The organism is Paenibacillus sp. 7516 (assembly GCF_002272715.1).
Lineage (GTDB): Bacteria > Bacillota > Bacilli > Paenibacillales > Paenibacillaceae > Paenibacillus > Paenibacillus illinoisensis_A.
Map to the genome: position 1 here is coordinate 57,672 of NZ_NPBI01000021.1, position 115,343 is coordinate 173,014.

107 protein-coding genes and 1 pseudogene (2 of these 108 cut by a window edge) are annotated in these 115,343 nt (G+C 48.3%); 86 read left to right on the forward strand and 22 right to left on the reverse strand.

From position 1 onward, the window contains the following. The 16 genes from CHI14_RS18750 to spoVM all read left to right on the forward strand — a co-directional run. Window positions 1–591: the 3' portion of a YicC/YloC family endoribonuclease gene (locus CHI14_RS18750; RefSeq protein ID WP_095290262.1), read on the forward strand. Its footprint begins 309 nt before the window's first position; only the last 591 of its 900 coding nucleotides appear in the window; its start codon lies off the left edge, out of view; its stop codon occupies window positions 589–591. 51 nt (window positions 592–642) lie between these two features. After that, window positions 643–903: an extracellular matrix/biofilm regulator RemA gene (gene remA, locus CHI14_RS18755; protein ID WP_006209218.1), complete on the forward strand. Its 261-nt coding sequence runs from the start codon at window positions 643–645 to the stop codon at window positions 901–903. A 13-nt stretch (window positions 904–916) separates the two neighbouring features. Then, entirely contained in the window at window positions 917–1,489 is a 573-nt protein-coding gene (gene gmk / locus CHI14_RS18760; RefSeq protein WP_095290264.1) for a guanylate kinase, read from the forward strand. Window positions 1,490–1,645: 156 nt separating this feature from the next. Next, on the forward strand, window positions 1,646–1,861 hold the full coding sequence (rpoZ, locus tag CHI14_RS18765) for a DNA-directed RNA polymerase subunit omega (protein WP_095290265.1): 216 nt from the start codon (window positions 1,646–1,648) through the stop codon (window positions 1,859–1,861). A gap of 120 nt (window positions 1,862–1,981) precedes the next feature. Further along, window positions 1,982–3,217: a bifunctional phosphopantothenoylcysteine decarboxylase/phosphopantothenate--cysteine ligase CoaBC gene (gene coaBC / locus CHI14_RS18770; protein WP_095290267.1), complete on the forward strand. Its 1,236-nt coding sequence runs from the start codon at window positions 1,982–1,984 to the stop codon at window positions 3,215–3,217. Between the two features lie 2 nt (window positions 3,218–3,219). After that, a complete protein-coding gene (gene priA / locus CHI14_RS18775) occupies window positions 3,220–5,769 on the forward strand; it encodes a primosomal protein N' (protein ID WP_095290268.1) in 2,550 nt (849 codons plus the stop codon). Window positions 5,770–5,938: 169 nt separating this feature from the next. Then, window positions 5,939–6,427, forward strand: coding sequence for a peptide deformylase (gene def / locus CHI14_RS18780; RefSeq protein WP_095290270.1), 489 nt, complete (start codon window positions 5,939–5,941; stop codon window positions 6,425–6,427). A gap of 6 nt (window positions 6,428–6,433) precedes the next feature. Continuing rightward, the gene (fmt, locus tag CHI14_RS18785; protein ID WP_170948185.1) at window positions 6,434–7,393 is read left to right on the forward strand and encodes a methionyl-tRNA formyltransferase; all 960 of its coding nucleotides are present in this window, start codon (window positions 6,434–6,436) and stop codon (window positions 7,391–7,393) included. Continuing rightward, on the forward strand, window positions 7,390–8,889 hold the full coding sequence (gene rsmB / locus CHI14_RS18790) for a 16S rRNA (cytosine(967)-C(5))-methyltransferase RsmB (RefSeq protein WP_095290273.1): 1,500 nt from the start codon (window positions 7,390–7,392) through the stop codon (window positions 8,887–8,889). Before fmt ends, rsmB begins: the two co-directional genes overlap by 4 nt. Before the next feature lie 190 nt (window positions 8,890–9,079). Next, window positions 9,080–10,120, forward strand: a complete 1,041-nt coding sequence (gene rlmN, locus CHI14_RS18795; protein ID WP_095290542.1) for a dual-specificity RNA methyltransferase RlmN — start codon at window positions 9,080–9,082, stop codon at window positions 10,118–10,120. A gap of 7 nt (window positions 10,121–10,127) precedes the next feature. Then, on the forward strand, window positions 10,128–10,904 hold the full coding sequence (locus CHI14_RS18800) for a Stp1/IreP family PP2C-type Ser/Thr phosphatase (protein WP_095290274.1): 777 nt from the start codon (window positions 10,128–10,130) through the stop codon (window positions 10,902–10,904). After that, window positions 10,901–13,108 (forward strand): Stk1 family PASTA domain-containing Ser/Thr kinase, encoded by a 2,208-nt coding sequence (gene pknB / locus CHI14_RS18805; RefSeq protein WP_095290276.1) that lies wholly within the window; start codon window positions 10,901–10,903, stop codon window positions 13,106–13,108. Before CHI14_RS18800 ends, pknB begins: the two co-directional genes overlap by 4 nt. 61 nt (window positions 13,109–13,169) lie before the next feature. Beyond that, window positions 13,170–14,087, forward strand: a complete 918-nt coding sequence (gene rsgA / locus CHI14_RS18810; protein ID WP_095290277.1) for a ribosome small subunit-dependent GTPase A — start codon at window positions 13,170–13,172, stop codon at window positions 14,085–14,087. 2 nt (window positions 14,088–14,089) lie between these two features. Continuing rightward, a complete protein-coding gene (rpe, locus tag CHI14_RS18815) occupies window positions 14,090–14,749 on the forward strand; it encodes a ribulose-phosphate 3-epimerase (protein ID WP_095290279.1) in 660 nt (219 codons plus the stop codon). Window positions 14,750–14,752: 3 nt separating this feature from the next. Continuing rightward, on the forward strand, window positions 14,753–15,004 hold the full coding sequence (locus CHI14_RS18820) for a hypothetical protein (protein WP_095290281.1): 252 nt from the start codon (window positions 14,753–14,755) through the stop codon (window positions 15,002–15,004). A gap of 168 nt (window positions 15,005–15,172) precedes the next feature. Beyond that, a complete protein-coding gene (gene spoVM / locus CHI14_RS18825; RefSeq protein ID WP_019424875.1) occupies window positions 15,173–15,253 on the forward strand; it encodes a stage V sporulation protein SpoVM in 81 nt (26 codons plus the stop codon). Window positions 15,254–15,450: 197 nt separating this feature from the next. Here the strand turns inward: spoVM and rpmB are convergent, their stop codons facing one another. Together rpmB and CHI14_RS30330 are read right to left on the reverse strand one after the other, a co-directional pair. Continuing rightward, complete coding sequence (rpmB, locus tag CHI14_RS18830) at window positions 15,451–15,639, reverse strand: 50S ribosomal protein L28 (RefSeq protein WP_024631107.1); 189 nt, start codon at window positions 15,637–15,639, stop codon at window positions 15,451–15,453. 239 nt (window positions 15,640–15,878) lie between these two features. Continuing rightward, complete coding sequence (locus CHI14_RS30330) at window positions 15,879–16,103, reverse strand: hypothetical protein (RefSeq protein WP_141236705.1); 225 nt, start codon at window positions 16,101–16,103, stop codon at window positions 15,879–15,881. Between CHI14_RS30330 and CHI14_RS30680 the strand changes: the two genes are divergently transcribed. The 10 genes from CHI14_RS30680 to glsA all read left to right on the forward strand — a co-directional run bounded on the left by CHI14_RS30680 (window position 16,098) and on the right by glsA (window position 27,742). Beyond that, entirely contained in the window at window positions 16,098–16,226 is a 129-nt protein-coding gene (locus CHI14_RS30680) for a hypothetical protein (RefSeq protein ID WP_283163900.1), read from the forward strand. The genes CHI14_RS30330 and CHI14_RS30680 overlap by 6 nt on opposite strands. Before the next feature lie 50 nt (window positions 16,227–16,276). Then, complete coding sequence (locus tag CHI14_RS18835; protein ID WP_095290283.1) at window positions 16,277–18,085, forward strand: DAK2 domain-containing protein; 1,809 nt, start codon at window positions 16,277–16,279, stop codon at window positions 18,083–18,085. Between the two features lie 29 nt (window positions 18,086–18,114). Continuing rightward, the gene (locus CHI14_RS18840; protein ID WP_095290285.1) at window positions 18,115–18,978 is read left to right on the forward strand and encodes a DegV family protein; all 864 of its coding nucleotides are present in this window, start codon (window positions 18,115–18,117) and stop codon (window positions 18,976–18,978) included. Window positions 18,979–18,988: 10 nt separating this feature from the next. Beyond that, complete coding sequence (gene recG, locus CHI14_RS18845) at window positions 18,989–21,034, forward strand: ATP-dependent DNA helicase RecG (protein ID WP_095290287.1); 2,046 nt, start codon at window positions 18,989–18,991, stop codon at window positions 21,032–21,034. Between the two features lie 112 nt (window positions 21,035–21,146). After that, window positions 21,147–21,434 carry a stage VI sporulation protein F gene (locus tag CHI14_RS18850; RefSeq protein ID WP_095290289.1) on the forward strand — a complete coding sequence of 96 codons (288 nt, stop codon included), beginning with the start codon at window positions 21,147–21,149 and terminating at the stop codon, window positions 21,432–21,434. A gap of 634 nt (window positions 21,435–22,068) precedes the next feature. Further along, window positions 22,069–23,736, forward strand: a complete 1,668-nt coding sequence (locus CHI14_RS18855) for a sensor histidine kinase (protein ID WP_170948186.1) — start codon at window positions 22,069–22,071, stop codon at window positions 23,734–23,736. Window positions 23,737–23,743: 7 nt separating this feature from the next. Continuing rightward, window positions 23,744–24,535 carry a LytR/AlgR family response regulator transcription factor gene (locus CHI14_RS18860; RefSeq protein ID WP_095290291.1) on the forward strand — a complete coding sequence of 264 codons (792 nt, stop codon included), beginning with the start codon at window positions 23,744–23,746 and terminating at the stop codon, window positions 24,533–24,535. Window positions 24,536–24,745: 210 nt separating this feature from the next. Next, complete coding sequence (locus tag CHI14_RS18865; protein ID WP_095290545.1) at window positions 24,746–25,987, forward strand: L-lactate MFS transporter; 1,242 nt, start codon at window positions 24,746–24,748, stop codon at window positions 25,985–25,987. Window positions 25,988–26,203: 216 nt separating this feature from the next. Further along, the gene (locus CHI14_RS18870) at window positions 26,204–26,686 is read left to right on the forward strand and encodes a GNAT family N-acetyltransferase (protein ID WP_095290293.1); all 483 of its coding nucleotides are present in this window, start codon (window positions 26,204–26,206) and stop codon (window positions 26,684–26,686) included. Between the two features lie 114 nt (window positions 26,687–26,800). After that, window positions 26,801–27,742, forward strand: coding sequence for a glutaminase A (gene glsA, locus CHI14_RS18875; protein WP_095290546.1), 942 nt, complete (start codon window positions 26,801–26,803; stop codon window positions 27,740–27,742). A 250-nt stretch (window positions 27,743–27,992) separates the two neighbouring features. Here glsA and CHI14_RS18880 read toward each other — a convergent pair whose 3' ends face one another. Both CHI14_RS18880 and CHI14_RS18885 read right to left on the reverse strand, forming a co-directional pair. After that, window positions 27,993–28,334: a YolD-like family protein gene (locus tag CHI14_RS18880; RefSeq protein WP_095290295.1), complete on the reverse strand. Its 342-nt coding sequence runs from the start codon at window positions 28,332–28,334 to the stop codon at window positions 27,993–27,995. Beyond that, window positions 28,331–29,575, reverse strand: a complete 1,245-nt coding sequence (locus CHI14_RS18885) for a DNA polymerase IV (protein WP_095290297.1) — start codon at window positions 29,573–29,575, stop codon at window positions 28,331–28,333. Before CHI14_RS18885 ends, CHI14_RS18880 begins: the two co-directional genes overlap by 4 nt. 863 nt (window positions 29,576–30,438) lie before the next feature. On the opposite strand from CHI14_RS18885, the gene CHI14_RS18890 reads away from it, so the two are divergent. The 6 genes from CHI14_RS18890 to CHI14_RS18915 all read left to right on the forward strand — a co-directional run bounded on the left by CHI14_RS18890 (window position 30,439) and on the right by CHI14_RS18915 (window position 38,596). Then, window positions 30,439–32,664, forward strand: coding sequence for a hypothetical protein (locus tag CHI14_RS18890; RefSeq protein WP_095290299.1), 2,226 nt, complete (start codon window positions 30,439–30,441; stop codon window positions 32,662–32,664). Window positions 32,665–32,690: 26 nt separating this feature from the next. After that, window positions 32,691–33,899, forward strand: coding sequence for a HEAT repeat domain-containing protein (locus CHI14_RS18895; protein WP_095290301.1), 1,209 nt, complete (start codon window positions 32,691–32,693; stop codon window positions 33,897–33,899). 22 nt (window positions 33,900–33,921) lie between these two features. Next, window positions 33,922–35,319 (forward strand): glycosyltransferase family 2 protein, encoded by a 1,398-nt coding sequence (locus tag CHI14_RS18900; RefSeq protein WP_170948194.1) that lies wholly within the window; start codon window positions 33,922–33,924, stop codon window positions 35,317–35,319. A 108-nt stretch (window positions 35,320–35,427) separates the two neighbouring features. Continuing rightward, window positions 35,428–36,234 (forward strand): response regulator, encoded by an 807-nt coding sequence (locus CHI14_RS18905; RefSeq protein WP_095290304.1) that lies wholly within the window; start codon window positions 35,428–35,430, stop codon window positions 36,232–36,234. Window positions 36,235–36,296: 62 nt separating this feature from the next. Further along, window positions 36,297–37,664, forward strand: a complete 1,368-nt coding sequence (locus tag CHI14_RS18910; protein WP_095290307.1) for a nucleotide sugar dehydrogenase — start codon at window positions 36,297–36,299, stop codon at window positions 37,662–37,664. Between the two features lie 26 nt (window positions 37,665–37,690). Next, the gene (locus CHI14_RS18915; protein WP_249281170.1) at window positions 37,691–38,596 is read left to right on the forward strand and encodes a hypothetical protein; all 906 of its coding nucleotides are present in this window, start codon (window positions 37,691–37,693) and stop codon (window positions 38,594–38,596) included. Between the two features lie 104 nt (window positions 38,597–38,700). On the opposite strand, the gene CHI14_RS18920 is transcribed toward CHI14_RS18915, so the two are convergent. Then, complete coding sequence (locus CHI14_RS18920) at window positions 38,701–39,573, reverse strand: helix-turn-helix transcriptional regulator (protein WP_095290310.1); 873 nt, start codon at window positions 39,571–39,573, stop codon at window positions 38,701–38,703. A gap of 430 nt (window positions 39,574–40,003) precedes the next feature. On the opposite strand from CHI14_RS18920, the gene CHI14_RS18925 reads away from it, so the two are divergent. The 10 genes and pseudogenes from CHI14_RS18925 to yaaA all read left to right on the forward strand — a co-directional run bounded on the left by CHI14_RS18925 (window position 40,004) and on the right by yaaA (window position 49,771). Then, window positions 40,004–41,206 carry an LLM class flavin-dependent oxidoreductase gene (locus tag CHI14_RS18925; RefSeq protein WP_095290312.1) on the forward strand — a complete coding sequence of 401 codons (1,203 nt, stop codon included), beginning with the start codon at window positions 40,004–40,006 and terminating at the stop codon, window positions 41,204–41,206. Between the two features lie 44 nt (window positions 41,207–41,250). Beyond that, window positions 41,251–42,525: an ABC transporter substrate-binding protein gene (locus CHI14_RS18930; RefSeq protein WP_095290313.1), complete on the forward strand. Its 1,275-nt coding sequence runs from the start codon at window positions 41,251–41,253 to the stop codon at window positions 42,523–42,525. Window positions 42,526–42,528: 3 nt separating this feature from the next. Then, window positions 42,529–43,401, forward strand: a complete 873-nt coding sequence (locus CHI14_RS18935; protein ID WP_170948187.1) for a carbohydrate ABC transporter permease — start codon at window positions 42,529–42,531, stop codon at window positions 43,399–43,401. Between the two features lie 40 nt (window positions 43,402–43,441). Then, window positions 43,442–44,257 carry a carbohydrate ABC transporter permease gene (locus CHI14_RS18940; RefSeq protein WP_095290315.1) on the forward strand — a complete coding sequence of 272 codons (816 nt, stop codon included), beginning with the start codon at window positions 43,442–43,444 and terminating at the stop codon, window positions 44,255–44,257. A 112-nt stretch (window positions 44,258–44,369) separates the two neighbouring features. After that, window positions 44,370–45,587: an MFS transporter gene (locus tag CHI14_RS18945; protein ID WP_095290317.1), complete on the forward strand. Its 1,218-nt coding sequence runs from the start codon at window positions 44,370–44,372 to the stop codon at window positions 45,585–45,587. Between the two features lie 279 nt (window positions 45,588–45,866). After that, entirely contained in the window at window positions 45,867–46,697 is an 831-nt protein-coding gene (locus CHI14_RS18950) for a cell wall hydrolase (protein WP_249281167.1), read from the forward strand. 215 nt (window positions 46,698–46,912) lie between these two features. Beyond that, window positions 46,913–47,329: a DUF1259 domain-containing protein gene (locus CHI14_RS18955; protein ID WP_095290319.1), complete on the forward strand. Its 417-nt coding sequence runs from the start codon at window positions 46,913–46,915 to the stop codon at window positions 47,327–47,329. A gap of 398 nt (window positions 47,330–47,727) precedes the next feature. Next, window positions 47,728–48,489 carry a DUF2935 domain-containing protein gene (locus CHI14_RS18960; protein WP_249281168.1) on the forward strand — a complete coding sequence of 254 codons (762 nt, stop codon included), beginning with the start codon at window positions 47,728–47,730 and terminating at the stop codon, window positions 48,487–48,489. A 16-nt stretch (window positions 48,490–48,505) separates the two neighbouring features. Then, a pseudogene (locus CHI14_RS30850) lies at window positions 48,506–48,737 on the forward strand (YmaF family protein); the annotation flags it as partial. Between the two features lie 284 nt (window positions 48,738–49,021). Then, window positions 49,022–49,771 carry a peroxide stress protein YaaA gene (gene yaaA / locus CHI14_RS18970; protein WP_095290323.1) on the forward strand — a complete coding sequence of 250 codons (750 nt, stop codon included), beginning with the start codon at window positions 49,022–49,024 and terminating at the stop codon, window positions 49,769–49,771. Between the two features lie 138 nt (window positions 49,772–49,909). Here the strand turns inward: yaaA and CHI14_RS18975 are convergent, their stop codons facing one another. Together CHI14_RS18975 and CHI14_RS18980 are read right to left on the reverse strand one after the other, a co-directional pair. After that, window positions 49,910–51,142 (reverse strand): right-handed parallel beta-helix repeat-containing protein, encoded by a 1,233-nt coding sequence (locus CHI14_RS18975; protein ID WP_249281171.1) that lies wholly within the window; start codon window positions 51,140–51,142, stop codon window positions 49,910–49,912. Between the two features lie 620 nt (window positions 51,143–51,762). Further along, window positions 51,763–53,355: a catalase gene (locus CHI14_RS18980; RefSeq protein ID WP_095290325.1), complete on the reverse strand. Its 1,593-nt coding sequence runs from the start codon at window positions 53,353–53,355 to the stop codon at window positions 51,763–51,765. Between the two features lie 171 nt (window positions 53,356–53,526). Between CHI14_RS18980 and CHI14_RS18985 the strand changes: the two genes are divergently transcribed. Further along, the gene (locus CHI14_RS18985) at window positions 53,527–55,509 is read left to right on the forward strand and encodes an ATP-dependent DNA helicase (RefSeq protein ID WP_095290326.1); all 1,983 of its coding nucleotides are present in this window, start codon (window positions 53,527–53,529) and stop codon (window positions 55,507–55,509) included. Window positions 55,510–55,756: 247 nt separating this feature from the next. On the opposite strand, the gene cysK is transcribed toward CHI14_RS18985, so the two are convergent. The 4 genes from cysK to CHI14_RS19005 all read right to left on the reverse strand — a co-directional run bounded on the left by cysK (window position 55,757) and on the right by CHI14_RS19005 (window position 58,980). Further along, window positions 55,757–56,710: a cysteine synthase A gene (gene cysK / locus CHI14_RS18990; RefSeq protein WP_095290328.1), complete on the reverse strand. Its 954-nt coding sequence runs from the start codon at window positions 56,708–56,710 to the stop codon at window positions 55,757–55,759. Between the two features lie 201 nt (window positions 56,711–56,911). After that, a complete protein-coding gene (locus tag CHI14_RS18995; RefSeq protein ID WP_095290329.1) occupies window positions 56,912–57,298 on the reverse strand; it encodes a YhjD family protein in 387 nt (128 codons plus the stop codon). A 414-nt stretch (window positions 57,299–57,712) separates the two neighbouring features. Continuing rightward, window positions 57,713–57,946, reverse strand: a complete 234-nt coding sequence (locus CHI14_RS19000; RefSeq protein WP_095290332.1) for a hypothetical protein — start codon at window positions 57,944–57,946, stop codon at window positions 57,713–57,715. Then, window positions 57,943–58,980 (reverse strand): nucleotide-binding protein, encoded by a 1,038-nt coding sequence (locus CHI14_RS19005; RefSeq protein WP_095290334.1) that lies wholly within the window; start codon window positions 58,978–58,980, stop codon window positions 57,943–57,945. Before CHI14_RS19005 ends, CHI14_RS19000 begins: the two co-directional genes overlap by 4 nt. A gap of 907 nt (window positions 58,981–59,887) precedes the next feature. On the opposite strand from CHI14_RS19005, the gene CHI14_RS19010 reads away from it, so the two are divergent. After that, window positions 59,888–60,610, forward strand: coding sequence for a YitT family protein (locus CHI14_RS19010; RefSeq protein ID WP_095290336.1), 723 nt, complete (start codon window positions 59,888–59,890; stop codon window positions 60,608–60,610). Between the two features lie 124 nt (window positions 60,611–60,734). On the opposite strand, the gene CHI14_RS19015 is transcribed toward CHI14_RS19010, so the two are convergent. Then, the gene (locus tag CHI14_RS19015; RefSeq protein ID WP_095290337.1) at window positions 60,735–61,187 is read right to left on the reverse strand and encodes a DUF2188 domain-containing protein; all 453 of its coding nucleotides are present in this window, start codon (window positions 61,185–61,187) and stop codon (window positions 60,735–60,737) included. A 203-nt stretch (window positions 61,188–61,390) separates the two neighbouring features. Here CHI14_RS19015 and CHI14_RS19020 point away from each other — a divergent pair, with 203 nt between their 5' ends. After that, window positions 61,391–62,191 (forward strand): lipid II flippase family protein, encoded by an 801-nt coding sequence (locus CHI14_RS19020; protein ID WP_095290339.1) that lies wholly within the window; start codon window positions 61,391–61,393, stop codon window positions 62,189–62,191. 49 nt (window positions 62,192–62,240) lie between these two features. Here the strand turns inward: CHI14_RS19020 and CHI14_RS19025 are convergent, their stop codons facing one another. From CHI14_RS19025 to CHI14_RS19040, 4 genes are all read right to left on the reverse strand, one after another. Beyond that, a complete protein-coding gene (locus CHI14_RS19025) occupies window positions 62,241–62,642 on the reverse strand; it encodes a hypothetical protein (protein WP_095290341.1) in 402 nt (133 codons plus the stop codon). Continuing rightward, on the reverse strand, window positions 62,639–62,845 hold the full coding sequence (locus CHI14_RS19030; protein WP_095290343.1) for a helix-turn-helix transcriptional regulator: 207 nt from the start codon (window positions 62,843–62,845) through the stop codon (window positions 62,639–62,641). The genes CHI14_RS19025 and CHI14_RS19030 overlap by 4 nt, the downstream gene beginning before the upstream one ends. Window positions 62,846–63,052: 207 nt before the next feature. Continuing rightward, complete coding sequence (gene msrA, locus CHI14_RS19035; protein ID WP_095290345.1) at window positions 63,053–64,015, reverse strand: peptide-methionine (S)-S-oxide reductase MsrA; 963 nt, start codon at window positions 64,013–64,015, stop codon at window positions 63,053–63,055. 128 nt (window positions 64,016–64,143) lie between these two features. Then, window positions 64,144–64,755, reverse strand: a complete 612-nt coding sequence (locus CHI14_RS19040; RefSeq protein WP_095290347.1) for a TVP38/TMEM64 family protein — start codon at window positions 64,753–64,755, stop codon at window positions 64,144–64,146. A gap of 198 nt (window positions 64,756–64,953) precedes the next feature. On the opposite strand from CHI14_RS19040, the gene CHI14_RS19045 reads away from it, so the two are divergent. Further along, window positions 64,954–65,892 carry a Gfo/Idh/MocA family protein gene (locus CHI14_RS19045; protein ID WP_095290349.1) on the forward strand — a complete coding sequence of 313 codons (939 nt, stop codon included), beginning with the start codon at window positions 64,954–64,956 and terminating at the stop codon, window positions 65,890–65,892. A gap of 51 nt (window positions 65,893–65,943) precedes the next feature. Next, window positions 65,944–66,258, forward strand: coding sequence for a hypothetical protein (locus tag CHI14_RS19050; protein WP_095290350.1), 315 nt, complete (start codon window positions 65,944–65,946; stop codon window positions 66,256–66,258). Between the two features lie 21 nt (window positions 66,259–66,279). Here the strand turns inward: CHI14_RS19050 and CHI14_RS19055 are convergent, their stop codons facing one another. Further along, window positions 66,280–67,098, reverse strand: a complete 819-nt coding sequence (locus tag CHI14_RS19055) for a helix-turn-helix domain-containing protein (protein ID WP_095290352.1) — start codon at window positions 67,096–67,098, stop codon at window positions 66,280–66,282. 160 nt (window positions 67,099–67,258) lie between these two features. Between CHI14_RS19055 and CHI14_RS19060 the strand changes: the two genes are divergently transcribed. The 6 genes from CHI14_RS19060 to CHI14_RS19085 all read left to right on the forward strand — a co-directional run bounded on the left by CHI14_RS19060 (window position 67,259) and on the right by CHI14_RS19085 (window position 72,782). Then, on the forward strand, window positions 67,259–68,371 hold the full coding sequence (locus CHI14_RS19060; RefSeq protein ID WP_095290354.1) for a Gfo/Idh/MocA family protein: 1,113 nt from the start codon (window positions 67,259–67,261) through the stop codon (window positions 68,369–68,371). Window positions 68,372–68,584: 213 nt separating this feature from the next. Then, window positions 68,585–69,553, forward strand: coding sequence for a sugar phosphate isomerase/epimerase family protein (locus tag CHI14_RS19065; protein WP_095290356.1), 969 nt, complete (start codon window positions 68,585–68,587; stop codon window positions 69,551–69,553). 24 nt (window positions 69,554–69,577) lie between these two features. Next, window positions 69,578–70,306 carry a ThuA domain-containing protein gene (locus tag CHI14_RS19070; RefSeq protein WP_095290358.1) on the forward strand — a complete coding sequence of 243 codons (729 nt, stop codon included), beginning with the start codon at window positions 69,578–69,580 and terminating at the stop codon, window positions 70,304–70,306. A gap of 319 nt (window positions 70,307–70,625) precedes the next feature. After that, window positions 70,626–70,922 (forward strand): winged helix-turn-helix transcriptional regulator, encoded by a 297-nt coding sequence (locus tag CHI14_RS19075; protein WP_148565210.1) that lies wholly within the window; start codon window positions 70,626–70,628, stop codon window positions 70,920–70,922. A gap of 237 nt (window positions 70,923–71,159) precedes the next feature. After that, a complete protein-coding gene (locus CHI14_RS19080; protein ID WP_095290360.1) occupies window positions 71,160–71,888 on the forward strand; it encodes a hypothetical protein in 729 nt (242 codons plus the stop codon). Window positions 71,889–72,071: 183 nt separating this feature from the next. Beyond that, window positions 72,072–72,782 (forward strand): hypothetical protein, encoded by a 711-nt coding sequence (locus CHI14_RS19085; RefSeq protein WP_095290362.1) that lies wholly within the window; start codon window positions 72,072–72,074, stop codon window positions 72,780–72,782. A 103-nt stretch (window positions 72,783–72,885) separates the two neighbouring features. Here CHI14_RS19085 and CHI14_RS19090 read toward each other — a convergent pair whose 3' ends face one another. Beyond that, complete coding sequence (locus CHI14_RS19090) at window positions 72,886–73,602, reverse strand: Crp/Fnr family transcriptional regulator (protein ID WP_095290364.1); 717 nt, start codon at window positions 73,600–73,602, stop codon at window positions 72,886–72,888. Between the two features lie 436 nt (window positions 73,603–74,038). On the opposite strand from CHI14_RS19090, the gene adhE reads away from it, so the two are divergent. From adhE to CHI14_RS19175, 17 genes are all read left to right on the forward strand, one after another. Beyond that, entirely contained in the window at window positions 74,039–76,651 is a 2,613-nt protein-coding gene (adhE, locus tag CHI14_RS19095; protein ID WP_095290366.1) for a bifunctional acetaldehyde-CoA/alcohol dehydrogenase, read from the forward strand. A 535-nt stretch (window positions 76,652–77,186) separates the two neighbouring features. After that, window positions 77,187–79,445, forward strand: a complete 2,259-nt coding sequence (gene pflB / locus CHI14_RS19100) for a formate C-acetyltransferase (protein ID WP_095290368.1) — start codon at window positions 77,187–77,189, stop codon at window positions 79,443–79,445. Between the two features lie 73 nt (window positions 79,446–79,518). Beyond that, window positions 79,519–80,271: a pyruvate formate-lyase-activating protein gene (gene pflA, locus CHI14_RS19105; protein WP_095290370.1), complete on the forward strand. Its 753-nt coding sequence runs from the start codon at window positions 79,519–79,521 to the stop codon at window positions 80,269–80,271. Between the two features lie 248 nt (window positions 80,272–80,519). After that, window positions 80,520–81,884 (forward strand): ABC transporter substrate-binding protein, encoded by a 1,365-nt coding sequence (locus CHI14_RS19110; protein ID WP_095290372.1) that lies wholly within the window; start codon window positions 80,520–80,522, stop codon window positions 81,882–81,884. A gap of 51 nt (window positions 81,885–81,935) precedes the next feature. Beyond that, window positions 81,936–82,820 (forward strand): carbohydrate ABC transporter permease, encoded by an 885-nt coding sequence (locus CHI14_RS19115; RefSeq protein WP_095290374.1) that lies wholly within the window; start codon window positions 81,936–81,938, stop codon window positions 82,818–82,820. Next, window positions 82,820–83,650, forward strand: coding sequence for a carbohydrate ABC transporter permease (locus CHI14_RS19120; RefSeq protein ID WP_095290376.1), 831 nt, complete (start codon window positions 82,820–82,822; stop codon window positions 83,648–83,650). Before CHI14_RS19115 ends, CHI14_RS19120 begins: the two co-directional genes overlap by 1 nt. 30 nt (window positions 83,651–83,680) lie before the next feature. Further along, window positions 83,681–85,516 carry a cache domain-containing sensor histidine kinase gene (locus CHI14_RS19125; protein WP_095290379.1) on the forward strand — a complete coding sequence of 612 codons (1,836 nt, stop codon included), beginning with the start codon at window positions 83,681–83,683 and terminating at the stop codon, window positions 85,514–85,516. Then, window positions 85,517–86,767 (forward strand): response regulator, encoded by a 1,251-nt coding sequence (locus CHI14_RS19130; protein ID WP_095290381.1) that lies wholly within the window; start codon window positions 85,517–85,519, stop codon window positions 86,765–86,767. Beyond that, on the forward strand, window positions 86,764–88,386 hold the full coding sequence (gene nagZ / locus CHI14_RS19135) for a beta-N-acetylhexosaminidase (RefSeq protein WP_095290383.1): 1,623 nt from the start codon (window positions 86,764–86,766) through the stop codon (window positions 88,384–88,386). Before CHI14_RS19130 ends, nagZ begins: the two co-directional genes overlap by 4 nt. 263 nt (window positions 88,387–88,649) lie before the next feature. Further along, the gene (locus tag CHI14_RS19140; RefSeq protein WP_095290385.1) at window positions 88,650–90,902 is read left to right on the forward strand and encodes a stalk domain-containing protein; all 2,253 of its coding nucleotides are present in this window, start codon (window positions 88,650–88,652) and stop codon (window positions 90,900–90,902) included. Window positions 90,903–91,270: 368 nt separating this feature from the next. Further along, window positions 91,271–91,735 (forward strand): Fur family transcriptional regulator, encoded by a 465-nt coding sequence (locus CHI14_RS19145; RefSeq protein ID WP_095290387.1) that lies wholly within the window; start codon window positions 91,271–91,273, stop codon window positions 91,733–91,735. A 2-nt stretch (window positions 91,736–91,737) separates the two neighbouring features. Continuing rightward, window positions 91,738–91,995, forward strand: a complete 258-nt coding sequence (gene yidD / locus CHI14_RS19150; protein ID WP_095290389.1) for a membrane protein insertion efficiency factor YidD — start codon at window positions 91,738–91,740, stop codon at window positions 91,993–91,995. A 433-nt stretch (window positions 91,996–92,428) separates the two neighbouring features. Beyond that, window positions 92,429–94,459 carry a methionine--tRNA ligase gene (gene metG / locus CHI14_RS19155; protein ID WP_095290391.1) on the forward strand — a complete coding sequence of 677 codons (2,031 nt, stop codon included), beginning with the start codon at window positions 92,429–92,431 and terminating at the stop codon, window positions 94,457–94,459. A gap of 362 nt (window positions 94,460–94,821) precedes the next feature. Continuing rightward, entirely contained in the window at window positions 94,822–95,760 is a 939-nt protein-coding gene (locus CHI14_RS19160) for a metal ABC transporter solute-binding protein, Zn/Mn family (RefSeq protein ID WP_249281172.1), read from the forward strand. Window positions 95,761–95,816: 56 nt separating this feature from the next. Continuing rightward, the gene (locus CHI14_RS19165) at window positions 95,817–96,575 is read left to right on the forward strand and encodes a metal ABC transporter ATP-binding protein (RefSeq protein WP_095290554.1); all 759 of its coding nucleotides are present in this window, start codon (window positions 95,817–95,819) and stop codon (window positions 96,573–96,575) included. Between the two features lie 46 nt (window positions 96,576–96,621). Beyond that, window positions 96,622–97,425: a metal ABC transporter permease gene (locus CHI14_RS19170; protein ID WP_095290395.1), complete on the forward strand. Its 804-nt coding sequence runs from the start codon at window positions 96,622–96,624 to the stop codon at window positions 97,423–97,425. A 44-nt stretch (window positions 97,426–97,469) separates the two neighbouring features. Continuing rightward, window positions 97,470–98,183: a cytochrome c biogenesis CcdA family protein gene (locus tag CHI14_RS19175; RefSeq protein WP_095290396.1), complete on the forward strand. Its 714-nt coding sequence runs from the start codon at window positions 97,470–97,472 to the stop codon at window positions 98,181–98,183. Between the two features lie 135 nt (window positions 98,184–98,318). Here CHI14_RS19175 and splB read toward each other — a convergent pair whose 3' ends face one another. Continuing rightward, the gene (gene splB / locus CHI14_RS19180) at window positions 98,319–99,389 is read right to left on the reverse strand and encodes a spore photoproduct lyase (protein ID WP_095290398.1); all 1,071 of its coding nucleotides are present in this window, start codon (window positions 99,387–99,389) and stop codon (window positions 98,319–98,321) included. Window positions 99,390–99,607: 218 nt separating this feature from the next. On the opposite strand from splB, the gene mntR reads away from it, so the two are divergent. From mntR to CHI14_RS19195, 3 genes are all read left to right on the forward strand, one after another. Further along, window positions 99,608–100,036 carry a transcriptional regulator MntR gene (gene mntR / locus CHI14_RS19185; RefSeq protein ID WP_095290400.1) on the forward strand — a complete coding sequence of 143 codons (429 nt, stop codon included), beginning with the start codon at window positions 99,608–99,610 and terminating at the stop codon, window positions 100,034–100,036. 213 nt (window positions 100,037–100,249) lie between these two features. Further along, window positions 100,250–101,848 (forward strand): family 10 glycosylhydrolase, encoded by a 1,599-nt coding sequence (locus CHI14_RS19190; protein WP_095290401.1) that lies wholly within the window; start codon window positions 100,250–100,252, stop codon window positions 101,846–101,848. 85 nt (window positions 101,849–101,933) lie between these two features. Continuing rightward, window positions 101,934–102,932: a patatin-like phospholipase family protein gene (locus tag CHI14_RS19195; protein WP_095290403.1), complete on the forward strand. Its 999-nt coding sequence runs from the start codon at window positions 101,934–101,936 to the stop codon at window positions 102,930–102,932. Between the two features lie 57 nt (window positions 102,933–102,989). On the opposite strand, the gene CHI14_RS19200 is transcribed toward CHI14_RS19195, so the two are convergent. Continuing rightward, entirely contained in the window at window positions 102,990–103,334 is a 345-nt protein-coding gene (locus tag CHI14_RS19200) for a hypothetical protein (protein ID WP_095290405.1), read from the reverse strand. A gap of 5 nt (window positions 103,335–103,339) precedes the next feature. After that, window positions 103,340–104,332, reverse strand: a complete 993-nt coding sequence (locus tag CHI14_RS19205) for a DUF1385 domain-containing protein (protein WP_095290407.1) — start codon at window positions 104,330–104,332, stop codon at window positions 103,340–103,342. A gap of 215 nt (window positions 104,333–104,547) precedes the next feature. Here CHI14_RS19205 and CHI14_RS19210 point away from each other — a divergent pair, with 215 nt between their 5' ends. The 5 genes from CHI14_RS19210 to CHI14_RS19230 all read left to right on the forward strand — a co-directional run bounded on the left by CHI14_RS19210 (window position 104,548) and on the right by CHI14_RS19230 (window position 109,071). Further along, window positions 104,548–105,126, forward strand: coding sequence for a YqhR family membrane protein (locus tag CHI14_RS19210; protein WP_095290408.1), 579 nt, complete (start codon window positions 104,548–104,550; stop codon window positions 105,124–105,126). Between the two features lie 77 nt (window positions 105,127–105,203). Then, window positions 105,204–105,647 (forward strand): type II 3-dehydroquinate dehydratase, encoded by a 444-nt coding sequence (gene aroQ / locus CHI14_RS19215; RefSeq protein WP_095290410.1) that lies wholly within the window; start codon window positions 105,204–105,206, stop codon window positions 105,645–105,647. Between the two features lie 39 nt (window positions 105,648–105,686). Then, window positions 105,687–106,760 (forward strand): M24 family metallopeptidase, encoded by a 1,074-nt coding sequence (locus CHI14_RS19220; RefSeq protein WP_095290412.1) that lies wholly within the window; start codon window positions 105,687–105,689, stop codon window positions 106,758–106,760. 309 nt (window positions 106,761–107,069) lie between these two features. Beyond that, on the forward strand, window positions 107,070–107,627 hold the full coding sequence (gene efp / locus CHI14_RS19225) for an elongation factor P (RefSeq protein ID WP_095290413.1): 558 nt from the start codon (window positions 107,070–107,072) through the stop codon (window positions 107,625–107,627). A 190-nt stretch (window positions 107,628–107,817) separates the two neighbouring features. Beyond that, window positions 107,818–109,071 (forward strand): aspartate kinase, encoded by a 1,254-nt coding sequence (locus CHI14_RS19230; protein ID WP_095290415.1) that lies wholly within the window; start codon window positions 107,818–107,820, stop codon window positions 109,069–109,071. Window positions 109,072–109,145: 74 nt separating this feature from the next. On the opposite strand, the gene CHI14_RS19235 is transcribed toward CHI14_RS19230, so the two are convergent. Further along, the gene (locus CHI14_RS19235; protein ID WP_095290417.1) at window positions 109,146–109,895 is read right to left on the reverse strand and encodes a 2-phosphosulfolactate phosphatase; all 750 of its coding nucleotides are present in this window, start codon (window positions 109,893–109,895) and stop codon (window positions 109,146–109,148) included. Window positions 109,896–110,160: 265 nt separating this feature from the next. Between CHI14_RS19235 and spoIIIAA the strand changes: the two genes are divergently transcribed. The 8 genes from spoIIIAA to CHI14_RS19275 all read left to right on the forward strand — a co-directional run. Continuing rightward, a complete protein-coding gene (gene spoIIIAA / locus CHI14_RS19240; protein ID WP_095290418.1) occupies window positions 110,161–111,165 on the forward strand; it encodes a stage III sporulation protein AA in 1,005 nt (334 codons plus the stop codon). Further along, window positions 111,158–111,676 (forward strand): stage III sporulation protein SpoIIIAB, encoded by a 519-nt coding sequence (spoIIIAB, locus tag CHI14_RS19245; RefSeq protein ID WP_095290420.1) that lies wholly within the window; start codon window positions 111,158–111,160, stop codon window positions 111,674–111,676. Before spoIIIAA ends, spoIIIAB begins: the two co-directional genes overlap by 8 nt. 29 nt (window positions 111,677–111,705) lie before the next feature. Continuing rightward, window positions 111,706–111,909 carry a stage III sporulation protein AC gene (spoIIIAC, locus tag CHI14_RS19250; protein WP_017687585.1) on the forward strand — a complete coding sequence of 68 codons (204 nt, stop codon included), beginning with the start codon at window positions 111,706–111,708 and terminating at the stop codon, window positions 111,907–111,909. A gap of 32 nt (window positions 111,910–111,941) precedes the next feature. Continuing rightward, window positions 111,942–112,331 (forward strand): stage III sporulation protein AD, encoded by a 390-nt coding sequence (spoIIIAD, locus tag CHI14_RS19255; protein ID WP_095290422.1) that lies wholly within the window; start codon window positions 111,942–111,944, stop codon window positions 112,329–112,331. A gap of 21 nt (window positions 112,332–112,352) precedes the next feature. Further along, a complete protein-coding gene (spoIIIAE, locus tag CHI14_RS19260; RefSeq protein WP_170948188.1) occupies window positions 112,353–113,549 on the forward strand; it encodes a stage III sporulation protein AE in 1,197 nt (398 codons plus the stop codon). Between the two features lie 30 nt (window positions 113,550–113,579). Then, window positions 113,580–114,446, forward strand: a complete 867-nt coding sequence (gene spoIIIAF, locus CHI14_RS19265) for a stage III sporulation protein AF (RefSeq protein WP_095290424.1) — start codon at window positions 113,580–113,582, stop codon at window positions 114,444–114,446. 17 nt (window positions 114,447–114,463) lie between these two features. Further along, window positions 114,464–115,102 (forward strand): stage III sporulation protein AG, encoded by a 639-nt coding sequence (gene spoIIIAG / locus CHI14_RS19270; RefSeq protein ID WP_095290425.1) that lies wholly within the window; start codon window positions 114,464–114,466, stop codon window positions 115,100–115,102. 67 nt (window positions 115,103–115,169) lie between these two features. Further along, on the forward strand, window positions 115,170–115,343 hold the beginning of the coding sequence (locus CHI14_RS19275) for a SpoIIIAH-like family protein (protein ID WP_095290427.1). Its footprint extends 657 nt past the window's final position; 174 of the gene's 831 nt are visible here — the first part of the coding sequence; its start codon is at window positions 115,170–115,172; its stop codon lies off the right edge, out of view.

Below are 115,343 nucleotides of genomic sequence, written 5' to 3' on the forward strand. Positions count from 1 at the left end.
AAACCGAGCATTATGGACATGCTTTCATTGCCGGATGTCATGGTTCATTCCGATGGAACGAGTTCAATTCTGGAGGAAGAGAAGGACGAGTGGGAGCGTGTGCTGCAGCAGAGCTTGGAAGAGGCCTTGTCCAGTCTGGAGCAAATGCGCGCGCGTGAGGGTCTTCATCTGGCCAGTGATCTGGAACGGCGGATTAGTCGTCTGGAGTCGCTGCATACCGAGATGCTTGCTCTTGCACCTACTGTGGTATCAGATTACCGCAACAAGTTAAGACAAAGGCTTACGGAAATGCAGGAGGAAGGCTCTTTCCCTTTTGACGAGCATAAATTGGGTATGGAAATTGCTGTGTTTGCCGATCGTTCTAACATAGAGGAGGAGCTTACGCGTCTACTCAGCCACTTCGGACAGAGCAGGGAACTGCTGAAGAGTGAAGAGCCGGTAGGCCGCAAGTTGGACTTTCTTATTCAAGAGATGAATCGGGAAGTCAATACGATTGGATCAAAAGCCAACCATTTGGCTCTGGTGAACCGTGTTGTCGAGATGAAGGCGGAGCTGGAGAAAATTCGCGAGCAGGCGGCGAATATCGAATGAACGGCCATATTTCGGCAAGAGAGTCGCATGTATAGGGGGAAGAACCTGATTATGGCAATCAAACTCATTAACATTGGATTCGGTAACATCGTATCGGCGAACCGGATTATATCCATCGTAAGTCCGGAATCGGCGCCGATCAAGAGAATTATACAAGAGGCAAGAGATCGTCATATGCTGATAGACGCAACGTACGGAAGACGTACTCGTGCCGTGATTATTACGGATAGCGATCATGTCATTCTGTCGGCGGTTCAGCCTGAGACGGTCGCCCATCGTCTTTCTTCGAAAGATGATGACAACGACGAATAAAATGGAGTGTAATATGTCTAAGGGATTACTGATAGTGTTGTCCGGCCCATCTGGGGTCGGGAAGGGTACAGTATGCAGCGCTTTGCGCAAACGTGTGCCGGAGTTAATCTATTCTGTGTCTGCAACGACTCGCCAGCCTCGTCTGGGTGAAGAGCATGGTGTGAACTACTTCTTCAGAAGTCATGAAGAGTTCCTGAAAATGATTGCTGAAGACCAGCTGCTGGAGCATGCAGAATATGTAGGTAACTATTACGGAACACCACGTGACTTTGTGGAGAAAACCATTAACGAAGGCCGGGATATCATTCTTGAGATTGAAGTTCAAGGCGCGTTAAAAGTGAAAGAGAAGTTCCCGGAAGGGATTTTTGTATTTCTGCTGCCTCCTTCATTGGACGAGCTCAAAGATCGCATCCAGGGACGCGGTACGGAGAGTCAGGCGACAATTGATCACCGGATGTCCGTAGCCGTGGATGAGATTAGTCTGCTGGAGCAGTACGATTACGCTGTCGTTAATGACGAGATTGATTTGGCGTGCAAACGAATAGAAAGCATTATTATCGCCGAACATTGTAAGATCAATAAATAATTTTTTTGGCGGCCGCAGGATGCAATTATTCGGAGAACTGCTGACATATATCTATAGATGGTCAGACGAAGTTCGGTTCGTGTGAACGACTGAATGGTTGCATTCTGTTAGGCGGGTCAAAGGGATTATACTAATGCAAAGAGGTGTTTTGTAAACATGCTGTATCCTTCTATTGATGAAATGATGAACAAAGTCGACAGCAAGTATTCTCTTGTTGTTGCTGCTTCCCGCCGGGCCAGACAGCTTCGTGAAGGCGAAAAAACGGATCTGAGAAATGCGAGATCCCATAAACAGGTTGGCGTTGCACTCGAAGAAATTTATGGTGATCATCTCGTTGTCATCAAAGGACAGGACGAAGAGGAAGAAGAGTAAGCCGCCTGCGGCTGCTCTTCAACTGCATACGGCGCAAGCCGGACTTATTTGACAACCGCGAGGTTGTTATTTTTTTCTCTATTCATCGTTTAAACGTCGTATATATCGGGGGAAATAACCATGTTGAACGGTAAAAAAATCGTACTTGGCGTGACTGGCGGCATAGCCGCATACAAAGCGGCTACATTATGCAGTAGACTGGTGCAAAAAGGGGCGGATGTACACGTCATTATGACGGACTCTGCCAAACAGTTTATTACCGAATTAACGCTGCAAACGTTGACCCGAAATGTAGTCTACAGTGATACATTCGATGAGCGTGAGCCATCGGTTGTATCACATATTCATTTGGCCGATATGGCGGATTTGGTTCTGGTTGCCCCGGCAACAGCCAACGTTATGGCCAAAATGGCACATGGCATGGCCGATGACATGCTCTCTACAACACTGCTGGCAACGACCGCCCCGGTGATGATCGCACCTGCCATGAATGTTCATATGTATGATCACCCTGCTGTCCAGCACAATATGCGTCTGCTTTCCGAGCGAGGAACACTGATGATTGAACCAAGTGAAGGACAGCTCGCATGTGGATACGTGGGTAAAGGGCGACTGGAAGAGCCGGAGACGATTGTTGAGGTAGTTGAACGTTTTTTTGAAGATCAGGCAACAGCCAAACCGGACTTGAAACAACAGGCCGCATTGTTAAAAGGCAAAAAAGTGGTTGTGACGGCCGGAGGTACGATTGAGCGTATTGATCCTGTCAGATATATTACCAATGACTCTTCCGGCAAAATGGGATTTGCCATTGCTGCTGCAGCACGTGATTTGGGAGCAGAGGTTACGCTTGTTATGGGCAGTACACAAGTTCAGCCGCCAACGAATGTGGAAGTGATTCGGGTGCAGTCTGCCCAGGATATGTACGAAGCGGTTACGAGTCACTGGGATCATGCTGATATCGTCGTTAAAGCGGCGGCAGTTGCCGATTACCGTCCCAAGGAAGTACACGAGGAGAAAATAAAAAAGAAAGGCGATACGCTATCGCTGGAACTTGTTAAAAATATAGATATTCTTGAAACACTAGGGAAGCAAAAGAGTCATCAATTTCTAATTGGTTTTGCCGCAGAGACCCATTCTGTAGAGATGTACGCAAGGGAGAAGCTGGAACGGAAAAACTGTGATCTGATCGTAGCCAATGACGTCGCCCGTCCGGGCATCGGATTTGGAGCAGATACCAATGCGGTTCATATATATGACCGTGAAGGGTTGGTGGAAGAGCTTCAGGTGATGTCTAAGGAGGACATAGCTCACCGATTGCTTGCGATTGCGGCGGAGCGCATTGCCGGGAGGAATTAAATATGGAGATCGCCAAGGTTATTGTCGATGTTCCGGTGAAACAGACCGATCGGCCCTTTGATTATCTGGTGCCGGAATCGATGCGTGATTGGATTGAGATTGGCAGTCGGGTAGGTGTACCTTTTGGACATCGAACCGTGCAGGGATTCGTGGTTGATCTTGTACCGCGTACCGGAACAGAATCCTTCAAGTTGAAGCCCATTCAGGAACTGTTGGACATCGTCCCCCCCTTGTCAGAAGATCTGGTGCAGCTCGCGGAGTGGATGAGTGAGCGATATGCCAGCAACCGCATTTTATCGCTGCAGGTCATGGTGCCGACGGCACTGAAAGGTAAAGCGGAACGATATATTTCCATTGGGGATGCACTGGATGGACAGCAAGCCGGAGCACCGTCGGATGAAGATGTTCTCTTCGTGTGGGGAGAGGAGTCCACCTCCGAAAAGGTTCAGCAGGACATTATACGTTTTGTGAGAAGCCGGGGGCAGGTGCCTTTGCAGCAATTGAGCCGTAAATACCCCAATCATGCAGCGTTGATCAAAAAGCTTCTGCTTGGCGGTGTATTGCTGGAGAGCCAGGCAATCAAGGACAAGCTGAACAAAAAAACAATGAAGGCAGTGGATTTGGCGGTAGATGCGGCTGCGGCGCAGGAGGCACTTGCATCTTTCCCGGCGAAGGCACAGCGGCAGAAGGAGGTTCTTGCTTTTCTGCTGGAAATGAAAGAGCTGCTGCCGATGCCGATGAAAGAGTTGCTGGCCACGCTTCAAGTGTCTGCGGCTACCGTCAAAGGGCTTGAGGAGAAAGGGCTGCTTGTAACGGAAGACGTGGAAGTCTTTCGTGACCCTTACCAGGGGAGGAAGTTTCGCGCCACTGAACCGCTTGCTCTTACTGCAGAGCAGCAGAATGTGTACGATAAAATTAATGGCCGATTACAGGAAAGGCGCCATGGCGTCTTTTTGTTACATGGTGTAACAGGCAGCGGTAAGACGGAAGTATATCTGCAGACGATTCAGCAATGTATTGAGCAGGATCGACAGGCGATTGTTCTTGTACCTGAGATTGCCCTCACACCACAAATGGTTGAGCGGTTTAAAGGACGATTCGGAGACCAGGTTGCCGTCATGCACAGCCGTCTTTCGGGTGGAGAGCGTTATGATGAATGGCGCAAAATCCGGGAAGGCCAAGTAAAGGTTGCCATTGGCGCGCGTTCCGCTGTCTTTGCTCCATTTGACCGACTGGGTCTAATTATTATGGATGAGGAGCATGAGACTTCTTACAAACAGGAAGAAACGCCGAAATATCATGCCCGTGATGTAGCTGTAAAAAGAGCACAGCAGCATCAGGCTGTGGTGGTTTTGGGCTCCGCGACGCCTTCGCTGGAAAGTTATTACGCCGCACGTTCGCAGAGCAATGATGATTTTGCCCCGCTGCTGCTGGAAATGCCTACTCGGGCGCTCGGCAACAATCTGCCGGATGTGCGGATCATTGATATGCGCGAAGAGTTGAAGGATGGCAACCGTTCGATGTTCAGCCGGGCTCTGCACAAGGGACTGGAGGAACGCTTGGAGCGTGGGGAGCAAACGGTTTTACTGTTGAACCGCCGAGGCTATTCCACGTTTGTCATGTGCCGCAGCTGCGGTTATGTGGCCGGTTGTCCCGAGTGTGATATTTCACTGACGTATCACCAGCGTTCAAACAATCTTCGGTGTCACTATTGCGGGTATGCAGAAGCTGCTCCCGAGGTATGCCCGGAATGTGGCAGTGAACATATCCGTTACTTTGGTACAGGTACGCAGCGAGTGGAGGAAGAACTGGCCAAGCTGTTCCCGGGAATTCGTGTGATCCGCATGGATGTGGACACAACGACGGAGAAGGGGTCGCATGAGAAACTTCTGAAGCAGTTCCGGGAGAAAAAAGCGGACGTGCTGCTCGGTACCCAGATGGTTGCCAAAGGATTGGATTTTCCAGATGTCACCCTTGTGGGTGTCATCACGGCAGACTCGGCACTGAACCTGCCCGATTTCCGGGCTGCCGAGAAGACCTTCCAGCTGTTGACCCAGGTAGCGGGCCGTGCAGGGCGCCATCAATTGCCTGGTGAGGTATTTGTGCAGTCCTATACGCCGGAGCACTATTCCATTGGGCATGCAAGCCAGCATGATTATGTTTCTTTTGTCCGTGAGGAACTGCTTCACCGCCGCAATCTGCAATACCCGCCATACTGCCGCCTGATTCTGGTGACCTTCTCGCATGAGCAATTGCCTGTACTGATCCGGCTGGCTGAAAATTACACACGTCTGTTGAAAGAACGTGCCAATGCAGCGGGCTGGCTGGGAAGCCTCGACCGTTTCAGTAACGATGCCTTCGACGTGCTAGGGCCTGTAGCCTCGCCCATTCCCCGGATCAAGAATAGATACAGATTCCAATGTATGATAAAATGGCGGGGGGATGTAGACGCTATCGGAATCGCGCTGGAGACAGCCCGGCGTATGGACGATGATGTTCAGGCGCAAAAACTGCTCATTAGTTTGGATGTAGACCCGCAAATGTTAATGTAAGCATGATGCATCGTTTTCCATGGACACTTCGTGTGATAAAAGTTGGGAAAATGATTAGAGCAAAATGTGGATGTGAACAAGCGGTATAAACATAGATTAAAAACAAAGCAAACGATAATCAAAAGAATGATACCCAACATGAGATTTGGGTTAGGAAGGTGCTTACAACATGTCGATTCGTATTATTGTTAAAGAACCAGATGAGGTGCTTCACAAAAGAGCCAAGGAAGTTACAAAAGTAACACCCAATGTACAAAAACTGCTGGATGATATGGCAGATACCATGTATGACGCTGAAGGTGTAGGTCTTGCTGCCCCTCAAGTAGGCATTTTGAAACGCTTGATTGTCATTGATGCCGGGGATGAACAGGGCCTCATCAAAATGATCAATCCTGAAATCATCGCAAGTGAAGGCGAACAGTTTGGGCCGGAAGGCTGTCTGAGTATTCCTGGTATTAACGGCGACGTTCGCCGTTTTGAGACAGTTACCGTTAAAGGCTTGGACCGTGAAGGCAATGAACTGATTATTACGGGCAGCGGTCTGTTGTCCCGGGCATTCCAGCACGAGATTGATCACCTGGATGGCGTACTCTTCACGGATATCGCTGAGAAGGTGTACGAAATTGCAGCCGATCAGACGGGACCGCGACGTAATTAAGGAGTGATGGATTTGAATATTGTTTTTATGGGTACCCCTGAATTTGCTGTCCCTTCTCTGGATATGCTTATCGCTGAGGGTTATAACGTGGTGGGGGTCGTCACCCAGCCCGATAAACCGCAAGGCCGCAAAAAAGTGCTCACGCCAACGCCTGTTAAGGCTGCGGCTGAGCGCCATGGCCTGCCGGTATTTCAACCGGTAAAGCTGCGTGATCCTGAATCCGTGGCCAGATTGGCTGAATGGAAGCCTGATTTGATTGTCACTGCAGCATTTGGGCAGATTTTACCGAAGGCCGTACTGGATATGCCTGTACGAGGCTGTGTGAATGTGCATGGTTCTCTTTTGCCCAAATATCGTGGTGGTGCTCCAATTCAGCGCTCCATTATTAACGGGGAGTCCGTAACGGGAGTTACCTTGATGTTTATGGCAGAAGGTTTGGATACCGGGGACATGATCTCTCGTGTGGAAGTGCCAATTACCGATGAGGACACCTCCGGCACCATGTTTGTGAAGCTCAGCGATGCAGGCTCCAAGCTGCTGCAGGCAGAAATGCCCCGTCTTATTGCGGGGGAAACCACGGCTGTCCCTCAGGATGAAGCCGAAGCTTCGTATGCCCGCAACCTGACTAGGGAAGACGAGAAAATGGACTGGAATCGAACATCCCGTGAGCTCTATAACCAGATCCGTGGTCTTGTTCCGTTCTCTGGTGCATTTACGATGTGGGACGAGCAGGTGTTTAAGGTATGGGCTGCTGCTAATCCCAATCAAATGGGAGCTTCAGAAACTGGAGCCAAAGGACAAGCTGAGCCTGGTACGGTGCTGCAGTTGAATGCATCCGGTATCGAGGTGCAGACGGGCGACGGTTCACTCTGGCTGACAGAAGTTCAGCCGGCCGGCAAGAAAGCGATGAAGGCGGCTGACTTTGGCCGCGGCGGTACGCTGAAACCGGGCACGGTGCTACGATGAGTGAGAATAGATCCGGCAGATCCGTAGACAGTCCGAGCAGAGGTAACGCTAAACAGAACCGTCGCCCGAATCCAGGGAAAACGGGTGGTTCCAGAAACGCTGGGGACTCCCGAACCTCGGGAGAAGCTTCGCGTTCCCAACGACCCAAAACTTCTCCTCGGGCACTTGCAGTGAAGGTGCTAAGTGCTGTGGAGCAGGATGGAGCTTACAGTAACCTGGAGCTCAATCGTCGTCTGAAAGAAGCGGAGCTTAGTCCGGCTGATGTGGGGCTGGCAACCGAGCTGGTATACGGAACAATCGCAAGACTAAACACGCTTGATTATTTCTTGGAACGTTTTGTAGCCAAAGGAACGGCCAAGCTCCAGCCATGGGTACGAAGTCTCCTGCGGATCAGCGTCTACCAGATGCTGTATCTGGATCGGATTCCGGAACATGCTGTTGTCAGTGAAGCCGTCAATCTGGCGAAGAAACTGGGTCACCAGGGAATCTCGGGCATGGTCAATGGCGTTCTGCGCAACATGATCCGTAACCGGGGTGAATTGCGGATTCCGAGTGATCTGCCAGCTGCTGAGCGCATTGCACTGGAACACTCTCATCCACTGTGGATGGTTAAACGCTGGATCAGCCAATACGGTGAAGAGACAACAGAAGCGATTTGCAAGGCCAATAATGAACCACCGGCAGTGAGTGTCCGGGTAAATACGACAATGACCACACGTGAGAAACTTATGCACGAGATGGAGAGCGCGGGCGCAGTGGTGGAGCCTTCCCGGTTAAGTCCTGACGGCATTCTTGTACGCAGCGGTGGGAATATGGCACTAACGTCATGGTACAGGGATGGACTGTTCTCGGTGCAGGACGAAAGTTCCATGCTGGTGGCAGAAGCGGTCGCACCTGAAGAAGGCCAAACCGTGCTGGACTGCTGTGCAGCTCCTGGCGGTAAGACAGCTCATATGGCAGAGAAAATGCAGGACCGTGGACGGATTATTGCCAATGACGTGCATGCACATAAGCGGCAGCTTATCATGGATCAGGCAGACCGGTTGGGTCTGGGCTGTATCGATGCAGTAACTGGAGATGCACTGGATCTGGATGAACGTTATCCACATGCTTCGTTTGACCGGATCCTTCTGGATGCACCTTGTTCAGGTCTCGGTGTCATTCGCCGGAAGCCGGATGTCAAATGGACCAAATCGCCTGAAGATATCGAAGATATATCGGGGCTTCAGCGAGAATTGCTGGACCGGGTTGCACCGCTGTTGAAGCCGGGCGGCGTTCTGGTGTACAGCACATGTACGATTGAGCCGGCAGAGAACGAACTTATGGTCGCTGACTTCCTGAAGCGCCATCCTGAATACCAGGCCGTGGATTCTGCCTGGACCGGAACCGAGATGGAAAAATGGAATCCGGTGAACGGGGGCGTGCAGATTCTGCCCCAGTATGCACACAGTGACGGCTTCTTCATTGCAAGGCTGACACGTACAGCCGATGAATAAATCCATAGTACGCAAGGAAGGCCGCCGGGGGGAACTTCGGCGGATTTCTTTTGTAATGGGGTGCGGCTTGTGCGCCGAGGTGTTATAATGCATGAAGTGCAGGACTCTAGGGCATACATGGATGTAAAGTGGTCTTTGTGATAGAATAGGAAGAATGAAAAGAAAAGAAGGAATAGGTGTTGACAACAAAATGAAACCTTTTATATATGATTTTTCCCTGGAAGAGCTGCAGCAATGGGCTGTTGAGAATGGGGAGCCCGCTTTTCGCGGTGGTCAGATTTTCGACTGGATTTATGTGAAGCGGGTAAATGATTTCAGTGAGATGACGAATCTGTCCAAAGCATTGCGCGAGAAGCTGGCAGAGCAATTTGAATTTGTAACCCTTACCGAAATTACAAAGTTTGAATCCAAAGATGGAACGGTGAAGTTCCTGTTCGGTCTTCATGATGATCATGCAATCGAAACAGTTATCATGAAACACAACTACGGTAACAGCATTTGTGTAACGACACAGGTGGGCTGCCGGATCGGTTGTACATTCTGCGCGTCTACACTGGGCGGATTGAAGCGTAACCTGACTGCAGGCGAGATTGTTGCTCAGGTCGTACAGGCTCAGAAGATTCTGGATGAGCGCGGCGAACGCGTAAGCAGTATTGTCATCATGGGTTCAGGCGAACCGTTTGAAAACTATGAAGCGACGATGACTTTCCTGCGCATCATGATTCACGAAAAGGGCCTGAATATCGGTCAGCGCCACATCACGGTGTCCACAAGCGGAATTGTTCCAAACATCTACAAGTTTGCGGACGAGGATACGCAGATTAACCTGGCGATTTCCATCCACGCACCGAATGATGCGCTGCGTTCCAAATTGATGCCGGTAAACCGTCGTTTTCCTTTTGACGATGTGATGGAATCCCTTCGGTATTACCTGGCCAAAACGGGCCGGAGAATCACATTCGAATATGCACTTATCGGTGGCGTGAACGATCAGCCGGAACATGCAGCGGAACTCGCAAGTGTGCTCAAGAACATGCTCTGCCACGTGAACCTGATCCCGGTTAATCACGTACCTGAACGCAAGTATGTAAGAACATCGAGAAGCGACATTTTCAATTTTCAGAAGATTCTTTCGGAGCAGGGTGTTAATGTAACCATTCGTCGTGAACAGGGACATGATATTGCTGCCGCATGCGGTCAGCTTCGTGCAAAGCATATGGAGTTGAGGTGAGAACGTTTTGATCAAAACAGTTCATGTGAGCCATATCGGACGCGTGCGTTCGGTTAATGAAGATTCAGCCTGGATCCGCAATCTGGAGACAGGGTATATACTGGGTATTGTCGCTGATGGCATGGGCGGGCATCTCGCTGGAGATACCGCCAGCCGTCTGGCAGTTGAGACATTGGTGCATGACCTGGGGACATTGGAACCGGGGCTGTCACATGCATCCTTGTCTGCTGCCCTCAGCGATGCTATTTTGCATGCCAACGAAGTGATATATCGGACTGCATCCGGAGACGACAAATACCACAACATGGGTACGACCGTGGTTGCTGCTTTGCTGAATGATGCGGAAGGTGTTATCGGTCATATCGGGGACAGCCGAGCTTACAAAATTGCAAACAAACAAGTGATCCAGTTAACGGAAGACCATACCTTGGTGAATGAATTGTTTAAAAATGGTCAGATCAGCAAGGAAGACGTATCACATCATCCGCGTCGCAACGTGCTGACCCGTGCCCTTGGAACGGATGCAGAAGTCAAAGTGGATCTGGATCCCATCAAGCTGGAAACAGGCGAAGTTCTGCTGTTGTGCAGTGATGGACTTAGCAATCTGGTCAGCAATGAACAGCTCGTTCAAGTGGCAGGGAATCAGGATCTGCCCCTGGAAGAGCGTGCGGATCGACTGCTTCAGCTGGCTCTGCTGGCTGGCGGAGATGATAATATCACGGTTGCGCTGTTTGAAGTGCAGCAGGAAGGTTCCGTGGTGACGGAAACGGGGTGTGAGTCATGATAGGGCACCAGCTAGGCGGACGCTATGAAGTCATCGAGCGTGTTGGCGGTGGCGGCATGGCACTTGTGTACAAGGCCCAGGATCTGCTTCTGAACCGGAATGTGGCGATCAAGGTGCTGAGACAGCAATTTGTACATGATGAGGAATTCATCCGACGTTTTCGTCGAGAAGCGCAGTCAGCTGCATCCTTATCTCACCCCAACGTCGTAAGCATCTATGATGTAGGTCAGGAAGATGACGTTCATTATATTGTCATGGAATATGTAGAAGGCAAAAACCTGAATGAGATTATTAAAGAGCGGGCTCCGCTGCAGGTGGATGAGGCTGTTCGAATTGCTTCCCAAATTGCAGACGCCCTGGATCATGCACATCATAATCAGATTATTCATCGGGATATCAAACCGCATAATATATTGATTGGCCGAAATGGACGTGTGAAGGTTACCGATTTCGGGATTGCCCGCGCGGTTACATCCACAACGATTACACAGACTGGTTCCGTAGTCGGTTCGGTGCATTACTTCTCACCAGAGCATGCCAAAGGTATTGTTACTGGCGAGAAGTCGGATTTATATTCTCTCGGTATCGTACTCTATCAAATGCTGACTGGGCAGCTTCCGTTCCTCGGCGAGAGTCCGATCAGTGTTGCTTTGAAGCATCTGCAGGAAGAATTTGATGAACCTCGCAAATTCAACCCGCTGATTCCGCAAAGTGTGGAAAATGTCATTTTGAAATCCATGCGAAAAAATCCGCAGGAGCGCTATCAGTCCGCCAAGGAAATGCAGAACGATTTGGAAACCTGTTTGATGCCAGAGCGTCGCAATGAAAACAAGATCGACTTCCCGGATGAGGATGATGTGGATCAGACCCGTGTCATGCCTGCTATCAAACCAGAACCACGCGGAATTACATCTACAGGCGCGGCTCCGGTTATGGAAGTGGACGAGGAGAGTCATAAAGGCAAGCCCAAAACGAAGAACTGGAAAAAACCCACACTATTGATCTCATTGACTGTCCTAATTCTAATTGCCATGGTGGGTGTTGTGTGGTACGTCAAAGGCATGCTTGTTGTGCCTGAAGTGAAAGTGCCTAATGTCGTGAACCAGACTGAAGAAAAGGCACGCCAGATGCTTCAGGATGAAGGTTTGGTTGTGAGTGATGATGTCATTCGGCAGTATAAGGAAGGTGTCGATCCCGGCATTGTATTTGAACAAAGCCGAAACGAAGGTGATGTGGTCAAGGAAGGTTCGGAAATTCAGCTTAGTGTTGGAGCTGAAAAGGAACTGACCAAAATGATCAGCGTTGAAGGTGATTCCTATGAGGATGCGGTCAAGGATCTGACGAATCTGGGAATCAGTGAGGATCGGATCAAGCGTAAAGATGAATATTCTAATGACGTTGCATCAGGCATGGTTATTTCCCAGACACCTGGGGCCGATCAAGAATTTGATCCGGAACAGACCGAAATTGTCTTAACGGTCAGCAAAGGCGCAGAGACCGTGAAGATGCCAGATTTGAAAAATCATACCCGCAACGAAGCAGAGCAGTTGATCAAGTCTGCCGGACTGGTTCTGGCTCAGGTTCAGGAAGAGTCGAGCTATACGGTTGAACGGGGCAAAGTGACCCAGCAATGGCCTGTTGAAGCCGGAGCCGATGTAAAACCTGGTGACAAAATTACCATTTTCGTCAGCACGGGTTATCCTCCTGAGGCACTGGAGTACTCCTTCAATATCAATGTTTCACCAAAAGAAGAGGGCAAAAACAGTAAGATTCGAATTACATTCGAAGATGCCCGCGGCAAGAATCAGGAATGGGGTACTCGCACCATTAAACAGTCGAATCAAGCTCTGACCATTCCGCTTGTTTTGGCTCCGAATGAGAATGGTGCTGTATCTGTATATCGGGATGGTCAATTCCTGGATACGTACGTGGTTACCTACGCTGAAGCCAAGAATGGTACCGTAATCGTGCCAACTATTGAGCCTGAGATCAGTAATCAGCCAGCACCACCAGCGAATGAGCCTGAAGAAGGCGGCGGTGGTGACGAAGGCAGCGTGGACAGCAACCAGGAAGGTGAACCTGAATCGAATCCTGCCGACGGTGAAGAAGATAATGAAAGTGAAGATACGTCTGCCATGAATAACGATAAGGGGCATGGAAAAGGAAAGAAAGATGACGTCGTAAACGCAACAAGCCGTCCGTGAGGGCGGCTTGTTGCTGACGTTAGGTTGATTGCAGCGCAAATCAAAGGAGGGCGACGGAGCTATGCCAGAAGGTATCATCGTAAAAGCGCTAAGCGGTTACTATTATGTCATGCCATTGTTAGAAAACGGGGTGCCTTCGGTTGAAGGCTCCGCCGTTCAATGCCGAGCGAGAGGCATATTCAAAAAGAGAGGCGTATCTCCGCTTGTCGGTGATCGCGTCAGCTACATGCTGACAGAGAATGGCGAAGGAACAGTAGATGAGATTCGGGAACGGGAGACTGAATTAATCCGTCCACCTGTTGCGAACGTCAGTCTGGCTGTTCTTCTGTTCTCCGTTAAAGAACCGGACATGAACCTCAATCTGCTGGACAAATTTCTCGTACATATTGAGCAGGCGGGACTGGATGCTCTAATTGTATTAACGAAGCAGGACCTCGTAGATCCGGAGAAGGACACCAGGGACACTGTAGCCGAGGTTAAGGCTCTCTATGAACAGATTGGGTACGAAGTCATCTCGACCAGCTCGCGAACCGGTGAGGGCAATGAACTGCTCAAAGAACGCCTTGCAGGCAAGATCAGTGTGTTCTCGGGTCAGTCCGGTGTAGGTAAGTCATCCATGCTTAATGCCCTGATGCCAGGGCTGACTCTCGAAACGAGTGAAATCAGTATGCGTCTTGGCCGCGGCAGACATACGACTAGGCACGTTGAACTGATCCCGCTGGATAATGGCGGATTTGTAGCAGATACACCCGGATTCAGCCAACTGGACTTTCTCGAGATTGGTGTGGAGGAATTATCCACCTGTTTCCGTGAATTTGCCCAGTATGCGGATCAGTGCAAATTCAGGGGCTGTACCCATACTCATGAGCCCCAATGCCGAGTACTTGCAGCCAAGGAGGAAGGTCTAATCTCCGACAGCCGTTACAAGCATTATGAGCAGTTCCTTACAGAAATGAAAGACAAGAAGCGGAGGTACTAATTATGATTAAAATTGCTCCATCCATCTTATCTGCAGATTTTGCACGTCTTGGTGCTGAGGTAGCTGAGGCGCAAGCTGCTGGAGGCGACTGGATTCACGTTGATGTCATGGACGGTCATTTCGTTCCGAATATTACGCTGGGTCCTGCCATTGTAAAAGCTATTGCGCCACATACCAACCTGCCACTGGATGTACATCTAATGATTGAGAATCCGGAACGGTATGTTGAGGAATTCGCCAAAGCAGGAGCGGCTGTTATTACCGTTCATGCCGAGGCGTGTGTGCATTTACACCGTGTGATTCATTTGATTAAGGAACAGGGTGTCAAGGCGGGAGTTGCTTTGAACCCAGGGACACCTGCCAGTGCCATCCAGGAAGTGCTGGATGACGTGGACATGGTTCTGGTCATGACCGTGAATCCTGGGTTTGGCGGACAAGCGTTCATCTCGGGAACCATGAACAAAATCAGACAAATTCGCAGCTGGCTGAATGAAAAAGGACGCCATGACGTACACATCGAAGTGGACGGGGGAATTGCGGCCGATACAGCACCACTCGTTGTTGAAGCTGGCGCGGATGTACTCGTCGCAGGTAGTGCGGTATTCGGACGTGAGGACCGTGCAGCAGCTATCGCCGAAATCCGTAGCAGCTACGGAGGCTGATCTATGGGCCTTAAGGAGACGCTGTGGACAATGGCTGCGAGCCTTGTCACGGGACTGGTGCTTGCGTTATTTGCCGTCATTCAATCCCCATACAATGCGCTTACCTCACTGATTGGCGTGGGCGTTGTCATTATGTATTTTCGAAAGTTTGATCGTACACGATCGCGTGTTACCTTCGCCATATTCAGCATACTGTATTACTTGCTGAGCGTATTCATGATCGCTGTCTATCAATTTGTTCCTGCCCAAACGTAAATGAGCTGTTCTTCGGGCTCGTCATGTTGGAATAGGGACAGGTGGTTCCGCATAAATATGGTTACATGAGCAGGTTTCTCATGTAGCCTTTTTTGTCGTGTTTAAGGTGAAGAAGGCCCTGAAGCATAGGATACGGCGGATGCATGAGCATGATGGGGAGGGTGAAGTATGAAATTTTACACATTCAAACTGCCGAAGTTTTTGGGAGGGTTTGTAAAGGCGATCCTTAATACGTTTCAAAAGAACTGATAAGATCGAGAGCAGGCTCAAAAGGCGAATACCGCCGCTATGGCTTCAGGACGATTGGGGAATCCGACCTGAGAAGTGCCATGCGGCGGGCATTCACATGCTTACGCAGGTACTTATGTACTTTTTTGAATACCAAAAAAGCACCTGCAAGGAACAAGGTGCTTTTTGCTTATCCGATTTATAGTAGCTTTGCGTGATTATACGCGAGTCACTTTACCGGCTTTCAGTGCACGGGTGCTTACGTATACACGTTTTGGTTTACCGTTCACGAGAATGCGGACCTTCTGAACGTTTACGCCCCAAGAACGACGGTTACGGTTGTTAGCGTGGGATACGTGGTTACCGGTGCCCGGTTTCTTACCTGTCACATAACATTTGCGAGACATAGATTACACCTCCTATCCTAAAATAACCAGTTGCCTTCGGAGAGACGATAGTCATTCCTTAAAGGCTAAATTGTTCTTCCTGACCATAGTGGTCAGGCTCCAGTAGCTAATGGCGTTGTTCAAGCCGGCATGGCCGGATCATTTCCATTACTTAACCTGCATAAAACAATACTTGAATATAATATCATACCTAAAAAAGCTTCGTCAACCGATCCAAAAACTTTATTTATTTCTCCAGCCTAATATAGTACAATGTTGAATAGTCCATAATACAGCGGTGAACAGGCTGTTGCCGCGAGAAAGCCGGAGATTTGACCGTCCCAAGAGGTCGGGGGTCTGCAATTTGGCAACGCTGTGCGCTGTGACATTTCCATCACTGGCACCAGTCTCCATGCGGCATTCATGCCGGCTCTCGATACCGGTGCATATCCGTATGCCCCGAATTCGGGCTTCAGCGGTTGCAAGATATCGGTGGCCCGGCCGCCCAGACCGTAGATCCGGATGACATGTTGATTTGTATGCCTTTGCCGGACAAGGTGTGGACGAAGAATGACGCAGAAGCGTCAACGCATGAACAGACCAGTTAACATCTTGGTGCAAGATGTTCGTGTATCAAGCTAGGAAGGGGAATTCTCACTTGAGTATACGTTCTTTAAATGGAACAGATTTTACCGCAATGGTACTTGCCGGCGCGGAACAACTTGGACAGCATGCAGAGCACGTCAATTCCCTGAATGTTTTCCCTGTGCCGGATGGCGACACGGGAACGAACATGAATTTGACAATGAGTGCGGGAGTTGCAGAGATTAAACGTAAGAGTTCTGCCTCCATCGGAGAAGCTGCCGGTATTTTATCGAAAGGCCTGCTTATGGGTGCTCGGGGCAATTCAGGCGTTATTTTATCGCAGTTGTTCCGTGGGTTCAGTCGTTCAGCTGCTCCTTATGAGGAACTGAATACGCTCCAATTTGCAGCAGCCCTCCAAAATGGGGTAGACGCAGCGTACAAAGCTGTCGTGAAGCCTGTTGAAGGAACCATTCTTACCGTGGCTAAGGAAGCAGCGAAACATGCCAGCTACTATGCAAGACGGACGAATGATATTACCGAATTAATGAATGAAGTATTGTTAAAAGCAAAAGAGGCACTGGCAACGACTCCAGAATTGCTGCCTGTATTAAAACAGGTTGGCGTCGTGGATTCGGGTGGACAGGGGCTTGTATATATTTACGAAGGTTTTATGGAAGTTCTGCTGCAGACCGACGGTGTTAGCCGTTCATCCTTGCAAAAAGAAGTACAACCATCTGTGGCATCGTCGGCATTGAAACCGGCTGTACCGGCAGAAGAGGTGCCTGCAAGGCCTGCGCAGCAGGTGATTGCTCCAGAGATGCCGTTGTCTGCACAGGCTAGACTGGAAACGGAAGATATCGAATTCCTGTATGATATGGAATTCTTCATTAACCGCCAGCTCGGAGATAATGCAGGCGTGGCATTCGATGACGAGGCATTCCGGAAAGCGTTGTCAGTTAATGGGGATTCCATCATCATTATTGCTGACGACGAAGTCATCAAAGTGCATGTGCACTCCAAGACACCTGGAGATGTACTGAATCTGGCACTTCGTTACGGCGAAATTACTCAGATTCACATTTTGAACATGCGTGAACAGCACCGGGATCTGCTTACGGCGGGCATGGACATTGCGCCTTCTCCTGAATTGTTTGCAGAGATTCCGCCTGAAACGACGCGCAGTCATGAAGAGGCAGTACCACCTGCAGATGAGATGGCTCCGTATGGTTTTATCGCTGTATCTTCAGGCGAGGGTATAGCAGAAATCTTCCAAAGCCTCGGAGTGGACGTCGTTCTGTCCGGCGGACAGACGATGAATCCAAGTACCGAGGACTTTGTGAATGCAGTTCGCTCGATCGCTGCGGAACAGGTATTTATTTTGCCGAACAATTCCAATATTGTCCTTGCTGCCGAACAGGCACGAGAACTGCTTGAAGACGAACGCCGGATCACGGTGATCCCGAGCAAAACCATTCCGCAAGGAATGGCAGCTGCGTTTGCCTTCCAAGAGGATGAATCTGCCGATACCAACCGTGATCAGATGCTGGAAGCCATTGGCCGCGTGCAGTCGGGTCAGGTTACACATGCCGTAAGAGACACTCAGTACGATGAGCTGGATATCAAGGCAGGCCATTACATTGGTATCCATAATTCCAAAATCGTTGCGACAGATGAAAGCATGCTGCGTGCGTGTGAAGGGTTGCTGCAGCAGATGATGGAGAGTGGAGATGAAGTGGTTACCATCCTCGAAGGGGAGGAAGCTGACTCTGAGGTTACTGCTGCGCTTGCGGCATGGCTGGAGTCGCAATATCCTGATGCTGAGGTGGAGGTACATTCCGGAGGACAGCCAGTTTATTATTATTTGTTCTCTGTGGAGTCCTGATAGTACACTCACGCAAGGAGGAATCTCGCTTGAGCCATAAGATTGCGATAGTAACAGACAGTACCGCAGATATACCGGAAGAGCTTGTCCGTAAATACGGAATTCATGTGGTTCCACTGCGCGTTCTGTTTGGTGAAGAAAGTTATGCAGACGGCGTTGATCTGACTTCGGAACAGTTCTATGCCAAATTGGAGAAGGCTTCGGCGTTACCTACAACGTCACAGCCTTCGCCAACCGAATTCATGAACATCTATCAGACTCTGCTGGATGAAGACCCGGAACGTCCGATTGTCTCGATTCACCTGTCATCAGGCATGAGTGGAACCTATCAATCGGCACTGCTGGGCAAATCCCTGCTGGAGCGCGAGGGCGACATAACGGTGCTGGACTCCAAGTCGGCATCTTATGGATATGGTCTGATGGTTGTTCAGGCAGCTGAACTCGCGAGTCAAGGCAAGCCCGCAGCCGAGATTGCTGCAGCTGTGGAAGCCATGCAGAAGAGCCGCAAGCTGTTTTTCCTGGTGGATACGCTGGAGTACCTGCAAAAAGGCGGGCGGATCGGGAAGGCAGCGGCTATCCTGGGCACCTTACTGAATATCAAGCCCATCTTGTCCATTGATGAGGAAGGTGTCATTTACGCTGTTGAAAAAGTCAGAGGACACAAAAAAGCAATGGCACGCATCATTGAGCTGTTTCAGCAGGACCTTGCGGGTAAGCGTGTGAACGTGGCCGTAGGCCATACCGCAGATCCCGGATCAGCGATTGCTTGTGCAGAGCAGCTGCGTGGGCATTTTACACTGAATGAAGTGGTGTACACCAATATTGGAGCCGTTATTGGCAGCCATGTTGGGCCTGGCGTTATTGCCATCTTTATGTGGCCTGTTCCGGAATGAGGGATTAGACATGAAATTGGAAGAAATATCGGTTAAGCAAATTAACGGCGTGAGTGCTCTCAAAGAGGGAGAGCTTCACGCCTTTGGCATCTCTAGTGTTAAAGACCTGCTTGAATACTATCCGTTTCGTTATGAGGATTATCGTCTGCGCTCTCTTAGTGAAGTGAAAGATGGGGACAAGATTACGGTTCAGGGGAAGATCATGGGTATTCCGGTGTTGCAGCGCTATGGTAAAAAGTCCCGTCTCACCTGCAAGGTGATGACAGAAGAGTGGATGATTACGGCAACCTGGTTTAATCGTCATTTTCTAAAAGACCAGCTTACGCCGAACCGCGAAATTGTGCTGACGGGGAAGTGGGAACAAAAGCGCATGCAGATGACTGTCTCAGACTCGGAGTTTCCGGATAAGGGAGATGGACGTTCGGGTACGCTGCAGCCGGTCTACTCGGTAACGGGCAAGCTGACGCAATCCTGGATGCGCAAGACGATTAATCAGGGATTAATTCAATTTGGAGACATGATACCCGAGATCTTACCCCCATCTCTTATGAAGAAATACGGACTGATGCCTCGTAAACAGGCGATCGCGGGGATTCACCGTCCGCAGGATAATCGGGAAGGCCAACAGGCCAGACAGCGCATGGTCTATGAAGAATTGTTTTTATTCCAGCTGAAGATGCAGGCTTATCGTGCATTGAACCGAAATCGGATGGATGGGGTCGTGCATACAACGGATAATGCCACCATTCGCGAGTTTGTGCGTAGTCTGCCGTTTGAACTGACAGATGCTCAGAAGAAGGTGGAACTGGAAATCCTTCATGATATGCGTTCTCCTTATTCCATGAATCGCTTGCTTCAAGGCGATGTGGGGTCGGGTAAAACGGTGATTGCAGCCATAGCGCTGTATACCTCGGTTCGTTCCGGTTTCCAGGGCGCTCTAATGGTTCCTACCGAGATTCTGGCCGAGCAGCATATGCGATCATTGCAAAAACTGTTTGAGCCTTTTGGCGTAACGGTGGGCCTTCTAACCGGCAGCGTGAATGGACGGAAACGCAAGGATCTGATCGCTTCGCTGCAAATGGGGATGATTGATATCGTGGTGGGTACCCATGCATTGATTCAGGAAGATGTATTCTTCCGTGATCTTGGTCTTGTCGTGACGGACGAGCAGCATCGCTTCGGTGTGAACCAGCGCAGCATTTTGCGGCGAAAAGGATATAATCCTGATGTGTTAACCATGACGGCGACCCCGATTCCACGGACGCTTGCGATTACGGCATTTGGGGATATTGAAGTATCGACGATCTCGGAACGGCCGAAGGGACGAATTCCGATCTCCACCTATTGGGTTAAACATGACATGATGGAGCGTGTACTCGGATTCATCTCCCGTGAAGTGGATCAGGGCCGTCAAGCTTATCTTATATGCCCTTTAATTGAGGAATCCGAGAAGCTGGATGTTCAAAATGCGATTGATCTGCACGTGCAGATGCAGCAGAACTTTCCGAATTATCGTGTGGGCCTGCTGCATGGACGGATGACCGCCGGGGAGAAAGAAGAAATGATGCGTGCGTTCTACAGCAACGATATTCAGCTTCTCGTCTCTACCACAGTGGTAGAGGTCGGCGTCGATGTACCGAATGCTACGTTAATGGTTATTATGGATGCCGACCGTTTTGGTCTGTCCCAGCTGCACCAGCTTCGCGGCCGTGTTGGCCGGGGAGCCCATGCGTCCTATTGCGTGCTCATCGCCGATCCCAAAACAGAGGTTGGGCAGGAGCGCATGAAGGTCATGACCGAAACGGAGGATGGCTTTGAAGTATCCCGCCGCGATCTCGATCTGCGGGGACCGGGGGATTTCTTCGGGACCAAACAGAGTGGTTTACCGGAGTTCCGCCTGGCCGATATGGTTGCAGACTTTGCCGTGTTGGAGCAAGCGAGGGATGATGTGTCCAGTTTGATCGGCGATCCGAATTTCTGGACATCTGTGGACTATACGGCTTTGCGAGAGTATTTACAGCAGCAGCAGGTATTCCAGGGTGATCTGATCGATTGATTGTGGCCTGGATGTATTGCTTTCCTGCAATTCGTGCGAAAAAAGTCAAGTGAACAAGCCCTCCCGTCATATGAATAGAAAGTGAGTTCATTTTTGGGAGGTGCTGTACGTTTTGAGTTACCAACAATATGGAATCAGTCCGCAGCTGGTGGAGCGGATCAAATTAAAGATGAAGAATCCTGCTGTCAAAGATCGCATCAAAAAGCTGATTGACGGAATTACGAAGTCCGACCTTCAGGACCGGGCCAAGGTTAGAAGATTGGTCAAGTCATCTGCTGTCATCTTGAATGAAAATTTCTCCTCAGCTCAAGAGGAGCAGTTCGTTGCCTTCGTCATCGCCCAGAAGATTGATCCCAACAATACGTTTCATTTGATTAAGCTGTGGGGGATGTTTCGGTGAGGTCGCTGTAGGTTGAGGATAATAAAATGCATGCAGGACAGCACACGTTGCCGCTACGATTGCAGTACCATCTTCCGATCGCTGTTATTCCCGGATTTTTTTGAACGCCCTCAATGGGGAAATCCGGGAATAAAGGCGAGCGCTTCGCTTCTCCAGATTGGTTCTGCACTCTCCGCTACTGTGTTATTCAATATTCATTTTATGAAAACTCAATCTACACCGGGGGTGTGGGTTGGTTAAAAAGCGGGGCAGTTCATAAGTCAGGAAAATGACTTATGGACTGCCTTTTTTGTTGTTTTAGACATCAGAACAAGCGTCCGTGATGCATGATCAGGACGCGCTTCACGAAAAGCTAAAATAGTTGTAACGAACTGAGCGCACGCTATCCGGGTATATTTATCAGGTTAGGTGTCGTAACGAATCGTAGAGCTGTTATTTCGTTTACTTCTCATTTCCACCTAATGACTTTGCTTTCTCCTTGGCAGAGCGGTAAACTGGTGCATACGAGCAAAAAAGGGATGAACGCAAAATGAGCATTCATGGGATCATGCAGAAGGGAACAAAAACTGGAGATGCAATATTAAGGCATAAGGCATATTGCTGATTTTGGATGGATTTGGAGGAAGCGGGCTTCATGGAAATGTTTACGATGCTGCTGGGTTTATTTGAGCGGGCGGCGCTGCTAATTATCTTTTTATTCTTTTTATCGAGGGTACCTCGTTTTAGACAGATTTTGCAGAAGGGGAAACTAAGGCCGCAGGAATATGCAGCCGTGACGCTGTTATTCTGTGCTTTTGCGATCTTTGGCACCTATACCGGGATCAATGTGGAAGGTTCACTGGTGAATGTGCGGATTATTGCCGTTTTGTCGGGTGGTATTTTGTTTGGAGCACCTGTAGGGATTATTACAGGGATAGTCTCGGGCGTGCACCGATATTTGATTGATATGGATGGGATTACGGCCATTCCGTGTCTTATTACGAGTATCATTGCCGGTCTGGTGTCGGGTTACATTCATAAATACACACCCAAGTCAAAGCGGTGGATGGTTGGTATTGCGGCCGGGATGATCTGTGAAGCACTTACGATGCTGCTGATTCTGCTATATTCCTATCCGGACCCGCTCGGTGCGGACATTGTATCCAAGATTGCATTGCCCATGATTCTGGGTGAGGTCAATATTGGACTGATCGTACTGCTGGTACAGAGTGTGGAAGGGGAAAAGGAAATGATCGCAGCTCGCCAGGCCAAACTGGCCTTGGAAATTGCGAACAAAACGCTGCCCTACTTCCGCTCCATTGATGAGGATTCCTTGCGGACCATCTGTCGCATTATTCAGGAGGATATCCAGGCTGACGCTGTTGCCATTACGGATACTCGCAATGTACTGGCCTATGTCGGGTTCGGGGAAGAACGATATCACATTGGCAATGAGATTATTAGTGAGTTGACGAAGCAGACGATCTCCAGCGGAGAGATTACGATCAGTAATGATGTGACGGATGAGAAAACACCGGATATCCATTCCCTGCTGATTATTCCGCTCAAGGAGCGGAGCGAGGTCACGGGAGCACTGAAGATTTATTACCGTAAAGCCTATAAAATTACGTATCCGCTGCAAACAATGGCTGTGGGACTATCCCAGATTATTTCCACTCAGATGGAAGTTTCCCGGGTCGAAGAGATTAAGGCAGCCGCCAACAAAGCGGAACTGCGGGCATTGCAGACGACCATTCATCCTCATTTTCTCTTCAATGCGCTGAACGCGATTGCTTCTTCGATTCGAACGAAGCCTGACCGAGCACGGGAGCTGATTGTGAATTTGTCGGGATATATGCGCTACAATCTGGAGCTTTCGGATGAGCTGATCGATATCCATAAGGAGTTGGAGCAGGTCCGCAATTATGTGGAGATTGAGAAAGCCCGTTATGGCAGCAGGCTTAACGTGATCTATGAGATTGATGAGGTGGCGGTGCATATTCCAAGTCTGGTCATTCAGCCGCTGGTTGAAAATGCCATCATTCATGGTGTACTCAAGGTCAAAGGTCCTGGAACAGTGCGAATTCGGGTACAGGAGTACCCTGATTTTGTACGAATAGGAGTCAGTGACACCGGTGCTGGTATCAACCCCGATATCATTGAGAAGGTCTATCATGACCGGATGCCGGGGAATCAGATTGGTCTGTATAATGTTCATCGGCGGGTGAAGCTCATTTATGGACAAGGTGTAACCATAACGCGGCTGGAGCAAGGAACTGATATTATTTTTGATGTACCCAAAGGAGATGTCGTGACAAGGTGATTGGTCTATGAGAGCCCTTATCGTGGAAGATGAAATTCCTGCAAGTGAAGAATTGAATTATTTGATCCAAGAACATAGTCAGATTGAAGTGGTTGCCTGTCTGGAAGATGGACTGGATGTGTTGAAGTTTCTGCAGGAGCAGGAAGTCGACGTTATTTTTCTCGATATTAACATTCCATCCCTGGACGGCATGATGCTGGCCCATCATATTGGGAAGTTCGCCAGTAAGCCTTACATCGTCTTTACGACAGCGTACAAGGAGCATGCAGCAGAAGCATTCGAGCTGGAAGCCTTTGACTACATTCTGAAGCCTTATGATGAGAAACGAATTGCAGCCATGCTGCTGAAGCTGGAGAATACCTTCAAACGCGATCATGCGGGAGATGGATTGGTTGAACATGGGCAGGCTCAAGTGACGGATGACACTTCCGTACAAGGATCACCGCTTAAAGCATCTGTTGCCGGAAGTGGAATACGAATTAACCTGCTGCGAAACGATAACATTATCGTAACGGATACAGCCGATATTTATTATGCGGAAGCACAAGAGAAAGTAACGAAGGTGTATACCAAAAATGGTGAGTTTACGATGCCAGTGAGCATTACGGATTTTCATGGCCGACTGCCTCAGGAGTCCTTTTTCCGCTGTCACCGTTCTTACCTGGTCAATCTGTCTCAAATTCGTGAAATTGTACCCTGGTTTAACAATACTTATCTGCTCCGTCTACGCGATCTGGAAGCGGAAGTGCCGGTAAGCCGGGGCAAGGTCAAGGAATTCAGGCAGCTCATGCGCATATAGAGGCATTTCATTCCGTCTCTGATGCAACTCATGCTTAAATCGGTGTTATGAATCCCCTTTCATGTATGATTAGCTTGTGAACGCATTCAAAGCAGCTTTGTCCTTCACCAAATGATGGACAGTGTGCTCAGACATGACATCGGCAAAGGGGAGATCACGATGAAAGCAGCTATTTCATCAGCACCTAATTCAGCATCGACATCCATAAAAATGAATCGTTGGCTTATTGTACTGGGAACAATTATTGTACAAATGGGCCTTGGAACCATCTACACCTGGAGTTTATTTAATCAACCGCTGTCTGATCGTTTCGGATGGGACGTCAGCTCGGTCGCGATAACTTTTTCCATCACGAGTTTTGCACTCGCATTTGCTACGCTGTTTGCAGGCCGATTGCAGGAACGGTGGGGACTTCAGCGTCTGATCCGTGTTGCGGGGATTGTTCTTGGTCTGGGACTGGTGCTCAGTTCTCAAGTCACTTCATTAACACTGCTCTACATTTTGGCAGGATTCGTGGTTGGATTCGCAGACGGGACGGCTTACATTACGTCGTTATCCAACTTGATCAAATGGTTTCCGGAACGCAAAGGTCTCATCTCTGGTATTTCCGTTGGTGCTTTTGGTACAGGCAGTCTGTTGTTTAAATATGTGAACTCGGCATTGATTGGCGCTGTAGGACCTGCTCAGGCATTTATGTATTGGGGCATCATCGTCCTGGTCCTGATTGTGGCCGGATCTTTCCTGATTCGTGAAGCCATTGTTCGTGAACAGGCTCCCGTTAGCAAGACCGAAGGGGCGAAGCAGGAAGAAGTTATTCGCCATCAGTACACGGTAAAAGAGATGCTTCGCACCAAAGAAGCGTATATGCTGTTCGTTATTTTCTTCACGGCTTGTATGAGCGGGTTGTATCTGATCGGCATCGTCAAAGACATCGGCACACAGCTGGCAGGTCTTGACGTGGCTACCGCTGCGAATGCTGTAGCCATGGTTGCGATCTTCAATACGGCAGGGCGTATCATTCTGGGAGCCTTATCGGACAAAGTAGGACGGATGAAAGTCATTGCCGGGGCACTATTGGTCACGGCAGTCGCTGTCATGACACTAAGCCTCGTTCCGCTAACCTATGGCGTGTTCTTCACCTGCGTGGCTGCAGTTGCGTTCTGTTTCGGTGGTAACATTACCGTATTTCCGGCAATTGTCGCGGATTACTTTGGACTGAAAAATCAGAGCAAAAACTATGGCGTCATCTATCAGGGATTTGGAATTGGAGCCTTGGCTGGATCCTTTATCAGTGCCCTGCTGGGCGGATTCCATCTGACGTTTATCGTTATTGCCATACTCTGTGCTGTTTCTCTGCTGCTTGCCTTGATGATTACACCTCCGGGTCAAAATCGTCGTACACGTCAGCATGAAGGTCAAATGAGTCTCAAACCTTCATCCCGGGCAAGCTGAGTGAATTCGAATTTTGAATATCGTTATAATTTAATGTTATGTTAGATAAATGAATGGCGGTCTCTGCGGAGGCCGCTTTTTTCAATAGGAATAGGCAAAAACTACGGGGTGGTACTAGATGGCTTGGGGGTAGCGTGCATTGTATCCTGTGCTTCTGCTATACTCTAGGTGAATTAAAGGGCAACAACATCTGTTCGGAGCTGGAGGAGGATTTCGATGAACTTCGTTAAATATGCTGAACCTGATTTTGCAGACTATTATGCTCTGGTTTCCAATATGGAAGTCATGAAACAAATTACGGAACGTACTCTCCCGGAGGAAGAGGCGAAGACACAATTCCGGTCCATGCTTGATTATAATCTGGGATCCAGCTGCGGATATTACCGGGTATCAGATGCAGATGGAGCTGGGTTGGCATATGCCAAACTCATTCCGGATGAATCCGATTCGTCCCGAGCGGAGATGGGCTACATGGTTTTGCCTGAATACTGGGGCCAAGGTCATGGCACGTCCATTGCGGCACGTCTCATTTTAAAAGCACAGGCGGCAGGAATTGATGTGCTCTATGCAATCATTGACCCATCCAACGTGGCATCCCGCCGAATATTGATCAGACAAAACTTTGTATCCACATGGACAGGCGATATGGAAGGACTCCCCGGCGAGATTCTGGAATTAAATCTTCGGGTGCGTCGGTAATCGATCAAGCCGGAAGGTTAGTGATATATACACATTCTGCTTATAACTGGCAGTGGGGCTCATGCTTGCCGGGAATGATGCAGGATGCTGCACAGAGATATGGAGGAGATGGAGATGAGCAATACGGTAATGGAGCGTCTGAACGAATTGCTGCCGGAATGGCTGGAGACCAGTCGTCTGCATACAGGGCAGGGAAAGGTCGCTTCCTATATCCCGGAGCTGTTCAAGGCTTCACAGGATGAGCTGGGCATACATATTATGGACGCCGAAGGCAATCATGTATCTGCCGGAGATTGCGGTGTACCCTTTACGATGCAGAGCATCTCCAAAGTGTTCACACTAATTCTGGCCCTAATGGATCATGGGGAAGAAGCGGTTTTCTTTAATGTAGGAAAAGAACCCACGGGTGACGATTACAATTCGATGATCAAGCTTGAACTTGTTGAACCGGGTATCCCGTTTAATCCGCTGATCAATGCGGGAGCCATAACGGTCTCCTCCCTGGTCGCGGGAGACTGCAAGGAGGAGAAGTCACGGCGAATTCTGGAGTTTTTCCGCAAGCTCGCGAACAATGATCGGCTGGACTATAACGAAGAGGTCTTCCGGTCCGAATCGGAGACAGGTCACTTGAACCGTTCGCTGGCTTACTTTTTGAAGCATAATGGTGTAATCAAGGAAGATGTGGAAGATGTGCTCTGGGTCTATTTCCGTCACTGTTCGATCGAGGTGACTTGTGCGGATCTGGCCCGTATGGCTCTGGTGCTTGCCCATGACGGAACAGATCCGATTACCGGAAATGAGCTCATTCCACGCCGTTATGTGCAGATTGCCAAAACCTTCATGACGACCTGCGGTATGTATAATGCATCGGGCGAATTTGCCATTGAAGTCGGGCTGCCTGCCAAGAGTGGTGTATCCGGCGGAATTATCACCCTTGTTCCTGGTCAATTTGGCATTGGTCTGGTAGGACCGGCACTAAATCGAAAAGGGAACAGCATTGCGGGTGTGCATTTGCTGGAGCGCCTTTCCAAGGAATTTGACTGGAGTCTTTTCTAGTGTTTCCCCCTATACCCACCAAAATGGCCGATGAATCACATATCGGTCATTTTGCTTCTTTGGGCCGAAGGAGCTTCGGCGAAAATGGGTGTTTTCATGCCTGAGAGGGCTTTATTAAAGCGTAGGAAAACGGTCCTGCATGCATAAATTCGGCTGCATCTATCGCGGAATATTCGCTAAAGAGGGTTGCTAAAGGGAATAGTTCCTTTTGCCGATATAAGCCTGAACGTTTGAATTTGCTTTCGGCTCGTCATTCATTCGCCAGTGTCACATTGATAATCAGATTCATCTGGATGTCCCGGGTCCCATTTTGTGTTAGGAGCCTGAGAGTACGGACAGAAGGGTCCAGCTTCAGTACCTGTCCGGTAAACCGGATATCGTCATATTCATGGAACAGGGTTATGATCACCGCATCTCCAAGCATCATTGAATTGCTGAGCAAACGGGACATTTCTTCCGCTGCCTGAGCATCCAGTGATGGACGGGTCCGAGGAGCAAGCTGTTCCTGATGAACAATGTAAGCTTCCCGGTGCTCGGGAAGCATCATGCGTGAAGACTCAAAGAGTCCGTTTTGCTGCAGTTTTTTACTCATTTGTAATGACCTCCAATTTTATGGGAACGGTCCTGTGCCTGTGCAGACGAGCAGAGTGAGGAAGCCCGCATGATGGCGGTGTCTCCGAACTTTCGCTTGATGTCATCTGTGGCACGTTCCAGTTCTCTTTTGCGTTCACGATCATCGAACCAGGACAGCTGCACTTCGGAATCAGGCACCAACCCGGTCAGTGAGACGCTGATCCGGCGGATGGGTAATCCGTCCCAATGACGAAGGAAGAGCGCTGCGGCCGCATCATAGACTTCATCCGTAATGTTGGTCGGCTCGTTTACCTTCATCTGGCGCGAGAAGCCGGTTGGGCGGTCGTAATCCTGCCCTCGGCATCCCACGGAGACCACGTTACCCATCAGTGATTTATCCCTTGAACGTCGACAGACGAGCTCTGCCAGCTCAAGCAGGACAACCTTGATCTCTTCCCAGGACTCATAATCTCTGGGAAGCGTCATCTGATGTCCAATGCCCTGCTGCTGATGCGTGTAGGTCCCGGGTTTCACGGGTGAATCGTCCATGCCGCGGGCAATGCGCCATATTACTTCACCATTCACTCCCCAGCGTTCCCTCAGTCTGGACAACGGCGTCTGTGCCAAATCACCAATGGTGTGAATTCCCATGTTATAGAGATGTTTTCCCATCCGTGAACCAACCATAAACATCTCCCGGACAGGTTTGGTCCAGATTGTTTTCTCCATGTCCTTACGATTCAGTACACAAATGCCTTCGGGGACTTTTTTGGCATATAAGTCACAGGCCATTTTGCTCACCACTTTGGTATCACTGATGCCGATCCGAATATATACGCCCGTCTCCTCCATGACCCTGGATTGAATGCTGCGGGCAATCGTCTTCGGGCTGCCGAACAGATCCAGGCTTCCGGTGACATCGAGAAACTGCTCATCAATACTGTAGGGCTCAACAAGGTCTGTGTAGGACTGAAGAATCCGGGTGATGTGCAGCGATACGCGAATGTATTCCGCCATCCGGGGGCGAACGACGACAACATCCGGGCATTTGGCAAGGGCTTCACCCAGTCGCTCGGCCGTAGTAATTCCATAAGATTTGGCGATAGGGCAGGCCGCAAGGATGATGCCGGAACGGCGCGCCGGATCTCCCGCTACGACGAGGGGACGGTCTTTGTATTCGGGATGTGCCGATTTCTCCACACTGGCATAAAATGACTGGCAGTCTGCGAGCATAATGACGCGTCCATCTTGGCGGGACATAGCGGGTCTCTCCTTTATTCCATGATTCGGCTGTTCACGAACAGACAGAGCTATTCAGCCGTATGTTTTTTTACATTTTATTTACAGTTTGGAACAAGTGTTCCTGTTTTATAAGCATATCCCGAATGATCTAAAGCGGCAACCGGAATTTTTTTGCAAATTGGACACAAATATGGAACGTGAATAATAGAGTCGGAATTTAGGAAATAAGATGTACTTTTTTACATTTGATGTAAGAGATTCGTGACTTCAGGGTGATGACCCGGTGTTCATTTCGTGTTTTGTAAAAGTAATATAAATGGGCACAGTCCTAGAAGGGGGGACTGATGTCCTTTTTTGTTTTTCTGCACTTTTCAGAAAACCTTGATAGGCCGCGGGTTTTCACTGATGCGTTATCGGACTATAGTATCAATTTTGTAATCTTTATGGTTAATACTGTAAAAACGACCGCAACTTTAACATATTACTTGCGTTTAAAGGGGTAAGTGTTCAAGCAGAAACAGCTGCTGCATACCGCGTTGCATATAACTTTAACGGGTAGAGAACTGCAACAGGTCAAGGCGTTTACAATTAGGTTTTAACCATCTCAAATGGTATTCATGAAGCAGAGAAGTCAGTCAGGCTTTTAAAGCAAGTTCATGGTCGTTTTTACGAATTATGGGCAGAATGTTGCATTTCACGTTTGCTTCCATCAGCCTAGTTACAAATGCGGAGACTTGGCGCTATAGTGAGAACACACCGCTGGCATCTCTACCCGGAGCGGACATCCAAGCAGTATGAATGGCTGCATGTCTGTTAGCTTTATTTCAGATTCAGACGAAAACAGGCAGGATGCATAATAGAGAGGTGAGCAATCAGGAGCCATGAGCAGACGAAGAAGAAAGCGCTGGATGTTGACGATGTTGACGGGAGCGGTTGTACTGACCGGTGGAATATTGGCCGGCTGGCAATACATGCAGCCTCAGCTCGTTACCTACACAGCCGAGAATGGCACGGAGATGAAATTCAAGACCGAGGGAGACCGGTTCATGGAATACGGGCCGGATGGTACATGGAGGGAGATGTTCGTTAAGGGCGTCAACCTGGGTGCAACTTCGCCGGGATATTATCCGGGAGAATTTCCCCTGACCGAAGAGGATTACCTAAGGTGGTTCCAGCAGATCCAGGAGATGGGGGCCAATGTCATACGGGTGTATACGGTCCACGAACCGATTTTTTACTCAGCATTGGTCGATTATAACCGTGGCCGGGAGCAGCCGTTATATTTTATACAGGGTATATGGTCGCCGGAAGAAGAGTTGATTGAGAAGCAGGACGCTTATGCTGATCACATTGAACAGACATTCAAGCAGGAGATTGAAAAAGCGGTAACCGCGGTATATGGGGATGCGGATATTCCCGAAAAGTCCGGAGCCTCCAGCGGCAAGTACAAGAAGAATGCTGGTAAATATCTGATGGCCTGGCATGTTGGCACCGAGTGGGACCCCACGATGGTAGACAACACGAATGAAAAACATCCCGATGTTCCGCAATACAAGGGCGTTCATTTTTCCGGGACAGCAGATGCCTCGCCATTCGAGAACTGGTTAGCTGAGCTGCTGGACTACACAGCCGTTCTGGAGAAAAAGTATGGATGGGAACATCCGATGACGTTCACCAATTGGGTGACAACCGATGTGCTGGAACATCCAGGCGAACCATTGTATGAGGAGGACCTCGTCAGTGTGGATGCCCGTCATATTCAGCCGGAGGAATGGCAGGGAGGATATTTTGCAGCATACCATGTGTATCCCTACTATCCGGACTTATTCCATACGGATAAGACCCTTCAAACGATCAAGGATGCAAACGGCGAGTACAACACGTACAAAAGCTATTTACGCAAGCTTAAAGCCGAGTATTCCGATATGCCTGTAATGGTTACGGAGTATGGTGTACCTTCTTCCCTGGGGATCTCTCATCTAGGTATGGGAGGAAGGGATCAGGGTGGACATAACGAGGCCGAACAAGGAGCCATTGACGCTTCACTGACCCAGGATATCTATGACGAAGGGTATGCGGGAGCGATTCTGTTCATGTGGCAGGATGAATGGTTTAAGAAAACCTGGAACACGATGCCTTTCGAAATTCCTGCTGATCGGCGGGCCTACTGGCTAAACGTGCTGACTAACGAGAAAATGTTCGGTCTGCTCGCCATGGACCCAGGCAAACAGGAACAGCTGTCCATCGACGGGAAACTGGATGACTGGACTGGGCTGAACGAAGAAGAGGTTACGGTATGGCAGGGAAAAGTGGACGGCATTCAGGAAATGAAGCTGACCCACGACGAGGCCTATCTGTACATTGGGATGACGCTGGACCAGCCGTTTGATCCAGATAAAACGGTGCTCCGCATAGGGACGGATACGCTGGCAGGCGGCAATCAGCCTGGCGAGCGGCTTCCGGAACGAACGCTAAGTGACGGTCTCGAAACGGTCATCACGCTGGGAGAGGATGATGAATCCCAGGTAGAGATCGCCAAGGATTATGATTTTAACCAGCGTCTGTACGGCAAGGAAGGATACGATATGCTGCCGGACAAGCAAGGTAAAGCAGCTGATCCCTTCCATCCATGGAATTTGGCAGTCAGCCTGAGGATGACGCCGCCGGATACCCGGTCCGCTCATCCGTTTATGAATGAGAAGGTGGGGATCCTCAAGCGGGGAACAACGGCTCCCGGACAGTCCGACACGGATTCATTGACGACCTGGCAGTATGACGGCAATCAAGTGGAGATGCGAATTCCCTGGATGCTGCTTGGGTTTGGTGACCCAAGTTCACTGCAAGTGATCGATTATGGACCCCTGCAGGAAGGCCGGTCGTTTAAGACGGTGAAGACCGAAGGCATAACGCTGGTTCCATGGTTAATGGACAGATCGACGGGCAGCGTAGCCTGGCCTGCAGGTGATCAGACCGTGCTGGATTTGAAAACCCTGCCTGTGTATAGCTGGCAGCCGTGGGAACAGGTGAAATACAGTGAACGACTGAAGCTGAGTTACGAAGAAATGAAGAAAGTCTTTGAACAAATTCCAAGTTCTCAGATGAATTAAATGAGTATAAAGGAGGACCTTTTCACATGTTTTCGAGTTTGGCTTTGGCCTATCTATTTTTATACATCTGCATAGCGCTTGTCGCTCTGGGTGTGATCCTGCTGTTTGCCATGAAAGTGTCCCATAACGGCAAACGGCGCAAAATTGAATTCTACAAACAAAAGCAGCGGGATTACTTCACGTATCTGCAAACGGCACTGACTGAAGGTCGTCCGCTGCGATTGCCGCCTGGCAAGCTGGCTCCGGTTGAACGACAGGTGATTCAGAGCAAGCTTATTGAGTGGATTGATCAATTCAAAGGCGAGTACCGGGACAAATTGATTGCACTCTGCCGCGAGGCAGGATTCGTAGAGCATGATCTGAAAGAACTGGGCCGGCTTCGTTATGGTCGGCAGATCGACGCAGCTTACCGATTGGGCGGCATGCGCTGTCCCGAAGCCGTTCCGGGCTTGATGGAATTGCTCAAGGATGAGAAGCCTGGACCCATGGCATTTGTGATTGGACGTTCCATTGCGAGAAGCACCACTCGTCAGGGTGAATTGAAGGACATGCTTGAAGTGTTATTGACCAAAGGGAAGTCGATTCATCATCTGGCTGCGGACATTTTGCTTGAGACCAGTCTGGATACGAGCAGGCTTCTGATTGAGCTGCTGGAAGACCGCAATCCAGATTTTGTGAAGGTTGGACTTGTCGCCATGTGGGGGCAAGCCGTACCGGAGGTCATGCCGGCACTCGACCGTTTGGTCGGTGCAGAGCATCAGGATGTACGGGCTGAAGCGGTGAAGCTGTATCTGAGCGCAAGTCCGGCACTTCAGGATGAGACGATTCTGAAGCTGATGAAGGATGCTGACCCGGAAGTGCGGGCAGAGGTCGTTCAGGCGCTCGGTTCGAAGCATGCGGCAGGCAGCATTCCTCTGCTGCGCAAAGCGCTGCGTGATGAAGATTGGCGAGTGCGCTATAACAGTGCCGAGAGCTTGAGCATGCTGGGCGAACCCGGATTCGAAGCTTTGTGTCAGGCAGCGGTACAAGGTACCGGTGTTGAGCGCGAGATTGCCATGCAGCAAATTGAGAGCACGATGAAGCAATCCGGAGCCGATCACAAAGCGGTAGACCAGATGATTGTGCATAACAAGAGAAGACTGCTTTATGACCAATATTTTGCCCCTGTACCGGGTAACCGAACAACGAAGAGACGCACCGGTGTGGCTGCGGTAGGAGGGGATTACACTGCTTAGGGATCTGTTATTGATTTATGGCATGGTAGCCATCTACTATGTCGTTGCTGTAAATGCGCTGTATTTTTCCATTCTGGCGCTATCATTCCGTAACATCTGGACCATTTTCAGACGGTCCCATTATTCCAAATACAACACATTGTCAGGATCGGAGCTGGTGCCTTCAGTATCCCTGCTGGTGCCTGCTTACAATGAAGAATTGACGATTATTGAAAATGTGAACTGTCTGATGACGCTGAATTACCCAACGTATGAAGTCATCGTGGTGAATGACGGTTCCAGTGACAGTACTTTGAAAGTGCTGCTGAAGGAATACCGGCTGAAACCCGTAACGGATACCAAGATGCGCGGCAAAATTCCTTGTCAAACCATTCGCGGGATATACCACAATCCGGAATTTCCGGATCTGTATGTAATCGACAAGGAAAATGGGGGAAAGGCAGACTCGCTGAATGCGGGAATTAACCTGTCCCACTATCCGCTGATTTCTTCCATTGATGCTGACTCTTTGCTGGAAAAGGATGCCTTGATTCGCATGGCACGCATGTATATGGAGAATCCCGAAGAGACCGTGGCGATTGGCGGAGATGTTCGCATAGCGAATGGATGCAAAATCGAAAACGGAGCTGTACAGGATGTCTCCCTGCCGCGCAAAATGTGGCCGATGTTCCAATCCATTGAGTATCTCAAAGCCTTTCTGGGTGGACGGATTGGCTGGAGCCACATGAATGGACTGATCATCGTGTCGGGTGCCTTCGGCATGTTCCGCAAGGATGCTGTTATTGCCGTTGGCGGATACCGGGATGGTTATCCTGGGGAAGACATGAACATTATCATCAAGCTTCATCGCTATATGCTGGAAAACAAATTGAAATACCGCGTAGCCTTCTGTCCTGAAGCCGTTTGCTGGACACAGGCACCGGATTCCTACCGCATCTTGTCCAGTCAGCGCAAGCGCTGGGGACGCGGGAATCTGAAGAACATGATTGAGAACCGCGGCATGCTGTTCAACCCGAAATATAAGGTGATGGGCATGCTGACCATGCCATACAACGTCATTTTTGAAGCGCTCAACCCTTATTTCCGGATTACCGGTCTGATCGCTCTTGCTGGTTATGTGCTGCTCGATATGACGCAGTGGCCGGTTCTTGTTCTATTCGGATTGCTGAACTTCGTGAGCGGTTATCTGCTGAGCGTAGGGGCACTGATTCTGGAAGAAATTGCGTTCCGGAGATACAACAAGCTATCTGATCTGGTCAAAATGCTGGTTTACTCTGCTCTGAAATTTGTGGGCTATCACCAGCTTGGCGTTCTGTGGAGATTGCAGGGACACATTCAGTTCATGCAAAACAACAATTCATGGGGAACCATGACACGTCAGAGCTGGTCCGAGGAACAAAAGGGAAGCGAAGCTGCCTGATTCGCAGCCTGCATCGAGAGGTGCAGGCCGTTAGGCAACATCGATTGGCACTAATGGCAATACAGCAGCAACAGAATAGATAACCAAGGGAGAAGGGTGGAAAAGAACATGCCTAATACGGCAACATTGCAGCGTGAAGCTGCCGTTAATGTGTACCGAAGTGTGGAACAGGGATTGAAGGATACGGGTGCCGGAACATGCGGCTTAATGTTCATCCATTGCGGAGGCGTACAGGCCCAGCCGGAGCAGCAGGTTAGGAACTATCTGGAGCAGACGAGCGAGTTTGCCTTCCAGATGTGGAAGGATGGGGCAACTCAGACGCTTGCGGTCCTGCTGCCTGGGTTAACGCTGAACGAAGTTCACTATGAAGGACTTCGCATCAAGCATGAGCTGCAGGAGACGGTTCCTGGAGCCGAGCCGCAGATTACACTTGCGAGCTTCAAGGATAGTGAGCGTCCTTCTCAGGCGACGATTCAACATATGGCTGAATCCGCGAAGCTGGTTGACCCGTCGGAAATTCATATCTATACGCTGGACAAAACGGCGGATGAGCCGGGCCGAATTTTGATCGTGGATAACGATCCGACGGTTCGTGAGTTTCTGCAGCTGCGCCTGAAAATGCAAGGCTATGAGACGTATGAAGCTGTAGATGGACTGGCTGCACTTGAATTGATTGAGAAGGTGTCACCTCACCTGGTACTGACCGAACTGAATCTGTATGGGATTGACGGCCTGCCGTTCATTCACCATATACAGAACCTGGAGGTCGAGCAGCCGCCGAAGATCGTTGTGCTGACCGAGCAGCGTGTTGAACAGACAATCAGCCAATGCTTCCGCAGCGGTGTGGATGATTACATGACCAAACCATTCTCCCCTGTGGAGCTGGATGCGCGTATTCGTCGCTGCCTGCACTAATAAGATTATCAACCGAACGGATTTACGGAACAATACAAATACATTAACCTGGAGGGAATATCATGGAGAATCAACAATTCCATACTTTACTGAATGCCATTGAGAACAAAGAAGCGGTGCTTGGCGTGGTCGGGCTCGGTTACGTAGGACTTCCACTCGCCGTGGAAATGGTGAATCAAGGCTTTACGGTAATCGGTATTGACCTGGACGCGTCCAAGGTCGACAGTATCTATAATGGGGATTCCTATATTCACGATATCTCGTCCGAGGAATTAAAAAAAGTGATGCAAACAGGCCGTTTCCAGCCTACAACGGATTACAGCATGCTGCGCGTCATTGATGCATTGAGCATTTGCGTGCCAACTCCGCTCAGTGAGAATCAGGATCCGGATACATCCTACATTGAGACTGTTGTGGATCAGATCAAGCTGCACATGAAACCGGGCATGCTGATTACATTGGAGAGCACAACCTACCCGGGTACAACAGAAGAACTGATTCAGCAAAAGCTGGACAAAATTGGCCATGAAGCCGGTAAGGACTATTTCCTCTGCTTCTCGCCTGAACGGGTGGATCCGTCCAATGGACGTTTCACCACGTACAATACGCCGAAAGTTATCGGCGGGACAACGGAAGCTTGCCTGAAACTCGGAACGGCGCTGTATAGCAAGTATGTACAAACGGTTGTACCGGTATCTTCACCAAAAGTGGCGGAGATGTCCAAACTGCTGGAAAATACGTTCCGCAGCGTAAACATTGCGTTTGTAAATGAAATGGCGATGATGTGTGACCGCATGGGCATCGACATCTGGGAAGTCATTGATGCAGCGGCGACGAAGCCTTTCGGATTCATGCCGTTCTACCCAGGCCCAGGCATCGGCGGCCACTGCATTCCGCTTGACCCAATGTATCTGTCTTGGAAAGCGAAAGGATTCCGCTTCTACAGCAAATTTATCGAGCTGGCACAATCAACCAATGACAACATGCCATACTATGTTCTGAACAAAACATCAACGATTTTGAACGAATACGCGAAATCTATTCGGAACTCCAACATCCTGCTGCTCGGCATGTCGTACAAGCCGAATATTGCAGACCTGCGTGAGTCACCAGGACTCGAAGTATATGAACTGTTCAAGGAAAGCGGAGCGAATGTCAGCTACTACGATCCATATGCCGATTCCTTCCGTGACAAGCATGACGATACGGTGTACAGCGAAGCATTCAACCTGGAGCAGTTCAAGAAGTATGACTGCATCGTGCTGATTACCAACCACAGAGATCTGCCATATAGCGATATTGCCGATTTGGGTGTGCCGATTCTGGATACACGCAATGCGTTCCGGACATACACACAGCCGCACATCTACAAAATTGGACACTCGGTTCAGCATCCTGTGCTGGAACCAAGTGAAGCGTTGCTCGTCTGAGAAACAACATGATTCGCTGGGGCAGGATGTCGGTGAGGACAAAATGGGCTCTGCTCGCGCTGACCTTTTGTTTGCTGCTGTTGCCCTGGCTGTTCAAATGGTTTTCGGCAGAGGAGAAAAAAGCGACCTGGCTGTGGGATGCTTCCATCATCGCAGAACAGACCCCGGATATCATCTCCTTCTCCAAGGAGCAGGGTGTTGATGTCATTTTCCTGCAGATGCAGGATGAGGTATCGGATGATACGTATCGCAAATTCATTGCGTCTGCCCGGCAGGCAGAGATCCAGGTACATGCGCTGAATGGTCATGCGGACTGGGCCTACAAGGACAAACAGGAAGAGGGACTCGCTTTCATTGAGCGCATCCGTGCGTATAATGCCGCTTCGGCCAAAAATGAGCGTTTTGAAGGTATTCAGCTGGATGTGGAGCCCTACCAACTGCAGCGCTGGGAGAATGAGCAGGACAGCGTCATTGCAGAGTGGAGTGAGAATATGAAGGCTTGGACGAAAGCGGGTAAGGATGCGGGACTCTATATGAGTGCAGCCATACCGTTCTGGCTGGATGCCCGTCAGGCATCCGAAGGCGGAGGAACGTTCAGCAGATGGGTCATTTCCCAGTTTGATGCCGTTGCGATCATGGCCTATCGGGATAGTGGTCAGCAGATGTATGACCTGTCGAAGGAAGAGCTGAATGAAGCGGATGAGCTCGACAAGGACGTATGGATCGGAGCGGAGCTGGCCGATACGCATGAGGGCGAGCATCTGACCTTTTTCCGGAAATCGATAAGCAATATGGATGAAGAGATCGCCAAGGTGTTTGACCTGGCCGCATCTCATTCCTCCTTTGCTGGAGTCGCTGTGCATCATTATGAAGCATGGTACGCGAAGGAAAACGGACTTCCTCTGGCTCGCAAAAGTGATGAGGAGAAGTAACGGACTGTATGGGAAAGGCAGGATAGCAAAAAGGCAAGTTTCCGGTTAATGGAGACTTGCCTTTTTCTTTTGCTATTCGCTTTTTGCCGCATCTGACACGATAATCAACTTTTACCGTTTTCGCCTGTACGATACCGATTGGGTGGCAGACCCACCTGCTTTTTGAACGCTTTGGAGAAGGAAAATAAATCCGGATAACCGACCGAATGCGCTACTTCCGTCAAGGTTAAAGGAGTCTGGACGAGCAGGCGCTTGGCCTGGTCCATTTTGAGCTGCTGAATGTATTGCACCGGAGACAACCCGTACGCTTTGCGAAATTGTTTGGCAAAATGAGTTCGGTCCACCCCCGCATGAGCAGACACGCCCTCTACCGTGATCCCTCCGGCAAAATGAATATCCATGTATTCCTTGCCTTTTTGCAGCCAGGGGATAGCCGCATCCGGCTGCAGTCCCTTGACGGCAGAGGTACGGGAAACGCGATCAAATAGACCGAGAAACCGGGTGAGGCGTCCCAGGTCACTTGCTCCCCCCTGAGGTCTGCGAACTTCCTCCATAAAAGCACGCATTCCACTAGCCGTCTCCGGAGTCAGTATACCGGAACGGTGAGGAGCATCCGGCGTAAGTCCAATCCGCGAGAGAAGTTCGGTTGCATGGGTACCATCGAAGGCGATAAAGATCTTCTGAAGCGGCTCCTTGGGATCAGTCCAATACTCATGGGTGACATGCGGAAACAGACAGAATGCATCCCGGGCCCTGAGGGGATACTGTTGTCCGTTCTGTATAAATGTACCTTCTCCTTCGAGGACAAACAGCAGGTAATGATAGGGCGTTGTACGAGGGCCGATATGATAATTGTTCTTGGCGATATTACGTCCAATTCGTATAGGCCAGGCTCCACCAGCTTTCTCGAATTCGGACGGAGTAAAAAAAATAATATCCAAAAACTCGTGGTGGTCCTCCTTCATGCTCTCCATCATCAGGAACACCTCTTTAAAATAAGTTTGATTTCTAATGTTTGTAAGTTGGCATTATAACCTATTATACAGGTGGGTTTTGTACATATTCAAGAACAGGATGACTTATTCCTGTAAGATGACCACAAAATGACAAAATTAAGTTGTCGTAAAATGACATTGATCACAGACAAATCAATTGATATGATGTCCATACCTATTAAACCAAGTTAATTAATCGGTTTTATGTTTTATAAATGTAAGAATGAAACGATAACGGAGGGGACAGAAAAGGCCTGGAGAAGCGAAGCGTGCGCCTTTATCACCGGATTTTCCCTTGGAAAGGGAATTCCAAAGAAATCTGGGGATAAGAGTGATCGAAAGGTTTTCTGTAACCGTAGTGGGAGAGTAACAATTCAGTAGTCCAATTTATCAACAGAGAGGAATGACTTGTATGAGCGAACACGAAGAATTGAAATTCGGATGGTTTTTGCCAACGGCTGGAGACGGAAAATATGTTGGGGTCGCCCCGGAACGGGAGCCGAGCCTGGATTATTTGATACAGGTAGCACAAACGGCTGAAACGGCAGGATTTGAATTCGTATTGATCCCGACTGGTGGGGCATGTCTGGATGCTTGGGTCGTCGGTTCGGCAGTGATGAGTCATACTCAAACGCTTCGTCCTCTGGTGGCCATTCGACCAGGCCTGGTTACACCGGTGCTCGCTGCACGGATGGGTGCTGCACTGGATCAGCTCTCTGGCGGACGTGCCATGATTAATGTGGTGACGGGCAGCTCGGTCCGAGATTTGGAGGAACTGGGAGATCCGCTGGCGCATGCCCATGACGAACGTTATGTACGGGCGAGCGAGTATATGGAAGTGATGAAGCGTTCGTGGACACAATCGACCGGACTCAATCTGACCGAGTTTGCTGGCAGTAGTTCCAAATCGAATGCGGAAGCATCCAGTAATGAGAATCGGGAGTTTAATGGTCAATATTACAACTTTAAAGGCCCGGTAGGCATGCCGGAAACGGTACAGAAGCCTTACCCGCCATTTTATCTGGGCGGAAGTTCACCTATTGCCAAAAGAGTGGCTGTAGAGCATGCCGACACGTTCCTTATGTGGGGTGAACCGCACGACTGGATCCAGGAACAGATTGAGGAAATTGAAGTGATCCGCGCACAGGTGAAACAGGAAACAGGACAGGATCGCCAGTTGCGTTACGGGATGCGGGCACAGGTGCTCATTCGTGATACCGAAGATGAAGCTTGGGCAGCAGCGTGGGAGATTATTAGCAAAGTTCCACCTGAAGCCATCGAGAAAGCGAAAGCGGCTTTTGCTGAAACAGACGCCACCAACCAGCGCAGACAGAATGAACTCCGTGAATTGTCCGAGAAACAGCAATTCGTTGTAGGGCCCAACTTGTGGACAGGTTTGTCTGTTGTTCGTTCAGGCGGGGCAATCCTCATCGTGGGCACGGCAGAACAAGTTGCAGAGCGTCTGATGGAATACGCGGATCTCGGCGTGACCACATTCATATTGTCAGGCTATCCGCATCTGGAAGAAGCCGAAATATTCGGCGAGAAAGTGATGCCGATCATTCGCAGCAAGTGGAGTACGAGAAATGTGAAGCATCAGCTTAGCAGCAATTAATTTAATTATCACCTAATTCAACATTACTCAGGAGGTCGTCTTTCATGAGAAAAAATAAAAAATTCATCCTTCCCCTGGTCAGTATGCTGGTCATGTCATTGCTGCTGTCCGCTTGTGGGGGCGGGAATAACTCTGCAGCAGGCGATAACGGTGCCTCCGGTTCAGGCAAAGTCACCATCAGCTTCATGCACTGGCGCGGTGAAGATGCTGAAGCGCTGAACAAGACCATTGATGCATTTGAAAAGGAAAACCCGAACATTCATGTGGAGATGCAGACGCTTCCTTCAGACCAGTATCAATCCACCGTTCAATCCAAAATCAGTGATGGTTCGGTAGGGGATGTATTTGCTTCCTTCCCGGGTGCACAGTTCGAAGCTTTTACCAAAGCCGGATTGTTCACGGACCTGACTGGATCATCTTTTCTCTCTGCCTATAACTCCAAGCTGATCGAGGCAGGCCAGCTGGATGGCAAGCAATATGCCATTCCGTATCAGCTCGTATACAACGATCCAATTTATAATGTGAAGCTGTTTGAAAAATACGGTCTGACACCGCCGAAGGACTGGGACAGTTTCCTAGCGCTCTGCCAGACACTGAAAGACAACGGAATTATCCCGATTGCCTTTGCGGGAGCGGACATTGGCCCAGGGCAGTTCATGAACACCATGGTGATGAATAATGCACCAAGTGACGACATTTTTACCAAAGTGGAAGCAGGCGAGGCGAAACTGACAGATGAGTTCTGGGTGAAAACACTCACGCAGATTAAGGAGCTGAACGATAAAGGCTACTTCCAGCAGAATGCACTGGGTACCAAGGACCCGGCGGCAGGAGCGCTGTTCATTCAGGAGAAGGCAGCCATGCTTGCAAGTGGTTCCTATCAGCTGGCTCAGAACAAGCTGCAAAATCCGAATTTGGAGCAAAAGCTGCTTGCACCCATTACAGTAAGTGCAGATCAGGCAAAGTATGAAGGGGTTCATACGACGACGTTCATGCTTGCGGTAAACAGCAAGTCCAAACATCCGGAAGAAGCGAAGAAATTTATCGAGTTTCTGAGCAAACCCGAAGTGGCTGGAGCGTATGCCAACCAGACGGGTCAGAACGTAACCGTAAATGACGTGAAGTATGATTCCGCCGAACTCCAGGTTGCAGGGGAGTGGGCAAACAAAAAGACCGTGTTCCAGCCACGGTTCACCATTCTGAACGGAGATAATCAGAAGGCAGTCACCAACTCCATTCAGGCCGTGCTTAGCGGGACTTCCCCTAAAGAAGCCGCGCAGCAGGCACAAGCGATCATCGATCAGCATATTGGGAAATAAGTCATGAAGAATCGTATTCAGCTATCCCTGTTTCTGTTACCCGGGTTGCTGCTGTACGTGGGACTGTTCGTATTTCCTACATTGACGGGGCTGTTCTACTCCTTTACGGATTGGGACGGGGTATCCCCGTCGTATACGTTTGTAGGGCTGGATAATTATAAGGACAGTCTCAGCAGCATCGTCTTTCGCAAGGCTTTTGGCAATAACGTTGAATTCATGCTCACGGTGGTTATTGCCCAAACCTTTATTTCACTTGTGTTGGCCTTACTGCTCGTCCGAAACACCAAAACGCGGATTGTACTTCGCGCCCTGTATTTTCTCCCGGCCATTTTGTCTTCCGTATCGGTTGGGTTGATCTGGGCTTTCATGTATGATCCATCCATTGGATTGATCAACTATGGGTTGAATGGGGCAGGGATGGAGAGTCTTGCACGAAACTGGATCGGCGATCCCAAAATTGCAATCTACTCCATTGCAGCCGTGCAGGTCTGGGCTCATGCCGGTCAAATGATGATTGTGTTTATCGCAGGCCTGCAAGGCATTCCGGCTGAACTGTATGAGGCCGCCCGAATGGATGGCGGCAGCAAATGGCAGGTATTCCGTACGGTGACCTGGCCGCTGCTTGCCCCTTCGGCTACGATTGTCGTTGCCTATACAACGATCCAATCGTTTAAGGCTTTTGACCTTATTTTCACCATGACGGACGGAGGTCCGAACTACGCGACTGAAATTTTGACGACGTATATTTATCATACCGCCTTTGGCAGCTATTCATTTGGCCTCGCTTCTGCGGGTTCGATGATCTTCCTGGTTCTGCTGGCTTTGCTGACGTTTGTGCAGTTCAAGGCACTGCGTGCCGACCGGGTAAGCTATTGATGCCGGAACGTGCTCGCACAAGAGGCAGAAGGGAGTTCACATGTTTCTAAAATGGTTCAATCGCCTGATTTTGTTGGTGTACGCGCTGCTGATCATTGTGCCGCTGTACTTCGTATTTGTATCCTCATTCAAAACAAGCAGCAACTTCTTCACCAGTCCGTTCAGCTGGCCTGATCCGTTTACATGGGATAACGTTACGGGCATGTTTCGCAATCAGCCGATGTGGCAATATTTCGGAAACAGTCTTGTTGTGACACTGGGTACGGTGGTGATTGAGCTGTTGCTCAGCAGCATGATTGCCTACGCCATTGTTCGCTGGGGCGGAAGTGTGGGTAAGATTGTGTTTGGCCTGTTTGTGGCTGGTCTTATTGTTCCTTCCCAGGTCAGCATGCTGCCGATCTACTCTCTTACACGCACGCTGGGCTGGTCGGACAGTCTGACGGGCCTGATCATTGTATCGGCCGCCATGCTGATGCCTGTCTCCGTATTCATGCTGACGGGTTTCATGCGCATGCTGAATGCCGAAATTCTGGAGGCGGGCAGCATGGATGGGGCAAGCGAGTGGCGCCTATATACACGGATTGCGCTGCCGCTGGCTGCGCCTTCACTTGCGGCTACAGCTACGTTCCTGCTGGTCATGGTTTGGAATGATCTGCTCATTCCGATGCTCATGCTCAGCAGCAAGTCCAAATTGACGTTGCCGCTGGCACTTATGCAGTTCCGCGGGGAGTACGTGACGAACTATCCGATGATGCTGACAGGAGTACTGGTGACAGCCATTCCGATGATTGTGCTGTTCATTTTGCTCCAGCGTTATTTTGTTGCAGGTCTGACAGCGGGTTCACTCAAGGGGTGAGCTATTGGATGGTGACGTGGAGGAGAGTGTATTTTTCATTGATTTCTGGATCATTCTGCATAATAATGGTTTAGTGTCAGAATGACTACATAGAGATCAAGGAGCTATCGTTATGACTAAACTGGAAGTGTTGCGGAATCCCAAGCAGCGCAAGCTGCTGTTCAGTGCCGGGATGAGCTGGCTGTTTGATGCAATGGAAGTCGGCATGATTTCCTTCATCGTTGCAGCTCTTGCCAAGGAATGGAGCCTCAGTCCCGGACAAGTCGGTGTGCTGACCAGTATCAACTCGATCGGTATGGCGCTGGGTGCATTGCTTGCGGGTGCACTCGCTGACCGTTTTGGCCGTAAGGCCATTTTGATGTGGACCCTGTTAACCTTCACCATTGCGAGCGGTTTATCTGCACTGGCGACCGGCTTTGCCGTACTGTGCGTACTGCGCCTGATTGCTGGAATTGGGCTTGGTGGCGAGCTGCCTGTAGCCTCTACGCTTGTATCAGAGTCCATGCCAACGGCAGAACGCGGCCGTGCCGTCGTGCTGCTGGAGAGTTTCTGGGCTGGAGGCTGGATTGTATCGGCACTCATTGCCAACTTTGTCATCCCGGAATACGGATGGAGAATTGCATTTGCCATTGGTGCCGTTCCGGCATTCTACGCGTTGTATCTGCGCCGTGTCATTCAGGACCCGCCGCGTTACAAGCAAAACAAGACCATCCGGAAGACAACGTTCCGGGAGAAAGTGGCTGCAGTCTGGTCTGCTCCTCATCGCCGGACAACCATCATGCTCTGGATCTTGTGGTTTACGGTAATTTTCTCCTATTATGGCATGTTCCTGTGGCTGCCTTCCGTCGTGATGGCCAAAGGCTTCACGCTGGTCAAAAGCTTTCAGTACGTGCTGATTATGACTTTGGCACAGCTGCCAGGTTACTTTACAGCGGCTTATTTTATCGAGCGGTACGGACGTAAATTCGTCCTCGTTGTTTATCTTACACTGACGGCAGTGAGTGCGATTGCTTTTGGTCTCGCAACAACCGAAGCGGCGATTCTCACCGCAGGTATCTGTCTTTCTTTCTTCAATCTGGGGGCATGGGGCGGTCTGTACGCGTATAGTCCGGAACTATATCCAGATTCGGTTCGTTCGACAGGTGTGGGTCTTGCCACATCAGTCGGCCGCATCGGGGGCGTACTTGCTCCATTGATGGTCGGTATGCTGGTTCAGCGTGAGGTAGCCATCAGCCTGATTTTCACGATTTTCTTCGTGACGATCCTGATTGGTGCAGCGGCTGTACTGTTCCTTGGCCGGGAAACGAAGGGTCAGGAACTGGCAGAGTAGATGTAAATAAATTCAAGCGCAACTTTTGTGCGGGTCTGCCTGCCTACAGAAATGGAGGCTGGACAAGCGGCATGAGGTTGATACAAGAAGAGGCATAGCCCTGATATGACCATGGGCTCATGTCTCTTTTTGCTATATGCAAGGCCCTGTTTTTCATGCTCCATCGGTCCGATAGACGGCACTTTGGCGATATTCTATAATGACACTCGGGATGTCCATAAGGGAGGGTTCAGGGGGAAAGTGGGGTCTGGACTCAGAATAATGGAGGTTAATTGAATCATGAAAAATAATAGTAAAATGGATCAAACGAATAAAATGGCTAAAAAGCATAATGTGAGTGGAACGAAATGTGCTAATGAACTGATCAGGGCCTATAGGTTAGAATTAAGTAAAAGTGCTGGCAACATGGAACCGATCACCGTGAGCCGGACAGTAACTCATCAGAGGGGGAAAAAGGCTGGCAAAAGAGCAGGACGAGTCAGTGTACTTCTCGGTGCCTTTGCGATTGCTCTTGGTCTCACGATGGCAGCTCCATCTGCGGGAGCACAGAAGCTGGAGAAGGGCGTTCAAAGTGAGCATGTGCTGCAATTGCAGGAGCAATTGCGGGATCTGGGATACTTCAAAGCCGGGTTGACCGGATATTACGGTTCCATTACCAAAAGCGCTGTACGCAAATTTCAGCAGGCACAGGGGCTGAGTGCGGATGGAATCGCAGGCCCGGCGACACTGAATAGGCTGAACAAGAAAGCCAAAGCCGAAGGCGAGACGCTGCGCCAGTTGGCGAAGCTAATTCACGGGGAGGCGCGCGGGGAATCCTTTGAAGGACAGGTTGCTGTAGGGGCGGTCGTCTTGAATCGGGTGCAATCCAATGCATTCCCGTCATCCATCCCGCAGGTGATTTTCCAGAAAGGGCAGTTCACTGCAATTGATGATGGTCAGTTCAATCAAAAGCCGACGCTGACCTCCTACCGGGCAGCGCGTAAAGCTCTGAATGGTGCTGATCCGACGAATGGTGCGCTCTATTATTACAATCCGAAGATCGCAACTTCCCTATGGAGCAAAAGCAGGCCGACACTCCTGACAATTGGGCAGCATGATTTTACACAGTAAGATAGGTTGAGAAATGCAGGACAATAATTGAATATCATAATGAACCCCGGCTGTGCCCTGCTGAATGCAGAAGCGTTGCCGGGTTTTTTGTGGTTTTGACGCCTAGTACTACGCATGTGGAAAATATACAAATATCCTCTATCAAATGTTCCTATCAAATTAAAATTGTTAATCATAGTATATATTGTTCGTTAAATTCAGAGGAGGTGGTTGATATGATTGAAAAAGCTTTATGTGCGCGTTTAGCCAAAATTATTGGTGGACAGGTAGCAGCGAATAAACCAGCTTGCGTTGTTCAGACTTTGCGGAATCTAAAGGTTAAGATTTTAGGTCGACGCAGTAGATCCCCTTTAACATTACCATTTGCATTATCCGTAGAATCTCGTGACTCCCGTGGGCGCACTCTTAACTTGGGGGAAACCGTAATACTAGAAAGTGAAATCAATCCTTTTGTCTCGGAATTACGTAAGAGAGGTATCAAAGTTACTGCTATTCATAATCACTGGCTTTTCCAAAACATTCAATTCAAATATATCCACTGGGAATCAATTGATAATCCAGTTGCGTTTGTAGAAAAAAGTGCAGCTGCTGCAAGGGCAGTAGGAATACTTCCTAAAAAGACAAAAAAGTAAAATACGCGACGTTTTTAATAAATCTGAAAAGGGTAAAAGGCGGATCCATTGGTATCCGTCTTTTTACGTGTTTAGTGTGAAATCGCGTCCCTGAATCGAGTACAACTGAACACAAATTGACTCTAACATGACCCTATGTTGAATCCACATGGCGGGTTTACCGTGATACTTTACTTGATAATTATCCTGACTCAGTAGGCATAACTTGGAAGGCTTTTATAAATTTACTTCATAATCTTGAATTTTTGTTTTCCGATAACATATTGAAACGTACCATCCCCATATACTCTGCTATCAAGGCATAGTCTGCTTATTAAGTGTGCCGAAAGGTGGGATATGGTTTGTCGGATCCTTTTGTTGTCAGATCATTAGACGAGATACGTTTTTGGTCACGCATTATGAAAGAACATTCCCTTTTTCTTCGACTAGGATTTAGGTGTGAAGATACGCAGTTAATTAATGAGGCTAATCAGTTCCATGCTATCTTTGAGGAGATTGAGAGAAGATCACATTCTTTTCAAGCAGATACCGATCCCCAGACAATTAGAGAGTTTAATTCAGAAGTTCACAATGCCGCTGCACACATTTGGGCATTTAAGAGAAAGGTACTTGGGCTTATACTACGGTGTCAACTTCCTGGGGGAACCAATTTCCCTTTGCTTGTAGATCATGTTAGCCGAGAAGCCAATTACTTTAGAAATCGGTTAGAGGAACTCAATAGCGGGAGACTTGAACCATTACCTGATGCGATTATTGATGAAAATGTCTTTTTCCTAAAAATCATGGCAGACCATGCCAAATTTATAGGTCATCTGCTTGATCCATCCGAGCGAAAATTAGTGGAACAAGCAAGGGAATTTAGTCAAGATTTTGATACGCTGATGTTTCAAGCCATCGATTTAAGTTCCATGCGTCCACAATCGCAAACCCATCCATTACTAAGTCAATTTGTTGATGAAAACCGCGTTTCGGTCAAATCATTGCGAGATTTTAAGAAGACTGCGCGCGACTTAATTGACGAGTGTCGAATCAAAAGTATTATTCACCCCTTATTAGCAGATCACGTTTTTCGTGAAGCCGAACGATTCTTGTTTATTCTTGACATGTTTGATCAGTCATTGTCTGGCATGAAGGTAAACAAGAAAGAGATCATGCATTAAAATATAGGGGTATTTGATGAAAAAAATAACTGGATTTGTTTTTTATTACAATGACTTTGATTCCGGACATTCACATAACTTTTTCTTACATCTTGGGATAGAAGGCCAGTCAATGTTCATGTTCATCCCTTTGAAGGAGATACATCCTTTTTGATGTTGACCATTTCCATCATTACGTGGGTATAACTGAACCAGCTCCAAGTGGCATTCCACACGTTCATAATGATCATGCCCAAACATCATTTAATTGCTGATGAATTATATGGAATATGGAAAGACCAAGATCGTCCCTCCTATGGCTAAAAGGACTCAATGGACAGTTAGCTGTTATCAGACATACAATCGTAGGTCTATGAGAAGCATATGAAGGTAATGAGCAAGCCAATCCATTTGTGGACTGGTTTGTTCATTTTTTAGTTCTGTTCAACGGCACCACTATGGGAATGAACTTCTTTCGCATTGGAATCATCTAACCTTTCCTGTACAATGAATAACGACAAAAACAACAGCAGTTTAAGGATGGATCAGCATAATGAGAATTATCATATCACCTGCAAAAAAGATGAAGATCGATACCGATCTTATGGCTTGTGAGCAGCCGCATTTTATAAATGAGTCGGAAAAATTACTAAGTCTGCTTCAAAAGTTAACCTATGACGAACTCAAAGCATTGTGGAAGTGTAACGATACAATCGCCGAGCTGAATGTGGAGCGGATTCGGAAAATGAATTTAAAGGACAATCTTACGCCAGCAATCTATGCCTATGAGGGCATTCAGTATCAATATATGGCGCCAGATGTTTTTCAGCATGAAGAACTGGCGTATCTGGAGCAGCATTTGCGCATATTATCCGGTTTTTATGGCATGTTACGGCCTTTGGACGGGGTTACCCCTTATCGGTTGGAGATGCAAGGCAAACTCCAAGGTCCAGGCTTTAGCTCGCTCTATCATTTTTGGGGTAGTAAACTTGCAGATCAGCTTCAATCAGAAAGCAATTGTATTCTAAATTTGGCTTCCAAAGAGTACAGCAAAAACATCACTCCTTTTCTGAGCGAGGAAACCAGATTTATCACTTGTGTGTTTGGTCAAATGGTCGATGGGAAGATGGTTGAAAAGGCAACCCGGGCGAAAATGGCTAGAGGTGAGATGGTACGGTACATGGCAGAGCGTAAGATTACAGATGTGCAGGAGATCCGAAACTTTGATCGGTTAGATTTTGTTTTCTCCGAAGAGAAGTCGGATGAGAGTAATTATGTATTTATATATCCAAAGGAGAAATAGCGAAAATTCATAGGTCAACGGGATGTGTACAGCAACTCAAAAACCCCCTTCACCAACACCAGCAAATTCGGCTGGCATCGTGAAGGGGGTTCGTCTTTAAACCGTTTCATTTTACTCTAACTCAAAACGACATACCACTTATCTTGCACCAATATTTGTACCGGATGGCGTACCTGAGCCAATCAGATCACTCCCTGCAGCAAGCTTCAGGAAATTGCCCAGGACAGGTGTTCCATCGCTGCTGCGGGTTACCGAAGGCACGAGGGAGATAAAGTCGGCTGCACTCGCGAGCAGGCCTTTGTCATTTACGCTCTTTTTGTTTTTCCACCAGACGTTGGTACTGCTGACGTCCGTTCCGCTTGTTTTGTCACTGGCGCCGCCCTGGAAGGACAGATTGTTGGTGAAGATATGGGTGCCTACGTCGAAGGCAAAATTGCTCTGTCCGTTGTTCCAAGACGTGTTGTTTTTCATCTGTATGGAGCCGGGATTACTGTTATATGTGAAGCCATGCTTTTTGTTATTGAAGGCAATGCTGTTTTCCACAATATGATTCACGGCGATTTTCTCGCCGCCCAGCTTGAAGCCGTTCCCATCACTATCGGTGGTGGATGTACCGTCCGACGTAGCGCCATTGGCGTACGCAATACTGTTACGAATCGTGACAACACCAATCGCACCCGTATCCGTTTTGCTGTATAGATCCCATCCATCATCCACATTGTAGGCTGCAATGCAGCCATCGAAGAGGTTGCCCGGGCCTACTGTCAATTTCGCGGCAAAACCGTCTGCATCCTCGCCATTGTCGGGATCATAATTATCGTGAGAGTAGGATCGGATGATTTCATTGTAAGCAGGCCATTCGCTCTTGGCGGCGGTCGAAGCATATCGTCCCAGCTGAATTCCCGTATCCCGATTATGATGAGCCTCGATCTGCTCCAGACGGTTGTAACTGCCCCCGATAAAGATCCCGTTATCGCCTGCCCCTTTCACTTCGAGCCCTTTAACAAACCAGTAATCCCCGAACATTTGCAAGCCCCGATTCGTGGACGCAAAGGCTTGGGCCGAGAAATCGAAGACAGGCTTTTCCGTTCCGTAAGCAACCAGATTTTTGCGCTGTCCAGACGTGCCGCTGTTGCCTCGCTCAATCGTAACGGTTTCCGAGAAATTATAGGTTCCGCCGCGCAGAAAGATGGTTTTGCCCGGAGCGATTTGGGTCAGTGCATTCGCAAGTGTAGTCGGGCTTGCTAGCGTTCCCGGGTTGTTTGATGATCCGTTAGGAGCGACATATAAATCACCAGCAGCGAGTGCAGCAGGAGTTGTTGCGGCTGACTGTTCAGACGAATTTTGCACACCACTTTCTGTAAGTTCCATCGCACCAGCTAATCCACCACCTAATAGCAATAGAGGAAAAGCGGTACTCAAACACAGATAAGCCATTTTTGATTTCCATGAACGTTCAGAGCGTACAGATGGATAAGTAGAAACAGAAGGGAACCATTTCATTGTAAAACCTCCTTGGTTAATGGGATAGGGATTTTCGGTAAGGCATAGGTTCATCGTAAAACGTGTAAGCGTTATCAACAATAATCATTTCATTGGGTCAGCTACACAAGCCGGCATGTCAGACGTCGAGGTCTCAAGTGTTGCTATTTAAAAGGTGATGCATAATCCTTACATTGGCAGATCGCCTTAATTTAACGAGCAATCGTCTGAATTGAACGAGAGGAAGGGGTCAACTGGATGAAAAAATGGCATGAAAACAAGATTGATCCACCGAAATGAACCTGAACAATCTTAAATTAAATTTGGAAAGCACAGATTTGATTGGAAGATTAATTGTCCGTGGGTAAAAATCAAAAAAAGCCCCGATAGCAGCTGCATTAGGCAGTTGAACTATTGGGGCACTGGCCATGGTGGTCAGATCCAAGATAAATTTTGATACGGTACTACATGCTAATTTCTTCTGTCACCAGCTGCCCTTGTTTCGACTTTTAGTAGGGATCAGCTTCATGTCCGCGCCGGGATGCTTCTTCCACACCTTGCTCATGTTTTGGCTGAACCGCCGCACTGTCATCCGTCGGCACAGCTGCCAGTCCTTCAGCTACACGACGACCGTAGTCGGCATCCGCCTGAGTGAAGTGTGAGATCATGCGTTCACGAATGTCCGGTTTACATTTGGAGAGCGCACCGACCAGGTTGCTGATCAATTCGTCTCGCTCCCAATCTTCAAACGCCCGGTATGTATCCCCGGCTTGACCGAAGTCGTTAGGACGCGGAATTTTCTCCCGAACCAGACGACCTTCAATAAGAGGTTCATGCTCCTTGCCGCGTGGAGCTGCTTCGGACAGACCACCCAGAGAAGAAGGCTCGTAGTTCACATGCGGATTCTGTCCTGGTGCACGATCAACTTTGTACTGCATCTGACCACCGCTTTGGTTGGTGGCTACGCGATTTTTGGGAGCATTCACAGGCAGCTGCAGATAGTTCGCTCCAACCCGGTGACGTTGGGTATCCGAGTAGGAGAAGGTGCGCCCTTGCAGCAATTTGTCATCTGAGAAATCCAGCCCATCCACGAGAACCCCTGTGCCAAACGCAGCTTGTTCCACTTCGTTAAAGTAATCCTCGGGATTGCGGTTCAAGGTCATTTTTCCAACTGGCAAAAACGGAAATTGCTCTGGCGGCCACAGCTTGGTCGGATCGAGTGGATCGAAGTCCAACTCCGGATGTTCGCCGTCTTCCATGATCTGAACGCACAGCTCCCATTCCGGGTAATCCCCTTGTTCAATCGCATGATACAGGTCCAGGGTGGCGTGGTTGAAATTCTGTCCCTGAATCTCGCTGGCGTCTTTTTGCAGCAGGTTCCGTATCCCTTGCTTCAGGGGTTCCCAGTGATATTTAATGAGCACGCCCGTGCCTTCTTGGTTTACCCATTTGTATGTATTGACGCCCGATCCCTGCATTTGGCGATAATTGGCCGGTATTCCCCATGGGGAGAAGAGGAACGTAACCATATGGGTAGCTTCAGGACTAAGCGAAACGAAGTCGAAAAACCGCTCCATGTCCTGTGCATTGGTCAACGGGTCCGGTTTGAAGGCATGTACCATATCCGGGAATTTCAGCGGATCACGAATGAAAAAGATTTTCAGGTTGTTGCCAACAAGATCCCAGTTGCCGTCTTCGGTATAAAATTTCACAGCGAAGCCGCGCGGATCACGGAGCGTCTCTGGCGAATGCCCACCATGGATTACCGTGGAGAAACGGACAAACACAGGGGTTTGTTTGCCTTTCTCCTGAAACAGACGAGCACGTGTATATTTGGATACAGGCTCATCACCGGCTGTTCCGTATGCTTCGAAAATGCCATGAGCACCAGCACCGCGTGCATGCACCACCCGCTCAGGAATACGTTCGCGGTCAAAATGCGTAATCTTTTCGAGGAAATGATAATTCTCCAGCGTAGTCGGTCCCCGGCTGCCGACGGTTCGGACATTCTGATTATCCGTGACGGGATGGCCCTGACGATCCGTTAATGTCTCTTGTGCCGTGTCTGGGGAATGCTCTGATTGTGAAGAATGATGATTCATGGAGCACCGCCTTTCCTTTTGATGGATTCGAATATATATTTTCCCTGCATTCTTGTTCTATACATGTATTGTAGTAAAAAAAGCTTGTCACTTACCTCATGGCGTGAGATAATTAACTTTTGCCCAGCGGCCTTTTTTGAACGGAAAATGTTGAGGACCGCTTGTATAAGAATGGAGGCTGACCAAGGATTGTCTACACAACGTTATCCTTTTGCATATGACCCGGCAGAGCCCTTTGTATCCCGTTTGGGAGAATGGGTGGCCGATGTTTTTTACGATATTTTGCCTGAATCCGGCTTCGAGGTACGGGATGAACAGATTTTTATGGCGTACCAGCTCGAACGGGCCTATGGAGATAAAAAGACCATTATGGCTGAAGCCGGTGTAGGGACAGGCAAGACGTTAGTCTACCTGCTCTATGCAGTCTGTTATGCACGTTATACGGGCAAACCGGCAGTGATTGCCTGCGCCGATGAGTCATTGATTGAACAATTGGTGAAGCCGGGCGGAGATATTGCGAAGCTGGCTGAACATCTGGATCTTCAGGTGGACGCTCGTCTCGGTAAATCACCAGATCAATACGTTTGTTTGAACAAATTAAGTGCGGTGCGATTCGCGGATGAGGATGCACCTGTTATTGAAGAAGTGCATGAGAGCCTGCCGGATTTCGTGAATACACCTGGAACGCTTCAGGCTTTCCATCCCTATGGTGACCGCAAACAGTATCCGCACCTGAACGATCGCCAGTGGAACAAGATCAACTGGGACCCATTTCAGGATTGCTTTGTTTGTCCAAAAAGACAGCGCTGCGGCCTGACGCTATCGCGTGACCACTATCGCCGCTCCAAGGACATCATCATCTGTTCCCATGATTACTACATGGAGCATGTGTGGACCTACGAGGCCCGCAAACGCGAGGGACAGCTGCCGCTGCTGCCTGATCACAGCTCGGTTGTATTTGATGAAGGGCATTTGCTGGAAGAGGCAGCGCTGAACGCACTCAGCTACAAACTGAAACACCGCATCTTCGAGGAACTGGTGACCCGGCTTTTGGAAGGGGAGATTCGTGAATCCCTAGCAGAGCGTGTGGACGAAGCGATTGAGAGCAGTGAGCGACTGTTTAGACTGCTGGATACGTATACGGTGGCGATTCCAGGCTCAGAACGGAAGGAAGTTCGGGTAGAAGCGCCGCTGCTGCGTGAAATTGAACGTCTGACCAGTGTGCTGGATGCCATCGGTGAAGAATTGGTGTTTGAGAGCGGACTATTCTCGCTGGATGGTTATCAGATGAGAGTAGTGGAAGAACATCTTGATATGATCCAGACGGCATTGTCTCTGTTCCGCAAGGAAGATGGTTACATCTGCTGGGCTGAAGAGAATGAGGACGAGACGACACTGTCCATCATGCCTCGCACGGTAAAAGAAATCCTGAACGAACGCGTGTTCAATACCGGGATTCCAATTGTATTCTCTTCTGCAACCTTGTCTGTAGACAACTCCTTCCGTTATGTGGCGGACAGTCTGGGAATTGATGATTTTGTATCGTTCTCGGTTGCTTCTCCATATGATTATGCGGATAAAATGCAGATGAAAATTACAGATCAAGCTGTACCAGGTCACCCGGAGAACGAAAATCGGATGCGTGACGCTGTGTCGATGGTTCAGGAAAGTGGCGGCCGTGCGCTTATTCTGTTCCGTACCATGGAAGAGCTGCGAACGTTTAAACAGGACATCGTTCATGTTCCGGAAGCGCAGGGCCTGCGTTTCATGTACGAAGGCGACCGGGAGATTAGTGATCTGATTGCAGCGTTCCAGCAGGATGAGGAGAGTGTGCTGTGCTCCGTCAATCTGTGGGAGGGACTGGACGTTCCGGGCCCTTCATTATCCAATGTCTTGATCTGGTCGCTTCCGTATCCTCCGCAGGATCCTGTATTTAATGCTAAACGCAGTGCATCGGCGGCACCATACGAAGAGATTGATCTTCCATATATGCTGCTGCGCGTGAAGCAAGGTCTGGGACGTTTGATTCGCACAAGTAGTGACTCGGGTTCTGCAGTTATTCTCGATGAATCGCTGTATACCAAAAAGGAAGCCAAAGACCGCATTGCTGCCCTGCTTCCCAAAGGTGTGGAGTGGACCACGTTAACACACTGATTGGTTTAGGTTAAATGTTCTTAAAATGATTCCTTATTGAAATAAGTTCTTGTTCTCTGCGGATAAAATCATCTGTAGGGAGCAAGAGCTTATTTTTATTTTGATACTGAGGGTGCCTGAAGTTGGGTTTCCCTTACTCCTAGCTAAGCGTGTATCAGGTTCATGGCGTAAGTGAACGCAAATAGGCTGCCCTCGGTCAACATGATGACTTAAGGGGCAGCCTTTTAGGAGTACAGATTATGTTGTTTTAAAAAATACCCATGCTCAAATACCGTTCCCCGGTATCCGGCGCAATACAGAGCACTCGGTGGCCTGGCCCCAATTCTCGCGCAATGCGCAGTGCGGCCCAGGCCGAAGCGCCAGATGAAGGGCCGAGCAGCAGCCCTTCCTGGGCAGCAAGCTGCCGCATGGTATCCAGTGCATCCTCATCGGACACCTGGATAATGGAGTCCCACACGTCGGTATTCAGAATGTCCGGTATGAACCCCGGACTTGTACCGACGAGCTTGTGGGGACCGGGCTCACCGCCGGATAGCACGGGTGAACCTTTGGGCTCCACCGCATAGATCCGGATATCCGGCAGCTGCTTGCGCAGCTCTTCACCGGTTCCGGTAATGGTGCCGCCTGTGCCCGCGGTTGCAATGAAGGCATCCAGCTTGCCCTCCATCTGCTGTATAATCTCGGGAGCAGTGGTAACCCGGTGAATGTCCGGATTAGCCTGATTCTCGAATTGCTGAGGAATGAAGCTTCCCGGAATGTCAGCGTGAAGCTCTTTCGCTTTGCGAATGGCCCCGGGCATCCGTTCAGCCGCAGGAGTGAGCACAACATCTGCGCCATAGGCTTTCAGAATGTTGATGCGCTCCTTGGACATATTGTCAGGCATGACGAGAATGGCCTTATATCCTTTGGCAGCTGCATTCATGGCAAGACCGATGCCGGTATTGCCGCTGGTCGGCTCGATGATGGTTGCTCCGGGAAGCAGCAGCCCTGCCCGCTCAGCCTGGACGATCAGGTTGTAAGCGGCACGATCCTTGACACTGCCGCTTGGATTGAAATATTCCAGTTTGACATATACGTCAGCAGAATCGCTGCCTGTGAGCCTGTTGAGTTTTACAGCCGGCGTCTGTCCGATCAACTCGGTGACATCTGCGGCAATGCCCGTATATCTGGTGGATGGTTGGTTACCCGATTTCAAATTCATGAAGTACAACTCCTTGAGTAGTGAGACGTCTGAGGGAATTTCTAATCATAGAGTCTGTTCGCCTTATTATAGACGACAGGCTTTTTTGTTTTAGGAAGAATTCATTTCACGTCTAATATAGGTTCATCGTTGATAATGATAACGTTCCATACCATCTTAATGAACCCGGCCACTCCGGGTCAACCTGTATTCCGGTTCAAGCTACAAGTGCTGCGTCAGATCAATATGCAGATGTCGGCTGAGTTCTTGCTTAACTTCATTACGTGCGAACGTCCAAAGCATGTAGAACCGCTGCCAATATCCCCTGCACAGGTAGACAGTTTCGATGCCTTCCTGTTCACGCTTCTCCTCAAGAATTTTGACACCACGTTTCCGCATTTGCTGCCGAACTGCCAGCATTTCTTGAAGTACCTGATTTTGAATGCGGGTCAGGGATAGGACGTACACCTCAGGCATTTTCAGCAGAAGTGAATCCAGGGTGTGAATATCCCGTTCAAGCACATCCAGCAGCAGGGTACGCACGACAAGGCTTTTAACCAATCGGTGGTCTTCATCCGCAGGGGATGGGGCGGAAGGGGAGGATGACATACATTCACTTCCTTAACCTTGAATTCGAATATACATATTTACAGAACATGTGTTCCTATATTATAATCAATATATGCAATGATGATACGGAATACAACAAGAAAAAAATGGGATTGGGCTTTCAGCAGGGCCATGTACATTCATTATGGGGATGATTGATCAGGACAAGCACGCTCCAAATTTTAGGTATAATTTTTGGGTTTTGCAGGAAACCTAAGAGCGTAAGAAATGGCCTAATGCAATAGCAGAGCTGGATTCTTAAGCTTTCCGAGGTTAGTGGGGAGAGGATGGTCCGATGGTCCGGTTGGTTGGTTTGCTTGCGGGAGAATGCCAACAAAAAAGCCCCTGCCTTGGGCGGCGGGGCCTGTGACGTACTGCCGATTTCAGCGGCAGAATCGAGAACAATGCATAGAGTTAAGCTAAATATTGAGGTTTCTCGTACAAAGCTTCTTTTTCCAGGATGACCTTATAAGGTCGTTCCTTCCCCTTAAGCGAGGGGCCGATCGTAATTAGCGGGACGGCCGGTTTGTGGAAACGATCTTCTTCCTTAGGTTCCGGAACCGGTCGTGATGATTCGGGCGCAGAGCTGAGGCGTACCTTTTTTTCGCTGCCCCAGCGCTTGCTTATTTTTTTCATTTCCGGTTTCATTCCGGTTCGCCTCCTAACAAATCGTTGATGGCGTTAAACAGTTGACGATTCTGTAGGTCAATCTGCTGAAATACCGCCTCATCCGCTTCTATATGTCCAATAATATGAACCGTAATCACATACCTCTTGGCTACAGGATAGCATAGCAGATATTCTTTCTCAAGGTAATCGTCATACAGGTTAATCTTGATTTTATTTTCACGGTAAGAATCAATGACCAGGATACGCTTGGGGTCATCCGGCTCTTTGTCGTCATTGGCAGACAACTCATATTTTCTCCCCGGTTCCCCTACATTACCACATAATTGCTCGATATAACCACTGTCATCTGTACGGTATATGGCTGTACCACGTACTGCGAATGGAGGATGGGACACAAATGCCGTACGAAGGGCATCACTCATTCGGTCGAGCATGACGGCATCAGCTTTGCGAACCCGCAGCAACTCTCTGAAGAACCTCAGAAGCTTTAGCAATTGCAACCGGGCTTCTCCTTCAGTCACTTTATGCTGATTGATGATTTTCTCCAATTCTGGATCTACCCATCGTCCTTGTTCTTCAATACTGTCAGCGATTTTGGAGCATGCAACCGACACGGCTGGCGCCCACTTGCCATCAGAACGAATCTCATAGACCAGTGGATTCAAACCAAGCAGATCGGTAGGCATACGCAATCCCTCGATTTTTGCAGCATCCTTGATGTCCGTAATATCCTCCGGAAGAATGAAAAAAATACGCTTTCGTCCCAAACGACCCATAAACAAACCCATTTCCAGCATTGTATTATCCCTGACAGATGCATAGTACTTCCCGCGAATTTTGGATATATCATCCGGATGAAAAATAAAAATGGCAAAGTCCGTCGTGCGCACCTCTGTTTCCAGATCGTCCATCGTATAGCTGCTTGGATTGAAAACACCGGAGTACCAAGGAGTAACTTCGGCTGAGAAACGCAAATTTTCGTGTACTGCGGCTGCAATCGGCTTCGCTTCCAGCGAGCAGCCAATAAAGACTCTTGGCTTCAACGTTTTCATCAATCCGCCTCGCTTAAACGGTAGTGGGAATCAATTGTTATATTATACCATAAACAGCAGAGTAAGTCTGGAAAACGTCCACGCTGGTCAAGAATGAGCCAATTTTCGTTTGCTATAGTGTATGTGAAAGCTCCCGATGATTCCTTCAAAATTCGCACAAAAATAAAAAATGGCCCCAAATTGTCACAGTTGGGTGACTGGACAGTTATATTCGCAATCATCGGTCATAGAATGAAGGAGCAGGTTGCACCATTAGTAAGCATAGATTGTCCTGGTGTGGCTGTTTGCCTGCTGGAGCCGTCCAGAGCATGCTTTATGCGCATTTTTGAAGGGTCTGCTGTTTAGACCCGTCCACGTCGGTGTTATATAATAGAAGAACAAGCAAGTTAGCTATAGAAGTTTAAACTGGTAAAAAATTTCACATGTTTTTTATCAGATTGTCATTTACACGGAACGAAGAGTGCAGAATCCATCTGGAGAAGCGAAGCGCTCGCGTTTATCACCGAATTTTTCCCTTAGGAGAAGGGAATCAAAAAAATTCCGGGGATAACAGCGATCGGAAGAGGGAGCTGCAATCAAAGTGGTTAAGTGTAAAGTTCATGAGTCAAACGTGTGATGTTCGCCAGTTTAATTGAAATAGCTAACCACAAACAGACAGAAAGGATCAGGATACCATGAGTTCCCGAAGGACAATCTCCCCAAGGACGATCTGGAAACGTTACGATCTCTCATACACTTAGCGCCCCTTGTAGAGTAAACCAACCGTATTCAAAAAAACGGCTGACTCTGCGAAAGAGGGGATTGGAATGAATATTCGAAGGACAAATACGATGATTTCTTCCAGGCTTGCCTTTTGCAGGGTACGGTCGGTCTAAAAAACCAACCTACAAACTGCGAGGGAACCTGAATGAAGAGAACATCGTTAACCAAACAACACATTAAGGCTGAGGCGGGAAAACTCGCCATCATGCTGCTCGGTACTTTTATTTTGGCATTTGCTTACTATCACATTAATTTTCAGAATCATTTATCGGAGGGCGGATTTGTCGGTCTGGCCCTGCTCGGAAAATACGCGACGGGGTTATCGCCTGCCATCGGCATGCTGTTACTCGACATCCCGGTCATGATCCTGGCCTGGTTCATTAAGGGCTGGAAGTTCATGATTCAGGCGCTGATTGGCGTCGGCGCATTCTCCCTGTTCTATGACGGCTTTGAGCGATACTCGACATTGCAGATGTCATTCAACGGAAACCTGTGGATTCCGGCAGTCCTATCCGGCGTATTGACGGGTGTAGGGGCAGGGATCGTGCTCCGATTCGGCGGAGCGACAGGCGGAGATGATATTCTTGCCGTGCTCGTTAGCCGCTGGAAGGGATGGAAGCTGGGAACAGTTTTCTTTGTCAGCGATGCGTTTGTACTGGGCTTATCCCTTTTCTTTCTTCCGGTAAAGGAAACTTTATATACCATTCTGGCCGTGTGGATCGCCAGCAAAGTCATTACGTACGTGGTCAGTGTTCCGGTACGCCGGACCGTTACGACCTCAGCTGTGAAGGTATCCATGCCTTCGGCAGCCAAGGCGGTGACTGCTCCTGCACCACGGACTTCAGTGGCGAGAGGAGTAACACATTAAATGGAATGTACCAAAAAGTCCTTTTGACTGCCTGAGCGGCAGTCAAAAGGACTTTTTTTTGTTGCTTTTTACGCTGGAAAGCTATTCTTCATATGGATCACTTTCAGAGCAATGCACAAATCGGTCAGGGTTTGATGGAAGAAGCGATCTGTCCATCCTGGTTGTGAATAATAGCCCGAATGTTCTGCTCGCCGCTAATTTCCTTGGCGGCATTCACCGCTTCAGATTTGGTGTCAAACGTGGATACATACTGGGATTGGCCTTCTTCCTTAATGGCCCAGCCCGAATCCGTGGGTACGACGTGAATATTGTCATGGCTTTTGGAAGACGAGACGGGTTCCGAATGGCGACGTTTAGAAGCAGAACTGCTACCATCGGATGATTTGCCCGAATGCGATGAACCTGTTGCAGGGTGGTTCTCATCCCATTCTTCGGCTTTGGCAGTGGCTATCGCTATTGCGCGTCCTTCCTCATACCCATCATCCAGCAGGGCATTGGCGATTTCAATCGCCTTATTTCGGATACGGGGCTCCAGATTTTTCATGGATACCGGATAATCATTCTTATTCCAAGGCATGCCTGAATCCCTCCTGTATAGTAATAATGGTTAGTTGTATATTACCCTATGGGAGAAGGGATAAACGACAAAATGGACAGGCTGTGAAGGGGAATGATTTATCATATAGGGATGGCATTCCTATACTTTTGCAAGCTGGAGGGGTATAATGCTGTCACATGTACAAAAAGTTCAATAACAGGAAGATAAAGGAGCACAATCATATGTTCAGTCTAAGTCTGGCTATTCCGATGCTGTTTACCATGCTTATTCACGCTGCAGACAGCCTGTCCTATGCGCTTCGTCTTGGCGGGCTAAGAACCCGTAGAATTGCGCTGGCTCTTTCCTTATCGGGGATTCTGCTGCTAGTATCGCGTACATCCAACATGGCCCAGGGACCAATGGTAGGGAATCTGGTGGATACCGCAGCAAGTGGAGGGAACTCACATTTTGCCGTGCAGCTGCACTGGCTGATGGGGGCGGCAACAGCAGGAACCGCAATCGCCATATTGTGTTTTCCAACAATGGTGAAGCTTGCGTCCAGAATGGTTGTGCATTTTGAAGCAGCGGGGTCCATTCCGGCGATGGTACGCGGGTTGCTGAACGGCACCAAAATCAGAAACGCAGCCTACTATATTACGCCGCCTTCCTGGAAGATGGCTAAGCGGCTAGTGCAGCATGGAATGCCAAGACGTTTGATGACGCTTAATGTAGCGGTGACAGCCATTTATACGACGGGTGTATTATCCAGTTTGTACGCAGCTTACCTGTATCCAGGGCAGGCAGTGGCTGCCTCCCAATCGACAGGGCTGATTAACGGAATTGCGACCATTTTGTTAACGATCCTGATCGATCCGCGAATTTCTCTGCTCAGTGACAAATCCCTGCGAGGCGAAATCCGTTTGGACCGAATGAATCAGATCTATGGCTGCATGCTGGTATCCCGTTTATTCGGCACGCTTGTGGCCCAGCTGCTGCTCATTCCATTTGCATACTGGATCGGCTGGGTCGTCAGCTGGATGTGAAGAACTAAATGGAACAGGACAACAGGGGAGGGATGCTGCGCAGAACACGTTAATCCTCTGTTGTCTTGTATTTGCGCATGTGAACCCATTCGATAAAAGGCAGCGTAACCATGGAAAGTCCGAGCAACGATAATAGCAGGAGGCTTGGCTTTTCATGGACCCATTGATCTATGCCAACTGCCACCAGAATGAACAGGGTCAGTATAAAATATCCCACCTTCGAGCTCTGCTCCGTAATGCGTCTGCCCAGTTCCTCATCCTCACGCACCCCATCACGATCCTCTTTGGTGCCCCAAGTTAGGGCTGACAGGAAAAGAATCGTAACTGCACCAAGTGAAGCAATATCATTCAATCCAATGTCCTTTCCTGATGCCGTACGATAAATAACGGTAGCAAGGACAATAAATGCTGCAGCACCTGTAAGTGTCATTTTCCAATGCTTTATTTTCACTCTGAATTCTTCCTTTCGTACTGAAATAACTGCTCGATGGTGACCTCAAGCGCCTCGGAAATAGCAAAGGCGAGCGGAAGGCTGGGGTCGTATTTGTCATTCTCTATGGCGTTAATGGTTTGTCTGCTGACGTCGCACAACTCGGCGAGTTTGCCTTGGGATATACCCAGCTCTTCACGCAGCAGCTTAATGCGGTTTTGCATGAATCAACCTCTTTTCTTGCCCCTAGGTTGTAAAGAACTCTTTACAGCTGTATTGTAAATGGAAAAAAGTGCAGGTGTCAAGAACTCTTTACATGTCGTATCTGATTCAAATAGGAACATGAAAAAAGCAGGAGCAACGGTGATAACCCGCTGCTCCTGCTTTTTTGGACCGTGTTTTGGTTCCACGGTCAGGCAGTCGTATTTAATTTATTTGAAGAGGACTGCATACTCGCCGTATCCCTCTTTTTGCAAGTCTTCCTTCGGTACAAAGCGAAGAGCGGCGGAGTTAATGCAGTACCGCATACCACCCGCTTCGACAGGACCGTCGTTAAACAGGTGCCCCAGATGGGAATCCCCTTCACGGCTTCTGACTTCGGTACGAATCATGAAATGGCTGAGATCTGTTTTTTCCTTCACGTTGTAATCACGCAATGGACGCGTGAAGCTTGGCCAGCCGCAGCCGGAATCGTACTTGTCCGTTGAACTGAAGAGAGGCTCGCCAGAAACGATATCCACATAGATTCCGTCACCGTGGTGATCCCAGAACTCGTTGTGGAACGCAGGCTCCGTTGCATTATTCTGGGTCACTTCGTATTGCAGTGGAGTCAGACGCTCTTTCAGATTGCTTTTATCCACATTGCCGGACCAGTTGCGCTCGATAAAGTCTTCACGGCCGGAGCCTTTGCGATACCGTTTGTAGTGAGCCGGATTTTTGTGGTGGTAGTCCTGATGATGTTCTTCCGCCTCATAGAATGGTTTGGCAGGCAAAATGGGTGTGAAGATCGGTTTATCAAACCGTCCGCTCTGCTCCAGAGCCGCCTTGGAGGCCTCTGCAATCTGACGCTGTTCTTCGTTGTGGTAGAAGATAGCCGTCTGGTATGAAGATCCGCGGTCATGGAATTGTCCACCCGTATCCGTCGGATCGATCTGCTGCCAGAATAATTCGACGAGCTTCTCATAAGGGAAGATGGAAGGGTCGAACGTAATTTGAACGGCCTCTACATGTCCTGTCGTTTCCGAACAGACTTCCTCATATGTGGGATTCTCGGTATGTCCTCCTGTATAACCCGATACGATCTTGTGAATTCCGGGCAGTTCCTCAAAGGGGGATACCATACACCAGAAGCATCCGCCTGCAAATGTTGCTTTTTCACTTGAATGTTGTTCCATGCTATAGTCACTCCATTTCTGATGAAGATCAATGAATTTGGCTTACACTTCTATTATATCCTGAATTGGCAAGCCAACCAAGCCGGACAGGGACGATGAAGCTCGTTAGTCATGTTGATGAATAATCATCAGGTCTTTTTTCGCGAGCGAACACGAAACAGCAGTAAGACGAGGCCCATAATGACAAAGTATCCCACGAAAATGAGCAGACTCGCCCAGATGGAAGTTTCCGCTTGCGTGCCCGCATAGGCAAAAATTAAAATGGCAGGCATTTTGCCGATGGCCGTAGCCACCATGAACACCCAAAAAGGTGTGTAGGTAATGCCGGCATAGATATTGACCGCAGTTTGAGGCACAACGGGAAGCAGGCGAAGCGTCATAATGCCCATAAAGGGATGCGCCTCCATCCAGGTGGTAAAACGACTCAATCCACGGATGCGATCCAAGTAAGCTCTGGCCTGATTACGAAAAGCATATCTCGCTCCCGCATAAACGAGCAGTGCTGCGAGGGTTGTCCCCACCCAGCATACCCAAGCTGCTGTTGTGGTGCCGTAACTGTACCCCAAAGCTGCGATTACAAACTTGTAGGGTATCACAGGTACCAACGCAAAAAGCATTGCTATGATAATGAGAAGGGGTATGGACTGATTCTGATCGGTCCATGCCAGCAGTTCATATCTGTAAATAAACGTGACTCCGGCGAGCAAAACATACAAGAGGAGCCATAACCATTTCCGCAAATCCCCAAACGCTCCTTTCAGGTCAGGGACTACCCCAATCTCCTGATCCTACATGCCTTTCTACCCAAGTGTACCACGTTCGACCGGGAACCGGATAATTCAATCATTTCAGGTGCTGCTCAACTGGCATGTTGCTGGCTGAAGGGTTACACTATAGGTCGTGGAACTTAGAACTCATCTGAAGGTGGAATGCTTATCATGGAAACAACGAAGCGAACCCGAGCTGGGATCATCGGACTTGGGGGTATTGCTCAAAAAGTATACTTGCCCCTGTTAACCGCGCATCCCGATGTGGAAATTGCCGGTATTATGAACCGTTCTCCAGAGCCGGTAACGGCTGCTCAGCATGCTTATAGATTAGATAACGGAACGACGGATCTGAAAGAACTATTGTCCTGGGATCTGGATGCCGTTTTTGTACATACAGCAACGGAAGCACATTTTGACATCGTCATGCAATGTTTGGAACGGGGACTGGCTGTATATGTGGACAAACCGCTGTCTTACACCTTGCGGGAATCCGAAGAAATGACTGCTTTTGCCGAGGCGCAAGGGCTGCTCCTTGCGGTAGGTTTTAACCGAAGATTTGCGCCGATGTACCAGAAAGCGAAAGCGTGGATGCAAGGCGGGCAGGGGTTTGAATCCTTGATGTTAACGAAGCATCGGACAGGCATTCAGAATCTTCCTGCAGCAAAAACGATCTATGATGATCTGATTCATATGCTGGATCTGATGTTATGGTATTCGGATCATAATGTGGAGCTGGTTCATCAATGGATCCGGACGAATGAGTTGGACCAGCTTCTTCATGCTGCCGGATCTGCCAAGCTTGGAAGAAAGGCCATCGGCCGATTTGATATGGTGCGCGAGGCAGGGGCTGACCTGGAGAAGATCGAACTCCACGGCGGAGGCAGATCAGTGGAAGTTGTGAATATGGAAGAGGCCAGATATACCGAACGCGGAGAGCTTGAACGCAAGGAAACTTTCGGCAGCTGGGACTCCATATTAACGCGAAGAGGATTTAGCGGAGCCGTCAATCATTTCTTGGCTAATCTGAATACGCCGGACGATTGCATCATTAGCTCCAGTCACGTCATGGATAGCCATGAGCTGGCAGAGCAGCTAATTCGCAAATGATTTTTTGTTGAAACGGGATGAAGAACATAACTCAAATGGAGGAATGACACAATGGACGAATATGAAAAGGAACGCAGAAAACAGATCGAGGAAGCGGTCGTAGAGACCTATAAACAGGAAGAAGAAATGATGATTCTGGTATTTGCCCAGTGGTGTGCCAATCATGGACTGGACCCTGAAGAAATGTATCGGCAAGCTTACCCGGATCAGCAGAGCAATGAACGGCTGCAGCAAGTGCTGCAGCTGGTTGTGCCGAAGGAGGAAGCCGGAGAGATTCCGGATGATACGGTACTGGGTGTATTGTCCATGTTTGGCAACGAAGACTTGGCCATGGTGGTATCGGAGGCAATCGCCGCGCGCAAATAAGCAGAATGTACGTATAATACCTTACATCTGTTCCCGGTGAATGAGCCGGAATTCCTTGGGCGACATGCCGAACCGGGAGCGGAATACGCGGTGGAAATAGGTGTAATTGTTAAACCCCGACGATTCGGCGACATGCTCCAGCGTCATCGGACTGAAGATGATCCGTTCTCTGGCCATGTTTAGCCGTACGTCCAGGGTATACTGCATGATACTTTTGCCAAACGCTTCCTTGAACAGATGAACCCCGCGTGACACGCTGATGCCAACATGGGTTGCTACATCTTCAAGTTTGAACAGGGAGGAAGCATTCTCCTCGATATAATTTTTTATTTCATACGCCACATAGTTGGTGTTGGTTATCGTCGGATGTTCAGAGAGAAGACGATCCACTTCCAGACATAAGATACGCATGTAGTAACTGGAGATCTCTGGATATGGATTGGAGATTCGGCGCTGCTCCAGCACGAGTTGACGGAACAGGGTCAGCAGGCTTTCGGTCAATTCGACCTTAATCCGGTTTGGCCTTTTGTGGCGTTCCCACCATTCATCCACCCAGGAACCATTAAAAAAGATATGGTAGTCACCGCTCTCTACGAGTCGTTCTCCCATCGGATTACGTTCATTGTCTATTTTGAGTTCATAAGGCTCGTCCGGACTGAAAAGAAGCAGATCGCCCGCATCGACGAGTGACATCTCGCCGTCTATTCGTGCCCGGCAGCGACCGTCGGTCTGCAGCCTCAGAAGGTAGTTCTTAACCCCGTCGGGATGAATACCCGCATAGGGTTTGCGATGAAATGAGAAGCCTGCTGTAAGAACCTGGCAGGAATAATCGGTCGGCATTGGCATACTCCTTGCAATTTGAAAATTATGACCAGATAGTTCATGTTTCGATCATATTATTCATTTTAATTGAACCCAAAACGGAATACCATAGTATTAAATTCAAGGCACAAAACATTCATCACAGCTTCTCACCATGCGTAAGGAGATGAACGTCACATTGGAGAAATTAAAAGCAGGCATCATCGGGTGCGGTAACATCAGCGCCATCTATCTGGAGAATCTGAAAAATAGCCCGCTCATTGAAATTGTAGCCGTAGCGGACTTGATCCGTGAACGTGCTCAGGAACGGGCAGATGAATTTAATATCGCAAACGTTTACAATGTAGATGAGTTGCTGCAAAATAAGGAAATCGAGCTTGTGCTGAACCTGACGGTGCCTGGCAGTCATGCCATGACCGATCTGGCTGTGCTCGAATCAGGCAAGCATGTCTATGCCGAGAAGCCACTGGCCATTTCGCTTGAAGACGGCCGCAAAGTCATTGAACTTGCTGAAGAGAAGGGATTGTATGTTGGTTCCGCACCGGATACCTTCCTTGGATCAGGCATTCAGACGGCACGTCAGGCTATTGTAGACGGTCTGATCGGGAAACCGATTGCGGCGACTTCCTTCTTCATGGGTGGCGGACCTGAAGCATGGCATCCCGATCCCGAGTTCTTTTACATTGCGGGAGGAGGGCCTATGTTTGACATGGGACCATACTATCTGACAGCGCTGGTTACATTGCTGGGACCCATTCGGAGAATTAGCTCTTCTGCAGGTATTCAGATCACCGATCGTGTTATTGGCTCGGGACCGAAGGAAGGAACGCCTCTCCGAGTACAAACTCCGACGCATCTGGCAGGTACCATCGATTTTACCGACGGAGCCATTGCAACGATGATTACCAGCTTCGATATTCGTGGCGCTTCGGACTTGCCTCGGATTGAGATTTACGGAACCGAAGGCACGCTGAGTGTACCGGATCCTAACTATTTCAATGGGGAAGTGAAGCTGCGAAGATTCGGTCAGGATACGTGGGAGACAGTAACCCCTGTCTTTGAAAGCAGTCAGAATGAACGTGGAATTGGTGTTACCGAGATGGTCGAATCCATTCGTGCCGGACGGGAACACAAAGCCAGCGGCAAGCTCGCGTATCACGTGCTAGAAGCGATGCATGCATTCCAGCGCTCTTCTCTGGAGGGCAAGCACGTTATGCTTGAGAGTACTTACGATCCAAATGCAGCGACCAAAGCAAATGAGGACCCGACAGAAATTGTGCAATCGAATTAAGGTAATTCAGTTGATTTAAGTTGAGTTCGGGCAACACAGGAAGATGGTTTTTCCATCTGGAATAACCAGTATTGTTACGTTTAATTTCAGGATAGAAATGCTCTAGATTTTCCACACTATTAAAACAAACTTGTGATCTGAACGGTACATTATGCAGTTCTTGGTTCATTTAATCAGCAATTATTCGATATTTAATCCAGGGAGGAATCGCACTTGAAACTCGGCGTATTTTTGGTACTATTCGGAGGACGTAAATTGGAGGATGCACTTGACTACGTAGCATCCAAGGGTTTGAAAGCAGTAGAGATCGGAACTGGAGGCCATCCAGGCAATGCACATTGCAATCCGGAGGAGCTTTTGAACAATGAAGCAGCACTGAAAAACTTTAAAAATGCTGTGGAATCACGCGGTCTGACCATCAGCGCATTGAGCTGTCACGGTAACCCGCTTCATCCGCAAAAAGATATTGCCAAAGGTTTCCATGATGATTTCGTGAAAACTGTCCAATTGGCACAAAAGCTGGAAGTTCCTGTAGTGAACACATTCTCCGGATGCCCGGGAGACCATGAAGATGCGAAGTATCCGAACTGGCCTGTTGCACCATGGCCGAATGATTTCCAAGAAGTGCTGAAATGGCAGTGGGAGAACAAAGTAATCCCGTACTGGACAGAGTGGGGCAAGTATGCAGCAGATCACAATGTGAAAGTAGGATTGGAACTGCACGGTGGATTCTCAGTGCATACTCCAGCTACATTGTTAAGACTGCGTGAAGCTGCAGGGGAAGTCATTGGTGCGAACCTGGATCCAAGTCACATGTGGTGGCAAGGAATTGATCCGGTACAAGCAATTCACATTCTGGGACGTGAAGGCGCGATCCATCACTTCCATGCTAAAGATACAACGATCGATCCAGTAAACGTAAACAAACATGGTTTGACAGATATGCAGGATTACACAAACATGCTTGACCGCGCTTGGCAGTTCCGCTCGGTAGGTTATGGCCATGATAACAAGACTTGGGCAGATATTATCAGTGCCCTGCGTCTCGTAGGCTACGATTATGTTGTAAGTATTGAACACGAAGACGGTCTGATGTCGGTTGAAGAAGGATTCTCTAAAGCCGTACAAAATCTCCAGCAAGTATTGATTGAGGAACCGCTGGGCGATATGTGGTGGGTTTAGAGCTATACTAGGGGGAAATTGAATATGATTAACGTCACCATTTGGAATGAGTTTGTCCATGAGAAAATTCATGATGAAGTAAGGGAAGTCTATCCGGACGGATTGCACCGGGCGCTGGCAGACGGACTCGGCGGCGAAGGATTTGCGATTCGGACAGCTACACTGGATCAGCCTGAACACGGCTTAAGTGATGAGGTGCTGAATTCCACAGATGTGCTGATATGGTGGGGACATATGGCACATGATCGTGTAAGCGACGAGATCTCACAGAAGGTTGCACAGCGAGTACTGAACGGCATGGGACTGATTGTTCTACATTCCGGGCATTTCTCCAAACCGTTCAAGGCCTTGATGGGCACCAGTTGTGATCTGAAATGGCGTGTAGCTGACGAGCAAGAGATCGTATGGTGTGTTAATCCTTCTCATCCCATTGCGGATGGGATTGAAGGCAAGATTGTACTTGAAAAGGAAGAAATGTACGGTGAATTCTTCGATATTCCGGTACCCGATGAGCTCGTGTTCGTAAGCAACTTCCAGGGTGGGGAAGTATTCCGAAGCGGCTGTACGTTCCGTCGCGGCGAAGGCAAAATCTTCTACTTCCGTCCAGGCCATGAAACCTATCCGACGTATTACAAGCCGGAAATTCTGAGAGTGATCAGCAATGCAGTAAAATGGGCATATCCTGCCCGCAGCTTCAAGCCGCAATTTGGCAAGAGCGAACCTGTAAGACCATTTGGTGGCGTGCTGGTCTAGGCCGCAAAAGTAGTATCTGATGGGCAAATCAAACGTTATACCTAAGAACCCTTCTCCGAGTCGAGTATGACTGTGGCAGTTGGGTTCTTTTTGGGTAAGATAAGTACATGGGAGTTATACGATATTTGCCATGGTTCGTCGAATCGTCCTGAGGTATACTTGTTGTATAGTCAAAGTGCAAAGATGCCTATTAAATTTTAACTTTTTTACGTCAGACGTTTTCTTTGTGACGTAAATGTGTTATTATGAAATATACTAACTAAATGTAAGTTCAGTGATCTCTAAAGAGGTGATTAATGTGGAAGGCCAAGATTTACGGATGTGTCCGCGTTTTGAGACGGCATTCTCGTTTTTAGGCAAACGCTGGAACGGTCTGATTATTCAAACGTTGATGAGTGGGTCTAAGCGATTCAAGGATATTTCCAACCTGATTCCGTCGATGAGTGACAAGATGTTATCTGAACGGATGAAAGATCTGGAGAGTGAAGGTATTCTGATTCGTCATGTTTATCCCGAGACACCGGTTCGTATTGAATACGAGCTAACAGAAAAAGGGAAAGCATTGCAGCCTGTAATGAACCAAATTCAGGACTGGGCAGAGCAATGGGTAGATTAAACGATTCATATGTCCAGGCTCAATGATGTGACCTGACAACAGAGAGCTCTTGATTTCGCTGAAATCAGGAGTTTTTTGTCTTATATGCTTGTTCAGTCATCATGGATTGTCAGTTCAGTATTGAGGTCTGTAGAAAGAAACCACCTTTTTCCTGCAGGCCTTGCACATATTGACAGAAGTTATAGTATAATTTAAGAAAAATGGCCGCAGGCGGCCGGAGCGAGGAGGCCACTTGTCATGAGAGAAGAAAGCTTATCCCGTGAAGTACGCTACGGCAAACAAGATATTGCGGAACTTGAGAACGCATCCATTCAGGTTCATCTGATTTACAAAAAAGCTGCGGAACTGTTTAAATATTATGTTAATCCCCGCGTGGGTAACCAGGACCTAGGGGAAGCAGTTCCACTCGAAAACAGCACTGGGCAGGAACTGGCTCCGGTTGTCCTGCAAAAATGGATTCAGACATCGTCAGGCTGGAAATGCATTGGTTGTGAGTTAAGATACCCGGGATCTGTGCAGGATAAGCTGGATGATGATTTTCCACGTGGTCGGCTTGTTGGAGCTGCCGGGAAACGAAGATATGTGAAACCCGAAATGCTAATTCAAGCCATTGTATGGTCTCAGTATGAAAAAATCAGGCTGCTGGCACCATGGCTTGGTGATGAAGCTTTTTATACTACACAAGAACTGGATGTCATCGCCCGGTACATTGTCCCGACATATTTCTCAGAACGTCCCCTGCATGAGCAGGGCAAGCTCTTCAAGATTCACCATCCGTACAGTCAGATCCCGCTGTATCAGGAATACGTAGCAGCTCCTACATTCTGTGTACAGATGGATGGAGAGCTGCTCGAAGGGCGACTTTTGACAGGTGTATATGTGTCGGAGGAACAGTTCCATGGGCTTAATCCGTACCTGAAAAATGGGGATGGGGGCCGGACTTATATGCAGGCTTGTGTTCAATAGAGGGTAATTAAATATAAGGATTGAACGATTCGAATAAAGGAGCCCGCATGCGGGCTCTTTGTGCTGCAGGAAGGAATATGGAAGAAAAGTAACGGCATTGACACTTTTTTTGGATGAATATTGTGCCATAATAGAGGTTATGGACAACAGGGTGAAGATTTTACGCAGGGTGGTGTTACCGACATGATGAAGAAGTTCCCCGGTTACATCGGCTTATGTTTGCTTATAATGGCAATTCTAGCCGGATGTACAGAGACACAGCCTTCTGAACAGCCGGTGGTCAAGGAGACCGATACTTCCAATACCATTACCGTTGCTGTCGATGGAAGCACTTTTTTGCCTGATGCAACGAAGTCGATCAAGAGGGATTTTAGTGAAGGACTCACACTTAAGAAGGCGCTATTGAACAGTGGTCTGGTTGATTTTACGGCCGACGGCAAGCGGATTCAATCTGTAGGGGAAGTTTCACTTGATTCCTCGCTAAGCTGGGCAGTTAAGTTAAACGGCAAGGATATTGATCCGGAAAATTGGGGCATGGAGCTTCATGCCAAGGATGAAGTGATCATTTACGTAAAAGCCGCCGACAGTAAAGGAGAAGGTGTTGCATATCAGACAACCCTGCTCAAGATCAGCGGCGGCAATATTATGCCAGACCTTAATCGTCAATATGCGGGTGTCTATATCCAGGAGTGCACGGTTCGGGATGTACTTAAGTCCAGCGGCATCGTCAGAATGTCGGAAAATAACAAATACGTCGTTTCGGTTGAAAATGTTGTTCCACGCATGAATCAGCGTTGGGTGATCATGGTGAATGATAAGGAACTGATGGAAAATGGTTTGGATATGAAGTTGAATCCACGGGATGCGGTTAAATTACAGTTAACGGCATCTTAAACATAATTATAAAGCCCGGGCCTCTACAGGAGGACGGGCTTTTTTCATGTCACGTATAGATTAAGCTCATTACCGAAAGGTGATGACTTCAAGCACTTCATGTTTAGATGCGGCAGATCTCATTGGGACATAATTCACAATGGCAGATGCCTTGGAGCATCTTCAGGTCCTTGATAACAATCATGCCGTTATCATATTCAATAGCATCTTTTTTGCGCAGATCGCTAAGCATGCGGTTCACACTTTCGCGGGTAGCTCCAATCATGTTGGACAGATCCGTGTGGGTAATTTTTTTATGAATAATCACGTGATCGCCGTGAGGCTCGCCATAAGAATTGGACAATCGGATCAAGGTGGAACAGAGCGCACCAGGTTTGCCATATAACATCAGGTCACGGAATTTGGTTTGGGTTAAGCGGTGATGAATGCCCATCCACTTCATAAAATCAATGGCGAAGTCACAATGCTGACAGATCAGCATCTCCAGGTCTTTGTGCTCCAGTACACCAATTTCACTGTCTTCCAGCACTTCCGCCGAGAACGTATGCTTGGAACCGAAGAACGGATCTGCCTGACCAATCATATCACCGGACTGGTACATGTACATGATAAGCTCTTTGCCTTCATCCGTTGATTTGGTGATCTGGGCACGGCCCCTTTTCATATAATAAAGTTTGTCGGACACATCACCTTCCCAATACAGGTGGGTCCCTTCAGGATAGGTACGGTCTTTCATGGTTACGAGCAGATGATTGAAATTCACTTCCGAGAAACAGTTGGTATTGCCGCGTTTTTCCATGACACTCAGTTGTTCTCTCATAAGTCTATCTCCCCTTTGTATCCACCGGAGGGGGATTACAATCATGCAGTCCGCACTCCGTGGTTCGCCGCAACCGTTACCGTCCTGATTAGGGTCATCTCCGCCGGGAGGACGGTACAAATTGCGGTGGTTCAATTTTTAAGTTCAGTATATACCTAATCTTACCGTTTGAGGGGCATGGAAAGGGGGCAAAAATGGCGAAATTTCAAACATTGTGATTAAATTCACTTTGGAGAGGGAAGGCTGCATTTGACAGCTATATAATTTAAATATGAAGTGAAAATGACCTGTGGAAAGAACTCCAAAAAACTTAAATTAAATTTGTTATACTTTGTGAAAATAATCACATAATTAACCTTTTCGACATGTTACGATGTGTACGTAAAGAAGAGAGACAAACCAAAAACCAATACGAACCTTTAGGAGGATGAGGGAGATGGCTGTAAAGAACGAAGTCGCCCCAGCAAAAGAACCGACAGCAGGTCAGTATATTCAAACGTTAATTGACAAAGCGAATAAAGCACACGCAGCATTCATGTCCATGGATCAAAAACAGATTGATCGCATTGTGCAAGCCATGGCACTGGCAGGTCTGGACAAACACATGATGCTTGCCAAAATGGCGGTGGAAGAAACCGGCCGCGGAGTGTATGAAGATAAAATCACCAAAAATATCTTTGCAACAGAATATGTGTATCACAGCATCAAATATGACAAAACCGTAGGCGTGATTGAAGATAATGAGTATGAGAGTTTCCAGAAAATAGCGGAGCCAGTCGGCATTATCATGGGAATTACCCCGGTGACCAATCCGACATCCACCACAATGTTCAAGGCCTTGATTTCCATCAAAACACGTAACCCAATCATCTTTGGCTTCCACCCTTCAGCTCAGAACTGCAGCCGCGAAGCCGCCAAAATTCTACTCGAAGCTGCGGTGAAGCATGGTGCTCCGGCCGACTGTATCCAGTGGATTGATGATCCTTCCATGGACCGCACGAATGCACTGATGAATCATAACGATGTGGCGCTCATTCTGGCGACAGGTGGGTCAGCAATGGTACGCGCAGCGTACAGCTGTGGTAAACCGGCACTCGGGGTGGGACCAGGGAACGTACCTTGCTTTATCGAGAAAACGGCGGATATCAATCAGGCTGTAACGGATCTGATCTTGTCCAAGTCATTCGACAACGGTATGATCTGCGCTTCCGAGCAAGCGGTCATCATCGAAGAACCGATCTTCGACCAGGTGAAAAAGAAAATGATTGCGAACGGTTGTTATTTCGTCAACAAGGATGAGGCTGCGAAATTGACAGCAGGTGCCATCAATGCGGAGAAATGTGCGGTTAACCCGGCGATTGTCGGTCAATCGGCAGTAACCATTGCGCAAATGTGTGGTATCGAGGTTCCGGCTGGCACCAAAATCCTTGTAGCAGAGATTGAAGGCGTCGGCACCAAATTCCCGCTGTCTGCAGAGAAATTAAGTCCGGTACTCGCTTGTTACAAAGTAAAAACGGCAGCTGAAGGGATTGAACGTGCTGCGGAAGTGGTTGCCTTTGGCGGCATGGGTCACTCCTCCGTTATTCACTCGAATAACGAAGAAGTTATAGGCAAATTCGCAGATCGTCTGCAAACGGGACGGATTATCGTGAATTCGCCATCCACACACGGCGCCATTGGGGACATCTACAACACCAACATGCCGTCATTGACCCTGGGATGCGGTTCATATGGTCGTAACTCGACCTCATCGAATGTCACTGCCGTCAACTTAATCAACGTGAAAAGGGTGGCTCGCCGTACCGTGAATATGCAATGGTTCAAAGTGCCGAACAAAGTGTACTTCGAAAAAGGAGCAACGCAGTATCTGGCCAAAATGCCTGATATTACTCGCGTAGCGATCGTTACGGATGCCATGATGGTTAAACTGGGCTATGTGGAAAAAGTGGAGCATTATCTGCGTCAACGCCAAATGCCGGTAGCAATCGAAGTATTCTCGGATGTAGAGCCCGATCCATCAACAACAACGGTAGACCGTGGTACGGAAATGATGCGCCGCTTCCAGCCTGACTGCATTATCGCTCTTGGTGGTGGATCACCAATGGACGCTGCCAAAGCCATGTGGTTGTTCTACGAATATCCGGACACGGACTTCAACGATCTGAAGCAAAAATTCATGGATATCCGTAAACGGATCTACAAATATCCACGCCTTGGATCAAAAGCAAAATTCGTAGCGATTCCGACAACGTCGGGTACAGGTTCGGAAGTAACATCCTTTGCTGTAATCACAGATAAAAATCTGGGCAACACCAAATATCCACTGGCAGACTATGAGCTGACACCGGATGTAGCCATCGTAGACCCTGAATTCGTATATTCACTGCCAAAAACAGCTGTTGCAGATACAGGTATGGACGTACTGACTCATGCCATCGAAGCGTATGTATCGGTTATGGCCAATGATTACACGGATGGTCTGGCGATCAAAGCGATCCAGCTGGTATTCCAATACCTGGAGCAATCGGCGCTGCAAGGTGACAAACTGGCACGTGAGAAAATGCATAATGCTTCAACGATTGCCGGTATGGCTTTTGCTAATGCGTTCCTGGGGATTAACCACAGCTTGGCGCACAAATGGGGCGGACAGTATCACACTGCACATGGACGTACCAATGCAATCCTGATGCCGCACGTCATTCGTTATAACGCGAAAAAACCGACCAAATTTGCATCATTCCCGAAATATTCGCACTTTGTAGCAGATGAGCGGTACGCTGAAATCGCCCGGATTCTGGGATTGCCTGCACGTACTACAGAAGAAGGGGTGAACAGCCTCATCAATGCAATCCGCAAACTGAACAAAACACTCGGTATTGAGGAATCGTTCCAGGAAATCGGGTTCGATGCCAAAGACTTTGAAGCTCACGTGGATTACCTGGCCGATCGTGCTTTCGAAGATCAATGTACAACCGCCAATCCGAAACTGCCGCTGGTGACTGAACTGGCAGACGTTTACCGCAATGCCTTCTACGGACGGTTTGAATAAACAATAGCAACAGCAGGGTTTAGGCAATAGGTTCAGGGTTCCCCGGAAGGGGAGCCCCGATTGCCGTCTTTTTGTCAATGACGGAATCCTTTGGGGATTCGTTGAACGGTTTGGTATTCACACAATAACGGAGAGGACAGAAAAACTGAAGAAGCGAAGCGTTCGCCTTTATCAATGGATTTTCCCAATTAGAATAAGGAATGGAAAAAATCAAGTGATAACAGCGATCGGAAGTTGTTCTGGCCCGCGCAGTGGCTAAGTGTGAATAATTATGGGGTTCACCATGATCCTGCAATGGTGGAGTGAGGAAGTTCACTGACTTTGTGATAAAAATCACAGATGGTGAAACCCGCAAGACGTATACTGAAAATGCAAGAAAAACATCCATCCCGCGGTTCCGGTTCCCATGTAGAGAGAACGTGTTCCGGCTGATATGTGAAAAAGTTCACATTAATCGCGGCTCTGGGCACAGATGAGACGATTTTGCTTGCAACCTGTCATGTGTCCGGAAATCCAAATTTGTGGAGGGATTACTATGTCGGTGATCGAAAAAGACGTAAAACAACAAACAGGCTGGAGAAACTTTACGAAAGGCACATGGACCAAATCCGTGGATGTGAATGATTTTCTGGCACACAACCTGTCTCCGTACTACGGGGATGAAGCATTTCTCGCAGGAGCGACACAGAACACCAAAGACCTGTGGGACATCGTATCCGATTTGACCAAAAAAGAGCGGGATAACGGCGGTGTACTGGATGTGGACGTAAACACTCCGGCGACAATCGTGTCTCACCAACCAGGGTATCTGGATCAAACCAAGGAACAAATCGTCGGTGTGCAAACCGATGCTCCATTCAAACGTTCCATTCAGCCAACAGGCGGAATCCGCATGATGATTGATGCATGTCAGGCTTACGGCTTCGAAATGCCTCAAGAAGTCATTGATATATTTACTAATATTCGCAAAACACATAATCAGGGTGTATTCGATGCATATACATCCGAGATGCGCGCAGCGCGCAAAGCCGGCATCATTACGGGTCTGCCTGATGCCTACGGCCGCGGCCGGATCATTGGCGATTACCGCCGGGTTGCTCTGTACGGGGTGGACTTCCTGATCCGCGCCAAAAAAGGAGAGCTGAACGCTCTTGAAGTGGATGTCATTGATGAAGATGTCATCCGTCTGCGTGAAGAGTTATCCGAACAAATCCGGGCTCTGCAGGAATTGAAGCAGCTGGGCGAAATGCATGGATTCGATATTTCCCTGCCGGCTACCACAGCGAAAGAAGCGTTCCAATGGCTGTACTTCGGTTACCTCGCTGCGATTAAAGAGCAAAACGGTGCTGCGATGTCCCTTGGACGTGTATCTTCATTCCTGGATATCTACATTGAACGTGATCTGCAGGAAGGACTCCTGACCGAAGAACAGGCTCAGGAACTGGTTGACCATTTCGTCATGAAACTGCGGATTGTCAAATTCCTGCGTACACCGGACTACAACGAGCTCTTCAGCGGAGACCCGACATGGGTAACCGAGTCCATCGGCGGGATGTCCGTGAACGGGGAAACACGCGTAACGAAAAACAGCTTCCGTTTCCTGCACACGCTGCACAATCTGGGACCAGCACCGGAACCAAACCTGACCGTACTCTGGTCCACCAAACTTCCGGAGGCATTCAAAGAGTATTGCAGCAAAGTGTCCATTGAAACCAGCTCCATCCAATATGAGAATGATGATCTGATGCGTCCAATCTACGGAGACGATTACGGGATTGCCTGCTGCGTATCGGCCATGAAGATCGGTAAACAAATGCAGTTCTTCGGCGCTCGTGCCAACTTGGCGAAAGCATTGCTGTATGCGATCAATGGTGGACGCGACGAGAAATCCGGAGCACAGGTCGGACCGGAATATCCGGCCATTACAAGCGAAGTGCTGGACTACAATGAGGTCATGAAACGGTTCAAACCGATGATGGAATGGCTGGCTAAACTGTACATGAACACCCTTAACGTGATCCACTACATGCATGACAAATACAGTTATGAACGGATCGAGATGGCTCTGCATGACCGTGATATTGTACGTACCATGGCCTGTGGTATTGCCGGCCTGTCCGTTGCAGCCGACTCCCTGAGTGCAATTAAATATGCAAAAGTTAAACCGATTCGTAACGAGCAAGGAATCGCCGTTGATTTTGAAATTGAAGGAGATTTCCCTTGTTACGGTAACAATGAAGACAGTGTCGACAGTATCGCGGTTGAACTCGTAGAGAGCTTCATGGGCATGATCCGCAAACATAAAGCGTACCGCAATGCCATTCCAACCCAATCTGTATTGACCATCACATCCAATGTGGTGTACGGCAAAAAAACCGGTACAACACCGGATGGACGTAAAGCAGGCGAACCGTTTGCTCCAGGTGCCAACCCGATGCATGGACGTGACAAAAAAGGAGCTCTGGCATCCCTGGGTTCTGTAGCCAAATTGCCTTACGAACACAGCCTGGATGGTATTTCCAACACATTCTCGATTGTGCCTAAAGCACTCGGTAAAGAGTCCGATACCCGCAAATCCAATCTGGTTGCGATGATGGACGGTTATTTCGGTCAAGGTGCTCACCATCTGAACGTGAACGTGTTCGATCGTCAGCAGTTGATTGACGCCATGGAGCATCCGGAAAACTATCCACAATTGACCGTAAGGGTATCCGGCTATGCCGTAAACTTCATCAAATTGACGCGTGAGCAGCAGCTGGATGTCATTAACCGGACCTTCCACGGTTCAATGTAATAACACGGTAAACAGGATTAGATCACCATCATAAAACGCACAGCGGATGCGGATACAGAAAGGAAGAGGCAGCATGGTTAACGGACATATTCATTCACTCGAAACTTTCGGGACGGTTGACGGCCCAGGCATCCGCTTCGTGCTTTTTATGCAGGGATGTCACCTGAAATGCCAATATTGTCACAACCCGGATACATGGGCGCTTGATGGAGGCCGGGATATGAGCGTGGAGGAAGTTCTCGCGGAGATCGAGCCATACTTGACCTATTATCGCAGTTCGGGTGGCGGACTTACGGTATCGGGAGGCGAACCGACACTGCAGGCTCATTTCGTAGGCCAGGTTTTCAAAGAGGTGAAGCGGCGCTGGGGACTGCACACCACCCTGGACAGCAACGGTTACAATGAACCTGATCGTATTATTGACTTGTTGGATCATACGGATCTGGTCATGCTGGATCTGAAACATATCGATGATGACAAGCATATCAAGCTTACGGGGAAATCCAATGAAAGAACACTTCGGATGGCCCGCTGGCTATCGGATCATGGTCGGAAAATGTGGATACGGCACGTATACGTGCCAGGCATTCATGACGATGAACAAGATCTGCTTAACCTGGGACGCTATATCGGTACATTAAACGGTGTGGAGAAGTTTGAGATTTTGCCGTATCACCAGATGGGCATATACAAATGGCAGGCACTCGGAAAAGTATATCCGCTGGACGGCGTTCCGTCTCCTACCGAAGAAGAAGTGGAACGGGCTTATCGTTTGATTGAACAGGGGCGGAAAGAAACGACAGACACACTTGCCGGGGCAAAATGATCCATATCCATGGGTCCGATAGAGTTTGAACATTCCTTACAAATGGACCCACTATTCAAACAGTCTTTGCGACAGACGTCGCAAGGGCTGTTTTTTGTTGCATTTTACATGCGGATTACGAAAAGGCTTGTTCAGTGAAGGATTTTATCCCCTCATTGATGAATTGTCATCCTTACGATGGTAGCTCCGGCTTTTTATAATCAGAGTGTAAAACCAAATGCGCAATATGCCGAGGAGGGTCAACGACGATGAAAAAAAGAATGATAATGCTGCTCTCACTGCTGCTGGTAACGTCCTGGACGCTGGCTGCATGTTCGGGCTCAGGGAACGAAAATCCGCAGGGAGCCTCAGGCTCCGAACCGGAGACGAGCAAGGAACCGGTGGAAATGCTGCTGCGTCACACCCAAGTAGGAGCGGATAAACAAAAACGGCTGGCCATTCTGCAGGACGTCGTCGACAAAGTGGAAAGTGAGGTGCCTAATCTGACTTTTACGCTGGACGGGGTTGAATCGGATGTGAACCGGAAGGAAAAGCTTCGCGGGGAAATGGCAGCCGGCAATCCACCGGATATTTTCGAACTGTTCGGCAGCCCGGACTCTAAAGTGTATGCCAAGGAAGGCATGCTGCTGGATCTGACACCGATTTTGCAAGAGCTGGGCATTCAGGATCAGTTTACATCCCTTGAACCATTCACGTATGAAGGCAAAGTGTATGGACTGCCGATTGGTGGTTCAGGCGAAGGTTTTTTCTATAACAAAGAATATTTTGCAAAAAAGGGCTGGCAAGCACCAACGACCATGGCTGAACTTGATAACATGCTGGCCGAGATCAAAGCGGATGGGAAAGTGCCGCTTGCCTCTGCTTCCAAGGCGGGCTGGGTCCCGCTGATGTTGACGAACCATCTGTGGTCCCGTTATGCCGGTCCCGAGATTACTGCGAAGTTTGCAACTGGTGAAGCCAAGTGGACTGACCCGGGTGTGATTCAAGGTTTTGCGAAACATAAGGAATGGGTCGATAAGGGGTATTTCAAAAAAGGCGAGCTCGGCTTCGAATACGCAGAGTATACGACTCAATTCACAAGTGGTGAAGCGGTATTGATGTATGACGGAACATGGAAATCATCTGTATTTAAGGAAGGACAGAGCGGGGAATCGTTGATCGGTAAGGTTGGATTCTTCAATATGCCGCCGGTAGAGAATGGCGTGGGAGATCAGACTTCCCTCATGCGTGACGTCAATAATGGATATGGTTTCTCGGCATCTGTAGCGGAAGATCCTCAGAAGCTGGAAGCGGTAAAAGCGTTCATCAAGAACTTCTATAATGAAGATATGCAGGTGCGTGGACTTGTGGAAGATGGAGTCCTTCCTGCCATGAAGCTGGATGAGAAGGTATTGACGGACAGCATTACCGACGAGCTGATGAAGGAAATCGTTGCTGTCCTGAATGCATCCCAGACATCATTCCCAGCCTTTGATGCGCTGGTACAGGCGGATGTAACCACCGAGATCAGCAATCTGCAGATTCAAAAACTAATTGGCGGACAGACCACGCCGGAGAAGATGGCGGAGGAGCTGCAGCAAGTTCAGGAGGAAGCCAATGCTTCTGTGGAATAATGAATCCACTCTACCCAAAGCTGCAACTGAAGTTACTGAAGGAGGCTGAATATGAATACTTCACTCCGCAGCCCACTCATTTACACGCTGTTTGTATTACCGGCATTCATCTTGTTTGTCATGTTTTTCCTGTATCCGATTGGCAGCTCGCTGTACTATAGCTTGACCAGCTGGAATGGCGTTTCGACAGACCCACGATTTGTGGGTTTGTCAAATTACGCCAAGGCTTTAACTGATGAACGGTTTTGGATATCCACACGGAATAATGGCTTTTTTATCGGATTTTCCGTATTGATTCAGGTCCCACTGATTGTATTATTCTCATTGCTTATTGCCAATGTCAAACGATTAAAGGGAGTCTACAAAACGGCTGTTTTTTTACCTTCCATTATGTCGACGGCAGTCATCGGTATTTTGTGGGGATTTATCTATGAGCCCAACATCGGGCTGTTGAATCAACTGCTCAATACGTTTGGCATTCCGCCGGTGTATTGGCTTTCGGATAATCGTTTCGCGATGCTGTCCATTCTTGTGACCAATGCCTGGCAGTGGACCGGATTTTACATTGTTATGGTACTGGCGGCCATTCTCGCCATTCCCCGTGACCTGGATGAAGCAGCAGCCATCGATGGTGCGACGGCAGTGCAGCGGGCCACCCGAATCACGCTGCCACTCATCAGGCCCATTATTTCGGTTGTCATCATGCTGTCCATTGCCGGAGCGATGAAGGCAGCAGATATTGTGCTTGTGATGACCAAAGGCGGACCGGCCGGTTCCACCGAGGTGCTCGCTACGTATATGATCAAATATGCGATTACCAATTTTAAATATGGGTACGGCAATACGGTAGCGGTCCTGATCTTTGCTCTGACACTTGTGCTGACGGCTGTGTACCAACTGCTCGTGGCAAGGCACAACGAAAGGGTGGAGTATTGATGGCAAAGAATATACGGGCCAGTATTCCTCATGTGTTGTTGATGTTATATTTAATCGCTATTTTATTTCCTTTTTTATTCGTTATCTTCTCTTCATTCAAACAGGATAACAATGAGATTGCTCTTCATCCTTTTGGTTTGCCAACGAACTGGGTGTTCAGCAATTACGTGGAAGCCTGGGTCAACGCCAAGATCGGTACGTATTTCTGGAACAGCATGTACATTTCGGTGCTCTCTTCGGCAGGTACCATTATACTGGGCGCCATGTTCGCTTTTGCTGTAACCCGGATGAGACACCGCAAGTGGAGCCTGTTTCTCTACAGTCTCATTCTGGCTGGCATGCTCATTCCGAATAACGCACTGATGCTGCCCATTTATTTGCTCGTCCGCAAGCTGGGCATATTGGATACGCATCTGGCTCTGATTGTTCCCTATGTAGCGAATGCGATTCCTTTTACGATTATCATACTGGCTGCTTTTATGAGATCACTCCCCGGTGAGATAGAGGAAGCAGCGGTAATGGATGGCTTGAGGGCCCCAGGGATCTTTGCTAAAATAGTGATACCTCTTACGGTTCCAGCCATCGTTACGGTATTTATCGTGAATTTCCTCGGCAACTGGAACGAATTTTTGCTCGCCAATTATTTCCTATCTACAGATAAGCTGCGCACCCTGCCTGTTGGCATGGTCCAGTTTCGTGATCAGTACCAGATGAACTATGCCCAGATGTCCGCAGGGATTGTATACAGTGTTGTGCCTGTCATTGTTATTTACGCCATACTGCAGGAGAAAATTATTGAAGGTGTGACCGCAGGCGGTGTCAAGGGTTGATGGTCTACGCGGTTATTGGGGAGAACAGATATGAACTTGCGCATGAAGCTGGCCTTGGCATTTCTGCTGTTAATCATTGTACCGATGTGTGCACTGGGTGTCGGGATGTTTCTGGTTACCTCACATACGATTGAGAAGAAATACAACCAACAGGCCGAATATGCCCTCCAGGCCATTAGTTACAATATCGAGAATGTTTTTCAGCAGATAAACAATGTCACGGATAACGGGATCGCCACGTCGGTATTTCAAATGGCCCTCAACGCCAAAGACCCGACCAAGCAGGATCTCGGGACCGGTAATCAATTATCGCTTAATGCCAGCCAGCGCAATTTCCGATCTCTTCTATATAACTATCCGTTCATTAGCTATGCATTCTTATATGATCTGCGTTCGTCCGAGAACAATCAGATCGTCTCCATATTCACTAAGGAAAATTTTGAAGCGCTTCCTTTTAAGCAATTCAAGGTACACCCTTTATTTCAGGAAATCCATCAGCTTAATGGTGTGCCCAAATGGCTTGCCCCGCTTGAGTATCCCGAACTTACCGGCAACGATCCTGTCTTTACGCAGATCAGGCTGGTCAAGGAACTCAGTTATTTTCAAAATATCGGGATTCTGGTGGTGCAAATCAAAAAGGGGGAGATCGATCGTATCTTCCGACATTTGCAGATCAGTGATTCCGCACAAAATACGTCCTTTCTATTAATTAATGAAGAAGGTTTGGTAGTCTATGACCCATCCGGGCAGTACAGCGGGGAGAAGATGGATAACCTCGGTGTAAATGCCGCAAGTTATGGACCTGGCTTCAGCAGCATCCGGACGGTATTTGACGGCACGGAGAGTATCCTGTCCCAATATCATCTGAAAAACTACGGTTGGAGTTTAATCAGTGTAACCTCGTGGGAGGCATTGTCGGCTGAAACCAATGTGTTTGCAGGCTGGTCGGTGATTATTATTCTGGTCTGTCTTCTTGCTGCGATGGTCTTCAACCTGTTTTTCATGAATCGTATAACCGGCAATATTGCGGTGCTGGTCCGCTTCATGCGGCGAGTCGAGGATGGTGACTTCAACGCACGGGTTGAGGGTAAGGGATTCGATGAGATGCAGCTTCTGGCCCATGGATTCAATGAACTGCTGGACAGGATTGGAAGCCTGTTTCGCCGTGTGCGGGCAGAGCAGCAGCAAAAGGCCAAGGCTGAACTTCGTGTGCTGCAGGCTCAGATCAAGCCACACTTCTTGTTCAATACATTGGAATCCATCAATGGGCTGGCCATGCGTGGAGAGGGACGAAAAGTCAGCGAAATGGTAAACCGTCTTGGCAATATTCTTCGGATCAGTATTCAGGATCAGGAGGAAATTCCACTGGGCGAGGAAGTAAGACATCTCCAGAGTTATCTTGAAATTCAGCAATACAGATTCAGTGAATTGTTTACGTACGAAGTGGATATCCCTACTCATTTATATGCATCCTCCGTACTTAAACTGACCTTGCAGCCGTTAGTAGAAAATAGCATCCAGCATGGCTTCGAGGGTATTGAATACAAGGGAGTAGTTCGAATTAGTGCATTTGAGCTGCACCATAATCTGGTCCTACAAGTGGAGGATAACGGGCTTGGCATTCCCCAGGAAATAATGGGGAGATTCGAGTACATGGCAGAAGATCCTCCGGAACATCCGCATGCAAAAGAAGGGGAGCAGTCCCTATCTTCCATGGCTGAACGCCGGGGACTCGGTTTACGAAGTGTGGCGGATCGGATACGAATTCGATACGGGGCGGGCTATGGCATATTCATATGTTCTGCTCCAGGCCATGGGACAGTAATTCAATGCATAATTCCACGATATGAGCAGGAGGATGCCTAGATGAATCTGACGGCAATGATTGTTGATGATGAACTGCCGATTTTGGAAAATTTGAGACTGATCCTGCCTTGGGAGGACATGGGGATTGAAATTACGGGCACGGCCAGAAGTGGAATAGAAGCACTGGATAAGGTGGCTGATTGCCATCCTGACATTATGCTGTGCGATATTCGCATGCCTACCATGGATGGTTTGGAACTTATTCGAATCCTGCGCGAGCGGGGCGAGTCATGTGAAATTATTTTACTGACCGGATATCAGCAGTTCGAATATGCCCGAACGGCCATCCGTTACAATGTACATGAATACATATGCAAACCTATTGATTACTCGGATCTGGAGAACAAATTACGTGAGTTAACCGAACAAATTATTCAGAAGCGAAGAACAAGTGAGTCTGAACGCCATCGAAGTATAGAAATGGAAAACTGGATCAGGCACAAACATGTGACCGATTTGCTGCGGGGTGAAAAGGAAAACCTGGCATGCTTCCCAGTGCAATCCTCGGAAACGTTGCCCTCTGCTGATCGCTATGTCCTGATCCTTGTGGATGCAGAAGGTTATTTCCGCCATTCCATCGGCTGGACTGCTGACCAGCATCAGCAATGGCATGATGAAATCCATACCAATCTTAGAGATCTAACCGAAGTAATAGAAGGAAGCATCATAACTCACGTCCGTAAGGGAGAATGGGGGATATTGCTTAAGGCTTCGGTTGGATGGGAGACCAGAGCAGATCAACTAGCTCAGCGTATCCAAAAGAGGCTTAATACCATATTTGCTGCAGACTCAGCAATGAAGGCAAGGATTATTCTGGATGATAAGCCCGTATGTCTGGACCACCAGATTATTGAGCGATACCGGCATTGTCAGAAACAAAGCGCCTCGCGTCCTTCGGTTTCGGAATGGATCAAGTCTGCATGTGAGTATATGGATACACATCTGGATCATGATCTTGGCATAGATGAGGTAGCGGATTGGCTGGGAATCAGTTCAAGTTATTTTTGTCAGTTGTTCAAAAGCCATGTCGGGGTTACATTTGTTGAATATATGACCCAGAAACGGATGGAAACAGCAGCGATGTTATTGAGTACAACGGAATGGAGCATTACGTCGATTGGGGAAGCCACGGGTTATAAAGAGCGGCGTTATTTCTCCAAGGTATTTCATAAATATTTTCATATGAAGCCGTCCGAATACAGGCAAAGCCATAGAATAGCCACTTCATTGGAGGAGGATATGCATACATGAGATCATGGGGACATTTCACACTGGAGCAAAAGGTGGGTCAGCTGTTTATGTGCGGCTTTCATGGACAGCAAGTGGACGAACAGATTACACGGTTAATACAGGACTACCATGTTGGGGGTGTTATTTACTTCAGGCGCAACGTGGAAAGTGTGGAACAATTGACCCGCTTGTCTGCCGAGCTGCAGAGTTTGGCCGCAAAAAGCAGTGAGCTGCCGCTTATGATCTCAGTAGATCAGGAAGGCGGTATGGTTGCCAGAATTGATAAGGACGGGATTACCAGAGTACCGGGAAGCATGGCTCTTGGCGCAACGGGTCATCCGGACTACACGTATCAATGTGCACGGATTCTTGGGGCTGAGCTTAAGCGGATTGGGATCGATATGAACCTTGCACCCGTTGTTGACGTGAACAATAACGTTCTTAATCCGGTGATAGGCGTGCGATCCTATGGGGAAAATGCGGAGAACGTCGCCGTCCATAGTGCGGCAGCCATTGCAGGATATCAGTCCAGCGGCATAGCTGCAACAGCGAAGCATTTTCCGGGACATGGAGATACTGCCGTAGATTCACATCTTGGCATGGTAACGGTTCCGCATGAATGGCAAAGGCTGGAGCAGGTGGAACTGCGGCCTTTTCGCCGGGCCATTGAGGCAGGTGTGGATGCGATCATGACCGCACATGTGATTTTCCCGGCAATTGAACCTGAGCCTATTCCTGCAACGTTGTCCCGTAACGTATTACATGAATTGCTGCGCGAACAAATGGGGTTTAAAGGAATTATCATTACAGATTGTCTGGAGATGCACGCAATATCCAAACCATATGGGGTTGCGAATGCGGCTGTTCGTGCAGTTAAGGCGGGAGCAGATTTGATTCTGGTCAGTCATACCCTGGAGGAGCAAATTGCAGCTATAGATGCTGTGGTAGAAGCGGTCCGACATAGAGACATCGAAGAGCAGATCATTGACCTGGCGCTGGAGCGTGTCCTTGATTGGAAGCAAAAACGCTGCGGTGATCAATCAAGTCAACAATTAACTGAACAATCAACTGAACAATCAACTGAACAATCAAGTGTGCCATATTCGTTTTCATCTGTTCCGGAGAATGTACTGTTAGATGAAATTGCATGCAAGAGCATTACCGTAGTGCATAATGACGGTGTACTGCCATTAAAGTCCGAACAAAATGTGTTTATTGTATGGCCCGAGGTTGTACAGCGAACAGAGGTGGATGAACCTTGGTCCCATTCGGATTCACTCGGGATGGTGCTCGGACAATACAAAAAGCATGTTCGTGAGCATAAAATAACAACACAGCCGTCATATGAAGAAGCAGAACGAATTACGAAAAGTGTGATGAAGGGAGAACAAGTCATTGTATGCACGTACACCTCAGCCGGGGTTCTTCCCAAAGGTCAGCGTTACTTGATTGAACGGCTGAGTGAAAACCATTCATTAATTGTCGTAGCTTTGCGTAATCCCTATGATCTGCTGGAAATTCCCAGACCGGGAGCTTACGTATGTACATACGAAAATACACCTGCCGTGGTACGTGCGCTCTCCTTGATGATTACGGGTAAAATGATTCCGAGTGGAAACTTGCCCGTCCGATTAAGTTAACTCTAAATGGATAAAGATGGCCTTACTATTATGCGGTGATATTCATCCATATAATGGTAAGGTTTTTTATTGAATACACCAATTGAATATTTGAATGATGATGAAATGATAACTAACTATTTTCATAGTGTTTTCGCTCTATTAAAACTTTACATTTCTAATCTATTATTTTTAGCAACTTTTCCCGGTGACAAGCGTCTAATAGTATGACTTTTTGAGGGGGATATTAATAAAATGGGAGCAGAAGGAGCCAAAGAAAAAGAATGAATTTGAAGAAGAAATTGTCTATCCTTACCGCTTTAGCTGTTTTTCAGGCGTTTGCAGCCATTCCTGCGAATGCACTGGCAGCTGATCAGAGCGATTCGACACCAGTGAATACAGCCAAAGTTAAATCCGTTGAGGTTATTAAGAAAGAACAAACCATAGCGGAATCCGAAGTAAAAGATCAATCAGGTACACAGACATCCGATAACGATACAACGGAGGAGACGAATCCTGAATCCACAGATTCATCGGGTACGGACGTTACTCCAGTTGACCCTGCAGCTCCTGCTGATTCTGAAGATACAGAAGGTACAGAGGAAGAAGCGCCAGCACCTACACCTGTAGAGGTTGAGCAGCCTTCCACTAGTAGTCAGTCCGGCACTGCCGGTGGAGACCTGACGCTGTACATGAACAGCAATAAAATGGTGCAAGATGGCAAGACATACCTTGCCGGACAGCCGATGGCTGTCAAAAATGGTGTATCCTATGTAGCGATCCGCGCGCTGGTTGACCGAGTTGGCTATGATGTGAAGTACGACAACACGACCAAGGAAACGATTATTATTAGCGGGGAAGATGAGCTGCGTTTCAAGACCAACAGCAAAATCTATACCGTTAATGGTGAAGCAAGAACGATGAAGGGCGCTGCTTACCAACAAAAGAATACGTTTATGGTGCCGCTGACTTCAATTACACAGGCACTCAACATTACTTATACAGTGAACCAATCCGCCAAAACGGTGGTATTGAAGCTGAGTACCAAACCGGTAGCCAGTTTCACGGTACCCAAAGAAGTTTTTGCCGGTGACAACGTAACATACACAACAAAATACAGTTCTCCCAAAGGACTGGACATTGTGGATGAGCGCTGGACTGGCCGTCAGGATTCGTTCGACCAACCAGGTACATATACGGTAACGTATGCTGTCCAGGATTCAAGCGGTCAATGGAGTGATCCTTACTCTGTAACAATCCAGGTCCAAAAGCCAAATCTTCCTCCTGTAGCGATGTTCACTACAGACAAGGAAGAGTACAAAATGGGTGAAAAGATCACCTACATTGATCAAAGCACAGACGACGAAAATGCCATTGAGACAACAGAATGGGACAACAACGCACTGGCATTCTTTGTTCCAGGACCGAAGACCATTACGATTACAGTTACAGACAAACATGGTCTGAGTGACAGCTATTCCAAAATCATTAATATCACGGGAGAAACGTTGTACACTCTTTCCGATTTCAATCAATTGTTCACACCGGTTGGTGGGAAGTTTACCTTCAATGGTGGAGAAGTACCTGCCATGGAGAAAGTTCCATACACTTACTATGATGAGCAGAGCATTCTGATTCGCAGTAACAGTCCGGAAACGGTCAACAGCGAAGGAATTGTCTACAAGGAATCTTCGATTGGACAAACACGTTTTATGATTCACCACGTGAATAATACAGGCAAAAACGTAAAAATGTACGTTGTGGCTACTAACAACAATATGTATCCGGCAACCTTGGAGCAGCAAAACATGGGCTTCGCGGGTCCATCTCCGTTTGCTACCGTTGCTGGGAAATTGTCGATTGACCGTTGGTTCCAATCCATGCAGGAAGGCACTGGCAAATTGGACGTTGTCCTGCAGCCTGGAGAGAGCAAACTGATCCTCACGGAACTTAGTGCTCTACCGATGAAGAAGGGTCAAGTAATCTCCCTGTACTCCGATGTATTCAGCGATTACAGACTGGATTACAACATTATTATGATTGAAGAAAACAAAGATCCGATGGAAGTATGGTCTACGCTGCCCGTACTGGATCGTGACGGTGTTCACAACCGGGGAACTTACCCGAATGCAACACGTGTCATCACGTATGATCAAGAAGTAGGTGCGAAGCCTTCCCGTCTGCCGCTTGGTGACAATGCAAGTGATCCAAACTTGGTCGGAACAGACCCGATGGCCTACACAGATGCTTCCAACGCCGGTAACTTTGGTGTGCTTTATAAAATTACACTGAATAACGTAGCACCGCGTACGCTGATCTCGTTCAACCCTCGTGGTGGTAAATATTCGGGTGTGGCACTTGTTAACGGCCAGGTTGTACAAATTTCCGAGGGTAAATCCTTGAGTGCTCCTAACGAGCAAAGTGTACTCTATCGCACAGGCTCTTATGGTGAGAGTGTTACCATTCTGTTCTCAGCAGCACCAGGAAGCAATCTTCCTGTAAATCTGCTGTTCACCCCGCTTCCGGCTGAGAAGTAATCTTGACCAGGTAACAAGGAACGGACGGTTTGGAGTGAAAGCTTATATTTCATATACCCGATCACCCCAAAAGTCGCCCGAAGAAATGATCTTCTGAACCGTCAGAGAAGGACTCCATGTGAATGGGGTCCTTTTTAATGAGCTGACGTGAACAGTGAGCTAGTCGTTTCGTTGACTCTAATCCGAATTTGAGGCATTATTAGAATTATAATAACAAGCATGGTATCAGCGTTGCATAATTGTAATTCCCATGAAGTCCAATGGGAAGCATCTGGACGAATAAACCTTAGTAATCCAGCTTTTTGCTAATTTGGATTTGCTCTTAGGATGTATGCATAATGCTTGTATGACAGGAGGTGCTTGAAGTCATGCTGTCGACAGAACAGATTATTAATACCATGTCCTCACAGGGACTTCGCATTACGGATCAGCGGAAGACACTGGCCCGGTTATTTGCCGAATCTCCTGGGTATCTTACACCCAAGGACGTCTATGAATATATGGGTAAGACTTACAGCGGACTGAGCTTTGACACGGTATACCGGAACTTGCGTGTCATGCAGGATTTGGGTGTGCTGGAGCAGGTCATTTTTGAAGACGGTGTAAAATTCAGAGCACATTGCAGCGAAGACCACCATCACCATCACATGATCTGTCTGAAATGTCAGAAGACCTATCCGATCGTTTTTTGTCCGATGCAGCTGGCAGATGCTCCAGAACAGTTTCAGGTTGTGGATCATAAATTCGAAGTGTTCGGATACTGCAAAGATTGTGCAGAATACGCTCCAGCGAAAGTGTCCACTGGGCATTCACACAATCACGGGAAACACTAACCATGAAGCTATCCCGCAGAGTGGCACAGGCGCCGATTCGGGTATATCGAAATTATATTTCTCCCTTGAAACCACCTACATGTCGCTTCTATCCGACTTGTTCGGCATACGCAATGGAAGCGATCGAGGTTCATGGCGCAATCAAAGGCTCGCTGCTGGCTGCCAAGCGTATCGCTAAATGCCATCCGTTTCATCCCGGTGGTGTTGATCTGGTTCCGCCAAAGACAGAAAAAACGATTATGGTACATGATGAGGGATGAAGGTGGAGTCATGAACAGCATGATCGGATGACAAGGTCGTAGTTGTACTGCTGCCGACTTGACAAAGAGGGCAGCAGTTCAGTATATTTTTCGTATAATGATTTCCAGTGAAGGGATAAGTACAGACACACCCCCAGTGCAGAGAGCCGGATAAGCTGAGAACCGGTCTGGGAGGAGGATGGAATATGGTCCCGGAGGAACCTCTTTCGAGCGTGCAGACGTGTATGTAGACGCTGTCGTAAGGCTGAGGCGTGATCCAGCGTTAATGGGCGGTCGAAGGACCGGCAGAGCCTGTGTTTTGCAAAAAGCACGGGGAATTTGGGTGGTAACACGTGAGATCTACTCTCGTCCCATAGGGGCGGGAGTTTTTTGTGTTCTTTTTTAGCTAAGAACGCAAAAGCAAGCATGACATATGAAGGAGGAGAAGTCTTTCATGACTGATCAAAAAACATTTTATCTGACGACGCCGATTTATTATCCGAGTGACAAATTGCATATTGGGCATGCCTACACAACGGTAGCTGGAGATGCAATGGCTCGTTACAAACGTCTGCGCGGTTATGCAGTGCGTTACCTGACAGGAACCGATGAGCACGGACAGAAAATTGAACGCAAGGCTCAGGAGAAGGGGCAGACACCACAGGCATTTGTAGACGACATCGTTGTAGGCATCAAGGAGCTGTGGAACAAGCTGGATATCTCCAATGACGATTTCATTCGTACAACGGAAGAACGTCACAAAACAGTTGTACAGGATATCTTTGATCGTTTGCTTAAACAGGGAGATATCTATAAGGGTGAGTACGAGGGCTGGTACAGCATTCCAGATGAAACCTACTACACGGAAACCCAACTGGTTGATGTGGAGAAGAATGAGAAGGGTGAAATTGTCGCTGCCAAAAGTCCGGATAGTGGACACCCGGTAGAACTTGTCAAAGAAGAATCCTATTTCTTCCGCATGAGCAAATATGCAGATCGTTTGCTGAAATATTATGAAGAGAATCCTGGTTTTATTCAGCCGGAATCCCGCAAGAACGAGATGATCAACAACTTTATCAAGCCCGGTCTGGAAGATTTGGCTGTTTCCCGTACAACGTTTGAATGGGGCGTTAAAGTCAAAGGCGATCCGAAGCACGTCGTATATGTCTGGATTGATGCATTGTCCAACTATATTACGGCTCTCGGCTACGGTTCATCCGATTCATCACTGTATGACCAGTTCTGGCCTGCAGATGTTCATCTGGTAGGTAAGGAAATCGTTCGTTTCCATACCATCTACTGGCCAATCATGCTGATGGCGCTTGACCTGCCTTTGCCGAAAAAAGTATTTGCGCATGGCTGGTTATTGATGAAGGACGGCAAAATGTCCAAATCCAAGGGCAATGTTGTAGATCCAGTGACTCTGATTGACCGTTACGGCCTGGATGCATTGCGTTATTATCTGCTGCGTGAAGTTCCATTCGGTTCGGATGGTACGTTCACTCCAGAGAGCTTTGTAGAGCGCGTGAACTCGGATCTGGCCAACGATCTGGGGAACCTGCTTAACCGTACGGTAGCGATGGTGGATAAATATTTTGAAGGCAAGGCACCTGCATTTACTTCGGGTGTAACGGAATTCGATGCTTCACTGGAAGAAGCTGGCCTTGCAGCGGTGGATAAAGTGGAGCAGGCGATGGAAAATCTGCAATTTTCCGTTGCACTGACTGCGATCAGCCAATTTGTTAGCCGGAGTAACAAATATATTGACGAGACACAGCCTTGGGCTCTGGCACGCGATGAAGCGAAACGGGATGAACTCGCATCCGTTATGTCTCACCTGATCGAAAGTTTGCGTATCGCTTCCATCTTGCTGCAGCCGTTCCTGACTCGTGCTCCGCACAAAATCTGGGAACAGCTCGGTATTCAGGAAGGCGAACTTACAGCTTGGGATACGTCTAAGCAGTGGGGTGTAATTCCAGCGGGTAATGCTCTGCAAAAGGGTGACCCAATCTTCCCTCGTCTCGACTCGGAACAGGAGATTGCGTATATTGCTGAAGCCATGACCGGAGGCAAAAAAGCGGAACCGCAAGTGGACGGCACACAAGGTAATGCTGGCGATTCTGCGCAAGCTTCCGAACCCGTGACTGCACCTGAGGGCAAGGAAGAAATCGGCATAGACGATTTTGCCAAAGTGGAACTGCGTGTAGCACAGGTTATCGCCTGTGAACCAGTTAAAAAAGCCGATAAGCTGCTGAAATTGCAGCTGGATCTCGGTTATGAGCAGCGTCAGGTCGTATCGGGGATCGCGAAGTTCTACTCCCCGGAAGAGATGGTTGGACGCAAAGTCATTTGTGTAACAAATCTCAAACCGGTAAAATTGCGCGGTGAGCTGTCCCAAGGTATGATTTTGGCGGCATCTCATGGAGACCAATTAACACTGGCTACGGTACCGGACAATATGCCTAATGGTGCACAAGTAAAATAAATTTTGCTGAACATGTAGTCAGGTGCTTGATTATATGAAGAATGAAGGTGACCCGATGCTATCGGGTCGCTTTTTTCTTTCCTCTTGATTGCTCCGCTAATAACGTAGGAAAACAAGCATATACTGTTATGAACTCTGCGCTCCAGGGGAGAATAAATAGGACCCGACCGCTTGACAACCACGTCTAGGTTACCTATAATTCTTTCAGTAATGTTTACGATTAAGAGATGCGGAGTGAAGTAATAGTGAAATGGTATAATGAAACAACTCAAACCAAGAGTACCCGGATACAGCATGCTAGCAAGAGTGGCAAAACCAGAACCAAATGGTTATGGAGCGGCTTGCTTATTCTCAGTTTGCTCATGTTGTCGGCGTGCGGACAAAGTAATTCGGAAAGTGCCAAGATCGAGGAAGGCAAAGTGAATGTTATCACGAGTTTTTATCCTGTATATGCATTTACAACGGCCATAGGTGGCGAAGACGCAAACGTTATTAATTTGCTGCCAACCGGCGTTGAACCCCATGACTGGACGCCAAAGAGCCAGGATATTGTAAACACCTCCAAAGCACAATTGTTCCTTTACAACGGTGCAGGCCTTGAAGGATGGGTACCTAACTTTCTCAAGTCCCTTAACAGCGATAGCCAAGTGAAATCTGTGGCTGTAAGTGATGGAGTGAGCTTGCTGACTGCTGAAGGTGATGATGGGCATAACCATGGAGAAGAGCATGAAGACGAACACGCAGAAGAAGCAGAAGGCTCAGAGGACGTTGCAGATCATCACGTGGACCCTCACACATGGGTAAGTCCCAAGTCAGCTATCGTGATGGCTGAAAATATCAAAAACAGTCTGGTCGAAGTAGATCCTGATCATCAGGATGGTTACGAACAGCGCTATGAGGAACTTCGCACCAAACTCGAAGCGCTCGATCAGCGCTTTACGGACGAACTATCCAAAGTTTCCAAAAAGGAAATTGTTGTGTCCCATCAAGCATTTGGATATCTTGTACGTGATTATGGTTTAACCCAGCATGCCATCATGGGACTATCCCCGGATGCCGAACCAACAGGTCAGGATATTGTGAATTTGTCCAAGCTTGTGAAGGAAGAGGGAATCAAGTACATTTTCTTCGAAGAGCTGGTCTCCGACAAATTGGCCAAAACACTCGCTGGCGAAGCCGGTGTAGAAACGATGGTGCTGAATCCGGTTGAAGGGCTTACCAAGGAACAGGAAGCTAATGGGGATGATTATTTCACCCTGATGGAGAAAAATTTGCAAAATCTGCTGATCGCATTAAAATAAGATAGACTGAAGGATTCGTTTTGCAATCCTTATATATAATGAAGGGCGGCTTTGCCATGCAGCAAATCATGCCACTATGTCATGATCCAATCATTGAGATTGAGAAGTTATCTTTCTCTTACGGTGACCAGCGAGTGATCGAAAATCTTGATTTTATGGTCAAGGAACGGGATTTTGTCGGTATTATCGGTTCAAACGGAGCGGGAAAAACGACACTGCTGCGCATGTTGGTGGGACTGTTGCCTCCAGCGCAGGGGGATATCAAATTGTTTGGACAGTCGATCCGCAGATTCAAGGATTGGGAACGGATCGGCTATGTCCCGCAAAAAAATGCATTTAACCCATTGTTTCCTGCAACTGTGCGGGAAGTGGTCATGTCTGGATTGTACAACAATAAGAATATGTTCCGCCGGATGACGCGCAAATCGCAGCAGCAGTGCACGGACGCTCTGGAGGTTATGCGTATCGAGGATCTGGCAAACAAAAGGATTGGACAATTGTCCGGAGGACAGCAGCAGCGTGTGTTTTTGGCACGTGCGCTTATCAATCACCCGGATTTGTTGATTTTGGACGAACCTACAGTGGGGATTGATGCGGAGTCTCAAGCAAGTTTCTTTGAGCTCATTACCCATATGCATGAACACCACCGGATGACGTTCCTGATGGTTTCACATGATATGGACCGGATGGAGAACTATCTTGGTTCAGAAGCGGCTGCAACCAACGGGAAAATCAACTTTCATGTTCGTCATTCGCATGAGGTGGAGGATTGTGCCGAGACCAATTTGCAGCATACTACTGCCCTGGTACGATAATGATATTGTACAACTAGATTAGACAAGGCTGAAGGAGTCGTGTGTTTTGGAGATTTTAATGAGTGATTTTTTTCAGCGTGCACTGGCAGGAGGATTGCTGATCGGTATTACAGCTCCACTGATTGGACTGTTTCTGGTGCTCCGGCGTTTGTCCATGATCGGGGATACCCTATCTCACGTAACGATTGCCGGGGTTGCCCTCGGTTTTTTGATTGAGGTTTATCCGATTGCAGTGGGACTTGTTTTTGCTGTGCTCGCATCCTTTGCCATAGAGAAGCTGCGCAAGGCATATAAGACTTATGCCGAGTTATCCATTGCTATTATCATGTCAGGTGGCGTCGCGCTTGCTTCGTTGTTCTTTACACTGGGCAAAGGGTACAATACGGATGTAATGAGTTACTTGTTCGGCAGCATTTATACACTGGACTCTACCGACTTGAAGTTGGTTGGAGTGGTAACGCTAATTGTAGTCATCGTTGTTGCGCTGCTCCATAAGGAGTTCTTCCTGCTCAGTTTTGAGGAAGACGCTGCGGCAGTTACAGGTCTGCCTGTAAAATTGCTTAACATGCTGATTACGGTGATGACGGCTCTGGTGATTAGTACTGCGATTAAGATCGTGGGGGCACTGCTGGTGTCAGCACTACTGACCATTCCTGTAGCCGTAAGTTTGCTTATGGCTCGCAGTTTCAAGTCGGCCATTATTCTCTCAGTTGTTATCGGGGAGATTGCAGTAGTCATTGGTCTGGTGGTAGCAGGAATTTGGAATTTGGCTCCAGGAGCAACGATTGTATTATTGCTTATCATGATGCTGATTCTTACGATGATTGGAAAAAAAGGGTTCCGAGCCTGAAAAACGCGTGCAAGTGAGCCCCAGGGAAGGGAGACCACCGCTTCATGCCTGATGTTAATGTGTGGCTGGCGTTTGTCGCAGGATTGGCTTCATTTATATCACCGTGTTGTCTTCCACTGTACCCTTCGTATTTATCCTACATTACGGGAATGACAGTACAAAGGTTAAAAGACGATCGCAATCAGCGTGAAGTTCGGTTTAAAACGTTAACGCACACGCTGGCGTTTATTTTGGGATTCTCGGCAGTTTTTTACTCGCTTGGACTTGGAGCAGGATTGTTTGGGCAATTTTTCAATGATAACCGTGATTTGATCCGTCAGTTATCTGCCATCTTAATTATGCTCATGGGTTTATTCCTGCTAGGGGTATTTAAACCGCAGTTTTTGATGAAAGAGCGCAAGATGGATTTGAAATGGAAGCCAGCAGGGTACCTGGGCTCTTTTATTTTCGGGATTGGTTTCTCGGCAGGCTGGTCGCCGTGTATCGGTCCCATCCTGACAGCAATCATTGCGATGGCTGCGAGTGAACCGACAACTTGGCTGGCCTTGATCACCGGCTACACGGCCGGATTCGCCTTACCTTTCTTCATCCTTGCTTTCTTCATCGGTTCAACACGCTGGATCTTACGATACTCCAATGTGATGATGAAAGCGGGTGGAGCGCTGATGCTGTTTTTGGGTGTGCTGCTATTCACAGATCAAATGACCAAAATTACCATATGGCTGCAGCAGATTACACCCGATTGGATGATTATTTGAGCCAGGTATCAGTTAAGGCCATTTATCTTTTAATGTATGAAAATAAGCAAAGCAGGCTACATGAAGGCCAGAGCACATTCTGACCCATGTAACCTGCTTTTTTGATCGCCACTACCGTGGATATGATGTTAGTACTTAGGTGAAGTAATCAATGTTTGCTAACGGGAAGTGTTCAAAAATTTGCTCCGTGATGAATTCACGCAGTGCGTCCTGCTGGTCATCCTTGTACACATATTTATACTGCCCCCAACGGCCCCATTTCATTTTTCTTTTCTCGATGTCCATTTCGAGTTTGGTTTTGGGGTAGCGTTTCTCAATGGTTGCTTTTGCCGTTTTGGTAAATCGATGCTGAATCATTTCAAACGTCAAATCTTTCGTGGCATCTTCCGGGAGCGTGTCGGCAAGCTTCTGTAAAAGCTCCGCGTATCCTTCCTGCCATCCGTCATACCACATGATGGGGGCGATGATAAAACCTAACGGGTACCCCGCATGCGCTATTTTGCCTGCGGCTTCAATTCGTTCTTCAAACCTTGAGGTAGCAGGTTCAAAGTTCTTGATGACATAATCCGAATTGACACTGAACCGGATGCGGGTATGCCCGTTATGTTTGATATTTAATAAGGGGTCCACGTGATGATATTTCGTCACAAACCGCAAACGTCCGTATTCCTCATCCGCCATAAAACGGATCAGATCGCTCAAATTTTCGGTAATATGCTCGAGTCCTACCGGATCGGAAGTACAGGCTGCTTCAAACCGGGTGATTTCAGGTGCCCGTTCATCGATATAGCCTTTGGCCGCCTGAATGATCTCTTCAGTGTTCACATATACCCTGACATAGGGCTTGGCTCCAAGCGTGGTTTGAAGATAACAATAATGACAATGGCCCATGCATCCCGTTGAGATGGGGATCGCATATTCAGCGGAAGGTTTGGACTGATCAAATTTGAGTGTTTTGCGCACACCTACGACCAGGGTTCGCTTCGCCATCCGGTATTTTTCCTGCTCTGTTTCACCAGGCAGATTGGTGATGCGGTTATGGGAAGTCGTCATCTGATATGGAATTTCTTTGGACGTCACCCATTCCATGATCCGTTTGCCCTTCTCATATTCCAGCGCACCGGGTTCAAAATAGACCAAATCGGGAATAAAGGGTTTAGTACCTTTTGCTTTGCGAACCGGGGGCTGCGCTACACTTGTACTCACGGAATCACTCCTTTCAATACGACCTTGCTTAGTTTGCCTCACATGGGCACAAGTCACCCTTGCCAATACTTGCGTACCGGATCAGAAGCGCCCATGTGTTACAAAGGACATAGTGATTGATTCGTACAAGACTTGCCAATGCGTATTGATAACATGTATCATTATAAGATAGGGATCAGGCAAGAATATTGCCGGTCAGAGAGAAGAGAGGGAAGCAGATGCCAACGCCCAGTATGGAAGATTATTTGGAGCGTATATACAAATTGATTGATGAAAAGGGCTATGCTCGTGTGTCAGATATAGCTGAAGGATTGGAAGTGCATCCTTCATCGGTGACCAAGATGATCCAAAAGCTGGACAAAGACGAGTACCTGATTTACGAAAAGTACCGTGGGTTGGTACTTACTCCAAAAGGGAAAAAGATGGGGAAACGTTTAATGGAACGCCATCATCTGCTTGAACAATTTTTAACGACAATCGGTGTCCAGGAAGAGAATATCTACAAGGATGTGGAAGGAATCGAACATCATCTAAGTTGGGACTCCATTACCTGCATCGAGTCTCTGGTAGAATATTTCCGTCAGGACGAAAGCCGATTGCGTGATCTGCAAAATATTCAGGAACTCATGAGCAATACCGAATCCTGAGGCATCACAGGACTACTCCACAGAGTAGCCAAAAGAGCTGAAACTTCAAAAAAACAGAGGGTGTATCTTTGTCGTTGTAAATGGCAGAGAGACACCCTCTGTTTTTTTGTTGTCCATAATTTGGTGAATTATCGCAACTAACCAATCCTTTGGAGCGTCTATTAAACTAGCAGAATTTGCCGAGAATTTTAATGATGATGGAGGATTGTACTGATGAAGTTTCGTAATGGTTTGTTCCTGCTGCTCATTTTCGTGCTGAGTTTACAAACATCTGGGTTGAGTGCGCAGGCTGCTTCACAAAAAGAGATTGATATTTATCTCGATGGTCAACGTTTGGAATCCGATGTATCACCCTACATTCTGCCCAAAGTGAATGTGACGATGGTTCCGCTGCGTGTAATTAGTGAAGGATTGGGAGCGTCCGTCCTTTGGTCACAAGCTTCGAGAACCGTAACGATCAAAAAATCCGAATCGGTCATCACCATGACCAGTGGACGCCAGCAAGCGACGGTAGATGGTATCGCAGTCGATTTGGATGCATCGGTTGAACTGAAGAAGGGCCGTGTTATGGTTCCGATTCGATTCGTGAGTGAAAACCTTGGAATTACAGTGAATTGGAATCAGGCAGAACAGACGATTCGTTTGACGACAGGAGACGCTCCTACGCCAGACCCGGCTACCCCGGCAAATCCAGGAGGAACAGGCAGCACGCCAAGCACGGATGACATGCGTGGTGCATGGATCTCAACAGTGAACGGTGATTGGCCTTCCTCCAGTGCCAAAGGCAATGTGGAAAAGCAGAAGCTGGAGTACACTCAACAGCTGGATACACTCAAAGGCATGGGAATCAATGCCGTATTTGTTCAGGTTCGAGCCAATGCAGACGCCATCTATCCTTCAGGTCTTGTACCATGGAATAGTGTGCTAACAGGGACTCAGGGCAAGGATCCAGGATACGACCCGCTTGCTTTCATGATTGAGGAGGCTCACAAACGCGGTCTGGAGTTCCATGCCTGGTTTAACCCGTTCCGAGCAACCAACTCGGCGAGCACAACTGGACTTGCTGCCAATCATATTTCCAAACTGCATCCGGACTGGATCGTGAATGCATCTGGTAAACTTTACATTAATCCAGGAATTCCGGAAGCCAGACAGCATATCATCGACACCATTATGGAAGTGGTAAACCAATATGATATTGATGGTGTTCACCTGGACGATTACTTTTATCCTTCTAACGTAACGTTTAACGATGACGCTGCCTTTAAGGCCTATAACACATTGAATACCAAAGACCGTGCCGAGTGGCGACGTGATAACATCAATCAGTTTGTTAAACAGCTGGGTGAGAGCATCCACCAAGTAAAAGCTGGCGTAGAGTATGGAATCAGCCCTTTTGGTGTATGGCGCAATAAGGCAGTAGATATCACAGGTTCCGATACCAAAGCGGGAGTAACTGCCTATGACAGCATGAATGCGGACGTGCGTACATGGATCAAACAGGAGTGGATTGACTATGTCGCACCGCAAGTATACTGGAGCATGACGTTAAGTGCAGCACGCTATGACAAGGTGGTGGACTGGTGGGCAAACGAAGTGGCTAATACCGACGTTAAACTGTATATTGGGCACTCGCCTTATAAGCTGGGTACGCCTGAAGTGGGCTGGCAGACTTCCCAGGAAATTATTGATCAGCTCGTGTACAATGAGAAATACGATACGATTAAAGGCGATATTTACTTTAGCTCGCAGTATTTGACGAAGAATCCGCTGGGCTTGATTGCGAAATTAAAAGCATATTACGGACTTTAGTTCGTTTTTAGCGTAATATGACCAACCCTCGTTCTCATAGAGTGGCAGTAGGAATGGACTGCCTGAGAGAACGGGGGTTTTTAATATGTTAATTAACGGGGTGTTTGAAGGCGGAGGCGTAAAAGGGATTTCGCTTGCAGGTGCCGTACAGAGTGCACAGGACTATGGTGTCCAGTTCAATCGTGTTGCAGGGACGTCCTCCGGATCGATTGTCGCTTCATTGATTGCCGCAGGATATCGCGCAGAAGAGATGAAATCCATCATAGAGAATACGCCATTTGCCTCATTGCTCCGGCGTTCACCTATTTTTGATATACGCTGGATTGGACCGGCGGCAAGGCTGTTTTTGAAAAAGGGTTTATATTCGGGTGAAGCACTTGAATCATGGATTGGGAATATGCTCAAGCAAAAAGGAATCCGAACATTCGCAGACCTGCCACCAGGTAAGCTTCTGATTACTGCATCGGATATCTCGAACGGGACTATACTGGTACTTCCAGATGATATACGGCGCTTCGGTATTGATCCTAATAAGTTCGAAGTAGCCAAGGCTGTAAGAATGAGCTGCAGTATTCCCTATTTTTTTGACCCGGTGGCTATACGCCGGTCACCTGTGATGTCCAAAGGCATGCGTTTTCCCGATCAGTTTGTGTATGTCGTGGACGGAGGATTGCTTAGTAATTTTCCCTTATGGCTGTTTGACGGGGAACGTACAGCGCGCGATGGAGACATCATTCCCACGATCGGTTTCAAGTTGGTTGGCAAGACGGAGGGGGAGCCCAGCAGAATCAAAGGTCCTTTAAGCATGCTTCAGGCATTGGTTGAGACGATGCTTACAGCGCATGATGAGCGATATATTGAGCAGATTAACCGTTTCCGAACGATTAAAATACCAACCCTGGGCGTTAAGCCGACACAGTTTAATCTGTCCGTACAGGAAAGTACTGCATTGTACTTATCGGGTGTTGCAGCAGGTACGGAGTTTTTCAATCGATGGAACACAAAGTTCTATGGTGAGCAGTTGGATAAACAAAAAAGAGAAGAGCGAAAAAAAACTCAAACGCCGCCTTTAACGCCTGTATAACCAAATAAAAGCACTGCTTCAATTACGAAGCAGTGCTTTTTACTTTGCAGATAAGAACTAGTGAAACTTGGGAATATCGTCATCGCTTTTTCCCTTATTTCCTTGAATGACATGAAAGGGATAATCTTTACGCTTTTTGGAGGAACCGCTGCTTTTTCTTGCTCCGGACCCGGATTGAGCCTTCATTTTAGCCATGGTGCGTGCCGAAGGTTTGATCTTAGGCTTGGTTTTGCGAGCCCAACGCTTGGGTGGGAACTTATAGAGCAAGAATATACCACCGAGTACTACAAGAGGTATAATAAATCCGAGTATTCCTCTGTCTCCAAGTGTGCTTATTATTCCAAATGCAGCAAGAGCAATGGCCGCCCAAAAAACGATAGTCATGACCGCCTGCTTGTTCATATCAATCACCCTTTCACAGGATCGAGTGTTGCAACAGGTACTTCGGACGTAGCTGATACATTGGCAAGCTTGGCATCCAGTTCACGCATGCGGTTAAACGAAGCGATCGATACTTCCACCTGTTCGTTGGTTGGCTCTTTGGTAGTGAGCAATTGCAGCCAAAGTCCAGGGTATCCGAGATAACGCAGTACGGGAATGTCACGCACCGAGTTGGTGAGCTTCAATAATTCGAATGAAATCCCGAGGACAACAGGCAGTAACAGCAAGCGCTGTCCCATCCGTTCCCAGAGGTTGTCGTAGGTGAAAAGGGAATACAGGAAAACACCGATAATCACCGTCAGCATGATGAAGCTGCTTCCACAGCGGTAGTGCAGTCGACTGTATTTCTGAACATTCTCAGGTGTAAGTTCCTCACCGGCTTCATGAGCACTAATGACCTTATGCTCCGCCCCGTGGTATTGGAATAGTCGTTTAATCATTGGCGTCTGTGAGATCAGCCACAGGTAGGCAAGTAGGAGAATCAGCTTAATGCCGCCTTCCAGTAAATTATGCAAAAACTGATTGTCGAATGCATTTTTAAACAAAAAATTCTCAATGACGACAGGAAGCAGCGTGAGCACAATTTTACCAAAAAGGAATGATAGAATGGCTACCGCGGTAACGCCAATAATCATGCTAAGGCTCCAGCCGGAACCTTCTTTTTCTTTTTGTTTCGCCTTCTCTTCAGGTTCGAGTTCATCATCAGCATAAGCGTCAGCAGAATAATTAAGATGTTTGCTTCCTTTGACACTTGAATCTATAATGCTGACAATCCCGCGCAGTAACGGAATCCGCCGCAATTTCATGACCCAGGTCTTGTCTTGCTTGGGAACTTCCAGATACGTAATTTCGCCGTCTTTTCTTCGAACAGCCGTAACGTTGACATGTTTACCGCCAAACATTACGCCTTCAATGACAGCTTGCCCCCCGTAGCTGACAGGCTTGGATTGTTGAGGCAAATTATTCACCTTCCTATTCTGTTCTATACCCTCTGGTTCAAAGGTAGTTTGATATCCCTATTGTATCGAATTTTGAGACCGATTTCTAGTTTCAGGGACAAACCTGGAGATGTTGTTGTTAAGTTTGCCCTGTTCTGAACATACTACCCCGTAAGGAATGAAAGATATGCGGTTTTGTAGCGGGCCGAGCAGAATGAGAGCAAAGGAGAATACGAATGGCAGAATATACAGACAAACATGCATCCCATCTGAATACGAGTCATGGAGATGTTGGTGATCACAGGAATCAGGGCAGAAGCTCAAAACAGCGACAAGGCCAGAATCATTACTATACCAAGCCGTTCCCCTTTGCTGTGGAGCTTGGTTTCTTTGCGGGTTTTATATGGGGAGGGATACATTGGCTAAACTACCTGCTTCACTTCAGCATCGTCCCGTTAGGCTTTTTGGCAGAGCCCTTTTTCAAACATGAGTACATCTATACCGCTGCAGGGCATCTGACAGGCTGGCTGTTTTTCATTGTGTTTTCCATTGTGGCTGCACTAATCTACACATATACACTGAGAAAATGGAAGGGCCCCTTGCCCGGTATTGGTTACGGGATCGTTTGGTGGCTTATCATCTTTGTACTGGTTGGGCCCAAACTGGACATGGTGAAGCCGATAAACCGTCTGACTTGGGATTCCATTATCACTGAATTTTGCTTCTTTTTGCTGTGGGGGCTGTTTATCGGCTATACCGTAGCCATGGAGTACACGGACGAACGGAAACGCGAGCCCGAGAAAGCGGGAGCATAGCCGCAAAAAAGCTTCTCAATCCGGCAATGGCTGTGTTAAAATAGCAGATGGTTATTTGCAGAAAGGATGGAGCAGCTATGAAACGGATTGTTGTGATCAATGGCCCGAACCTGAACATGCTCGGTATACGTGAACCTGGCATCTATGGAACGCTTAGTCTGAAGGATATTGAGGACAAGATTCGCAGACAGGCTGAGGAGCTTGGCGTCTCCATCGCTTTTTATCAATCCAACCACGAAGGAGACATCATTGATCGTATTCATGCAGCGATGGACGATGCAGACGGAATCATGCTGAATGCCGGAGCGTTCACCCATTACAGCTATGCTATTCGTGATGCGATTAATGCAGTAAAAGTGCCTACCGTGGAAGTACATCTATCCAACATTCATGCACGCGAAGCTTTCAGACATCATTCAGTGATTGCTGCAGAAACAATCGGGCAGATTGCCGGATTTGGCGAAGTAAGCTATGAACTGGGGCTGCTGGCTCTCGTGCGTCATCTGGACAAACAAACCTGAGCCGGGGACCCGGGAATGTGAGAGAAAGAAGGGTTACCGATGGAAAACAAACGAGTAAATAAGTTGCGTGAGGCCATGCGTGAGCGCGAACTCACCGCAATGCTGATTACGAACCCGATCAACCGTCGTTACATGACGGGCTTTACAGGGTCAGCGGGATATGTGCTGATTACGGAACAGGAAGCCTATCTGCTGACTGATTTTCGTTATATGACACAAGCACCGCAGCAAGCAAAAGGATTTACCGTTGTGGAGCATGGACCAAAACCGATGGAATCTGTGCGGGACTTGCTGGCATCAGCAAACATCAAAGAGGTTGGCTTCGAGCAGGATACGGTCACATTTGGCACGCACTCCGCTTATGCTGAAGCACTTCAATCCATTGAATTGAAAGCTGTATCCGGCATCGTGGAACAACTTCGCATCTTCAAGGATGAGGATGAAATCGCTGTAATGCAAAAAGCTGCTGATCTGGCCGATGCTACGTTTAGCCACGTTTTGCAGTTTGCCAAACCGGGCATGACTGAGCGTGAAGTGGACTTGGAAATGGAGTTTTTCATGCGCAAGCATGGAGCGACATCCTCTTCCTTTGACACTATTGTAGCCTCGGGTGAACGTTCCGCAATGCCGCATGGCGTAGCGAGCAGCAAGGTTATCGGACAAAATGAGCTAATTACATTTGACTTCGGTGCATTGCTTGACGGATACTGTTCAGATCTGACACGCACGATTGCAACGGGTACACCTGTACCAGAGCTGCGTAAAATTTATGATATTGTACTGGAAGCCCAGTTACATACGCTTGAAAACCTGAAACCGGGCATGACCGGACGGGAAGCAGATGCGCTGGCACGTGATATCATTGCAGGATACGGATATGGAGATCAATTCGGACACAGCACAGGCCACGGCCTGGGTATGGAAGTCCACGAAGCTCCGCGCTTGTCCAAACTAAGTGACGATGTGTTGAAACCGGGTATGGTGGTAACCGTTGAACCGGGAATCTACATTGATGGACTTGGCGGCGTACGTATTGAGGATGACGTGGTTATCACGGAAACAGGCATTCATATCTTAACGAAGTCGGACAAGAAGTTCACCGTTATCGGCTAACATTCTAGCCACTAGCGATATAAGACGTTTTTTATTTTGTAGTTGGGTTTTCTTCTGAAGCATGGGCAACAAGCAATGTAGTGAAGGAGACGGAATCGATTCTGGAGAAGCGTCAGCGTTCGCCTTTGTCTCCCCATTTTCTCATTTAAGAAGCAAATTCAGAAAAAGGGGGAGACAACAGCGATCGGAAGAACGATCCGTAGCCGTAACGGGTCACCTTGCAGGTTGTCATGAATCAGATGTCCCGACTTCAAAATAACCCATCGCCTTATATCGCCTACTTTTCAACCATATCAGGAGGGATTTTTCGTGATTTCAGTAAACGATTTTAAAACAGGCTTGACCGTACAAGTGGACGGAGATATTTTCACTGTACTTGACTTCCAACACGTTAAACCAGGTAAAGGCGCTGCCTTCGTACGTTCCAAATTGAAAAACCTGCGTAACGGTAACACCGTTGAGCGTACATTCCGTGCAGGTGAGACGATTGGCCGTGCGATCATCGAAAACCGTGGCGTATCTTATCTGTATGCAAGTGGCACAGAGCACACGTTCATGGACAACGAAACATACGATCAGTTCACATTGACAAGCGACCAACTGGAATGGGAATTGAACTTCCTGAAAGAAAACATGAACGTAAAAATCGTTAGCTACCAAGGTGAAATTCTCGGTATTGACCTGCCTACAAGCGTAGAGCTGAAAGTTATCGAGACTGAGCCAAGCGTGAAAGGTAATACTGCTCAAGGGGCTACCAAAAACGCTAAAGTGGAAACTGGCCTGAACGTACAAGTGCCATTGTTCATCAACGAAGGCGACGTACTGTTGATCGATACACGTGAAGGTAAATACTCTTCCCGCGCGTAACTTTCATGGGCTGTAAGCAAAATACACAATGATTTTAACCCTTTGCCAATGATTTGGCAGAGGGTTTTTTCGAAAAAAGATTAGCCTATCAGTCACTTTCGTAATATACTGGGTTAAAGTCATTTTTCGGAGAGAATAATGGCGATGGACATAATTATGCATACTGCACAAGGTAGGGAGTGGATTTGCGTTGTCATTGTACGTCATGAAGTTTGGGGGCAGCTCGGTCGGAGATACGGAACGCATGAAGCGTGTAGCCGGACGTGTTGTAGAGAAAGCTGATGAAGGACATCAGTGTGTGGTTGTGGTTTCGGCTATGGGAGACACGACAGATGATCTGATTGATCAGGCGAAGCTGCTGAACAGTGAATTGCCTGCGCGTGAAATGGATATGCTGCTGACCACAGGAGAGCAGATCTCGATTTCGCTATTATCCATGGCCATTCAGGCACTGGGACGTAAGGCAATTTCGTTTACCGGATGGCAAGCAGGCTTCCGTACTGAACCGGTACATGGAAAAGCAAGAATTAATAATATCCATCCGGAACGTGTGAATGAAGCGCTTGCGGAAGGCAATATTGTAATCGTTGCAGGATTCCAGGGCATGACCGTAGATGGAGAAATTACAACACTTGGTCGCGGTGGATCGGATACAACGGCAGTAGCGCTGGCAGCAGCCATCAAGGCGGATGCGTGTGAGATCTATACGGATGTAGACGGAATCTATTCGACAGATCCCCGGATTGTCAAAGTCGCACGCAAGCTTAAGGAAATTTCGTATGACGAAATGTTGGAACTTGCAAACCTGGGGGCTGCAGTGCTGCACCCGCGTGCGGTTGAATACGCGAAGCATTCCGGTGTACCTTTGATTGTAAGATCCAGCTTTAACCATAATGAAGGAACGGTTGTGAAGGAGGAAGCAGCAATGGAACAAGGCGTCGTGGTAAGCGGAATTGCCTATGACAAAAATGTGGCTCGTATCAGTATTTTGGGAGTTCCGGACGTACCGGGAGTTCTTGCCGAGGTGTTTGGTGCACTTGCATCTGAACAGATTGATGTCGATATTATCGTACAAAGCGGTGTGATGGACGGTAAAGCAGACTTCTCATTCTCGGTGGCACTGTCTGATCGCGAGAACGCGCTGCGTGTCCTAGAGGGCCTTCACAGCCGTCTGCCATACCGTGAAGTCACATCGGAAGATAATTTGGTTAAAGTATCAATCGTGGGTGCTGGCATGGTCAGCCATCCAGGAGTTGCAGCCAAAATGTTCCAAGTGATCTCTTCTGAAGGTGTGAGCATCAAAATGGTCAGCACCTCCGAAATTAAGGTATCTTGCGTCATCGATGGTGACAAACTTCATGATGTGATCAAAGCACTGCACACAGCGTATGATCTCGACACGGCAGAACAGGCTGTCGTTGGCGGTCCACAAGTTCGCAGATAATTTGATGCCTATATATTAATGAACAAAAGGTGTTCTGTATCGCCATCCTGGCGACAGAACACCTTTTTTATGCTTTACAGCAATTTGGATATCCGTTCTCCCTCCAAGCCCTGAAACAATTCCATACGATGATCTTCTCTCATCTCTGGTACACAGTCGAGCAAGTTTAATTGGGAGCAGTAGGTGACATCATGCATTCTGCCCAGTTTGTCAAGCCGCCGAGCACCTGTAGATACACGGACAAGATCCGGTAAATTGTCCTCGCACTGGGTAACAGCCTGATGCAGTACCCTGCCAAGATCGTTCAACCTGATAGGGTAATGGGACTGCCGGTACAGCTCCTCAATAATGCATCCTGCACACAATCCATCTTCCAGTGAGAATTCATCCTGATCTCCTGCACATAACAAAAGAACGTCTCTACGAAGCAGGCAGAGAGCAGCTGCAACAGCCTGCACATTCAGAAATGAACCCGCCAGCACATGTCTTGCCCTGGAAGCTTTGATCAGCGCACGTGTCCCGTCGGTAGTGGTCAAGATCACGGTTTTACCCGCGATCTCCTGCGTCATATATTCATAGGGGGAATTGCCCACCTCGAATCCAGCGATTTTTTTGTTGAAACGCTCCCCTCCGCGAATCGAATCTTTAACGGTCATCTGTTTGGCTTGAGGAACGGTCTCCACCGGGATGACACCCGCAGCATCATAGGCCAAGGCTGTAACGATTGTACTTGTTGTACGCAGCACGTCGATTACAACGGCACTTCGCCCTGCGATATCGATTCTTCGAACTTCATTCACATTGCCTACCACGTCGACTTGCACTCCCCACAACTCCTCTCTTCATTTGGGGATAGATGGTACTGTCTTCCCTCCGGAATGAATTTCACCTGTCTGCAAGCACTATATGCATGATGATATAGACGGGTGCCTAGAAGAAGCCTGGATCTATGATATTTGACTCTCAGGCCTGTTCTGAAAGAAATGCTAGATTTCAGCGTCATAAATTGAATGTACAGGCATAGACTTGAGATAGGAACAAGCACCCGATACGCGGTAAATACGATTTTAGGGTTGGAGGGGCCTATTCATGAAGGTGAACTGGAAGGATCTCTTTCCGGAACCGATTCGAACCATTCTGGGAAGGATGCCGCCCGCTATATTGGAGCAAGTGGAGGAAGTACGTATCCGCGAAGGAAGGCCGCTCGAGATCAATGCTGGGAACGCCTATCACTTCCTTACCGCACAAGGCAGCACAACAGCGAAGCCTGAAGAAGCTTATATTCCTCAAAAAGAGGTAACACACAGGCTTCTGGATCTGATTAGCAATCATTCGCTCTATACGCTGGAAGAAGAGCTGCGCAAAGGATTCATCACCATACCTGGAGGCCACCGAATTGGATTGGCGGGCAGAACGGTGCTCAGCGGCGGCCGAGTGGAATACTTGCGTGATATTAATGGTTTCAACGTCAGGGTAGCTCGGGAAGTACATGGGGTAGCTGATCGAATCCTGCCCTACCTGGTGGATCTGAAGAGCGGACAGGTATACCACACGTTGATACTCTCACCGCCTCAGCAAGGGAAAACGACGTTGCTGCGAGATTTGGCCAGACAAATCAGTAGTGGAACCAAGTTAACAGGTGTCAGTGAGCTGATTCAGGGGCTGCGGCCACGTCTTAAGGTTGGCATTGTGGATGAGCGATCCGAGATCGCCGGAAGTTATAAAGGTGTACCCGGATTTGACATCGGTCCCCGAACCGATGTCATGGATGGTTGTCCCAAGGCGGAAGGCATGATGATGATGCTTCGTTCCATGTCGCCAGACGTGCTTATCGTGGACGAGATCGGCCGTCCGGAAGATGCAGAAGCTGTGATGGAGGCACTGCATTCCGGTGTTTCGGTTATTGCAACTGCCCACGGCCGGGATCTGTCCGAGCTGTCTTCCAGGCCTGCATTGCGCACCTTAATCGCAGCACAGATGTTTCAACGTTATGTTCAGCTGCAGCGGACGAGCCGAGGCATGAGCTTCAAGGTGGCCGATGGCAAAATGCGAGGTCTTCAGCAGACCGAGGCAGGAGGTGAAGCCTTTGGTTAACATGCTGGGTGCTGTAATGATTCTGCTTGCCAGCACACTCGCGGGTTTCTACCGTGCCAAACAGTATGCGCTCAGGCCTAGACAGCTGCGAGAATTGATCGCTGCCCTGCAGCGGTTGATGACGGAGATCAACTACGGACTGACCCCGCTTCCCGATGCGATGGGGAAAATGGGAGTTCAAACCAGAGAGCCTGTCAAAACCCTGTTTCTTCATGCCGCCAAGCTAATGGAGCCTCCGCTGGGTCACACGGCACGAGAGAGTCTGCAGTCCGGAATCGAACAAGCATGGGGAAAATCAGCGATGAAAGCAGATGAGAGGGAAGTCATGCTGCAATTAAGCTACAGCCTTGGCACCAGCGACCGTCAGGATCAGACCAAACACATTTCGCTAGCCATTCAACAACTTATGCATGAGGAATCCCGTGCTCAAGCCGATCAAATGAAATACGAACGGATGAGCCGCAGTCTCGGGATGCTTGTCGGAGCGTTAATCGTCATTCTGATCTTTTGAAATTGCCGCGATAGTGAGGTGCCAAGGTCATGAATCTAGAAGTGAACGCAATTTTCCAAATTGCGGGCATCGGAATCATCATTGCGATGATTCATACGGTGCTGAAACAAATGGGAAAGGAAGATATGGCGCACTGGGTGACCGTGATCGGATTTGTCGTTGTATTGTTCATGGTTGTTCGCATGCTGGACAGCCTGCTGCAAGAGATCAAATCGATCTTTCTGTTTCAATGAAAACGGTCATGAAGCCGGGATGGTGGTGACCTGTGGAAATTATCCAAGTCGTGGGTCTAGCCCTGATTGCAACAGTTCTTATTCTCATCGTTAAGGAACAGAAGCCGATGTTTGCCTTTCTGATTGCGGCTGCGACGGGCATTGTGATTTTCATGCTGCTCATTGGCAAGATTGGCGCTGTGATTGATGTGCTGAAGCGGCTGGCTGAAAATTCAGGCATGGAGAATATCTATCTGAAAACGGTGTTGAAAATTATTGGTATAGCATACATTGCCGAATTCGGTGCTCAGATTGTAAGAGATGCCGGGCAGGAGAGCATCGCTTCCAAGATTGAACTTGCCGGTAAGGTATTGATCCTCGTACTCGCTATTCCGATCATCAGCATTATTATTGAAACCGTCATGAAGCTGATGCCGGTCTAGAAGGAGGCGTGCATACAGCAAATGAACATGATGCAAGACAAGCAGCGATGGCGCCTTACAATCGTGCTGGTGCTGTGTTTTCTGTTTGCCATAATGGGACAGGTTGCAGCAGGCTCAAGCTCACCCTCGGATGAATGGATGCAGCAGCAGGCCGATCAGCTTCCCAAGGATCAGGTGGAGAAATATTGGGATCAGCTCATGCAGCAATATGGAGGCTTTTTTCCGGATGGGAAGACCCCTTCTTTCATGGATATGCTTATCCCGGGCAATGAGGGATTCAGTCTGAAATCAGTGTTTGTGGCCATTGGCACATTCATGCTGCATGAGATTTTATATAACGGCAAACTGCTCGTCACCATTGTGATGCTGAGTGTGCTGAGCATGATTTTGGAAACACTGCAGACCGCATTTGAGAAAAACAACATAAGTAAAATCGCCTACTCCATCTGTTACATGGTCATTATCGTCATTGCGATTAACAGCTTCAGCGTAGCCATTGGATATGCGAAGGAAGCCATTGAAGGTATGGTCAACTTTATGATGGCTATGGTGCCTTTACTGTTCACGCTACTGGCCTCCATGGGAAACATCATTACCGTTTCTGTTACGCATCCGCTGATCATTTTCATGATACATCTGGTCAGCACGCTGATTCACATTGTTGTATTTCCGCTATTATTTTTCTCGGCTGTACTGCACCTTGTCAGTTCAATATCAGACAAATATAAGCTGACTCAACTGGCAGATCTGCTTCGCAACATTAGCATTGCATTACTCGGCATTCTGCTGACGATGTTTCTCGGGGTTATCTCAGTACAGGGGGCTTCAAGCTCCGTTGCAGATGGTGTAAGCCTCAAAGCCGCCAAGTATATCGCAGGCAATTTTGTCCCCATTGTGGGAAGAACATTTGCAGATGCAACAGATACGGTTATCACGGCTTCCATGCTGGTCAAAAACGCCATTGGCCTAACGGGTGTCATTATCATCCTGTTTTTATGTGCGTTTCCTGCGCTGAAAATATTGACACTTGCCCTTATCTATAACATAACGGGCGCAATCATGCAGCCATTAGGAGATACGCCGATCGTTGGTTGCCTGCAAGCCATAGGAAAATCGATGATTTATGTCTTCGCAGCTCTGGCGGCCGTGGGATTGATGTTTTTTCTGGCAATTACGATACTGCTTACTGCGGGCAACCTGACAATCATGATGAGATGAGCAGGTGATCTCGGGAAAGGAGCTGGAAGGATGGGGTGGCTGAGCACTTGGCTCCGGGAATTGATCATGATCGTACTATTGGCAACATTCGTGGATATGCTGTTACCCAACCGCTCCATGGAGCGTTACGTCAAGCTTGTGCTGAGCCTCCTTATCCTCCTTACGCTCCTGTCTCCCATAACAAAGCTGCTGCGGAGTGATCCGGTTGGTGAACTGAAGCGGGCCATGACAGCCATGGAATCACCATCAGATGGGAATGTCACACTGGAACAGATCTTGGCTCAAGGCAGGCAGCTGCAATCGAATGAGCAGGAACAATCCTTGCAGTGGACGGCACGGGAACTCGCGAGTGTGATGAAAGGGCAGATCGAGGAAACGACGGGAGAACGGGTTCAATCCGTTGAAGTCCAGTTGGTCATGTCCAAACGCCAGGCCGATACAGATGCATCTTCCGCAGGGGATCTGCCCGTGATTAAAAGTGTCGTCGTGCAAATGTCCCCTCCTGGGAGCGGGAAGCGAAATGATGCTGAACAGCAAGGTGCAGCGGTAAACTCCAGTCCGGTGTTTGGATCTGAACAAGCTGGGGATTCTTCTGAAGCGGCTTTATCTCCAAAGCCAATCGAGATTGGACAGGTACAGGTGCCTGAAGTACAGATTGAGGTGGGAAAAGAGAATGTTAACCAACATGCAGTCAATGAAGGTTCTCTGGTCCAAGATGAAGCGAATGGGACTGTATCCGAACCTGTGAATGGAGCTTCTGGAGGCAATGATCAAAAAGAACAGGGGACGTCCCGCTCCGAGCGAGCTGTCCAAATTATTACACTGCTCACCGAAAAGTGGGATATTGATGCCACCAACGTACAGGTGAAGGAACAGAAAAGCGCTCAGGCGTTGTAAAAAAAGGAGGGTATCCGATGAAGCAATGGCTTAAAAAGATTGAAGGCCTGCTGGGTGGAGGGGAAGGAGGAGCAAGACGAAGCCAGACGTTCCGCTGGCTCATCATTCTGGGCCTGATCGGAGTAGGAATTATGCTGTTTAACTCCTTCGTCAATGTGAAAAAGATTGATTCCGAGAACATCGGGCGAGAACCCCCGGATCCGGTAGCGTCGATGGCGTCTTTACCAACTGATCCGGCAGATCAAAATCCGTTTCAGGCCATAGAATTTGCATTTGAAGACAAGATCAAGGGTGTACTTGAAAACATCGTTGGTGTAGGAACGGTGGATGTCATGGTCACTGTCGATTCAACCGAGGAATTGGTCGTACAACGAAACGTAAAAGATTCGCAGCAGCTGACCGAGGAGACGGATGCAAACGGAGGCAAGAGGCACATGACCCAATATACCCGCGATGGCGAGATCATTACTTATGAAATTTCAGGGGATCAGACACCGATTGTTACGAAAAAGCTCAAACCACAGATCAGGGGGGTGCTCGTCGTTGCCAAAGGTGCCGAAAACAAGGTCGTGAAGGATTTGATAACCGATGCCGTCGAAAAAGGACTGAATGTCGCTGCATACCGAATATCGGTCGTGCCACGTAAGCAGGACTAGTCAAGTGCAATCCAATGGAATGGCCCAGTTATTATACGAATCAAGCTAATTTGAGGAGGAAGTTCTAATGAATAACAAACGCCAAACGGTATGGCTCGTTTCTATGCTGAGTCTGATGGTCATTTTGTCCGCATATTATCTGTTCACTGAGGATTCTGGTCCAGTTAATGCCCCAGTGGCAGAGAGCCAGCAAGTGGATGGTATCAATCAGGGGGAAGTCAAAGAGACAGCCGGCATTCTT

What these genes read in the sequence shown, in the direction of transcription:
- rsgA (WP_095290277.1), top strand. Translation starts at nt 13,170, where the DNA reads ATGCCAGAAGGTATCATCGTAAAAGCGCTAAGCGGTTACTATTATGTC.
- coaBC (WP_095290267.1), top strand. Translation starts at nt 1,982, where the DNA reads ATGTTGAACGGTAAAAAAATCGTACTTGGCGTGACTGGCGGCATAGCC.
- CHI14_RS19165 (WP_095290554.1), top strand. Translation starts at nt 95,817, where the DNA reads ATGCAGCAAATCATGCCACTATGTCATGATCCAATCATTGAGATTGAG.
- CHI14_RS18890 (WP_095290299.1), top strand. Translation starts at nt 30,439, where the DNA reads ATGAGCAGACGAAGAAGAAAGCGCTGGATGTTGACGATGTTGACGGGA.
- rlmN (WP_095290542.1), top strand. Translation starts at nt 9,080, where the DNA reads ATGAAACCTTTTATATATGATTTTTCCCTGGAAGAGCTGCAGCAATGG.
- pflA (WP_095290370.1), top strand. Translation starts at nt 79,519, where the DNA reads ATGGTTAACGGACATATTCATTCACTCGAAACTTTCGGGACGGTTGAC.
- CHI14_RS19070 (WP_095290358.1), top strand. Translation starts at nt 69,578, where the DNA reads ATGATTAACGTCACCATTTGGAATGAGTTTGTCCATGAGAAAATTCAT.
- CHI14_RS19050 (WP_095290350.1), top strand. Translation starts at nt 65,944, where the DNA reads ATGGACGAATATGAAAAGGAACGCAGAAAACAGATCGAGGAAGCGGTC.
- CHI14_RS19200 (WP_095290405.1), bottom strand. Translation starts at nt 103,334, where the DNA reads ATGAACAAGCAGGCGGTCATGACTATCGTTTTTTGGGCGGCCATTGCT.
- CHI14_RS18915 (WP_249281170.1), top strand. Translation starts at nt 37,691, where the DNA reads ATGTCGGTGAGGACAAAATGGGCTCTGCTCGCGCTGACCTTTTGTTTG.
- CHI14_RS18950 (WP_249281167.1), top strand. Translation starts at nt 45,867, where the DNA reads ATGAAAAATAATAGTAAAATGGATCAAACGAATAAAATGGCTAAAAAG.
- CHI14_RS18870 (WP_095290293.1), top strand. Translation starts at nt 26,204, where the DNA reads ATGAACTTCGTTAAATATGCTGAACCTGATTTTGCAGACTATTATGCT.
- mntR (WP_095290400.1), top strand. Translation starts at nt 99,608, where the DNA reads ATGCCAACGCCCAGTATGGAAGATTATTTGGAGCGTATATACAAATTG.
- rsmB (WP_095290273.1), top strand. Translation starts at nt 7,390, where the DNA reads ATGAGTGAGAATAGATCCGGCAGATCCGTAGACAGTCCGAGCAGAGGT.
- priA (WP_095290268.1), top strand. Translation starts at nt 3,220, where the DNA reads ATGGAGATCGCCAAGGTTATTGTCGATGTTCCGGTGAAACAGACCGAT.
- CHI14_RS19075 (WP_148565210.1), top strand. Translation starts at nt 70,626, where the DNA reads ATGTGTCCGCGTTTTGAGACGGCATTCTCGTTTTTAGGCAAACGCTGG.
- CHI14_RS19160 (WP_249281172.1), top strand. Translation starts at nt 94,822, where the DNA reads ATGTTGTCGGCGTGCGGACAAAGTAATTCGGAAAGTGCCAAGATCGAG.
- CHI14_RS19030 (WP_095290343.1), bottom strand. Translation starts at nt 62,845, where the DNA reads ATGCAAAACCGCATTAAGCTGCTGCGTGAAGAGCTGGGTATATCCCAA.
- rpmB (WP_024631107.1), bottom strand. Translation starts at nt 15,639, where the DNA reads ATGTCTCGCAAATGTTATGTGACAGGTAAGAAACCGGGCACCGGTAAC.
- CHI14_RS18975 (WP_249281171.1), bottom strand. Translation starts at nt 51,142, where the DNA reads ATGGAACTTACAGAAAGTGGTGTGCAAAATTCGTCTGAACAGTCAGCC.
- yidD (WP_095290389.1), top strand. Translation starts at nt 91,738, where the DNA reads ATGAAGCTATCCCGCAGAGTGGCACAGGCGCCGATTCGGGTATATCGA.
- CHI14_RS18935 (WP_170948187.1), top strand. Translation starts at nt 42,529, where the DNA reads ATGAAGAATCGTATTCAGCTATCCCTGTTTCTGTTACCCGGGTTGCTG.
- CHI14_RS18945 (WP_095290317.1), top strand. Translation starts at nt 44,370, where the DNA reads ATGACTAAACTGGAAGTGTTGCGGAATCCCAAGCAGCGCAAGCTGCTG.
- yaaA (WP_095290323.1), top strand. Translation starts at nt 49,022, where the DNA reads ATGAGAATTATCATATCACCTGCAAAAAAGATGAAGATCGATACCGAT.
- CHI14_RS19000 (WP_095290332.1), bottom strand. Translation starts at nt 57,946, where the DNA reads ATGAAACCGGAAATGAAAAAAATAAGCAAGCGCTGGGGCAGCGAAAAA.
- spoIIIAE (WP_170948188.1), top strand. Translation starts at nt 112,353, where the DNA reads ATGAACATGATGCAAGACAAGCAGCGATGGCGCCTTACAATCGTGCTG.
- pknB (WP_095290276.1), top strand. Translation starts at nt 10,901, where the DNA reads ATGATAGGGCACCAGCTAGGCGGACGCTATGAAGTCATCGAGCGTGTT.
- CHI14_RS18855 (WP_170948186.1), top strand. Translation starts at nt 22,069, where the DNA reads ATGGAAATGTTTACGATGCTGCTGGGTTTATTTGAGCGGGCGGCGCTG.
- CHI14_RS19175 (WP_095290396.1), top strand. Translation starts at nt 97,470, where the DNA reads ATGCCTGATGTTAATGTGTGGCTGGCGTTTGTCGCAGGATTGGCTTCA.
- msrA (WP_095290345.1), bottom strand. Translation starts at nt 64,015, where the DNA reads ATGGAACAACATTCAAGTGAAAAAGCAACATTTGCAGGCGGATGCTTC.
- CHI14_RS18940 (WP_095290315.1), top strand. Translation starts at nt 43,442, where the DNA reads ATGTTTCTAAAATGGTTCAATCGCCTGATTTTGTTGGTGTACGCGCTG.
- CHI14_RS19125 (WP_095290379.1), top strand. Translation starts at nt 83,681, where the DNA reads ATGAACTTGCGCATGAAGCTGGCCTTGGCATTTCTGCTGTTAATCATT.
- CHI14_RS19055 (WP_095290352.1), bottom strand. Translation starts at nt 67,098, where the DNA reads ATGCCGACCGATTATTCCTGCCAGGTTCTTACAGCAGGCTTCTCATTT.
- nagZ (WP_095290383.1), top strand. Translation starts at nt 86,764, where the DNA reads ATGAGATCATGGGGACATTTCACACTGGAGCAAAAGGTGGGTCAGCTG.
- CHI14_RS18920 (WP_095290310.1), bottom strand. Translation starts at nt 39,573, where the DNA reads ATGATGGAGAGCATGAAGGAGGACCACCACGAGTTTTTGGATATTATT.
- CHI14_RS19115 (WP_095290374.1), top strand. Translation starts at nt 81,936, where the DNA reads ATGAATACTTCACTCCGCAGCCCACTCATTTACACGCTGTTTGTATTA.
- CHI14_RS18930 (WP_095290313.1), top strand. Translation starts at nt 41,251, where the DNA reads ATGAGAAAAAATAAAAAATTCATCCTTCCCCTGGTCAGTATGCTGGTC.
- CHI14_RS18880 (WP_095290295.1), bottom strand. Translation starts at nt 28,334, where the DNA reads ATGAGTAAAAAACTGCAGCAAAACGGACTCTTTGAGTCTTCACGCATG.
- gmk (WP_095290264.1), top strand. Translation starts at nt 917, where the DNA reads ATGTCTAAGGGATTACTGATAGTGTTGTCCGGCCCATCTGGGGTCGGG.
- CHI14_RS19190 (WP_095290401.1), top strand. Translation starts at nt 100,250, where the DNA reads ATGAAGTTTCGTAATGGTTTGTTCCTGCTGCTCATTTTCGTGCTGAGT.
- pflB (WP_095290368.1), top strand. Translation starts at nt 77,187, where the DNA reads ATGTCGGTGATCGAAAAAGACGTAAAACAACAAACAGGCTGGAGAAAC.
- CHI14_RS18885 (WP_095290297.1), bottom strand. Translation starts at nt 29,575, where the DNA reads ATGTCCCGCCAAGATGGACGCGTCATTATGCTCGCAGACTGCCAGTCA.
- spoIIIAF (WP_095290424.1), top strand. Translation starts at nt 113,580, where the DNA reads ATGGGGTGGCTGAGCACTTGGCTCCGGGAATTGATCATGATCGTACTA.
- CHI14_RS19090 (WP_095290364.1), bottom strand. Translation starts at nt 73,602, where the DNA reads ATGAGAGAACAACTGAGTGTCATGGAAAAACGCGGCAATACCAACTGT.
- spoIIIAA (WP_095290418.1), top strand. Translation starts at nt 110,161, where the DNA reads ATGAAGGTGAACTGGAAGGATCTCTTTCCGGAACCGATTCGAACCATT.
- recG (WP_095290287.1), top strand. Translation starts at nt 18,989, where the DNA reads ATGAAATTGGAAGAAATATCGGTTAAGCAAATTAACGGCGTGAGTGCT.
- CHI14_RS18980 (WP_095290325.1), bottom strand. Translation starts at nt 53,355, where the DNA reads ATGAATCATCATTCTTCACAATCAGAGCATTCCCCAGACACGGCACAA.
- spoIIIAG (WP_095290425.1), top strand. Translation starts at nt 114,464, where the DNA reads ATGAAGCAATGGCTTAAAAAGATTGAAGGCCTGCTGGGTGGAGGGGAA.
- CHI14_RS18820 (WP_095290281.1), top strand. Translation starts at nt 14,753, where the DNA reads ATGGGCCTTAAGGAGACGCTGTGGACAATGGCTGCGAGCCTTGTCACG.
- CHI14_RS18900 (WP_170948194.1), top strand. Translation starts at nt 33,922, where the DNA reads ATGGTAGCCATCTACTATGTCGTTGCTGTAAATGCGCTGTATTTTTCC.
- CHI14_RS19120 (WP_095290376.1), top strand. Translation starts at nt 82,820, where the DNA reads ATGGCAAAGAATATACGGGCCAGTATTCCTCATGTGTTGTTGATGTTA.
- CHI14_RS19195 (WP_095290403.1), top strand. Translation starts at nt 101,934, where the DNA reads ATGTTAATTAACGGGGTGTTTGAAGGCGGAGGCGTAAAAGGGATTTCG.
- spoIIIAC (WP_017687585.1), top strand. Translation starts at nt 111,706, where the DNA reads ATGAATCTAGAAGTGAACGCAATTTTCCAAATTGCGGGCATCGGAATC.
- CHI14_RS18895 (WP_095290301.1), top strand. Translation starts at nt 32,691, where the DNA reads ATGTTTTCGAGTTTGGCTTTGGCCTATCTATTTTTATACATCTGCATA.
- spoVM (WP_019424875.1), top strand. Translation starts at nt 15,173, where the DNA reads ATGAAATTTTACACATTCAAACTGCCGAAGTTTTTGGGAGGGTTTGTA.
- def (WP_095290270.1), top strand. Translation starts at nt 5,939, where the DNA reads ATGTCGATTCGTATTATTGTTAAAGAACCAGATGAGGTGCTTCACAAA.
- CHI14_RS18910 (WP_095290307.1), top strand. Translation starts at nt 36,297, where the DNA reads ATGGAGAATCAACAATTCCATACTTTACTGAATGCCATTGAGAACAAA.
- CHI14_RS19130 (WP_095290381.1), top strand. Translation starts at nt 85,517, where the DNA reads ATGAATCTGACGGCAATGATTGTTGATGATGAACTGCCGATTTTGGAA.
- aroQ (WP_095290410.1), top strand. Translation starts at nt 105,204, where the DNA reads ATGAAACGGATTGTTGTGATCAATGGCCCGAACCTGAACATGCTCGGT.
- remA (WP_006209218.1), top strand. Translation starts at nt 643, where the DNA reads ATGGCAATCAAACTCATTAACATTGGATTCGGTAACATCGTATCGGCG.
- fmt (WP_170948185.1), top strand. Translation starts at nt 6,434, where the DNA reads ATGGATTTGAATATTGTTTTTATGGGTACCCCTGAATTTGCTGTCCCT.
- CHI14_RS19015 (WP_095290337.1), bottom strand. Translation starts at nt 61,187, where the DNA reads ATGCCTTGGAATAAGAATGATTATCCGGTATCCATGAAAAATCTGGAG.
- CHI14_RS18865 (WP_095290545.1), top strand. Translation starts at nt 24,746, where the DNA reads ATGAATCGTTGGCTTATTGTACTGGGAACAATTATTGTACAAATGGGC.
- CHI14_RS19010 (WP_095290336.1), top strand. Translation starts at nt 59,888, where the DNA reads ATGAAGAGAACATCGTTAACCAAACAACACATTAAGGCTGAGGCGGGA.
- glsA (WP_095290546.1), top strand. Translation starts at nt 26,801, where the DNA reads ATGAGCAATACGGTAATGGAGCGTCTGAACGAATTGCTGCCGGAATGG.
- CHI14_RS18995 (WP_095290329.1), bottom strand. Translation starts at nt 57,298, where the DNA reads ATGTCATCCTCCCCTTCCGCCCCATCCCCTGCGGATGAAGACCACCGA.
- CHI14_RS19140 (WP_095290385.1), top strand. Translation starts at nt 88,650, where the DNA reads ATGAATTTGAAGAAGAAATTGTCTATCCTTACCGCTTTAGCTGTTTTT.
- CHI14_RS19145 (WP_095290387.1), top strand. Translation starts at nt 91,271, where the DNA reads ATGCTGTCGACAGAACAGATTATTAATACCATGTCCTCACAGGGACTT.
- CHI14_RS19020 (WP_095290339.1), top strand. Translation starts at nt 61,391, where the DNA reads ATGTTCAGTCTAAGTCTGGCTATTCCGATGCTGTTTACCATGCTTATT.
- CHI14_RS18955 (WP_095290319.1), top strand. Translation starts at nt 46,913, where the DNA reads ATGATTGAAAAAGCTTTATGTGCGCGTTTAGCCAAAATTATTGGTGGA.
- CHI14_RS18905 (WP_095290304.1), top strand. Translation starts at nt 35,428, where the DNA reads ATGCCTAATACGGCAACATTGCAGCGTGAAGCTGCCGTTAATGTGTAC.
- CHI14_RS18860 (WP_095290291.1), top strand. Translation starts at nt 23,744, where the DNA reads ATGAGAGCCCTTATCGTGGAAGATGAAATTCCTGCAAGTGAAGAATTG.
- CHI14_RS18925 (WP_095290312.1), top strand. Translation starts at nt 40,004, where the DNA reads ATGAGCGAACACGAAGAATTGAAATTCGGATGGTTTTTGCCAACGGCT.
- cysK (WP_095290328.1), bottom strand. Translation starts at nt 56,710, where the DNA reads ATGAATTTGAAATCGGGTAACCAACCATCCACCAGATATACGGGCATT.
- CHI14_RS19110 (WP_095290372.1), top strand. Translation starts at nt 80,520, where the DNA reads ATGAAAAAAAGAATGATAATGCTGCTCTCACTGCTGCTGGTAACGTCC.
- CHI14_RS19085 (WP_095290362.1), top strand. Translation starts at nt 72,072, where the DNA reads ATGATGAAGAAGTTCCCCGGTTACATCGGCTTATGTTTGCTTATAATG.
- metG (WP_095290391.1), top strand. Translation starts at nt 92,429, where the DNA reads ATGACTGATCAAAAAACATTTTATCTGACGACGCCGATTTATTATCCG.
- CHI14_RS18985 (WP_095290326.1), top strand. Translation starts at nt 53,527, where the DNA reads ATGGAGGCTGACCAAGGATTGTCTACACAACGTTATCCTTTTGCATAT.
- CHI14_RS19210 (WP_095290408.1), top strand. Translation starts at nt 104,548, where the DNA reads ATGGCAGAATATACAGACAAACATGCATCCCATCTGAATACGAGTCAT.
- CHI14_RS19080 (WP_095290360.1), top strand. Translation starts at nt 71,160, where the DNA reads ATGAGAGAAGAAAGCTTATCCCGTGAAGTACGCTACGGCAAACAAGAT.
- rpoZ (WP_095290265.1), top strand. Translation starts at nt 1,646, where the DNA reads ATGCTGTATCCTTCTATTGATGAAATGATGAACAAAGTCGACAGCAAG.
- CHI14_RS18960 (WP_249281168.1), top strand. Translation starts at nt 47,728, where the DNA reads ATGAAAGAACATTCCCTTTTTCTTCGACTAGGATTTAGGTGTGAAGAT.
- adhE (WP_095290366.1), top strand. Translation starts at nt 74,039, where the DNA reads ATGGCTGTAAAGAACGAAGTCGCCCCAGCAAAAGAACCGACAGCAGGT.
- CHI14_RS19005 (WP_095290334.1), bottom strand. Translation starts at nt 58,980, where the DNA reads ATGAAAACGTTGAAGCCAAGAGTCTTTATTGGCTGCTCGCTGGAAGCG.
- rpe (WP_095290279.1), top strand. Translation starts at nt 14,090, where the DNA reads ATGATTAAAATTGCTCCATCCATCTTATCTGCAGATTTTGCACGTCTT.
- CHI14_RS19220 (WP_095290412.1), top strand. Translation starts at nt 105,687, where the DNA reads ATGGAAAACAAACGAGTAAATAAGTTGCGTGAGGCCATGCGTGAGCGC.
- CHI14_RS19045 (WP_095290349.1), top strand. Translation starts at nt 64,954, where the DNA reads ATGGAAACAACGAAGCGAACCCGAGCTGGGATCATCGGACTTGGGGGT.